The organism is Vibrio sp. SCSIO 43135, assembly GCF_023716665.1.
In the GTDB taxonomy this organism is placed as follows: Bacteria; Pseudomonadota; Gammaproteobacteria; order Enterobacterales; family Vibrionaceae; genus Vibrio; species Vibrio paucivorans.
The window spans coordinates 2879021-2994363 of the sequence record NZ_CP071859.1; the positions used below are offsets into that span (position 1 = coordinate 2879021).

Genomic DNA, 115343 nt, shown 5'->3' on the forward strand with positions numbered 1-115343 from the left:
TCAGGGATCATCGTTAAATTACTCATCTGCTTTGGGTTGCCACTGGGTGTACTCTTGATGCCTATTGATTGGATTCCAATCGATGACCTCACCGTCATTCAACATCGACTGCTGGCCATTTTCTTACTGGCTGCTCTGCTTTGGGTTTTAGAGCCTGTTCCTGTCTTTGCCACATCTATTTTAATCATCGCTTTAGAGCTCATCATGATTTCCGATAAAGGCATGCACCTGTTTCGCAATCCACCAGCAGGACACGAACTCGGCGAATTGATGAAATACACCGACATTTTCAGCGCCTTTTCTTCTCCGATCATTATTCTCTTTATGGGCGGCTTTGCTTTAGCGATTGCGGCTTCTAAATATGATTTGGATAACAATCTCGCCCGTGTTTTATTGAAGCCTTTTGGCACCCAGCCGAAATTCATAATGTTAGGGCTAATGCTAATTACGGCAGTGTTCTCGATGTTTATGTCAAACACAGCTACAACCGTCATGATGCTGGCATTACTTGGGCCTATCGTTGCTTCCGCTCCCAAAGGGGATTTAGGTATCAAAGCACTGGTGTTGTGTATCCCAATTGCTGCCAATACTGGAGGTATAGCCACCCCAATTGGCACCCCGCCAAATGCAATTGCGCTGCAGTACTTAACTGGTGAGAACACCATCGACTTTTTAAGTTGGATGATGATGGGGCTACCTTTCGTCATTATTCAGTTAACCATTGCATGGTTTCTGCTACAAAAACTCTTTCCGGCGACGCAGGATAAAATGATGCTTAAGCTCAACGGCACCTTCAAAACAAGCTGGAGAGCGATTGTGGTCTACTGCACTTTTGGAGCCACTATATTGCTGTGGATGACCACCAAACTGCACGGTATGAATACCTACGTGGTTTCTATTATTCCGCTGGCCATTTTTACTTTAACGGGAATAATGGGTAAGGAAGAGCTAAAGCAAATCAACTGGGATGTGCTGTGGCTTGTTGCAGGGGGAATCGCGATTGGTATTGGCTTAGACAAGACCGGTTTAGCGGCTGCACTCGCTCACGCAATTGACTATGAGTCCTTATCTCCTGTTGCCGTGGTAATCACACTCTCAATCGTCTGCTGGCTAATGGCCAACTTCATGTCGAACACTGCTACGGCCAACTTGTTAATGCCAATAGCAGCCGCAATCGGAGCATCAATGGAAAGTTTAGCAACCATCGGTGGCCTACAAGGGTTACTGGTCGTCGTTGCGTTCTCTGCTTCTTTAGGAATGATTTTACCCGTCTCGACACCACCAAACTCACTGGCATACTCTACCGGTCTTATTGAGAGCAAAGACATGGCTAAAACCGGGATAATTATCGGCCTTATCGGTCTGGTTATTGTTTATACCGCGACACTTCTACTCACTTAAGCGTTCTCAGCTACCTAACTTCATTCGACTCGCCTTAATCTTTTCTTTGCTTGAAGATAAGGTTAAGGCATATTGAGTTTCTTTCAGGCAGCACAAGGATGCGTTTAGGATGGGTTTCGAATGGCTTGCGTTAGCCGCCGCTTTTTTATGGGCTGTCGCCAGTTTACTCTCTGTCACACCAGCACAGCACCTCGGCACATTTGCTTATAGCCGATGGCGCATGGGTTGTACGTCCGTCATTCTTGCGACAATGGCATTATTCACTGGTGGCTGGTCAACCGTAGAAACCAACGCAATCACCGCTATGATGCTGTCTGGGCTAATCGGTATTTTTATTGGTGATACGGCACTGTTTGCTTGCTTAAATCGAATGGGGCCTAGGCAAGCGGGCTTACTCTTTTCTTGTCATGCCGTTTTCTCTGCTATTTTAGGCTACTTCATTTTCAGTGAAACCATGTCCAATTTAGAGCTGCTCGGCTCTTTGCTGGTGTTTTCAGGCGTTTTGACCGCAATCTTTTTTGGTCGTAGAGGTCAATCAAATAATAAATTAGAAATGATAAAAGGGAATGTGTGGTTTGGAGTGGCGCTTGGCTTGACGGCTGCTATGTGTCAAGCACTAGGGGGCATAATTGCAAAACCTATTATGCAAACGGCCATTGACCCTGTTGCCGCGTCCGCAATGAGAATGATCACCGCTTTTATCGCACATTGCTTGTTTCTGCTGTCCGGAGCCAAACTTGCCAAGGCGACTCAACCAATGAACCGTTCAATCTTCCTCATTACTGCCATTAACGGTTTCTTAGCCATGGCAGTTGGAATGACACTGATCTTATATGCGCTGCAAGAAGGCAATGTCGGCATGGTTGCACTGCTCTCTTCAACAACACCGATAATGCTTTTGCCTATTCTCTGGATCTACACCAAACAACGACCTAATCGCTATGCTTGGATTGGTGCAATTGTGGCAGTAATCGGCACCGGAATATTGGTTGGTTAGTCATTACTCAGCTATTAGATCAATAGGCATTATCTTCTTTCTTGGATAACTAAACTGTCCGAAACTACAGTTAATGAATTACTTTCGTTTCTGTCGGCTAACTACGCTTTCACCCGTAAATGTGAAAGATAGCTACAATAAATCACAAACAATATTTGATCTTAGCCTACAGTTTTGGTTAAAAAGTGTAGTAAAATTACGCTAGTTTTGTTTCAAGGTCTTCCAGACCGACAGTTACTTAAAATTTGACGAGGTCATCACTATGTCAGCTAAGAAGCCAATGGCTCTAGTTATTCTTGACGGTTACGGTCACCGTGAAGATACCGCAAGCAACGCGATCGCAAATGCAAAAACACCAGTATTAGACGGTCTGTTTGCAAACAACCCAAACACATTAATCTCTGCATCTGGCATGGATGTTGGCCTACCGGACGGTCAAATGGGTAACTCGGAAGTTGGTCACACAAACATCGGCGCTGGTCGTGTGGTATACCAAGACCTAACTCGCATCACTAAATCAATCGCTGACGGTGAGTTCGCTGAAACTCCAGCGCTAGTGGAAGCTATCGACTCAGCTGTTAAAGCAGAGAAAGCGGTACACATCATGGGTCTTATGTCTCCAGGTGGCGTACACTCTCACGAAGACCACATCTACGCAGCGGTTGAAATGGCAGCAGCACGTGGCGCAGAGAAGATCTACCTACACTGCTTCCTAGACGGTCGTGACACGCCACCACGTAGCGCAGAGAACTCGCTACAACGTTTCCAAGACCTATTCGCTAAGCTTGGCAAAGGTCGCGTAGCGTCTCTAGTAGGTCGTTACTACGCAATGGACCGTGATAACAACTGGGATCGCGTTCAAGTTGCTTACGTTCTTCTAACTCAAGCTAAAGCAGAATTCACATCAGAAACTGCAGTTGCTGGTCTAGAAGCGGCTTACGCTCGTGACGAGAACGACGAGTTCGTTAAAGCAACAGCTATTAAAGCTGAAGGTCAAGAAGACGCAGTGATCGCAGATGGCGACGCAGTTATCTTCATGAACTACCGTGCTGACCGTGCACGTCAAATCACTCGTACTTTCGTACCAGATTTTGCAGGCTTCGAGCGCGCTGTATTCCCAGCTATCAACTTCGTGATGCTTACTCAATACGCAGCCGATATCCCTCTATCAATTGCGTTCCCACCAGCATCTCTAGAGAACACGTACGGTGAGTGGCTATCTAAGCAAGGTAAAACTCAGCTACGTATCTCTGAAACTGAAAAATACGCACACGTTACTTTCTTCTTCAACGGCGGTGTTGAGAACGAGTTTGAAGGTGAAGAGCGTCAGCTAGTTGCATCACCAAAAGTGGCAACGTACGACCTACAACCAGAAATGAGCTCAGAAGAACTCACTGAGAAGATGGTTGCTGCGATTAAGTCAGGCAAATACGACACAATTATCTGTAACTACCCTAACCCAGATATGGTTGGCCACACAGGCGTATACGAAGCGGCAGAAAAAGCAATTGAAGCGGTTGATACGTGTGTAGGTAAAGTCGTTGCTGCCATTGAAGAAGTGGGCGGCCAAATGCTAATCACTGCTGACCACGGTAACGCAGAAATGATGGTAGACCCAGAGACAGGTGGTACGCACACTGCGCACACGAACCTACCTGTTCCTCTTATCTACGTTGGCGAAAAGCAAGTCGAGTTTAAAGAAGGCGGTAAGCTGTCTGATCTAGCTCCTACAATGCTAGCACTTACTGACTTAGAAATTCCTGCAGAAATGTCAGGTCAGGTCATCATCAAGTAATTCGCAACACTGATTACTTCCAACGCCCTCAGCTTTCAAGCTGGGGGCGTTTTTTATTGCCGATGTAAGTTTCACGCTTTCATATATTCCAATGACTTAGAATCAGTGAAGTTATAGCAAGATTTGACTTAATCCTTTCTTCTGACAAATGACTTTGGGTATACTGATTTCCCCTGTTGGCATGTGCATATTGGTTTACCATGAAGAAACGTTATACATCGTCGTTAATATCGAAGAGCCGTTGCTCCTCTATCGCAGTTCTAACGACGCTCGCTATAGGGTTTACCAGCGCATACGCATCTTCACCGAGTGAACTCAAAGGGGTAAAGAGCGAAATATCTCGCCAGCAAAGTTCTCTCAGTAGCCAACAGAAAAAACTCAACTCTCTACAAGACTCACTGCGCAAGCAAGAGGTTGGGATCAGCTCGCTTGAAACACAGATAAAAAAAACCAAATCCGACCTCGCTACCACCAACGCGAATATCGATACGCTACACAACAACATTCAACAACTCGAACAACAAAAAAATACACAAACCGAACGCTTAGAAGAATTAATCAAAACCTATTACGTTACTCAGCGTGCTAAAGCCAGCTCGAATATTTTGAACAACGGAGTTGAAGAAGATCGAATTAGCCAATACTTTCAGCACCTTGCTAAAGAGCGAGCAGCTGTTATTGAAGAGCTTGAAAAAACACATCAGCAACTTGCTGACAATGAACGCCAGCTAGCACTAGAAAAAGAGCAAATTACCCAACTACTTAACGAGCAAACACGTAAGCGAGACTCCCTAGCAAAAACTCAGAATCAACGTAAAAAGACTCTTGGCCAAATTAAGAAAAGTATTTCTAACGATCAGGTATACCTGTCAGAACTGCAACGTAACGAAACTCGCCTAAAGGCTGAAATAGCCAAAGCAGCCAAACGCAATGCTGTACCGATGAACGGATTAGGCAGCAAACAAGGCAAGCTGCCATGGCCTCTCAAAGGCAAGGTAATTCACAGCTATGGGACAAGACAAACAGGCCAGGTCGACTGGAGCGGAATCGTAATTGATGCCGATTATGGGCAAGCGGTGAAGTCCGTTTACTCTGGTACCGTTGTATTTGCTGAATATCTACGTGGCTACGGGTTGGTGGTGTTACTCGATCACGGTAAAGGGGACATGACACTTTACGGCTTTAACCAAACCTTGCTAAAGAAAGAAGGGGATAAAGTAACGGCAGGAGAGACGATCGCACTCGCAGGGGATACGGGTGGTCAAAGCAGGCCTTCATTATACTTCGAGATCCGACGTAATAGTAAAACCCAGAACCCTAAGCGCTGGCTGACTCGTTAATCCTAAAGCCAAACATATAGCCACAAAATAAAAACGCCTCGCAGTACAGTAACGCTACTTCACTTAGCACTACCGACTACAAGGCATTTCTTAACCATTTACCTCGAATAGGCGTTATGAGTAATGGTTTTCTACCGCACTAATAAACGCTTCTACGTGCTCTTTCGCGAGCGCATTGATACCAGCCGCCGCCGCTCGACCGCCACCAGTTTCAAACTGGCTGCAAATATCACCAGCGCCCTGCTTATTAGATAAAGGCGCTCGCAAAGAAACGGTATAAGTCCCATCCGCATTTTCAGTCAAAACGGCATGAGCTGAATCAGGGGCTTGATTAGCTAATAAGTTTCCATATACACCACTGATACGTCGTGATGCAGCATTGTTTGGTAGTTCGAACAAGCCTAGCTTATCACTACGATATTGTGCATCGATAGCCAATGCTTTATCCATATCTTGCTGATAAGCCTGTTGCAACGTGTAATAAGGTGATCCTTCGTCCGCGATAGCATCGAATGGAGACTCATACTTCAACAGAGCCTGATACAAATCAGCAGGATGGTAGTGTAAATCTTCTACTTTCGCACCATATCCATTGTAGTTAATCAGCGTACCAAGTTCTTTCAATTGCTCTTTCTGCTCACTTGTTAGACCTTGTTTATCGGCTAATTCATCAGCCTTAGCAATAAGGTTATCACCGTATGCCGCGGTAATAGCCCATAGATGGAACTGACCATCTAACAGCTGATCAATAATCAAAGCAGTACATACGTTAGCATCTAGGTCGATATGCGCATCTAGTGCGTCATGTTGTGGAATGTCACCAGCTTGGTGATGATCAGCATAAAATACGCTCGCTCCCGACTCCAAAGCAGCTTTTAGACCATCCATGTTCTTTGCCATTGAGATATCCAAAATGGTCAAAGTGTCGTCCTTTTCGATAGCTAGCTTTTCCACCAGCTTAATATCACGCTTCACCCCTGTCACTAATTGAGATGCCTTAGGCTCAGCTAAGCGCAGTTGCAAAAGCGCAATGATGCCATCCGCATCACCATTGAATACATCGTAGTGCATACAAAACCTTAATTGTTGAAAATTGAGCCTAATGTATTGGAATTAAAAGATAATACAAAGACCTAAAATAAATATCTGAGTACCAGTCTCGATTCTAAGCTTCACTCTAGCGTTGCTGTTTTACGCGTGCATCGCTTTTACGCCATCTTCAAGCAATTGTAACTGCTCTCTACCTTGCTCGGTCGCTTTTGGCTTCACCACTGCAATCATCTGCAACATTCCTTGATGAACTATTTGCTCGGTAATCTGGGTTCGTGGCGACATCGCCGATTGATAACCTAGCCAGCTTGAGGCAATCAAGTGCAAGGTTGTGACCAAAGACTTCAGTTCGTGCTCTTCAACTTTTAACAGCTTGAGCTCGACAAAGGCACGCATGATGTTAATCAAGTTAGTCTGAAGTTTGTCTTGTACCTTAATATAGTCAGCGTGAAGATCGGTATCGCGTTGCAGAATCTCAGGTAGGTTGGCGTAGAAAAAACGATATTTCCACATCAGAGTAAATATCGAATCGAGGTAGTGTTTTAGAAGAACTAAGCTTTCTTGTTGGCCTTGAATAGGTGTGAATCGTTCAAGCAGCTCTGCAGAATATAGAGCGAAGATCTCTCGGACAATTTCTTGTTTGTTGCGAAAGTGGTAATACAAGTTACCTGGGCTAATATCGATATGAGCCGCTATATGGTTAGTAGTAATGTTACGTTCACCATGTTCATTGAACAGCTCCAATGCCGCATGCACGATTTTGTCACGAGTCTTCATGTAGTCTAACTATCCCTTTTCGTTCGTTCAGCCAGTATACCGACAAGTGTAACCGATAACAAAAAAGCGCCTGGTCATATCAGGCGCTTTCATGAGAAGTTTATTACTTGTGGTATGGCTTCGATAACTCATGTACCGCATCCACAAAAACGCCCGCATTCTCTGGTGGGACATCCAAGTGGATACCGTGGCCAAGGTTAAACACGTGACCAGTGCCTGCATCACCAAAGCCTTCAAGGATAGTCGCGACTTCTTCACGGATTCGCTCTGGAGAAGCGTACAACATGGATGGATCCATATTACCTTGCAGAGCAACCTTGTCACCCACACGCTTAACAGCATCTTGAATGTTGATAGTCCAGTCTAGGCCAACTGCATCACAGCCCGTTGCTGCGATTTGCTCCAGCCACATGCCACCGTTCTTCGTGAATAGCGTTACAGGTACGCGACGACCGTCGTTTTCACGGATTAGGCCATCAACGATCTTGTGCATGTATTGCAGTGAGAATAGGTTGTAATCGCGTGGAGTAAGAACACCACCCCAAGTATCAAATACCATCACTGATTGAGCACCGGCTTTGATCTGCGCATTTAGGTATTCAATAACACTGTCTGCTAACTTATCTAGAAGCAAATGTAGTGTTTGAGGCTCTGCGTACATCATCTTTTTGATCTTGGTGAACGCTTTTGAGCTACCACCTTCAACCATATAAGTTGCAAGCGTCCAAGGACTACCCGAGAAACCAATCAATGGTACATCACCGTTAAGATCTTTACGAATCTGACGTACTGCATTCATCACGTACTGCAGTTCACCTTCAGGATCTGGAAGACCAATTTTTTCGACATCGGCTTTACAAGTGATTGGCTTGTCAAATACTGGCCCCTCACCTGCTGCAAAACGTAGCTCTAACCCCATTGCATCAGGGATAGTGAGAATATCAGAGAAAAGGATAGCCGCATCGAGAGGGAATCGACGCAGTGGTTGTAATGTCACCTCTGAAGCCAACTCTGCATTCTTACACAGAGACATAAAATCCCCTGCTTCTGCACGAGTCGCTTTATATTCTGGTAGGTAGCGACCTGCTTGGCGCATCATCCATACTGGAGTGCAATCTACTGGCTGTTTAAGTAGAGCACGTAGATAACGATCATTCTTTAATTCAGTCATTCCATTTTTCCAATATTTGGGCTTCTTAATGTTGGGGGTATTCTAACATTGATTTAGCTCTAAAAGCTGTGTGCTTTGCAACCTGGATCATGTTATTAACGATTAAATCAATGCTTAATTTGCACCCAACATGTAACAGTGTTAAAAATTTGTTCGCTAGCGAAAACTACAATTATAAACTGAGTACTTGTGACTCAGCATCTCATAACGACATCTTACTTACCCCCTCCTTCTCGGAGGGTTTTTTTTATCTATTTCAAAGAGATGACGCCCTATTAATCACCTCTATCGTGTACTCAATCAACTCTCTAGCAATGGTTCCATGTGGCGCAACTGGAGGCAATTCGTTGGCATTAAACCATCTTGCATCCGTTAGTTCACGATAATCTGGCTTCACCTCTCCAGAGCTATATTCGGCGACAAAGCCCATCATCATACTGGAAGGAAACGCCCAAGGCTGGCTACCAAAATACTGGATATTCGTAACTGTAATACCCGTTTCTTCCTTTACCTCGCGAGCAACACACTGCTCTAGCGTCTCTCCTACCTCTAGAAAGCCAGCAATGACAGTGTACATCCCACCTCTGTGACGAGGGTGCTGAGCCAACAGAATTTGCTCTTGGTTCCTGACCGCAACAATGATGCAAGGAAATATCCTTGGATAATGCAATGTTCGACAATCTTTACACTGCATCGCGAGTTGATTGTGATTTAGGTGGTTCCTGCCACCGCATTGAGGGCAGAACCGCATCGACTGGCTCATGTGCCCGTATTGAACGGCTTTACTCATCAAAAGAAACTTAGCTTGTTCAAAATCCAGACAATCACGCAGTGAGGTAAATTGGAATACTTGTTCGCAATCCGACTCATTCAACCACATCACCGGTAGGTTATTGTACTGTCCAATGAGCTGTGCTTTCTCCACTGGCAGATTAAGTGACTGCGCACTGGCACAAGGCCAGTCACTTCCTTGGAGCCATAGCTCACTTCCAGATACAACACACCAATAAGCTTTTGTCTCTGCAGTTACTTTACTTAATTTTAACATCCCTGCCCCTCATCACTTGCAGTTCGTTCATTTTACTGGCAATCTAATTTCATACCAGAGTTAGTTGAGCAGTAATTTTCTGAGAATAAACTCTAGTAAGGACAAGAAGTTGTATCTTTAATTGTGCTTTGCAATGCAAAGGAAAGATCACCAACGTTGTGATCCGATCATGAGGGCATGGTCATGCTAAATAAATTCAAACAAACGCAAGAACAATGGGGTGGCTCCAGTGAGGTCATCGATCATTGGCTAGAAACTAGGCAAGCTCTTATCGTTGAATATTGTAAGCTTGGCTCACTTCAACCTGCTCAGGCACAATCCAATGTTGTCGAGCTTCCCTCTCCAAAAGACATTGGTTCATTTTGTGACCATTTAGTCGACTATATTTCTGAAGGTCACTTCAAGATCTATGACATGGTTATGGACAAGTGGAAGGCCACTGGTTTTAAAACCAATGAAGAGATCGATCAAACTTACGCTAAGATTGTCTTAACAACGGAACCTTTACTTGAGTTCCACGATAGATATACCAAAGTATCGGCAGAAGACGACTTACCTAGCTTTGAATCTGATATGTCTAAAGTGGGTGAAGTACTTGAGCTTCGATTTGAAGTGGAAGACAAGCTCATTCAACTCATAGCAGACAGCTTAGCGATTCCTCCTGGAGCGTAAGCTCAGCTCAAACACACTTTTAAGGGCAGGTGCATTAACACCTGCCCTTTGTTTTTGTCGCTGAGTCTATATCGTCAATTAGTAGCTCATAAAAACAAAAAAGGCACCCTAAGGTGCCTTTTATCATTTCTCGACTCAGCGATTACTCGTCTGAAGAGAAGCCTGCATTTAGAAGTGCAGCTAGGTTATCTGTTGCTTGTTCAGCAGATGGACCTTCTTGCGCTTCGTCACGCTTAGCTTGACGGTCTTGGTGGTATGCGAAACCAGTACCAGCTGGGATCAGACGACCAACAATAACGTTCTCTTTCAAGCCACGTAGATCATCACGCTTACCAGAAACCGCAGCTTCTGTTAGTACGCGAGTTGTCTCCTGGAACGATGCCGCAGAGATGAACGACTCAGTCGCTAGAGATGCTTTAGTGATACCTAGTAGTTCACGTTCGAAACGTACTAGCTCTTTGCCTTCAGCTTCTAGCTGACGGTTAGCGATCTTAACTTGTGAGTATTCAACTTGCTCACCAGGTAGGAACTCAGAGTCACCTGCATGAGTGATCGTACACTTACGAAGCATTTGACGAACGATAGTCTCGATGTGCTTATCGTTAATCTTAACGCCTTGTAAACGGTAAACTTCTTGTACTTCGTTAGCGATGTACTGAGTTACTGCGTGGATACCACGTAGACGTAGAATGTCATGTGGAGTCTCTGGACCGTCAGCGATAACATCACCACGTTCCACTTTCTCACCTTCAAACACGTTTAGCTGACGATGCTTAGGAATCATTTCTTCGTAAGTTTCGCCACCGTCGCGAGTGATGATCAGACGACGTTTACCCTTAGTTTCTTTACCGAATGACACAGTACCTGTGTGCTCAGCAAGAATCGCAGGCTCTTTCGGCTTACGCGCTTCAAATAGGTCAGCAACGCGTGGTAGACCACCGGTAATATCTTTGTTACCGCCAGACTTCTGAGGAATACGCGCTAACGTATCACCAATACCCACTTCTGCGCCATCTTCGATGTTTACAATCGCTTTACCAGGTAGGAAGTAATGAGCTGGCATATCAGTACCAGGGATCATTACATCGTTACCTTGCTCATCAACAAGTTTGATAGCTGGACGCATATCTTTACCTGCTGCTGGGCGAGCGGCTGCTTCAGTTACTTCGCTTGAAGATAGACCCGTTAGGTCATCTGTTTGACGAGATACTGTTACACCGTCGATCATGTCAACGAATTGGATGCGACCTGCCACTTCAGTGATGATTGGCATAGTGTGCGCTTCCCAGTTAGCTACTGTTTCACCAGCAGTTACTGAATCGTTGTCCGCTTTGCTTAGTACAGAACCGTAAGGAAGTTTGTGCTTCTCTTTCGTACGGCCGAACTCATCAATGATGGTTAGTTCAGATGCACGAGAAGTGATTACAAGCTTCTTGTCTTTGTTGATTACGAACTTAGCATTGTGAAGTTTCACAGAACCTGTGTTCTTCGCTTGGATGCTGTTCTCTGCTGCTGCAGTAGATGCCGCACCACCGATGTGGAACGTACGCATCGTAAGCTGTGTACCCGGCTCACCGATAGACTGAGCAGCGATAACACCAACTGCTTCACCTTGGTTCACTAGGTGACCACGTGCTAGGTCACGACCGTAACACTGTGCACAACAACCGAAGTCTGAATCACAAGTAACTACAGAGCGCACTTTCATGCTGTCTACTGAGTTCTCTTCCATGATCTGACACCACTTCTCATCAATGAGAGTATTACGTGGGATCAGTACATCTTCAGTACCTGGCTTAAGAACGTCTTCCGCTACTACACGACCAAGAGCAAGTTCCGTTAGGGCTACCTTAACGTCACCACCTTCGATGTGAGGCATCATGTCGACACCTTCGTGAGTACCACAATCGTGTTCGTGAACTACAACGTCCTGCGCTACGTCTACTAGACGACGAGTTAGGTAACCCGAGTTCGCAGTTTTCAGTGCTGTATCCGCAAGACCCTTACGAGCACCGTGCGTTGAGATAAAGTACTGAAGTACGTTTAGACCTTCTTTAAAGTTCGCTGTGATCGGCGTTTCGATGATAGAACCATCTGGACGCGCCATCAGACCACGCATACCCGCTAACTGACGAATCTGAGCAGCAGAACCACGAGCGCCCGAGTCAGCCATCATGTAGATGCTGTTGAACGACTCTTGCTGTTCTTCTTCACCGTCACGGTTTACAACTGTTTCAGAAGAAAGGTTATCCATCATTGCTTTCGCAACGCGGTCGTTGGTAGACGCCCAGATATCGATAACTTTGTTGTAACGCTCACCCGCAGTAACAAGACCCGATTGGAACTGTTCTTGGATTTCGCGTACTTCTTCTTCCGCTTCCGAGATCTCTGTGTATTTCGCATCAGGTACAACCATGTCGTCGATACCTACAGAAACACCAGATAGAGCTGCGTAAGCAAAACCTGTGTACATGATTTGGTCAGCGAAGATTACTGTGTCTTTCAGACCAAGCTTACGGTACGCCTCGTTAAGCAGAGTAGAAATTTGTTTCTTACCTAGCTTTTGGTTAACGATGCTGAACGGTAGGCCCGCTGGCACGATTTGCCATAGCATTGCACGACCGATAGTGGTATCCACCATCTTAGTTTCTGTTGTGCTGTTGCCATCTTCATCAACGACAGTTTCCGTGATACGAACTTTAACGCGAGCATGTAGCTCAGCAGTCTTAGTACGGTATGCCTTCTCAGCCTCTTCAGGGCCTGCAAGGTACATACCTTCGCCTTTCACATTAATCTTTTCGCGAGTCATGTAGTAAAGACCCAATACAACGTCCTGAGAAGGTACGATGATCGGATCACCTGACGCTGGCGACAGAATGTTGTTTGTCGACATCATCAGAGTACGAGCTTCAAGCTGTGCTTCTAGAGTTAGAGGCACGTGTACCGCCATTTGGTCACCATCGAAGTCCGCGTTATACGCCGCACACACAAGTGGGTGTAGCTGAATCGCTTTACCTTCGATTAGTACTGGTTCAAACGCTTGGATACCTAGACGGTGAAGTGTAGGTGCACGGTTAAGCAGTACTGGGTGTTCGCGGATAACTTCGTCTAGAATATCCCAAACGATCGCTTCTTCGCGCTCTACCATTTTCTTAGCAGCTTTGATTGTCGTCGCCATGCCACGAGTTTCTAGCTTGCTGTAAATAAATGGTTTGAAAAGCTCAAGTGCCATCTTCTTAGGAAGACCACACTGGTGCAGACGAAGGTATGGACCTACTGTGATTACAGAACGGCCAGAGTAGTCTACACGCTTACCTAGAAGGTTTTGACGGAAACGACCTTGTTTACCCTTGATCATATCAGCAAGAGATTTCAGAGGACGCTTGTTCGAACCAGTAATCGCACGACCGCGACGACCGTTATCTAGAAGTGCATCAACAGACTCTTGCAGCATACGCTTTTCGTTACGTACGATGATGTCCGGAGCAGCTAGCTCTAGAAGACGCTTCAAACGGTTGTTACGGTTGATTACGCGACGGTATAGGTCGTTCAGATCAGATGTCGCGAAGCGACCGCCATCTAGTGGTACTAGAGGACGTAGATCTGGCGGAAGTACCGGAAGCACAGTTAGGATCATCCACTCTGGGTTGTTACCAGATTGAACGAACGCTTCAACTAGCTTCAGACGCTTAGTGATTTTCTTACGCTTAGTCTCTGAGTTAGTAGACTGAAGCTCTTCACGCATTTCTTCGATTTCAGCAGGCAGATCCATAGACGCAAGTAGGTCTTTGATCGCTTCCGCACCCATCTTAGCCGTGAATTCGTCACCCCACTCTTCTAGACGATCCAGATACTCTTCTTCAGTAAGCATCTGACCTTTTTCTAGATCCGTCATACCTGGTTCAGTTACAACGTACATTTCGAAGTAAAGAACACGCTCGATATCACGTAGAGGGATATCCATTAGTAGACCGATACGAGACGGTAGTGATTTTAGGAACCAGATGTGAGCAACTGGTGATGCAAGCTCGATGTGGCCCATACGGTCACGACGAACTTTAGTTTGTGTAACTTCAACGCCACACTTCTCACAGATAACGCCACGGTGTTTCAGACGCTTATATTTGCCACAAAGACATTCGTAGTCTTTTACTGGACCAAAGATACGCGCACAGAACAGACCATCACGCTCAGGCTTGAACGTACGATAGTTGATCGTTTCAGGTTTTTTAACTTCACCAAAAGACCATGAACGGATCATGTCTGGTGAAGATAGACCGATTTTGATTGCATCAAATTCTTCGGTCTTATGCTGCGCTTTTAGAAAGTTTAATAAGTCTTTCACAATCAGCTCCTGTAAGGAGTTAAAAGGGGCTCACCCGCAAAAGTGAGCACCTTCTACCAAATAATCGCTTTTTATCCTCTCAACCTCGGTCAAGAGGAAAGAGATTACTCTTCGTCTTCTAGCTCGATGTTGATACCTAGCGAGCGAATCTCTTTCAACAGTACGTTGAACGATTCTGGCATGCCAGGTTCCATGCTGTGGTTGCCATCTACGATGTTCTTATACATCTTAGTACGGCCGTTAACGTCATCCGACTTAACTGTTAGCATTTCTTGTAGGGTGTAAGCAGCACCGTAAGCTTCAAGTGCCCATACTTCCATCTCACCGAAACGCTGACCACCGAACTGAGCTTTACCACCAAGTGGTTGCTGAGTTACTAGGCTGTAAGAACCTGTTGAACGAGCGTGCATCTTGTCATCAACAAGGTGGTTCAGTTTCAGCATGTACATGTAACCAACAGTTACAGGACGCTCAAACGCATCACCAGTACGACCATCAAACAGAGTTAGCTGGCCAGATTCTGGTAGATCACCAAGTTTTAGAAGCTCTTTAATCGACTTCTCTGATGCACCGTCAAATACCGGAGTCGCGATCGGTAGACCGCCACGCAGGTTCTTGATCAATGTACGAACTTCATCGTCAGATAGAGATGCAATATCTACAGACTGGCGAGTTTCGCCTAGGTCGTAAACTTTTTGCAGGAATTCGCGGAATTTCGCTAGCTCTTGCTGCTCTTTCACCATCTGGTTGATCTTGTCACCGATACCTTTCGCTGCCAGACCTAAGTGTACTTCTAGGATCTGACCGATGTTCATACGCGAAGGTACACCCAGTGGGTTCAGTACGATGTCGACAGGTTGACCTTTCTCATCGTATGGCATGTCTTCAACAGGGTTAATCTTAGAGATAACACCCTTGTTACCGTGACGACCCGCCATCTTATCACCAGGCTGGATGCGACGTTTAACCGCTAGGTAAACCTTAACGATCTTCAGTACGCCAGGCGCTAGATCATCACCTTGAGTGATCTTACGACGCTTAGTTTCAAACTTCTTATCGAAATCTGCTTTTAGCTCATCCCACTGCTCAGCAAGTTGCTCAAGCTGTGATTGTAGCGCATCGTCTTCTAGCGTTTGCTCTAGCCACTTCTTACGATCGATAGCATCAAGCTTAGCTTCAGAGTAACCACCTTGTAGTAATACAGCACGAACACGAGCAAGTAGACCACCTTCAAGAATTTGGAACTCTTCAGTAAGGTCTTTCTTCGCTTCTTTAAGCTGCATTTGCTCAATTTCAAGCGCACGCTTGTCTTTTTCTACGCCATCGCGAGTAAAGACTTGAACGTCGATGATGGTACCTGAAACAGAGTTTGGTACACGTAGTGAAGTATCTTTAACGTCTGATGCTTTCTCACCGAAGATAGCACGTAGTAGCTTCTCTTCAGGTGTTAGCTGAGTTTCACCTTTAGGCGTCACTTTACCAACTAGGATGTCACCACCCTTAACTTCAGCACCGATGTAAACGATACCTGACTCGTCTAGTTTAGACAGAGCAGATTCACCTACGTTTGGAATATCCGCTGTGATCTCTTCAGAGCCCAGTTTAGTATCACGTGCCACACAAGATAGTTCTTGAATGTGGATAGTTGTGAAACGGTCTTCTTGAACTACGCGCTCAGATACTAAGATCGAGTCTTCGAAGTTGTAACCATTCCAAGGCATGAACGCGATACGCATGTTTTGACCGAGCGCTAGTTCACCAAGGTCTGTTGAAGGGCCATCAGCAAGAACGTCACCGCGTGCAACAGGTTCACCTGGCATTACAGTTGGGCGCTGGTTGATACATGTGTTCTGGTTAGAACGCGTGTATTTAGTTAGGTTGTAGATGTCGATACCAGCTTCACCAGGGATCAGCTCATCTTCATTTACTTTAACTACGATACGAGATGCGTCTACAGACTGAATCATACCACCGCGTTTAGCTACGGCTGTTACACCAGAGTCTACTGCGATGTTACGTTCGATACCTGTACCAACTAGAGGCTTATCAGCTTTAAGTGTTGGAACAGCCTGACGTTGCATGTTCGCACCCATCAATGCACGGTTCGCATCATCGTGTTCTAGGAACGGGATTAGCGATGCAGCGATAGATACTACTTGGTTAGTCGCAACGTCCATGTAGTTAACATGTTCGCGAGGGTGAAGACCAGATTCACCTTTCTGACGAGCAGTGATGAGTTCTTCAGCAAACGTACCTTCTTCAGTAAGAACAGTGTTTGCCTGCGCGATTACGAATTGACCTTCCTGAATTGCAGATAGGTAATCTACTTCGTCTGTTACTACACCATCTACCACACGGCGGTACGGAGTTTCTAGGAAACCGTACTCATTACAACGTGCGAACGCAGATAGTGAGTTGATTAGACCGATGTTCGGACCTTCAGGTGTTTCGATAGGACATAGACGACCGTAGTGAGTTACGTGTACGTCACGTACTTCGAAGCCTGCACGCTCACGAGTAAGACCACCAGGACCCAATGCAGAAATACGACGCTTGTGCGTTACTTCTGATAGAGGGTTGTTTTGGTCCATAAACTGAGAAAGCTGTGAAGAACCGAAGAATTCTTTAACTGCCGCAGAAATTGGCTTAGCGTTGATTAGGTCTTGAGGCATGATTGCATCAAGATCACCAAGGCTTAGACGCTCTTTAACAGCACGTTCTACACGAACTAGACCAACACGGAATTGGTTCTCTGCCATTTCACCGACTGAACGGATACGACGGTTGCCTAGGTGGTCGATATCGTCCACTTCGCCTTTACCGTTACGGATCGCGATCAACTTCTTCATCACTTCGATGATGTCAGTTTCGTCTAGAGTGCCTTGCTCGCCAGCGTCTTCACGTTCGATAGAGCTGTTAAACTTCATACGACCAACAGTCGATAGATCGTAACGCTCTTCAGAGAAGAACAAGCTCTCGAACAGAGACTCTGCAGCTTCTTTTGTTGGCGGCTCACCAGGGCGCATCATGCGGTAGATTTCTACCAATGCTGAAATACGATCAACAGTGCTGTCGATACGAAGAGTTTCAGACATGAATGGACCGTGGTCTAGATCGTTAGTAAATAACGTTTCTAGTGCTTTGTGACCCGCTTGAGATAGGTTTGCTAGAGCTTCTAGGCTGATCTCTTGGTTTGCACCAACGATGATCTCGCCAGTTGCTTCGTTGATGTAATCTTTCGACGCAACTTTACCTACGATGTACTCAACTGGTACTTCGATGTGCTCTACGCCATCTTTTTCAAGTTGGCGAATGTGACGTGCAGTCACACGACGACCAGTCTCTACGTAAGTTTTACCATTTGCTTCGATGTCGAATGACGCAGTTTCACCACGTAGACGATCTGGTACCAACTCCATTAGAAGAGTTTGGTCTTTCACTTCGAAGTTCACTTTCTCGAAGAATAGATCCAAGATCTCTTCTGTCGACTTACCTAGTGCACGAAGGATGATTGAAGCAGGTAGCTTACGACGACGGTCGATACGAACGTACAAGTTATCCTTAGGGTCAAACTCGAAATCAAGCCATGAACCACGGTAAGGAATAACACGTGCGTTATATAATACTTTACCTGAAGAGTGAGTCTTACCTTTATCGCTGTCGAAGAACACGCCTGGGCTTCGGTGCAGCTGAGATACGATAACACGCTCAGTACCGTTGATTACAAAGGTACCATTGTCTGTCATAAGCGGAATTTCGCCCATGTAGACTTCTTGTTCTTTAATGTCTTTTACAGTGCCTGCTGGTGCATCTTTATCAAAGATAACTAGGCGCAGTTTTACACGTAGTGGCTTTGAGTACGTTACACCACGAATTTGACATTCTTTAACATCAAATACTGGCTCACCAAGACGGTAGCTAACGTATTGCAGCTCAGAGTTGCCGTTGTAGCTCTGGATTGGGAATACAGAACGGAAAGCAGCTTCAAGACCGTATTGACCCTCAGGATCCTGTTCGATGAATTTATCGAAAGAATCAAGCTGGATCGATAGCAGGTATGGAATGTCCAAAACTTGTGGACGAGTACCAAAGTCCTTACGGATGCGCTTTTTCTCGGTATAAGAGTAAACCATGGGGTTCCTCAGCTCGCTGATAAGTGACCCAAACTGTCCAAAACGTTTTCAAACGGGACAGTGACTAACAACTGTTTGATCGTAGTGACATTTCATTAGGAGCTAACAAAATGTTTTTTGCTAGGTATCTGGGTGCTCAAACAGCGGAAAATCACCCGACCCCTACAGCGCAAAAAGGCCGGTGGTCAATAAACCACCAGCCATTAGCCATTCGGCTAAGAAATTAAGTAATAATTACTTAACTTCAACAGAAGCACCAGCTTCTTCTAGTTGAGCTTTAAGAGCTTCAGCTTCAGCTTTGTCAACACCTTCTTTTAGAGGTGCTGGAGCGCCGTCTACAAGACCTTTAGCTTCTTTAAGACCTAGGCCAGTTGCGCCACGTACTGCTTTGATTACAGCAACTTTGTTACCGCCAGCAGCAGTTAGGATTACGTCGAACTCAGTTTGCTCAGCAGCAGCTTCGCCGCCAGCAGCGCCGCCAGCTACAACAGCAGCAGCAGCAGAAACGCCGAATTTCTCTTCCATCGCTTCGATTAGTTCAACAACTTGCATTACAGACATTTCTGCAACTGCGTCTAGGATTTGCTCGTTAGTAATAGACATAACAATTCTCTTTTAAATCAACAATAAGTTTATTAAGCAACCAGTAAAAAGCAAGGCTTACGCCGCAGCTTCTTCTTTTTGATCGCGTAGTGCAGCGATAGTACGTACCAGCTTGCCTGCAGAAGCTTCTTTCATGCACATCATTAGGCGTGCAATTGCTTCGTCGTAAGTTGGTAGTGTCGCTAGTACTTCAGCATCAGTAACCGCGCCTTCAAATGCAGCAGCTTTGATCTCGAAATCTTTGTTCTCTTTAGCGAAGTCTTTGAAAAGACGCGCTGCAGCACCAGGGTGCTCGTTAGAGAATGCGATTAGAGTAGGACCAGTGAAAGTGTCAGCTAGACACTCGTAGTCAGTACCTTGAACCGCACGGCGTGCAAGTGTGTTACGAACAACTTTCACGTAAACGCCAGCTTCACGAGCTTGCTTACGTAGAGAAGTCATTGCGCCAACTTCAACGCCACGAGAATCAGCTACAACTGCAGAAAGTGCACCACTGGCTGCTTCGTTGACTTCAGCAACAATTGCTTTTTTGTCTTGAAGATTCAATGCCATCTTGGATTAACCTCTGGTTGTGATTACAGCACTCATCACAGCATGTAATGAGCGTTTACGATGTGTTAGAGAAGTAAACAAGTTTACTCTAAACTGCCACATCGCCTACGTAGGGAAATTAAGCTATATCTGAATCAGTTACAGCACCTACGGTCTTGGGATAGATGATTTCAAATCACTTCAAAGATCACCCAACCACAATAATTAGGCGCAGAATTATACACTAATTCTGCGCCTAAGCAAATTGAATTAGCTTGCTTGAGTATTCAGGCTAGCTTGATCAACAGCAACACCAGCACCCATAGTAGTAGAGATGCTTACTTTCTTCAGGAAAGTACCTTTCGCTGAAGATGGCTTAGCTTTCTTAAGAGCGATTAGAAGAGACTCTAGGTTCTCTTTGATCTGCTCTGCAGAGAAGTTAGCTTTACCGATAGTAGTGTGGATGATGCCGTTCTTGTCGTTACGGTAACGAACCTGACCAGCTTTAGCGTTCTTAACTGCTTCAGCAACGTTAGGAGTTACAGTACCAACTTTAGGGTTTGGCATTAGACCGCGAGGACCTAGGATAGTACCTAGTTGACCTACAACGCGCATTGCATCTGGAGAAGCAACAACTACGTCAAAGTTCATTTCGCCTTTCTTCACTTGCTCAGCAAGATCTTCCATACCTACGATGTCTGCGCCAGCTTCTTTAGCTGCTTCAGCGTTTGCACCTTGAGTGAACACTGCAACGCGGATTTCGCGGCCAGTACCGTGAGGTAGTACAGTTGCACCACGTACGTTCTGGTCAGATTTACGAGCATCGATGCCTAGGTTAACAGCAACGTCTACAGACTCAACGAATTTAGCAGTTGCTAGTTCTTGAAGAAGAGCTACAGCTTCGTTGATTTCGTATTCTTTAGTTACGTCAACTTTTTCGCGGATTACGCGCATGCGCTTAGTTAGTTTTGCCATGATCTTAACCCTCTACCACTAGGCCCATTGAACGAGCAGTACCAGCGATTGAACGCTTCATTGCTTCGATGTCAGCACCAGTCATATCAGCAGCTTTAGTTTCTGCGATTTCTTGGATTTGAGCGTCAGTCACAGTACCCACTTTTTCAGTGTTTGGACGACCTGAACCAGACTTAACGCCAGCAGCTTTCTTAAGAAGAACAGCAGCAGGTGGAGTCTTAGTTACGAACGTGAAAGAACGATCGTTGTATACTGTGATTACTACAGGAGTAGGTAGACCTTTCTCAATAGATTCTGTTTTTGCGTTGAACGCTTTACAGAATTCCATGATGTTCACACCGTGTTGACCTAGTGCAGGACCAACCGGTGGACTTGGGTTTGCCATACCAGCTGCAACTTGCAGTTTGATATAAGCTTCAACTTTCTTAGCCATGATATTTCCTAAATTTTGGGTTCAGACGCCAGCTTTATCAGCCAGCTCCCCAGTTTTCATAAAAACTTTTTACAGTCTTACCTGTAAAAAGGCGCGAAATTATAAGCATAATTCGCGCCTTAGACAACCCTTTAAAAGGTGTTTTTTTAGTCAAGTTTTTCCACTTGACCAAATTCAAGCTCAACAGGAGTTGCACGACCAAAGATCGATACAGACACCTTAATGCGGCTCTTCTCGTAATCCACTTCTTCAACAGTACCGTTGAAGTCAGCAAATGGACCATCGTTAACACGTACCACTTCACCCGCTTCGAACATCGTCTTAGGACGAGGAGCTTCGCTCGCTTTCTCAAGGCGGTTTAAGATAGCATCCGCTTCTTTATCAGTGATAGGCGCTGGACGGTCAGAAGTACCACCAATGAAGCCCATTACACGTGGGATACTACGAACCAAGTGCCATGATTCATCGTTCATGATCATTTGCACTAGCACGTAGCCAGGAAAGAACTTACGTTCGCTTTTACGACGCTGGCCCGCACGCATTTCAACTACTTCTTCAGTAGGGACGAGTACTTCGCCAAATAGTTCTTCCATGCTGTGCATTTTAATATGCTCACGTAGCGATTGTGCTACACGACCTTCAAAGCCAGAAAAAGCTTGAACTACATACCAACGTTTTTTTGGAGCTTCACTCATGAATCAGAACCCTCACACCCCAGTTGCTAAGGCAACAAGACGAACCATAATTCCGTCAATGCCCCATAGCACTAGAGCCATTACAATACTTACAGCTAAAACGATCAAAGTTGTTTGCATAGTCTCTTGGCGAGTTGGCCAAACCACTTTGCGAACTTCCATACGAGATTCGCGTGCAAACTCGATCGCTGCTTTACCTTTTGTTGTAGTTGCAGCAACACCAAGTGCAGCAGCAATCAATACAACCACACCTGCAGCACGAACTACTACAGACATCTCACCATACAGGTAATTACCCACAACAGCGGCAGCTAGAAGTACAAAAGTGACAATCCACTTAAAAATATCAGCTGCGTTTGAGCTATCAGGAGTTTCAGCATTATTTGCTTTCATAAAACCAACCTGTCACAAGTCTTAATATAGACGACAACAACCCCGCTGTTGCAGGGCGAATTCCATTACATCGAGAAAATTTCGCGATGTACGCTTTCAAGAGAGAGGACAACGGCCTCAATCTAAAAATTCCTTGTTCTATGCATGTTTGATCAGAAAACCAACAAACATAATATCGAGCGCAGAAAAAGGGCATCAAATGATGCCCTTTTTGCTACTGGTTCGTCAAATCTAATTGATAGATTTTCAGAAGACTTTCGTCAATTCCTAAGAATTAGTCGAAGATCTTAGCAACAACACCAGCACCTACTGTACGGCCACCTTCACGGATAGCGAAACGTAGACCTTCGTCCATTGCGATTGGAGCGATTAGTTCAACAGTCATTTGAACGTTGTCGCCTGGCATTACCATTTCTACGCCTTCTGGAAGAGTGATGTCACCAGTTACGTCCGTTGTACGGAAGTAGAACTGTGGACGGTAGCCCTTGAAGAATGGAGTGTGACGGCCGCCTTCGTCTTTAGAAAGTACGTATACTTCTGACTCAAACTTAGTGTGTGGGTTGATTGACTTAGGAGCCGCTAGTACTTGACCACGCTCTACTTCGTCACGCTTAGTACCACGTAGAAGTGCACCAACGTTCTCACCCGCACGACCTTCGTCTAGAAGCTTACGGAACATCTCAACACCAGTACAAGTAGTTACTGTAGTATCTTTGATACCTACGATTTCTACTTCGTCACCTACAGTTAGGATACCGCGCTCGATACGACCAGTTACAACTGTACCACGACCTTGGATCGAGAATACGTCTTCGATTGGAAGTAGGAACGGTTGGTCTACTGCACGCTCTGGCTCTGGGATGTAAGAGTCTAGTGCTTCAGCAAGCTCAACGATCTTGTCTTCCCACTGCTTCTCGCCGTTTAGTGCGCCTAGTGCAGAACCTTGGATAACTGGTAGGTCATCACCTGGGAATTCGTACTCAGATAGAAGTTCACGAACTTCCATTTCTACTAGCTCTAGAAGCTCTTCATCATCAACCATGTCACACTTGTTCATGAATACGATGATGTATGGGATACCAACCTGACGGCCTAGTAGGATGTGCTCACGAGTTTGAGGCATTGGGCCGTCAGTCGCAGCAACAACTAGGATACCACCGTCCATCTGTGCAGCACCAGTGATCATGTTTTTAACATAGTCAGCGTGTCCTGGACAGTCTACGTGTGCGTAGTGACGAGTTGGAGTGTCGTACTCAACGTGAGAAGTTGCGATTGTGATACCGCGCTCACGCTCTTCTGGAGCGTTATCGATAGATGCGAAGTCTTTCGCTTCACCGCCGTATACTTTAGCTAAAGTAGTACAGATTGCAGCAGTTAGAGTTGTTTTACCGTGGTCAACGTGGCCGATAGTACCAACGTTTACGTGCGGTTTCGTACGTTCAAATTTTTCTTTAGACATGAGTTGTCCCTCTAGGTACGGATTTAGGTGGCTTTGACGACCACGCAACCAAAATAGTTTGGTAGTAAAGTATAAATCAAAAGGAAATTTTTGCGCAGAGCTGGTGCTGATACCCAGATTTGAACTGGGGACCTCACCCTTACCAAGGGTGCGCTCTACCGACTGAGCTATATCAGCACTCAAAATGAGTTGGAGCGGGCAGCGGGAATCGAACCCGCATCATCAGCTTGGAAGGCTGAGGTAATAGCCATTATACGATGCCCGCAACACGTAACTCTGAGAGCTATTTCCTTAAGAATATGGTGGAGGGGGACGGATTCGAACCATCGAAGGCAGTGCCAACAGATTTACAGTCTGCTCCCTTTGGCCACTCGGGAACCCCTCCAAATTTTTCGCCACTTTCTTTGCGCTTACGCCTAGCGTAAGGAGAAAATGGTGCCGACTACCGGAATCGAACTGGTGACCTACTGATTACAAGTCAGTTGCTCTACCTACTGAGCTAAGTCGGCATAAGTGGTGCGCATTCTATTGAATGATTTTCCTGCTTGCAATAGGAAATTTGAAAAAAAATCTCTTTTTAATCAGATTGTATTTATTTGGTGAATTTTCATGCAGTTTTCATGTTTTAAATCGAATCTTAGGTGTTTGTCATTTGCTTTCAAACTCGCTTGATGTATGTTCGCAACTCAGAACAGTCTTCATTTATTGATGTAGGTAAACTATGAGTCCTTTTATGTCTTTCGATCGCGCGATGTGGGCGGAGCTGCGTAATGCCGTGCCCATGACGTTATCCGAAAGCGACGTAAAAGAACTGCAAGGGGTTAATGAGAAGCTGACAATGAAAGAGGCGGTAGAAATTTACCTACCTCTCAGTCGCTTATTGAATCTTTACGTTGCTGCTCGCCAGCGCCGTAACTCGGTGTTACATGAGTTTCTTGGTAACGACCAAGTCGCCCCACCCTTCATTATTGGTATCGCTGGCAGTGTAGCGGTAGGTAAAAGTACCACCGCGCGTATTCTTAAAGCACTTCTGTCTCGCTGGGATAACCACCCAAAAGTGGAGCTGGTTACTACAGATGGCTTTCTTTACCCTAAGAAAGTGTTAAATGAACGCGAGATCATGCAGCGTAAGGGCTTTCCAGAGTCATACGACATCAAGCGCTTGGTTCAATTCGTTTCTGATGTAAAAGCGGGCAAACCCAACCTGACGGTACCAGTTTATTCACACATCACTTATGACATTACCGAAGATGTTAAAGTTGTTGACCGCCCAGATGTGCTCATCATCGAAGGATTAAATGTACTCCAAAGTGGGATGGATTACCCTCACGACCCGCATCGAGTGTTTATTTCTGATTTCTTAGATTTCTCTTTATATGTTGATGCTGAAACTGAAACCATCGAGCAGTGGTATGTCGAACGTTTCCTAAAGTTTCGCCAAGGCGCCTTTACTAAACCAGGCTCCTATTTCAGCCATTACACTCAGCTTTCGGAGCCGCAAGCAATCGAAAAAGCCAAAAGCATTTGGCAATCCATTAATGGATTGAACCTCGAGCAAAATATCCTACCGACTAAAGAGAGAGCGCAGTTGATTCTCCGTAAAGGCTTGGATCATACAGTTAAAGAAGTGCTACTCAGAAAGTAGGAAAAAGAAAAAGGTTGGCTTTAGGCCAACCTTTTTTGATCCAGTCAGTTTGAAAAGTAAGTGATTACTTTGGCTCAGGACCGTACTGGTTGTCACCCTCTTCACCTTTCATAAAACCACACTCTACAAGAATCCATGCACCACAGATGAGCGCTGCTAAGGAGCTGACTAATTGCAGTGTCGTGGTTTCAGTCATCTGACTCGGGTCGCCAACCGGTACTGTCATTCGGCCAATCACCAATGGTACGTTGAGCAAGAGGAACCAGCTTGAACGGCCTCTGTCGTGCCAACGTTTAGCAGTAATGGCTAAATCAGGCACCAATACACACAGTAGGAATAAAGGAAGAGCCAAGTGGGCAATAGCAGGGAAAAGAATGTTAATTCCCCCAGCAAATCCCATGATCGCCATGTAATACACAGCATTCCAAATCCAGTAAGTTTTACGACCAATTCGCCCTTGAAACGAAAATAGCAGTTCTTTCATCGACATCTTATTTAATCCACAAACACCACGAAACAGCGTGGTTAATTAATCACTTTTTGAAAACACTCTTTATCCATATCTCGAATGTTGACCGTTAAGCTTCGAACATGCCCGGCTTGCTGCTGAAGTACATCCATCAATTGACGCGACAGCTCCCTTTTTTGTTCAGGTGTACGCCCGTCTAGCATTTCGAAACTGATATGAATAAAGTCTACGCTATCACCTTCATCGCCGACTAGCCAATTGTGGCAACGCAGCGAGCGTGACTTTACGGAAATCACATCAAACAAACCACAGTTAAGCACGACTTCATGGAGATCTTCCAGTAGCCCCTGCACATTCACTCGTTCGTCGACTGAGTTTGAATATTCCATTACAAGATTCGGCATGTTATTTCCTTAAAATTGGCAGAAAGCGTGTAAACAGCGATAAATTCGCGTCAATCTCACCACTAATACCAATTAACAGCCAAGATTCCGAGATAATCGCTAATATTCTGTCTATTGGATCACTCAAGAACGACTCCAACCATTACATAAGACATGATTGGAATCATGATCTAGCGAATATTATCTGTTATATTCTTACGAAGATTTTTTACATTAATTAAAAAGGGAGATATTCCTATGCGTCGTCCTGTAGTGATGGGTAACTGGAAACTTAACGGCAGCAAAGCTATGGTAACTGAGCTGCTAACTGGCCTTAACGCTGAACTTGAAGGTGTTGAAGGTGTTGACGTAGCAGTAGCTCCACCAGCGCTATACATCGATCTTGCAGAGCGTGTAATCGCAGAAGGCGGTAACAAGATCATCCTAGGTGCTCAAAACACTGACCTAAACAACAGCGGTGCATTCACTGGCGATATGTCTCCAGAAATGCTGAAAGACTTCGGTGCTTCTCACATCATCATCGGTCACTCTGAGCGTCGTGAATACCACAACGAATCTGACGAGTTCATCGCTAAGAAATTCGCATTCCTAAAAGAGAACGGTCTCAAGCCTGTTTTCTGTATCGGTGAATCTGAAGCTCAAAACGAAGCTGGCGAAACTGAAGCAGTATGTGCTCGTCAAATCAACGCAGTAATCGACGCTTACGGTGTTGAAGCGCTAAACGATGCAATCATCGCATACGAACCAATCTGGGCTATCGGTACTGGTAAAGCAGCAACAGCTGAAGATGCACAACGTATCCACGCTTCTATCCGTGCACTAATCGCAGCGAAAGACGAAGCAGTAGCAGCACAAGTAATCATCCAATACGGTGGTTCTGTTAAGCCAGAAAATGCTGAAGCTTACTTCTCACAACCAGACATCGACGGTGCTCTAGTGGGCGGTGCTTCTCTTGACGCTAAGAGCTTTGCAGCAATCGCTAAAGCAGCGGCAGCCGCTAAAGCGTAATCGTTGATTCGAAGTTAATACAAAAAAGGCCAGCAATATGCTGGCCTTTTTATTTGGATGAAACCATAAAAGCGCGAAGATTAAACGGCAGACAGCTCTGCTAAGTATGCATTAGCGTGTTCTTCGTGTGAAAACCATGGGAACAAATCCGCAGGGTCATCGAAAGCATTCACAATCCGGTTTGCCAGTTTAGGATACTGACCAGCAGCCCCTAGTAGGTTTAAGACAAATTCCGGTGGCGGTGTCAGCATCATATTTGACCATGTGGTTGGCCACTGCGCGTATTGCCAAAACTGCTCAAATGTCTCTGTCATCCATTGTTCATCAAATGCCTGCTGACCATGAGAAATGATGCGCTCCAAATACAATTGCGCCGCTTTTGCTGCGTTGTTTGCCCCTTGCCCTGTAATCGGGTCATTCAAGCATAAAGTATCCCCTAGCCCAAATACCAACTTACCCGACGCTAGCTTCGCGACTGGTTTACGAACCGTAGGTACGAAACTTCCAGAGATCACCGCATTGTCATCAGTGAGTACTGCCTGTTCAATCCGCTGAGCTTCCCAAGGTAAGTAAGTGTTTAACACACTTCTGGCCTTTTCTAACACCTGCTCATTGCTCTCTAAACCTTCAAAACAGTCTAGTGGCCCATCAGGAATAACTTCAAATAACATCGCTTCACAAGCACCATTATGACTAAGCGCCGGCATGATAAAGAACTCCCCCGCACCAGGAATAACATTGAAACTAACGTTATCAAGCGGCTTATCGCCTTGCGGATTTTTTAGATACAGCAACACTAATTTACGTTGTGGTCGTTCAAATGGGCTGCGCAATGAATCGCGCTCAAACAGGTTGGCTAGCTCCGCTTTTCCCGTTGCCAGTATAAGCAAATCACTTTGCTCACCTAGCTGGTCTAAATCGCTCGGTTGAGTGCGTTTTACCACCAACTCGCCACCTAACTCCTCAAACTTATCCATCCAGTTTGGAAACTTGATTCTTTGGTCGACAGACAGAGCAAAGTGTGACAATCCACCTCGCCAGTTGATCACCTTCTCACCTAACGATTCTGGATGAGTCACACAAAGGTTAATCGCTTCAATTTTTGGGCATTGTTGCTCCCAATGGTTCAGAGCCAGTGCGCGTTCAGATTCTAATGCCGAGTGGAACATACATTGAGTCGACATCACCGGACCGTTTGCAATTTGTTCACCCGTGCGATCAGTTACTAACGTCACTCGATACCCGTTTTGTAATAATCCTATCCCTAATTGAAGTCCAGATTGCCCAGCACCAACTATCGTAATATGTTTCATTGCTTTCTCCTTGGCCTTTAGACCCGAGTGTAACTTATTGATATTTTTAAAATTAACGATACAAGCCAATACTCAGCCATAATAGTAAAAAGAAACAAACACACAACATCAGATAAACGCTTGAATACTTTTATTACAATTCAATCAGATAGTAGCTGCCTAGTTTCGCCGCATCGGGTAAGCGCTAGTGCCTAATCACAATATCTTGTATCCTAGGCGTTTTCCCTCGCAGCGTATCGAAGATGCACGATAAACATGGCTTATTAACAGCCCCTATTCCTAACGTGCTACGTCAGATGACCATCCCTATGATATTCGGCATGGTCGCGATTTTGATGTTCAATTTAGTCGATACCTTTTTTATCTCCTTGCTCGGCACCGATGCTTTGGCTGCCATCAGCTTTACCTTTCCTGTCACCTTCGCCGTGAACTGCATTACAATGGGGATCGGTATGGGGCTATCGACCAGTATTGGTCGCTTACTTGGTCAAGGAGATACTCAAGATGCTGCACGATTTTCCAGCCACGGCTTATTGCTAGCGGTATTACTGGTTGCATGCGCTTCCTTTATCGGCTTGCATACTATTGAGCCTTTGTTTCGCATACTAGGCGCCGAGCAGCACCTGATCCCACTCATCGAGCAATACATGGTGGTGTGGTACTGGACCATTCCGCTGCTGGTTATCCCAATGGCTGGCAACAGCGCCATTCGAGCCACTGGCGACACCAAAACCCCAGCCAAGATCATGATGCTGGCCGGTATCATTAACGGTGTACTCGACCCACTGTTGATTTTTGGTTATGGACCTTTTCCTGAACTTGGCATTCAAGGGGCGGCGATCGCCAGCGCATTGAGTTGGTTTGGCGCTTTGTGTGGCTCGTTATACGTCTTGATAAAACGTGAAAAACTGCTCACTCTACCAAGCCCTCGAGCCTTATTGAACGATTGGCAACAGATCCTAAAGATTGGCACCCCAGCGGCTCTATCCAATGCAATGAACCCGCTGTCAGGGGCACTGCTAATGATTATGTTAGCATCGCATGGTACCGCAGCAGTGGCAGCCTACGGTGCCGCGCAGCGTGTTGAGTCTATTTTGATTTTAGTGCTGATGTCGCTCACCTCTGCACTGACTCCATTTATGGCTCAGAACCTTGGTGCTAATAATCCGCAGCGCAGCTTTGCTGGGTTATTTCTCAGTATGAGATTTTCCATCGTCTTCCAATTACTGATTTTCATCATGATGATTCCACTCAGCATTCCACTTTCAGCACTCTTTTCCCAGGAGCAAGCTGTTGGAGACCTGCTGTGGCATTACTTGCTTGTGGTGCCATTCAGTTATGGCTTTCAAGGTATCGTGATGATGCTAGTTTCTGGGTTGAATGCCTTACATCAACCACTGAAAGCTTTCCAATGGAGCTTTATGCGCTTGTTTGTCTTCACTTTACCTGCGGCATGGCTTGGCAGCATGCTTTACGATATTGAAGGACTATTCATTGGTATTGCTGTAGGGAACATACTCGGTGGTGTATTAGGTTACCTGTATGCATTGAAAGTACGCCGAGAGCACTGTGCATCATTATCGTAATTGACACCTTGCCCAGATAAGCACACACAAAAAAGCCGACACTCAATGTCGGCTTTTTTGTTACTTATAATTCGTCGTCTTCTTCGACTTCCAGCTCTACGTCGAGCGGCTCTTGAGAAAGGATGATGCCAGTGTTGTCGGCATATAGGTAATCTTCCGGTAAGAAAGTCACGCTACCAAAGTTAACAGCTACATCGACTTCGCCGACACCTTGCTGAGAAGCCCCTACGGGAATTGAAGCTAGCGCTTGGATACCCACGCTCATGTCTTCAAGCTCATCGACTTCACGCACACAGCCATACACCACAATACCTTCCCATTCGTTCTCTTCAGCAAGCGCTGCCAGTTCCGCATCGATCAGCGCTCGGCGTAATGAGCCACCACCATCAATAAGTAGTACACGGCCTAAGCCATCTTGTTCTAAGATTTCACGAATCAGCTGATTGTCTTCAAAACACTTAACCGTTGTGATTTGTCCAGCAAAGGAAGCACTGCCACCAAAGTTACTAAACATAGGCTCTACAACATCTACTTGATCCAAGTAAATATCACACAGGGCTGAGGTATTGTATTCCATAGCTATAGTTCTCATACCGATAGACATCTCAATCGAGTATATAGGGTCATTAAGTCAATGCAATGACAGAACTCAATTAACTGGCGAGAGTTTGAGCTATAACAACCCCGGCAAACAACAAGTTAGTAATCAGGGAACATTTCACGATGATTGGCATCATAGGGGCAATTTGCTTAGGTTGCTGTGCATCCCACACCGCTTTACCGTGCTTAAATACCACAACGACACTCAATAGAAATGGCAAGCTGATCCAAACCGGCTTTGGTTGTAGCAATAGATATAGTGCGAACGCCACTAGGGCTCCAACTAGTAGAACAAAGTGGTAATGCTTAGCTCGAGTTTGACCCAAACGAACCGCAACGGTCTTCTTGCCGCACGCTGCGTCATTTTCAATATCACGCATATTGTTGATATTGAGGACGGCGACGGCAAGCAGCCCACAGCCAATCGCAGGTAGAGCAAGAGCACTGTCTATGGTTCCGGTATGTAGGAAAAACGTCCCCGCCACACCTAACAAACCAAAAAAGATGAATACGGATATATCTCCAAGTCCAACGTAACCATAAGGCTTACTACCCACGGTATAGGCAATCGCAGCGATAATGGCCAATACCCCTAGACAAATAAACGCCAAAATACTTTGCATACTGTCTAACGCATAAAAGACCAACACTAAGCCTGCAGCCATTGTCAGCACAATATTAATGATAATGGCCTGCTTCATATCTTTGGTTGTCACTGCGCCTGATTGAATCGCGCGTACAGGACCTAGCCGGTCTTCGTTGTCTGTCCCTTTGACTGCATCACCATAATCGTTCGCAAGGTTCGACAAAATCTGCAGCAAAGTCGCAGTGAGAAAAGCTAACAACGCAATAGGGAGAGAGAAGTGCCCTAAAGAAAAGGCCAGTACACTGCCGGTTAGAATAGAAACTAACGCTAATGGAAGCGTTTTTGGCCTAGCCGCATCTAGCCAGATTTGCAGAGATTGATTCATAGAAATAATTTCTAACAGGAGACGTTATATGGATTGTGTCATATCGATTCTCTAGGCGCAAAAACTAAAAAAGGCCACCGAAGTGACCTTTTTTCTCACCGAAGTGATTATTTTACGCGACCTACGTATTCGGCGCTGCGAGTATCAACTTTGATTACTTCGCCAATTGCGATGAATAGTGGAACACGTACTACAGCACCAGTTGATAGTGTTGCTGGCTTACCACCTGTACCTTGAGTATCACCTTTCAGGCCAGGGTCAGTATCTGTAACTTCAAGCTCAACGAAGTTTGGTGGTGTTACCGCGATTGGGTTACCGTTCCAAAGTGTCAGCATACAAGTGTTGTTTTCTACCAACCACTTAGCGTTTTCACCTACCGCTTTAACATCCGCAGCGATCTGCTCAAATGTTTCGTTGTTCATAAAGTGGTAGAATTCGCCGTCGTTATATAGATAATCTAGGTCGATATCCATTACGTCTGCAACTTCACAAGTTTCACCAGACTTAAAGGTTTTCTCTAGCACTTTACCAGAAAGAAGCTTACGAATTTTTACACGGTTGAACGCTTGGCCTTTACCTGGTTTTACGTACTCGTTTTCCAGGATAACGCAAGGCTCGTTATCAAGCATTAGTTTCAAACCGCCTTTAAATTCATTAGTGCTAACAGTAGCCATTTTGTCCTCTTACATTCTTAGAGCTAAATTCAATGCCACACATCATAACCCGAAAAGTCGAATCTGTTGAGCAAAACTGGCTCAAACAACTGGCGAATGCGATCTCTGATCCGACAAAGTTGTTGGAATCTCTACAGATAGACCCTTCGCCATGGCAAAGCGGGTTTGAAGCTAAAAAGCTGTTTGCGCAGCGTGTTCCGCAAAGTTTTGTCGATAGAATGGAAAAAGGCAATCCTTACGACCCACTTTTACGTCAGGTATTGCCACTGTGCGAAGAATTTGAAGTTCATGATGGATACTCAAACGATCCTCTCGAAGAGCAGAACAATCAAGTACCAGGACTGTTGCACAAATATCGCAATCGCGCTCTGATGATTGTCAAAGGTGGCTGCGCAGTGAATTGTCGCTACTGCTTTCGCCGTCATTTCCCATATCAGGAAAACAAAGGCAACAAGTTAGCTTGGCAGCAGAGCCTCGACTATATTGCTGAGCATACCGAACTCAATGAAGTCATTTTGTCCGGTGGTGACCCACTAATGGCTAAAGACAATGAGCTCGAATGGCTGGTTCAGTCTATTGCTGACATCCAACACATCAAACGACTAAGGATTCATAGCCGACTGCCCGTTGTGATCCCAGCAAGAGTCACGGATGAGTTGTGCCAACTACTTAATCAAACACGCCTGCAAGTGGTCATGGTTACGCACATCAATCACGCCAATGAAATCAATCAAGAACTCAGCGATAAACTCGCTAAGCTAAAACGCGCTAACGTTACCTTATTGAACCAAGCCGTGCTTTTAAAAGGAGTTAACGATTCTACTCACGCCCAAATTATGCTCAGTGAAGCGCTGTTTGATGCTGGTATACTGCCATACTACTTGCACGTGCTAGATAAGGTTCAAGGCGCCGCACATTTCTTTGTTTCTGACCATCAAGCGAAAGCCATTATGGCAGGCTTGATTGAGCGCGTATCCGGTTATTTAGTCCCAACCCTAACCCGAGAAATCGGTGGCAGAGCCAGCAAAACACCACTCGACTTACACCTAGAGTAATCGTTCGTCTCGATTAAAAACTTTTGTTTCGATAGTCCGGTCTTTTATATGCATACTCCGCGCTTTTGGGAGGTCAAAATGCAAGCGACTATTGAACAATTGTTCGATCTCGGCCCTTTTAGTTGGTGGGCTCTTCTCTGCTGTGCCATCAACGGCATACTTATCGGTGTTGAAAGGCAAACTCGCGGGAAACCCGTTGGAATCCGCACCTCTATTTTGGTCATTTCAGGTACATACTTTTTTATGTCGATGGCGGTATCGCTCTCACCTAATACCCTCGACCAAGCACGCGTACTCGGTCAAATCATCACTGGCGTTGGTTTCTTAGGCGCTGGCGTCATGATGACCTTAGACGGAAAAATCCACGGGGTAACCTCGGCGGCGGTGATCTGGGTGCTCGCAGCTCTGGGTATGATGATTGGACTCGGCTATTTGCAGCAATCTGTGGTTATCACGACTCTCGCACTCACTGTATTACTGGGTGTCGACAAAGCAGAAAACCGCATTAAGTCACTGCGCCGTGGGGTTCACCAAAAATTTCAAAATCGCAAACAGGCCAGTAAATAAACTGCGTATCTGCCGTTATTCATAGTGTGATTAATAGTCAAAAATCGCATAAACACTTGTTACTCAGAGTAATTTTTTGACCGAAGACAATGAATGTGCCGATCGTAAATTGAGCTCAATTGATACGCACATTTGCTCACAATTACACCTACTACTTTTGGGTAAGATAAACCTCTACAAACAAAAGTGTTGGAGGTTTGATTATGTTTTATGTGCATATGCTCCTGTTGTTGACGGTCATATTCATTGGTATCCGCCATGGAGGCATTGCGTTTGGATTACTAGGTGGGCTTGGTGTGTCTGTGCTCGCCTTTGTATTCGGGATTGCACCAGGGACGCCACCAATCAGCGTAATGTTGATCATTCTCGCCGTAGTTGCGGCATCTGCGACGTTAGAGGCCACCGGTGGTCTTAAACTCTTGGTTAAGTTTGCAGAACGTCTGCTGCGCAAGCACCCAAGCCAAATCGTATTTTTAGGTCCTTTGTGCACATACTCTCTCACCGTCTTGGTGGGAACAGGTCACTCCGTTTATCCACTACTTCCTGTTATCTATGACGTCGCCTACAAAAAAGGCATTCGCCCAGAAAGACCAATGGCGATGGCGACTATAGCGTCGCAGATGGGCATTACCGCCAGCCCTATCGCCGCCGCAGCAGCCGTAGTGATGGCAACGGCTGCCGACAACAGTCTAGACATCAGCTTAGTCAATGTCTTACTGGTGACGCTCCCGGCAACTCTCATTGGTGTATTAGTTGGCTGTTTGTGGAGCCTGAAGCGCGGTAAGGACCTCGACCAAGATCAAGCCTTCATCGAACGCTGCAAAGATCCTGAGTTCAAAGCTCAGCTGATTGATATCGAAGAAGGTAACGAAAATGACGCGCAAGTGGGTAGCCAAGCGAAGAAAGGCCTAACGATCTTCTTGGCCGGTATCGTGACGGTTATTTTTGTCGCGATGTTTGGTAAAGATCTGTCGTTACTTCCTGACGGTGTGAACATGTCTGTCGCGATACAGTTCTTAATGCTGTCTGTCGGTGCCTTGATCCTACTCACTACTAAGGTCGACCCGAAAAAGATCGTACACAGCAACGTGTTCATTGCTGGTATGACGGCAGTGATCATCATCTTTGGTATTGCCTGGATGAGTGACACCATTATCGGATTCCACAAAGCTTATCTGATCAGCTTAGTAAGCGACTTAGTCGCTGCGCATCCATGGACCTTTGCAATCGCGATGTTCGTGGTGTCGGTATTCCTGAAAAGCCAAGCGGCAGTACTCACTATCATGCTGCCACTCGGATTTGCAATGGGCATCCCTGCTCCAGTATTAATCGGTGTTTTACCTGCGTGTTACGCCTACTTCTTCTTCCCGTTCTACCCAAGCGACCTAGCGGCAATTACTTTCGACCGCTCAGGTACCACGCAAATAGGTAAGTACGTTCTCAACCACAGCTTCCTATTGCCTGGCTTCATAGGCGTCGTTACTGCAACGACTGTCGGCTACATCATCTCAATGGCTATCAACTAGTGAGCCGCTAAGATCAAAAAAGCCAGTTGGTATACCAACTGGCTTTTTTATTAACTTTGTTTGAGAAATTGTTTAAGCAATCGCTTAGAACAACTCTTCTGCAACTTTGAATAGATCGTTGCGAACTGGGCGCTTCAAGTTCTCGATTGCATCAATGATGTCATGGTGAACAAGTTGCTCTTTTTGGATACCTACACAACGGCCACCATGACCTTCTAGCAGTAGGTGAACCGCGTAGTTACCCATGCGAGACGCTAGAACGCGGTCAAATGCCGTTGGACGACCACCACGTTGGATGTGACCAAGAACCGTTGCACGAGTTTCGCGACCTGTTGCCGTTTCAATCTCTTTTGCCAGTTCGTTTGCGTCCATCATAAGCTCAGTTAGAGCGATGATAGCGTGCTTTTTACCTTTCGCGATGCCGTCTTGGATGTTGCTGATCAACTGCTCTTTATCAAGACCTGTTTCTGGAGTGATAATGTATTCACAACCACCTGCGATTGCAGACATCAGAGTCAGATCACCACAGTGACGACCCATGATTTCTACGATAGAAATGCGTTGGTGAGAAGATGACGTGTCACGTAGACGGTCAATTGCATCGATAACTGTGTTCAGCGCAGTTAGGTAACCTATCGTGTAATCCGTACCTGCAATATCGTTATCGATAGTGCCCGGAAGACCAATACATGGGTAACCCATTTCAGTTAGCTTCTTCGCACCCATGTAAGAACCGTCACCGCCGACAACAACAAGTGCGTCGATGCCGTGCTTCTTCAAGTTCTCGATCGCTTTTTCACGTACTTCTACGTTTTTGAATTCAGGGAAACGAGCAGAGCCTAAGAAAGTACCGCCTTTGTTGATCACATCAGATACGCTTGAACGATCCAGTTTTTGGATACGATCTTCGTATAGGCCTAGGTAGCCATCAAAAATACCGTAAACCTCTAGACCTTCACCCAATGCTGTGCGAACAACACCACGTACTGCTGCGTTCATACCAGGAGCGTCGCCGCCACTTGTTAAAACACCGATCTTCTTAATCATGCTCACCCTCGAATTTTTGGAAATCAATTTCAATTTTTAATGTTAGAAGCTAACGACATGCTTCCAACGAAATCTGTCTAATCTGCGCATTATGTTACCTTTACTAAAAAGGAATACTACTTTTATTTGCAGCAAATTATGTAACTTTTCTACTTCTGTAAGAGTATTACAGTTTTACTGTTTCACTTTGTTGATGCACATCAGAATCACGTTTTTTTCTTTTGACGCTGAAAAGATAGTCAATAGCGACCACTTTGTCTCCCCAGTTCAGTGTGAATATCTCTGGCTACCAGCCTTGAGACTTTTGTTCCCTCTCTGCGGTCAAAACGACAGAGTACGGATCTTGGTGGATCAGAATATCCGCGTCTGGAAAACTGGATAGCAGCTTCATTTCTACATTGTCAGAAATGCGGTGAGCTTCAATCAAAGGAATGTGATCCTCCAACTCTAAATGCAGCTGGATAAAGCGTACTGGCCCCGACATACGAGTACGAAGCTGATGCACCCCCAACACCCCCTCTACAGACAGACAGTCTTCCCTGATTTGTTGTAGTTCTTCATCAGGGAGCTTTCTGTCTAATAAGGTTTGAATCGCTTCTGACACCATCTTAAATGCGCTGTACAGAATGAATATACCGATCGCGACAGCAAATACCGCATCGGCTTGAGTGAGACCAAACCAACTTAGCCCTAGCGCCAGCATAATGGCCGCATTCATATACAAATCAGATTGATAATGCAGAGAGTCGGCAGCAATAGCTTGGCTACCTGTTTTCTTCACGACGTGCTTTTGGAATGTCACTAAGCCGTAGGTCAATACCATGGCAAATAAACTGACGTAAACACCATACTCGGGCGAGTTGAGTTCATGAGGGCGGAAGAAACGATCAATACCGTTGAGGATAAGAAAACACGCCGAACCAGAGATAAACATAGCTTGCGCTAAAGCAGCGAGAGACTCGGCTTTACCATGGCCAAAGGTATGTTCTTTGTCAGCAGGCTGAAGTGCATAACGCACTACAATCAAGTTCACAACTGACGCTGCGATATCCAACATAGAATCAATCAGCGATGCTAATAAACTCACAGAGCCGGTCACCCACCACGCCGCAACTTTCACAATCAATAGCAAAGTCGCAACCGTTGTTGCTGTCCAAGCAGCCAAAGTGACTAGGCGAGCATATTCTTGTTTCATAAGCGTAAATTTCGCTAAAGCGTCAATCTTTTATTAAGAAAGGATAATAGAAAGTATACCTCGCATTAGTTTAAATGAATATGAAAGCGACAAAAGGCGGCTAAATAGCCGCCTTTAACAGGAAGGGAGAGATCGAATTTACTTGTGGTGTCTTGCCATCTTGTCAGCACACTTCTGATGACGCTCTTGCGACAGCTCAACAAACTTTTCTTTTTGCTCTGGAGTTAAGATGCTTAGCATCTGGTGCTGCTTCTCTAGCATTTTCACGCGGCGCTCTGCTTGCTTCTCAGCCATCTCTTTTGCTAAATCATTTGCTGCTGCTTGGTCAAACGTGTCTGCCAATACCAAAGCTTGAACTTTTTCGTGGTGCGCTTTCATTGCTGCTTGGCGCTCTTCGCCACCTTGCTCAAACTTGGCTTTCATTTCTGCTTTGCCCGCTTCGCGCATCTCTTTTAACTGCTCTTTTTGCGCATCAGTTAAGTCAAGTTGGCGCATTACACCACGGTCAAAGCCGCCGCATTTACCGCCCATACCTTTACCGTGGTCTTTACCACCGAAAGCAAACGCGCTTGCTGTACCTAGAGTAAGAGGAAGAACAACAGCAGCTAATACTAATTTCTTTGCAGTTTTCATAAGTCGTACCTTATTTTTCATGTTATTTGAGGTGCTGTATAAGGGCATGTTGACCTTTCACCCTAGAGAATCACATCGGCGCTAAATTTAGCAGACAGTGGTTGATGTGTTTCGTTCTCTTCACAGCGGTTGAGTATAGAATACGACCTGCTAGGTAAAGCGACGTATAGAGAGCGTAAAGAATCGTAAAGAGCAAAATTTACCCTGCTCGAAACCGCCGTTTCACAGTAATATAAAGGTAACAAGACTCATGCAATCCAATCGAGGAAAGAGTAATGGCGCATATCCTACTTATTGATGACGACACAGAACTGACTAGCTTGCTCAAAGAAGTGCTCACTTATGAGGGCTTTACTATCTCTGAAGCAAATGACGGAGAGTCAGGGCTGGCTGCAGTGAATAAGGATATCGACCTGATCCTACTGGATGTAATGATGCCAAAACTGAATGGTATGGATACGCTAAAGCGCCTACGTGAGAACTGGCAGACCCCAGTGTTGATGCTCACTGCCAAGGGCGAAGAAATTGATCGTGTGATTGGCCTTGAGCTCGGTGCCGATGACTATTTGCCAAAGCCATTTAGCGATCGTGAATTACTGGCTCGCATTAAAGCTATTCTGCGCCGTACTCAAATTCAATCAGCACCTGCGAATAAAAACAGCGACGCCATTGAGTACATGGATATCAAGGTGTATCCAGGCAAACAAGAAGCCTACTGCCAGGAGCAGTTACTCGAGCTGACCACAACGGAATTTGCCCTGCTAGCACACTTTATTCAGCATCCAGGAGAAACGTTAACTAAGGAAGCACTTAGCTTAGATGTACTGGGTAAAAGGCTGGCCGCTTTCGACCGGGCGATCGACATGCACGTTTCTAACTTACGTAAGAAGCTACCCGATACCTTGTCTGGCAAATCTCGCATAAAAACGTTGCGCGGCCGAGGTTACTTGTTGGTTGAGGAAGACTGATGCGCTTGCCTAAGATCACCAGCCTTTATGGCCGTATCTTCGCGATATTCTGGTTTACCATGCTGCTGGTTCTGCTGGCCGTACTGTCGCTACCGCATTTAGATCCTCGCAAAGCACGTAATATCCCAGCGGATCATTTTGAACGCCTCAATGTACTGCAACAGAAGATCGAGAAGCGCTTTCGCGGTGAGAAAGATCTACGCAAAATTATTTTCAGCCTTGAAGATCAAGGGCGATCACCACGAGATAAAGCCCCTCGCCTCTTCTTAACTGATCTAGAAGGCAACATCTTAACCACTAAACGCCATCACGATTTCAAAATTCGTGCACTGCAAAACTTCATTACCAGCATTGAGCAAGGTGAGCCAAAGCAAAAGCTGTATGGTCGTTACATGATTGCAGGACCACTGCCAATCACCCTCGCCGAACATAACCTACTGCTTTACATCGGAGTAAAATGGGATCAAACCCCTCCGTTCCTATTACGCTTATTCGACAAACCGTTCCAATTACTGTTTGCCGTGATGGTGGTGAGTACACCACTGTTGTTATGGCTAGCTTGGGCACTCAGTCAACCCGCGCGTAAATTAGAGCGTGCAGCTAAGCGAGTCGCCGGTGGTGAGTTTGTTGTCGACCCAGAGCTTGAAAAAGGCACTTCTGAATTTAGGCAAGCAGGAGCAAGCTTCAACCAGATGGTTGAGGCGGTGAATCACATGATTTCTGGCCAGCAGCGGCTATTGTCGGATATTTCCCATGAGTTACGCTCTCCGTTGACTCGCTTGCGAATGGCCAATGCGCTCGCGACAAGAAAGCAAGGAGACAGCCCGGAGCTAGAGCGCATCGATACCGAAGCCCAGCGACTCGAGCAGATGATCGGCGAGCTGTTAGAGCTGTCGCGTATGCAAGCCGATAGTCACCTGACTCGTGAGCTTCAACCCATTTCTAGCTTATGGGAAGAGATCCTCAAAGATGCGCAGTTTGAAGCCGAGCAAATGGGCAAGCAGCTTAACTACTCCGCTATCCCAGAAGGCTCAATCTCAGGTAATCCAAAACTATTGATGAGCGCTGTTGAGAACATCATCCGTAACGCTATTCACTACGGTGAAGACCTGATTCAGGTTACCTTAACTAAAGATGATGAGCAGCTTTCGATTGTCGTGGAAGATAACGGGCAAGGAGTACCAGACTCTGAATTGGAAGATATATTCCGCCCGTTTTACCGCGTATCGACAGCCCGTGATAGAAATTCAGGTGGTGCAGGGCTAGGATTGGCGATCACAGAAAGTGCCATTCGCCAGCACAGCGGCTCCATCGCTGCCAGTCGCAGCCAACTCGGTGGTTTGATGGTCCTAATCAAGTTGCCTCTGAGTAGCTAACAAGAGAAAGACTGTCAACGAGCGACAAAACCCTACAAAGATCGCAGTTGAAAATGATATTCATTATCAATAAAGTAAATCCTTCGATTACGGAGGATTTACTATGTCTCACAGTTTCCCTGAACTGCCATACGCTTACGATGCACTAGAACCATACATCGACGCCCAAACCATGGAAGTGCATTACAGCCGTCACCACAGAACCTACTACGACAAATTCATCACTGCAGTTAAAGGGACTGAGCTTGAAAAAGCCCCTTTAACTGACATCTTCGCCAGTATTTCTCAGCATGCTCCTGCTATCCGAAACAACGGTGGCGGGTACTACAATCACATTCTCTATTGGAACTGCATGACACCAAACGGCCAGCATGAACCAGAAGGTGCACTTGCTCAGGCCATCATCCAAACCTTTGGTACCTTTGAGCAGTTTAAACAAGAGTTTAGCCAAGCGGCGATCAATACTTTTGGTTCAGGCTTTGTGTGGTTAATCGTGCAAAACGGTACACTGAAGATCACCTCCACTGGCAACCAAGATAACCCACTAATGGATGTCGCACAGGAACAAGGTGAGCCGATTCTCGCTTTAGATGTGTGGGAGCATGCCTACTACATCAGCTATCGTAACCGCCGGCCAGATTATATTGATGCATGGTGGAATGTGGTCAATTGGGATGCTGTCAGTGAGCACTACGCCATTGCGCTTGCGCAAAATGCTTAGCGAATTCGACACATCAGGGGGCGACTTACTGTCGCCCTTTGGATACATACCACGGATACAATGTCTGTACTTTGAACCCTGCACCTTAGCGTCATTTGGGTATATACTCTTTGCCACCTAAGCTAACCCAGATGAACCAAGATGTTTGATATTGCCCTTTACGAACCAGAAATCGCTCCAAACACCGGCAACATAATTCGTTTGTGCGCGAACTGTGGCGCTAATTTACATTTGATTGAACCATTAGGGTTTGACCTAGAAGAGAAGAAAGTTCGCCGTGCTGGCCTTGATTATCACGATCTCGCTCGTGTTAAGCGCCACAAGGATCTTAATGCTTTTCTAGAGTATCTAGAAAATGAACGTGAAGGTGACTATCGCCTTTTTGCCTGCACCACCAAAACAACTGGCCATCATATCGATGCGCAATACCAGCAAGGTGATGTGCTATTGTTCGGGCCTGAATCACGTGGCCTACCAGCAGAAGTGATTGAAAGCCTTCCAATGGAGCAGCGTATTCGTATTCCAATGATGCCAGAAGCTCGCAGCCTAAACCTGTCCAACGCCGTCGCTATCATTGCTTTTGAAGCTTGGCGACAAATGGGGTTTGAAGGCGCGGTATAACCCCATTAGATAGACACAAAAAAGGCTCTGTATTCAGAGCCTTTTCTATATATGCTTCAATGAGCTAGCACAGCCCAACTAGTTGAGACGGTTGTTATTGTTTAGTTAAGACGATTATTGTTATCTTGGTCGTCTTTTTCTTTGCGCTCAAACTCACCTTCGAAGGTGTTGCCATCTTGATTGGAGTTAAATGGGTCGCGGTGGAATGGGTCTTGCTCGAATGGGCTTTGACCAAATTGGCCACCAGCAAATCCACCCGATACGTTTTTCACCACCATTTTACTCATTAGGTATTTAGCAATCACAGCTCTTGGCGCTGGCAGCAGAACTAGCATACCCAGTGCATCGGTCATAAAACCAGGAGTTAATAGTAGTACCCCGGCCACCGCGAGCATAACGCCTTCAAAAATTTGCTGAGCAGGCAACTCACCTTGATTTAAGCGGTTTTGCACCGACATTAGGGTTTGAATACCTTGGCTACGCACCAATGACGCACCCACAAATGCTGTGATCAGCACTAAACCGATGGTCGGCCAAAGGCCAAGGAAACCACCGACTTGAATAAACAGGCCAATCTCAATGATTGGGACAAATATAAATAGCAATAATAAGATAGGAAACACACGCCCTCCTTTGTTCACTCCAGTGTACGTCTAAAGCGCCTTGAAGCTCAAATTTATCGTGTAAAAAAGCGTGATTTTGACCACTAAAACCCTCTACCCCTTTATGGTTATTAATAACCTATTCATAGTTTGAAAATTATTGACTAAATAAAGTTAGAAAAGGTGATCCAGTTACTATTTTTATGTACGTAGTGCAGTATGATGTGCCACAGAAGTCAGGACGGATTTTCCAGCCAAAAAACTCTGACGAACGGATTCTTACTTGCAGAAATGGCTAATAAATCACTTTATTATCAGAATAATTCTCTAAGGATCCTGTTATGGCTAGCCTATCTGATACACAAAATACAACACACCAAGCAACCCGTATTGAAGAAGACCTACTAGGTCAACGTCACGTTCCCGCAGACGCGTACTACGGCATTCATACTCTTCGCGCAATCGAAAACTTCAATATTTCAAGCTCAACGATTTCAGACGTACCTGAATTTGTACGTGGCATGGTGATGACCAAAAAAGCGGCGGCTCTTGCAAACAAAGAGCTCGGCGTTCTACCTAAAGATGTTGCGCAGTACATCATTGAAGCGTGTGACGTGATCCTTGAAACAGGAAAGTGCATGGATCAATTCCCATCAGACGTATTCCAAGGCGGTGCTGGCACTTCAGTGAACATGAACACTAACGAAGTCGTTGCCAACGTAGCACTTGAGCTAATGGGCAAAGAAAAAGGCCAATACGAGTTCATTAACCCAAATGACCACGTAAACAAGAGCCAATCGACTAACTGTGCTTACCCAACAGGTTTCCGTATCTCTGTATTTAACAGCGTACGCAAGCTATTGGATGCGATTGAGTACTTGAAAGGCGCCTTTGAACTGAAAAGCCAAGAGTTCGATACCGTGCTAAAAATGGGGCGTACTCAGCTACAAGACGCGGTTCCTATGACAGTAGGCCAAGAGTTCCACGCTTGGGCCGTTACTCTGAACGAAGAAATCCGCGCACTTGAATACACGTCTAAGCTACTGCTTGAAGTCAACCTTGGTGCAACAGCAATCGGTACTGGCTTGAACGCTGCTCCTGGTTACCAAGCACTGGCAGTTAAACACCTTGCTGAAGTGACTGGTCATGAATGTGTGCCAGCTGAAGACTTGATCGAAGCAACGTCTGACTGTGGTGCATACGTAATGACTCACGGTGCGCTAAAACGTCTCGCGGTGAAACTGTCTAAGATTTGTAACGACCTACGCCTACTGTCTTCAGGCCCACGTGCAGGTCTGAATGAAATCAACCTACCAGAGCTACAAGCTGGCTCTTCAATCATGCCTGCCAAGGTAAACCCAGTGGTACCAGAAGTGGTAAACCAAGTGTGTTTCAAAGTGCTAGGTAACGACAACACTATCTCGTTTGCAGCAGAAGGCGGCCAGTTACAGCTAAACGTAATGGAGCCGGTAATTGCGCAAAGCATGTTCGAGTCTCTCGATATCCTAACCAATGCATGTGTCAACTTGCGTGACAAGTGTATCGACGGCATCACAGTGAACAAAGACGTATGTGAAGGCTACGTATTTAACTCTATCGGTATCGTGACTTACCTGAACCCATACATTGGCCACCACGAAGGTGACATCGTTGGTAAGATTTGTGCGGAAACCGGTAAGAGCGTTCGCGAAGTGGTACTGGAACGCGGCTTACTCAGCGAAGAAGAGCTTGATGACATCTTCTCTGTTGAAAATTTAATGCGTCCGCAGTATAAAGCGAAACGCTACGAATAATCGCAGCTAACAGGGTCCCTTACGGGGCCCTTTTTTGGGTTAAACCGGAGTACCCACACTTTTCTTGAGTTATTTTCGTGCTTTATCGTAATAGCGATTTTCATTATTTGAACGTTTAGCCTATGAGCTTTCCAATAATTAAAATCAAAAATCTAAATGAGGTATCAATATGGTAGCGGTTGAACTATTTGTCGTGCTGCTCTTTATTTATTTGGGGGCACGCATTGGCGGCATTGGCATCGGCTTAGCCGGTGGTGCAGGTGTGATTGCACTGTCGTTGTTTTTAGGTGTGCCTACTAGTCAGGCATTCATTCCCGTCGATGTTATCTTGATCATCATGTCGGTCATCACCGCGATTGCAGCAATGCAAGTAGCGGGTGGTTTAGACTGGATGGTTCAAGTTGCTGAGAACTTTCTAAGAAAACACCCTGAACGCATCACTTTCTACGCACCAATCGTCACTTTCTTAATGACGTTAATGGCGGGTACTGGCCACACTGCATTCTCTACTCTACCGGTTATCGCAGAAGTGGCTAAAGGCCAAGGTGTGCGTCCTTCTCGCCCATTATCGATTGCCGTTGTTGCGTCTCAAATCGCAATTACAGCATCGCCAATTTCAGCAGCCGTTGTTGCTTTTGCCGCAATGCTAGCGCCATTTGGTGTGGATTACTTAACGCTACTGGCTGTTTGTATTCCAACCACTTTCTTGGCCTGTATGGTCGGTGCATTCGTCGCTAACTTTATGGGCAGCGAGCTAAAAGACGATCCTGTTTACCAAGAGCGTTTGGAAAAAGGCTTAATCAAACTCGCGACACAAGAGAAACGTGAAATCCTACCAACGGCAAAGAAAGCAACATTCATCTTCCTTGGCGCAATTGGTTTCGTTGTCTGTTACGCAGCCGCTATTTCAGGTTCAGTTGGTCTTATTGAAGATCCAGCACTTGGCCGTAACGAAGCGATCATGACAGTTATGCTAGCAGCAGCGGCAGCCATTGTTCTGTTTACCAAAATCGATGCCTCTAAAATTCCATCTGCAGCAACGTTCCGTTCTGGTATGACGGCATGTGTGTGTGTACTAGGTGTAGCTTGGTTAGGCTCTACTTTCGTTAATGCACACGTAGATGGCATCAAAGAGTTCGCTGGTGGTCTACTTTCTGATTACCCATGGATGCTAGCGCTGGTGTTGTTCTTTGCTTCTATGCTGCTGTACTCACAAGGTGCGACTACCGTTGCTCTAATGCCTGCTGCATTAGCCATTGGTGTTGCCCCGCTAACAGCAGTTGCTTCGTTCGCAGCCGTGAGCGCTCTGTTCGTACTACCAACATACCCTACGCTACTGGCGGCGGTTGAGATGGATGATACAGGCTCAACACGCATCGGTAAGTACGTGTTTAACCACCCGTTCTTTATTCCTGGTGTAACAACCATTGCAACTTCCGTTGCTCTTGGTTTTGCATTCGGTGGTTTGTTTATCTAACCATCAGCACTCATTCTAGGGAGCCTATTGGCTCCCTTTTTTATCACTAAAGATAGAGATCACTGTTTGAATTTGATTGGAATCAAATAAATGTTCGAAAGTTAATTTTTAACATCAAGAAGAAAGGTTGAATAAAATTCCCCTATTTTATTTCATTCCCTCTAGTTAGCTCGCTATAAAATCACATCATGATAATTATTCGAATATAAATCCAAACGAATTAAGAAATTACCCTCGTAAAAATACCCTTCACTTACCGACTAAAATTAATCCCGCTATTTTTGTGAAGACATCGAAAGTTAACCCACGATTAGCAGAATAAAATAGCCACAGAAAAATAAATTTAGCTCATATTTTTTGAGCAACACTATTTCTAATCTGTATTTAACTATTTTAATTCCAATAACTTTAGTTCGAATCAATGGTGTTATCCATTGTGGTAATGGACGACTCATCATTAGTCGCTGATTCACACCTTTGCCAAATCATGGTTAGGTGTAAGGAGATAGCTATGACCACTCAAACTCTACCAACGGAAAACAAAAAAGGCGGCTTCTTTGCCAACTTTAAGTTTCCTTCCGCCTATACCATTTTATTTCTACTCATCGCTTTCGTTGCCGTTCTCACTTGGATAGTTCCGGCAGGCCAATATGACCGAGCAATGAATGAAGAACTGGGCCGTGAAGTTCCTGTAACAGGCACGTACCAAGCTGTAGAAGGTAACCCTCAGGGTGTTATCGATGTTCTTCTGGCACCCATTGACGGCTTCTATGACCATAATAGCTATGAAGCTGCGGCTATCGACGTCTCGCTGTTTATTTTAATCATTGGTGGCTTCCTAGGGCTAGTGACTAAAACAGGGGCAATTGATGCAGGGATAGAGCGAGTCACAGCGCGGTTGGAAGGACGAGAGGAATTGATGATACCGATACTCATGGCGCTGTTTGCGGCTGGCGGTACTGTCTATGGTATGGCAGAAGAATCACTGCCTTTCTACACCCTACTTGTCCCTGTCATGATGGCGGCCCGCTTTGACCCATTAGTCGCCGCAGCAACAGTACTACTTGGGGCAGGCATTGGTGTTCTAGGCTCAACCATTAACCCATTTGCGACCGTTATCGCGGCCAACGCATCGGGTATTCCATTCACCGACGGTATCATGCTACGTATCGCCATGTTGGTTATTGGTTGGGGCATCTGTGTTGCTTATGTCATGCGCTACGCAAAAATGGTGCAAGCAGACCCATCAAAGTCGATTGTTTATGACAAATATGAAGAAAACAAAGCACACTTCTTAGGTAACCAAACTGGTGAGCAATTAGAGTTTACTGGCACTCGTAAGTTAATACTCACTATCTTTGGTGGCTCATTTGCTGTAATGATTTACGGTGTGTCTGTGGCAGGGTGGTGGATGGCTGAGATTTCCGCCATGTTCCTTGCAGCAACCATTTTGGTTGGCCTAGTGGCACGTATGAGTGAGGAAGAGTTCACAACCAGTTTTATTGACGGCGCGCGTGACTTATTAGGCGTTGCCCTCATCATTGGTATTGCTCGCGGTATCGTAGTGGTTATGGACCGCGGCATGATCACCGACACCATCTTGTTCTCCGCAGAGCAAATGGTCACTGGGTTGTCTTCCGTGGTATTTATTAACGTGATGTTCTTCTTAGAAGTGCTACTGTCCTTCTTAGTACCGTCCACTTCTGGTCTTGCGGTATTAACTATGCCGATTATGGCACCGCTTGCCGACTTTGCTGGCGTAGGCCGAGACTTAGTCATCACCGCTTATCAATCCGCGTCTGGATTGGTTAACTTAATTACGCCAACTTCGGCAGTCGTTATGGGCGGCTTAGCCATCGCGCGCGTGCCATATGTTCGTTGGTTGAAGTGGGTGATGCCGTTAATCGGTATTCTAACTGTGTTCTGTATCGTGGTACTCAGCATCGGTGCACTTATCTAGCTCTGAGCCCTGTTTACTCTATAACCAACTTCTCAAGCCGCTATCTCGATAGCGGCTTTTTTTATTGCTATCACTCTTTCCTAAATAAGAGTGGTATTGCTTGGGATATTTAAGCAAACTCTATCGTTATTTATATAGAAGAATATATCTCCTACATTAGTTTTTATTTAATCTTGATTATTAAAACTAATCACCTCCATAAAAACATTCATCACTAGATAAAAATAGCAATGTGATCCCGATAGCTATATTGGCAAAAAGTTTGTTAACACCTACAGAGTATCAATTAAAAAAGTCACTATCTAAATACAAAGTTTGCATACTTTAACTATATCGACACTTCTCTCTTTTATTTATTTAAGAATAAAATTCCTCTGTTTTATTCCCACCAGCGAAAGAACAATACCGTTCATGCATAAACTTCCCAGAAACGTGTCTTTTTAGGGTGGCATCCCACCTAGTTCCAAGTGCATAAAAATTGTTAAAACCCCTGTGTTTAAAGGCTTCATCAAGAAAAAATGATTTGTGATTGAAGTCTAAGAAAGCCCTCCAAACAAGCGTAATATGAATTCCAGAGCAAATAATTGGATATATAAATCCATTCCTTATTCCCTACAAAATAAATATTGTTTTTGAATAAAAACAATACCAATAAATAAGAGAGATACGATCATGAGTAAGTTATACGTAGGTTCTGAAATCGGTCAATTACGTCGCGTTCTTGTTCATCGCCCTAGACGCGCTCTCACTCACTTAACGCCTTCCAATTGTCACGACCTGTTGTTTGATGACGTACTCGCTGTTGAGCGTGCAGGTAAAGAGCATGATGCATTTACACAAACTCTGCGTGATCAAGGTGTCGAGGTTTTACTCCTAACAGATCTACTGGCTGACACGCTTGCGGTACCAGAAGCAAAAGACTGGCTTTTGAGCCAGCAAGTATCCGATTATCGCTTAGGCAAAACCTTCGCTAACGATGTGCGCTGCTACTTAGGTGACTTACCAAACATCGATTTGGCTAAAATCCTAACGGGTGGCTTGTCTTACGCAGAAATGCCAATGAAATCTTCTTCCATGATGCAAGGTTTACATGCGCCGACAGACTTCATCATTGAGCCACTACCAAACCACCTATTCACTCGTGACACGTCTTGCTGGGTCTATGGCGGCGTTTCTATTAACCCAATGGCGAAACCTGCTCGTCAACGCGAGACTAACCATGTGCGCGCCATTTATCGCTGGCATCCAAGCTTTGCTGGCCAAGACTTTATTAAGTACTTCGGCGATCAAGAACACATCAACTATGACAACTCAACAATTGAAGGTGGCGATGTCTTAGTTATTGGCCGCGGTACGGTACTGATTGGTATGTCGGAACGTACTACAGCACAGGGTGTAGAACACTTAGCATCCGGCTTATTCAAACACGGTCAAGCGAAACAAGTGATTGCAATGGAGCTACCAAAACACCGCTCTTGCATGCACTTAGACACAGTAATGACTCACATGCGTGAAGATACCTTCTCGGTTTACCCGGAAGTCGTGCGTAAAGACGTGAAATGCTGGAGCTTAACCGGCGATCAATCGGGTGCTGTGAACGTGAAAGAAGAAGGCTACTTCGTCACCGCGATAGAAAAAGCTTTGGGGGTTGATCAACTCAACCTCATCACAACAGGTGGTGACAACTTCAACGCTGAGCGTGAACAGTGGAATGATGCCAATAACGTTCTGACAGTCAAACCTGGCGTTGTCATCGGCTACGAAGGTAACACCTACACCAACGAAAAATACGACAAAGCAGGCATCACGGTTCTACCAATTCCTGGCGACGAACTCGGCCGCGGCCGCGGTGGTGCGCGCTGCATGAGCTGCCCAATCGAACGAGATGATATCTAACTCACCTTGATTGCTAACTTATCGCTGGGTGCGGAATATCGCACCTAGCACAAAAAAGAGATAAAACCATGAGTAAACAAACTGTTGTTGTCGCTCTGGGTGGAAACGCCCTACTCCGTCGCGGTGAGCCTCTCGAAGCCGAAGTTCAACGTCACAATATCGAAGTCGCAGTTAAAACCATTTCTGAAATTGCCAAAGAATACAATGTGGTGCTAGTGCACGGTAACGGCCCACAAGTTGGCTTATTGGCCTTGCAAGGTTTGGAATACAAAAAAGTGGCGCCTTACCCATTAGACGTATTGGGCAGTGAGACTCAAGGCATGATCGGCTACATGCTGATGCAAGAGTTCAAAAACCAAATGCCTGACATCAATGCCACCTGCATGCTGACTCAAATGACCGTCGATCCCAATGATCCTGCATTTGCAGATCCAACCAAACCGATCGGCCCGATCTATGAAGAAGCTGAAGCACGTGAACTGGCTGAAAAATACCACTGGACAATCAAACCAGACGGGCAGCATTTCCGCCGTGTCGTTCCTAGCCCACAACCAACAGGCATCGTTGAGCATCAAGCGATCACCAAGTTGATCGACGAAGGTCACTTAGTGATCTGTACAGGTGGAGGCGGTATTCCGGTCAAAAAGGAGCACGGGAAGCTTGTTGGTGTAGAAGCGGTTATTGATAAAGATATGTCCGCTGCATTCCTAGCCAAGCAATTAGATGCGGATGCACTGTTGATCCTTACCGATGCCGAAGCGGTGTACCTCGACTGGGGTAAACCCACTCAACACGCACTTCGAAGCACCACCCCAACAGAGTTGGCGAAATATCAGTTCGATGCAGGCTCAATGGGGCCAAAAATTGAAGCGTCGTGCGAATTCATCAAACAGGGCGGAAAAGTCGTCGGTATTGGCTCATTAGAAGATGGCTTACGCATTCTTCAAGGTGAAGCCGGTACCAATATCACCAAAGGCTAGTCACCGCTGATTGCAAAATTTTAGATAAACACGGTGCGCTTTCTTACCTCTTTCCCTGCAAACGAGAAAGCGCCCTTAAAACATAAGAAGGAAAACATCATGGCTTTTAACCTACGCAACCGTAACTTCCTAAAATTACTAGACTTTACTCCACGTGAAATCCAGCACATGTTGGATCTATCTGCGGAGCTTAAAAAAGCGAAATACAACGGTTATGAGCAACCTCGCCTCAAAGGCAAAAACATCGCGCTGATCTTCGAAAAAACCTCAACGCGTACTCGCTGTGCATTTGAAGTAGCTGCGTTTGATCAAGGAGCACAAGTTTCTTACTTAGGCCCATCTGGCTCTCAAATCGGCCACAAAGAATCGATGAAAGATACGGCTCGCGTACTGGGCCGCATGTACGACGGCATCGAGTACCGTGGCTTTGGTCAGGAGATTGTGGAAGAACTAGGCGCATACGCTGGTGTACCAGTATGGAATGGCCTAACAGACGAGTTCCACCCTACTCAAATCCTAGCTGACTTCCTAACTATGATGGAACATGGCCGTGGCAAACAACTGCATGAAATGACGTTTGCTTACCTAGGCGACGCACGTAACAACATGGGTAACTCGCTAATGGTTGGCGCAGCGAAAATGGGTATGGACATCCGCCTAGTTGCACCTAAACAGTTCTGGCCAGAAGAAGCGCTCGTAGCACAATGTCGTGAAATCGCGGAAACAACAGGCGCGAAAATCACTCTAACTGACGACGTACAAGAAGGCGTTCAAGGCTGTGACTTCCTGTACACAGATGTATGGGTATCGATGGGTGAAGCAAAAGAAGCATGGGCTGAGCGAATCAATTTAATGATGCCTTACCAAGTGAACATGGCAATGCTAAAAGCAACCGGTAACCCACATGTGAAATTCATGCACTGCCTACCTGCTTTCCACGGTGAAGATACCACTGTGGGTAAACAGCTCGCAGCAGAATACCCTCAGCTAAAAGATGGGGTTGAGGTAACAGATGAAGTGGTTGAGTCGGACTACTCTATCGTATTCGATGAAGCGGAAAACCGCATGCACACCATCAAGGCAGTCATGGTTGCTACTCTAGGCGACTAATCTGCAGGGAAATGTGGGTGGCATGATGACTCTTCTCGAATTCGTCTGAATAAAGCCCGCATTTTTTTTCATCGAGCATTAGCGAGATTTGTGATGAAAACGCCCTCAAGCAAGATCTAGCAAAGGTTGATTAAAAGTTTCGAAAAGATGCGAAATTCGCATAAAAATCTAATTTCTGGATACTTTTCGCAAACGCTTGCGTGGCGTTTTTTTGTCCGTATAATCCTCCGCAATTTGTCTTAGGAGAGAACAATGAAACCGTCTATAGCCATTTGCCTTGGTTACAAAAAGCGCCCTGAACTAGGGTCGCTGCCTGTTTCATTTTCTCTATTAATTCTATTTTGAAGCCTCCTTTTTAAGGGGGCTTTTTTTTACCTGTCACATACGTTTATTCGAGTCGAGGAAATACTGTTATGGCGCATTCGTTATATAAAAAGCACATTATCTCCATCCCAGAACTCAGCCGTACCGAGCTGGAACTTATTGTCGATACTGCAGCGCGATTAAAAGCTGAGCCAAACCCAGAGCTATTGAAAAACAAAGTCGTCGCTAGCTGTTTCTTTGAGCCTTCCACTCGTACTCGCCTGTCATTCGAAACTGCAGTTGAACGCTTAGGTGGCAGCGTGATTGGCTTTGATAACGGGGGCAACACTTCTCTCGCTAAGAAAGGAGAAACGCTAGCAGACTCAGTACAAGTGATTGCGTCTTATGTGGATGCCTTTGTTATGCGTCACCCGCAAGAAGGTGCTGCACGTTTAGCGTCAGAGTTTTCTAATGGTGTGCCTATCATCAATGGCGGCGACGGTGCTAACCAGCATCCAACGCAAACCCTGCTGGATCTATTTTCTATCTACGAAACTCAAGGCACGCTAGACAACCTAAATGTCGCATTCGTTGGCGATTTGAAATACGGCCGTACCGTACATTCACTGACTCAAGCGCTAGCTAAGTTCAATAACGTCCGTTTCTTCTTTATCGCTCCAGATGCGTTAGCGATGCCTGATTACATCTGTGAAGAACTTGAAGAAACTGGCATTGCTTTCAGCACCCACAGCAATATTGAAGAGGTGGTACCTGAACTGGATGTGCTGTACATGACACGAGTACAAAAAGAGCGTTTTGATGAATCAGAATACGCCCATATCAAGTCGGCATTTATTCTCACCGCAGACACACTAACTGACGCGCGTGACAACCTGAAAGTGCTTCACCCACTGCCTCGCGTGGATGAAATCACCACCGACGTAGATAAGACCAAGCACGCTTATTATTTCGAACAAGCCGAAAACGGCGTTTACGCACGTGAAGCCTTACTGGCACTTGTTCTTAATTCCACCCTTTAATCGCAGGAGAGAAATCATGATGAAGCAAACTCAACTACAGGTAGAAGCGATTCGCAACGGTTCAGTAATCGATCATATTCCTGCGCATATTGGTATTAAGGTTCTGAAATTATTCAAGATGCACAAGACCAATCAACGCATTACGATAGGACTTAACCTGCCGTCTTCAGCGCTGGGCGCAAAAGATCTGATCAAGATAGAAAACGTCTACCTCACCAAAGAGCAAGCGAATCAGTTGGCTCTTTACGCGCCAAAAGCGACAGTGAACCAAATTGAAGAATACAAGGTGGTCAACAAACTGAATCTTGTTCTGCCAGAAAGCATTACCAATGTGTTTGAATGCCCAAACAGCAACTGCATTTCTCATGGTGAACCAGTCGAAAGTCGCTTTAACGTTCAGGAAAAGCAAGATAACGTGCAGCTAAAATGTCACTACTGTGAAAAAGTATTCTCTCGCGAGATCGTGACTGAACTGCGCTAAGCCTGAGTACGAGACTCTTTACTAAGAATATCTCAGCTCGAACTTGGATAATTATTCCAACACCGGAATAATTATCCAAATCAATAGATTATTTCACTAATCACACCATGATAAATCAGTTATTTATTTGGTGATCCCCTTCAAAAAGCCCCTCCCCCTTTAGTGTTACACTCAAACGACAAACAATAATACACCACCACCAAATGGTCTGGCTCAATCTGATATCCACACTCTATGGGTTGATAGAGTGCCCAAAAGCGCTAAGGACTGGCGACACCCAAACGTCAATTTAAGGAGGTACCCGTGAACGACACACTAGAACACGGTTCCTTGTGTACTGCTGAAGATAAAACTCTCACCGCTGCATGTAAGCGCTTATTACAACAGCAAAGCTTTGCGACCCAAAACGACCTAAGACAAAAGCTGGTAGAGATTGGCTTTGAAGGTATTAGTCAATCCACTGTATCTCGTTTACTTTCACAACTTGGCGTCGTGAAAGTACAAAACGCATGCGGCAAAAAGGTTTATTGCATCACGGTGGAAAATGCCCCTGTTCGAGTCGAATCCTCGATTGCCTCGCAAATAGAGTTCATCACACATAATCAATCGACAGTGGTAGTCAAAACTCACCCCGGTAGCGCTCAGTTAGTTGCACGATTAGTTGATATCGACCCACATACTGAAATTTTAGGTACAGTTGGTGGCAACGATACCGTGCTCATTATTCCTAAAGACATCGCTAAGATAGATGCTTGTGAAGCCGTTGTGCGAGCAAGGCTGGGCGTCAGATAAGCGTACTTAGTATTCAAATCCAAGCACTTGATTACTGGCCTGATTATTCAGGCCAGTTTTATATTGGGTGAAACTTATCGCACCTTTCATGGGTCTGATTGAGTTAAGATACCCCCAATGATTCTTTCAAGACTGTTTGTATGCGTTTACTTGCCACATTACTGATTCTTTGTTTATCGATATTTTCTCAGCCTGCACTTGCGCTGTTTGGTAATAACGACACACCTAGCTTTGCTCCAAGCAACAATACCTTTGTGCCGGTGGATCAAGCGTTTCCATTCAATTACTACCAGCAAGGCGACAAAGTCTATCTCGATTGGCAAGTGAAAAAAGACTACTACCTCTATCAGTCACGAGTTTCTATCACAGGTGAAAACCTGATGATTGGTGAGTACCAAATGCGTGATGGTCAGCCATATGAGGATGAATTTTTTGGCAAGGTCAATATTTACACCGAACCGCTTTTGATCGAAGTGCCATTGATTGAACACCAAGAAGGGGCAAACCTAATTGTTCAGTACCAAGGGTGCGCCAAAGCCGGATTCTGTTATCCGCCTGAAACTCGACTCATCCCGATCAGTAGCTTTGAGTTTAACGACCAAAATCAGGTCGCTCAGCCTATCGTCGACGCTGCAACAGCAACCGAATCTAAACAGACTGTCACTCCAGCTCCAACCTCTCAGCAAGACAGCTTAGCGAGCAACTTAGCAGACAACTGGTGGACGCCACTGCTGTTTCTCGCTCTGGGTGTTGGCCTTGCGTTTACGCCTTGTGTGCTGCCGATGTACCCAATTTTGACCAGCATTGTGTTGGGTAGTGGCAAACTCAGCCACCGCCGCGCACTGGGGTTATCGTTCATTTATGTTCAAGGCATGGCGCTCACCTACACACTACTAGGTCTAGTCGTCGCTTCCGCTGGGATGCAATTCCAAGCTGCTATGCAGCACCCATATGTATTGATTGGCCTGAGCATACTGTTTGTTGCGCTCGCTCTGTCTATGTTTGGTGTCTATAGCCTGCAGCTGCCAAGTGGTATGCAAACATGGCTAAATAACCTCAGTAATAAACAAAAAGGCGGTAGTAGCCTAGGTGTATTCGCTATGGGAGCGATTTCGGGTTTAGTCTGCTCCCCTTGCACCACCGCACCATTATCCGGGGCACTGTTGTATGTGGCACAAAGTGGTGACCTACTCACTGGTGGTATCGCCTTGTACGCCTTAGCGATGGGAATGGGGATTCCATTGATGTTGGCCGCTGTATTTGGCAACAAACTACTGCCGAAAGCAGGCGGTTGGATGGACGTAGTGAAAACCCTATTTGGTTTTATCCTACTTGCGGCACCCATTTTCTTACTCGAGCGTATTCTTCCGGCGCTATGGGCAACGGCATTGTGGTCACTGCTTGGTTTCATCGCCTTTGGCTGGCTATACCACATCAAAAACAAACTGCCGTTTGGTGGCTGGAAGCAGAGCGTGGTGGGCATCATTGCTTTCCTCGGGCTATTTGCCTCCGCACAGCCTGCGCTGAATTACTGGTTCGCAAAAGATGCGGTGGTAGAGCAAACCAACCGTATCGAGTTTATCCGCATCAATAACGTCAGCGAACTCGAACAGCAATTGGAACAAGCAAAGCTGGCAGGAAAACCGGTCATGCTCGACTTCTATGCCGATTGGTGTGTCGCGTGTAAAGAGTTTGAGAAGTACACCTTCCACCAAGCCGATGTGGAAGCCAAATTGGAACAATTTGTTCTGCTGCAAGCGGATGTCACCCGTAACCAACCTCAAGATATTGAATTACTCAAGCGTATGAATGTTCTTGGCTTACCTACCATCGAGTTTTGGAATGCCAACGGCGAGCATGTTTCAAACGCACGTGTGACTGGCTTTATGCAAGCACAGCCATTTTTGCAGCACATCAACGACCACCAGCTCTAACTTCTATCCACCCTATCACCTGTTCGAGTTTAGCCATTCAAACAGGTGATAGATATGGATCAGCTGCCATATAAAAGTCGATACAGTTCAGACTTTTAGTGCATAAATATTGTCCGCAAACGCAAAGGGGACAATAATTTATTTAACTTTATTATCAAAAGTATTTTACGTCATGGATTCGACCTACTCCATCATCATTGCTGATGATCATCCCCTTTTTCGTAACGCGCTTTTCCAGTCAGTTCATATGGCGGTAAGCGGCGCTAATTTACTTGAGGCCGACTCCCTCGACGCTTTGCTGGCACTACTGGAAAAAGAAGAAGAGCCAGACTTATTGCTGCTCGACCTGAAAATGCCAGGCGCCAATGGTATGTCAGGGCTTATACACTTACGTGCCGAGTATCCAGATTTACCTATTGTTGTTGTTTCAGCGAGTGAAGAAGCCGCAGTCGTCACTCAGGTGAAAAGTCATGGTGCATTTGGTTTTATCCCTAAGTCGAGCGATATGCGCGAACTCGTTAGCGCACTAAACCAAGTACTCAATGGCGAACCCTTCTTCCCAGAAGGGCTGATTACCAACAACGCAGCATGTAATGATTTAGCAGAAAAGATAGCTGCTCTAACGCCGCAGCAATACAAGGTATTAGGGATGTTGTCTGATGGCTTGTTGAATAAACAAATCGCCTATGAACTCAATGTTTCAGAGGCGACAATTAAAGCGCATATGACGGCAATATTCCGCAAATTAGGCGTAAAAAACCGTACTCAAGCGGTGATCTTGTTGTCTGAAGTAAACGAATAACAGCACGCTAAATTACAGTAAGCTTTGTAGGGCGAGTAACTGAGTTACTCGCCTTTTTCGTTTGACTCAGGTAAGCAGAGCCCAAGTTGAGTCACTTGATAGTCGTCTACTTGAGACACTACGAACTGTAGCCCTTGCCATTCAAAGTGGTCACCCAATACTGCCTGCTCAGCCAAATGTTCTGCTGCCAACTCTTTAAGCGTTTTTACCTGATAGCCCTCTGGCAACACCACACCATAAATGCAGGCTATGTCTTTGAGTAGCACATCAACATTAAAGAAGAAGTCACCAAAGAAACGGCTCTGCTCTTCAGCCAAAGGTGCGGTACTAAATAGCTCACTCAACTGTGGGAGGTTTGCCTCTCGGCCAAGTACACATAACGTGTCACCAGCCTCCAGCACTGTACTGCCCGATGGATGCAGTAAGGTTTGCTTTCTAAATAGGGCGGCAATACGAGTTCCAGTCGGCATTGCTAGTTTGCGTAGAGGCTCACCAATACACCACTTTTCGGCTTCTAGGCGGTAGACGTACAGCTCCCAGTCGCTGGTAGGAAAGATCTCAACGCCAGCACGAGAGACAGGCTCTGGCTGAGGAGGCAATTCGACTTTGGCGATCTTCGCTGCACGAGTGAGGCTTGCGCCTTGCACCACCAGCGACACCATCACCACGAAGAACGCAATATTGAAATAGGTTTGTGCATTGGGTAAACCGGCCATCAAAGGGAACACAGCAAGGATGATAGGCACTGCGCCACGTAACCCTACCCAACTTAAGAACCAGCGCTCACGGCTTTGGTACTTGCGAAACGGCAACAGGCTGAGCCACACCGCCAACGGCCTAGCAAACAAGATCATACCAAAGGCTAATGCCAATGCTGGCAATGCAATCTCAGTCAGATCTTTCGGGTTCACCAATAAGCCAAGTACAACGAACATGATGATTTGGCTAAACCAAGTCAGGCCATCCATGACATTCAAAATCGAATGGCGAGAACGAGTCGGCAAATTACCCAGCAGTAAGCCAAACAGGTAGATACTTAAAATACCACTACCACCAAAGGTATTAGACAGCGCGAACAATCCGACACCAAAACCGGTTACCAATATCGGGTATAGGCCTTCTGGTAGGCTGATTCGGTTAATCACCTGCAGCGCTAACCAACCGCCACCAAGTCCGAGGGCAATACCTATCCCAAACTGAAGAGCAAAACTTAGGGCGACAAAGTCCATGCCTAAGCTCACGTCTGGGTTAGCTAATATTGCAATCAAGGTAACGGTGAGAAACACCGCCATCGGGTCATTGGTGCCCGATTCGATTTCCAGTGTCGCACCAACGCGCTCGTTGATACTGCGGCCTTTAAGAAGCGAGAATACCGCAGCCGCATCAGTAGAGCCGACAATTGCACCTAATAGCAGGCCTTGCAGCAAACTCAGATCAAACAGCCACGTCGCCAACAATCCGGTAAACAGAGTGGTACAAAACACTCCTACCGTCGCTAAGGAAAAGGATGGCCAAAACGCCACTTTGAAACTTGCGACTCGAGTACGCAAACCGCCATCAAGCAGAATGATCGCCAGAGCAAGGTTACTTACGAGGTAAGTGGTGGAATAGCTGTCGAACTCAATACCACCAGGGCCATCTTGCCCTGCCATCATGCCGACAAACAAAAACATCAATAAGATAGGAACGCCAAGGCGCGAAGACAGTTGACTGAATAGAACACTAATAACAAGCAATAATGCCCCAGTAAGAAATAACCCGTTAATCATCTCTACAGTCAAATCGACACCTCCAGCACCTAAATAAAAAACCAATAAAATTCAATAACCTACCTTAATGGTCATTATACATAATTTCCGCTAATGGCAGTAACAGCAAATTGTCAGCATATGCAAACAAACGGTGAATTAAAACTCGCAAAAATGAATATTCATCTAACACAGCGTATTAGACCTTTGGCTAATTTAACACACAGTTAACATCACAGTTTTCTATCAATAAGAGATAAACCTCTAATTTTTATTATCTTTTTGTTTTTGCTCACACGACTAAAGTTGAAAAGAATCCTTGCCACACCCTTGCTATTGTAGATTGTGAAACATTTTGTTAACAACACAACATCGTAAGGAGACGGCAATGGCATTTGATAGTCAAGAACGCGCCAAGGCCTACTGGGACAAGAACGTCAAACTGATGATCAGTCTAATGGTGATTTGGTTTGTAGTGTCGTTCGGTTGCGGCATTCTATTCGTAGAAGAGCTCAACCAATTTCAACTAGGCGGTTACAAACTGGGTTTCTGGTTTGCTCAACAAGGCTCAATCTATGCCTTCCTAGGTATTATTTTCTACTACGCGTGGAAAATGCGCCAAATTGACCGTGAATTCGGCGTAGATGAGTAAGGAGTCACTCAGATGGATTTGAAAACAATCACCTACCTCGTAGTAGGTGCCACATTTATCCTTTATATCGGTATCGCCATTTGGGCGCGTGCTGGTTCAACCAAAGAGTTCTACGTTGCCGGTGGTGGTGTTAACCCTATCGCTAACGGTATGGCAACCGCAGCCGACTGGATGTCAGCCGCATCATTCATTTCGATGGCAGGCTTAATTGCCTTTATGGGTTACGGCGGTAGCGTATTCCTTATGGGCTGGACAGGTGGCTATGTACTACTTGCTCTGCTTCTAGCGCCTTACCTACGTAAGTTTGGTAAGTTCACAGTACCAGAGTTCGTGGGTGAGCGTTTTTACTCTAACACCGCACGTATCGTTGCCGTTGTGTGTCTTATCATTGCATCGGTCACCTACGTTATCGGTCAGATGAAAGGTGTTGGTGTTGCGTTTGGTCGCTTCTTAGAAGTGGATTACTCTACTGGTCTTCTAATCGGTATGTGTATCGTATTCATGTACGCCGTAATGGGTGGCATGAAAGGCATCACGTACACGCAGATTGCTCAATATTGCGTACTCATTTTAGCTTACACTATCCCTGCAATCTTTATCTCTCTGCAGCTAACAGGTCACCCGCTACCACAAATTGGTTTAGGTAGTACCATGGCCGGCACCGATGTCTATCTACTCGACCGGCTCGACCAGGTCGTCACCGAACTCGGCTTTAGTGAATACACCACTCAGGTTCGGGGTGACACACTCAACATGTTCGTTTACACCATGTCTCTAATGATTGGTACGGCGGGTCTACCTCACGTAATCATCCGCTTCTTCACTGTACCGAAAGTACGTGATGCTCGTACCTCTGCAGGTTGGGCGCTAGTGTTCATTGCAATTCTATACACAACTGCTCCTGCAGTATCTGCAATGGCTCGTCTAAACCTAATGGATACAGTTAACCCAGCACCAGGTCAGCACTTAGCTTACGACGAACGTCCTGACTGGTTTAAGAACTGGGAAAAAACAGGCCTACTTGGCTTTGACGACAAAAATGGTGATGGTCAAATCCAATACACTTCTAGCCCTGAAACGAACGAGCTAAAAGTTGACCGTGACATCATGGTACTGGCGAACCCTGAGATTGCGAAACTACCTAACTGGGTAATCGCACTTGTAGCAGCAGGTGGTCTTGCAGCAGCACTCTCTACCGCAGCAGGCTTACTACTGGCAATCTCGTCGGCCATATCCCACGACTTAATCAAAGGGGTAATCAATCCGAACATCTCCGAGAAGAAAGAGCTGCTCGCCAGCCGGATATCCATGGCGGTCGCTATTGCAGTCGCGGGCTATCTCGGCCTCAATCCGCCTGGTTTCGCCGCAGGTACGGTAGCACTGGCATTTGGCTTGGCCGCATCCTCCATCTTCCCTGCGTTGATGATGGGTATCTTCAGCAAAGGTATCAATAAAGAAGGTGCGATTGCCGGTATGATCGCAGGTATCAGTATCACTCTGTTCTACGTATTCCAACACAAAGGCATCCTATTCGTTGCTGATTGGAAATACCTAGAAAGCTGGGGTAGCAACTGGTTCCTAGGCATTGAGCCAAACGCATTCGGTGCAATTGGTGCAGTATTTAACTTTATCGTGGCATTCGCAGTATCGAAAGTAACTGCAGAAACGCCGCAAGAAGTAAAAGATTTGGTTGAACACGTACGTGTACCAGCAGGTGCTGGCGATGCGGTAGACCACTAAAATCTAACCCAAACCACAAAAGCCCCTTCGGGGGCTTTTTTATTCAGCGCGATGCTGTATTTTATTCAAAATAACAGTCAGTTACACAAAAAAACTCAATTATAACACGCTCTATTATTTAGCAAACACCCAAGAACACCCCATATCGCAAGGAAGCTAATATGTTCAAAAACAAGCATTTCATCGTTGCTTTACTGGTCGCGCCAATTCTCTCTATTTTGGCTTATGTTGGTACCGACCTAGCACTGAGTGAAAAGCCCCATGCCGCCAAGAAAGGCGAAGCTTATAAGCTATTGAGCAAATCTAACTGCCGTTACACCAGCGGCTTGTGTGATATGGAAAATGGCGAATTCAAAGTGCAATTTCGCTCAGAAGGTTTGACTGATGAGCAGTTGGTTTTAAGCCTGAAAGCCAAGCTTCCTCTGCAAGGAATTAAAGTTTCCTTAGTTGATAGCCTAGACGCTCAATCCACACCTATCGATATGCAGCGCACCTCTGACGACGATTTAAACTGGACCGTCACGCTACCCGCTCCAGTCTCTGATGAAAGCTGGCTAAGAGTCGCTATTCAAGCCGATGACACCTACTACTACGGCGATACTCAAACCCCATTTGTGGTGTATGAGACCTTGCTTGACCAAGAATAAGCGTCGCCTAGCATCTAGCGCCACTACTGGTGCACCCAAGCTAAAGACAAAAAAATGGGAGCTCTAAGCTCCCATTTTGCATTATTTAGCCCCTGATTTAGGGCTCAACGTAGCTCACCACTTCTAGGCCAAATCCAGATAAAGCGTGATACTTTTTATCGGCTGAAGAGAGCAAGTTCATCTTACTGACCCCAAGATCAGCCAAAATCTGCGAACCGACACCGACTTGGCGTGATGTTTGATCTTTCTTATTCGGCTTAACGCTCACGCCAGTGTCGAGTGCTTGATAGTGCTTTACACGTGCGATCGCCGATTCTGATGACTCTTGCTGGCCTAAGATCACCAATACACCGCCATCAGCACCAATCTTTTGCATGGATTTGTTCAGTGGCCAACTTTGCTTACTGTCACGAGTCGAAAACAGCACATCATTGAAGGTATCTTGCAAATGCACCCGTACATTGGTTGGTTCGCCATTTACGTCACCTTTACTCAATGCATAATGCACTTGGTTATCGACCGTGTCGCGATACGTGGTCATAGAGAACTCACCAAACTCCGTAGGCAGTTTGCACTCGGCAATACGTTCAATGGTGGTTTCTGTTGCATTGCGGTATTCAATCAGATCCGCAATCGTGCCAAGTTTAATGCCATGCTTTTCGGCAAATACCTCCAGTTGAGGGCGTCTTGCCATCGTGCCATCTTCGTTAAGGATCTCTACGATCACCGATGCCGGTTCAACACCCGCGAGCTTTGCTAAATCACAGCCCGCTTCTGTGTGGCCTGCACGAACGAGTACTCCACCCTCTTTCGCCGCTAATGGGAAGATATGACCAGGGGTCACCAAATCAGTAGGCTTGGCACCTTGCGCGACAGCAGCTTGGACAGTAATAGCTCGGTCTTCTGCTGAAATGCCCGTTGTCACTCCTTGAGCCGCCTCGATAGAAACGGTAAAGGCTGTAGCCCACGGCTCCGTTGGGTTAGAAACCATCGGGAATAGGTTGAGCGATTCACAACGTTGCTTAGTCAAAGTTAAACAGATCAAACCTCGACCATGAGTGGCCATAAAGTTGATGTCTTGCGCGGTCACATGCTGCGCCGCCATCATGATATCGCCTTCGTTTTCACGATCCTCATCATCCATGAGGATGACCATTTTACCTTGTCGATAATCTTCAATAATTTCTTCAATTGTACTAATTGGCATACGACCGCTCGCTTAGTCAGTGATAGTGTTAATGTGTTCAATGCATTGGCTCAGTACCGAGACAATGGTCTCCATACTTTCTGGTGAGCGCCCACGAATAGGAAAAGAGTCCTTGCGACGATACATACGTAAAGGTTTTTCAATGCTAAAAGGGATTTGTCGCGACGCCAAAGACTGCATGATCGGCTGATAGTTAATCACCCCTTCGCCCAGCACTGGGAAGGTGAACTTGTCGTCATGCACTTGAACGTCTTTAACGTGGAAGTGGCGGCAAAACGGCAGTGCTATCTGCGCTTCTTCACTCGGGCTTAGATTCGGCACCAATGACACTGAGTTACCAGGGTCAAAATTCAAAGCCAGCGCCGAATTGTCCACTTCCGACAGAATTCTTACCCCATCATGCGCGCTCGCAAACGCGTTGAAGTTATGGTCGCCGCCATTTTCAATACAGATGACACAGCCTTTGTCCTTGGCATATTCAGCCAATACTTTGAGGTTTTCGACAATGATGTGGCGATCGGCAATGGGACCAGTACAGGTATTTAAATAGGTCACACCCAGCGCATGAGCGAAATCAATACGCATCATAAAATCTTCAATCGCTGACGGAGACGCTAAGTTCATTGTGCAGCCTAACGCTTGTGTGGTCAGTTGTTCTTTCTCAAGTAGAGACAACAAATATTGGGCATGGTTTTCAGAGAACATATCTCTGTCTAAGCTACCGACGTAGCCCTGATTGAAAGCGAACTCAACTTGGTTTACTCCCAAGTTTCGAATCGTTTTTAACGATGTTTTAAGGTCATGCCCGTCAAAAATAGCCGTATTGATGGCTAGTCTTTCTAATACATTCATAGTGTCCAACCTTTTAGCAATTCTTTGTTTAAACCACCCACTGCTGCAACAAGACTTCCCAACCCAACAAAGAGATAAGCGAAAAACCGGTGGTAAATAGGATGACTCCAGCGGTGGCTTCTTTGGCGACTTGATAGCGCTCGGATAGCAAGTAGACATTCAACCCTGTCGGCAAGCTGGCCAAAATAACCAACACTTGGATTTCAATAACCGAGAGAGAGAACACATACTGTGCGCATAACAAGATAAACAGTGGAAATAGAAGAATCTTGATGGCCAGCAATAGGCCTATTTTTTCTTGAATCAGCGAGCGAAGAGAATAAAAGCTCAAACTCGCGCCTAAGATGAATAAAATAATCGGTATAGCGGCCGCACCAATCATGGATAAACCATCAATTAACAGAGTCGGAAGCTCAACACCCCACGCGTTAAGCAATAACCCAAACACGATGGCCAATAGGATCGGATCAGTTGCCACCTTTCGGTAGCTATAAAACCCCCGCTCCCCCGAGCGAATCATTAAGATATTTACCAGTGGTAAAACCAATAGTAGATTCGTCACAATCACACCCATCAACACTAAAGTAGCTTTGGGGCCATAAAGCGCCAACACTAGCGGCCCACCCACCCCAACAGCGTTAGGATATAAAGCTGCGACAGCCTTGATATTGGACGAAGCCACAGTGTGATTACCTTGTGCGACGAGCCAAGCTTTCACTCCCCAGAAAACAGCGCCAAAACACACAATGTAAGTGGCGAATACCGACAATGATGGAAGGTTCTGCAGATCCGTTCGATATACCGATGAAAAAAACAAGCACGGTGCAAGATAAGTAAAAGCAAAGCTTCTCACCCAATCCACTCTGGGTTTGGAAATCGCAGCAATCAACTTGGCACACCCTAGTCCAAGAATGATCCAGCTCATTAACTTAACTTGCTCCATGCCTGCCCCTAACTGCCGCTGCGTTCAGCGATACTCAGTAACTCTGAGTAGCCGTCTGCTTCCCATGCGGTTCGGCCCACAAACACACCGTCGATATCCGGCTGTTCGATTAAGCCACCAGCATTGGACAAATTCACGCTACCGCCATACAGCAGAACCATGTTTTGAGAGACGTTTGCACCATAGAGTTCTGCTAGCGCTGAACGAATCGCTTGATGAATGGTTTGCGCTTCTTCTAGCGTTGCCGGTACGCCATGTTCACCTATCGCCCAAACAGGTTCATAGGCGATCACGACCTGCGTTAACGACTCAACAGGAACGTCATACAATGCAATCTTCACTTGTCGAATGACAGATTCAGCCGATACGCCCCATTGCTTCTCTTGCGCAGTATCACCAACGCAAACCAGTGGAGTTAAGCCATGACGCAATGCAGCATGCACTTTCAAATTGACCGTTTCATCGGTCTCTCCAAACATAGCACGACGCTCAGAGTGGCCAATTTCGACAATCGACGCACCACAGTCTTTCGCCATCAGAGGAGACACTTCTCCAGTGTAGGCCCCTTCATCCTGCCAACAAATATTCTGCACACCGACTCTAATCGGCTGTTCGCTGAGCAAACTGGACACCATTTGTAGGTAAGGGAAAGGTGGGATAACGAAAGGCTGGATGCGACTCGAGCAATGCTTCAATGACGGCAAGACAGCAGAAGCCCAAGCTTCTGCTGTTTGCGTATCTTTGTTCATTTTCCAGCTAGTGCCGACCCAAATCTTCTTCATACGGTAACCTGCTCAGTCGCGTATTCATTCATGTACTGCAGAATAAACGCCATCGACATCGCACCTGGATCTGGGTGCCCCAGCGAACGCTCGCCCAGTGTCTTCGCTTTACCTGTCGTTGCAATCATGTCTTTGGTTGCTTCCACACCTTGAGCCGCTGCTTCTGCAATAGCCGGTAACGTGTCGGTTAATGAACCAGACAGTTGTTCTGATTTCTCAACCGCAGCCACTAATGCGTCGATCATGGTTTTATCACCCGGCTTAGCGCCACCACGGTCATAAACCCCTTGTAACCCACCAGCTAGGAACGTAGATAATGTAGCTGTATCCAGCTCTGTTGCACCTTTAATTGACTTCGCACCGCTGCGAAATAGCGTGCCGAAAATCGCACCGGACGCACCGCCCATAGTCGCCATCATCGTAGAGCCGATTTTCAACAGTAATTTACTGACATCTTCCGGCTGGTAATCACCGTCTAAAAGCTCTGCAACCGCTTTGAAGCCGCGTTCCATACCAATGCCATGGTCACCATCACCAATCGCTTGGTCGTATTTGGTTAATACTGGCTCACTTGCAACCATCTTTTGAGCAACATAAGCCATCATGTTTTTCGCTGTTAATGCATCCATCTTTATTTCCTCAACGCAAATGATTCACAAGGTAGGTCAAATAGTGTTTTTAGCTCGTCATCGAGCTTCATAAGAGTGATCGAGTAACCTGACATTTCTTGTGAGGTACAGTAGTTACCGACCAAGGTGTTATGTACTTTGATGCCACGCTCAGCCAACTTGACGTGAGCACGGCGGTTTGCAATCAGCAGCTCCATATAAGTCGAAGCGCCAAGGTTATTGACTAGCAAACAGACATCGTCACCTGATTGGTAAGGCAGGTCATCACACAGTTGGTCTATTAAGCGATCCACCACTTCATCTGCCGACGTCATTTTTTCGCGTGATACCCCCGGCTCACCATGTAGGCCCATACCGATTTCTAATTCGTCGTCTGGCAGCTCGAAGTTGAAGGTGTTGGTTTGTGGCACCGAGCCTGCCGATAGCGCTACACCAATGGAGCGGGTGTTGTCACGAGCACGCTCTGTTACCGCAACAATCTTGTCAAAGTCATCGTATTGCTCAGAAGCCGCGCCAGCGATCTTCAGCACATACAAATCACCCGCAGTTCCGCGGCGTTCTTGAATTTTGTCTAACGGTGCCGAAGCCACATCATCCCAAACACGAATAGTGTGAGTTTTGATGTCATCATCATCCGCAAGCTCTGCCGCGATATCGAAATTCATATTGTCGCCAGCGTAATTACCGTAAATGTAAATCACGCCTTTACCGTTATTGACCGCTTCCGTCGTTTGTAAAATCACGTTAGGCGCAGGCGCTGCAAAGATATCGCCAAGTGCCGCAGCATCCGCCAAACCCGGGCCAACATAACCCGCAAACAAAGGCTCATGTCCTGCACCACCACCTGTGACAATCGCCACTTTGTCCGATGGGAAGTCTGTGCGCATCGCTGCGGTAATCCCCGGTAATGCTTCCAATTTTCCATTCATTGCCGAGAGCAAACCATCGAACTGCTCCTGAGCGACATTCATAGGGTCATTAATTAATTTTTTTGGTGTTCTCATCGTCTTCCCTGCCCTATTACTGATTGTTTGCTTGGTAACTGGATGCCATACGAACGGTAAGCTTGAGTGCATTTTCCATCGCTGGGGTCGACGCGACATTCTTGCCGTAGATATCAAATGCGCTGCCGTGGTTTGCTGTTGCAATCGGAATTGGGATCCCGCCCTGAACAGTCACACCGCGATCAAAGCCCATCATCTTCAGTGCAGTTGCACCTTGATCGTGATACATGGATACAATCGAGTTCATGTTCTCTTTCCCCACCACCCACATCGTGGTATCACCAGGGAAAGGCCCAAACGCTTGAATGCCTTTCTGCTTCGCTTTTTCAATCGCTGGTGTAATGACGGTGATTTCTTCATCCCCAAACAGGCCACCTTCACCGCCATGTGGGTTAAGGGCTTGTACCGCAATACGAGGCTGCTCAAAGCCTGCTGATTTCAAGGTCGTGTTCATCAATTCGATGGTTTCCAGCACTGAATCTACCGTCAGATTCTCAACCACATTTTTGAATGGGATGTGCGAAGTCACGCGGCCAGCCCAGATATCATCGACCACATTCACTTCACAACCAAAGCCATGGAAGTCGGTCAATTCTGCAAACCATGACAGTTCATCACGATGGGCAAGCCCAGCCATGCTCATCGCTTGCTTGTTCAATGGTGCGAAACAGATGCCATGAGTTTTGTGCGCTAACGTCAGGTCAACAGCAATTTTCAGTGTTTCCAGAACATAAGTACCACCTTGCGGCGTGGCTTGGCCGTATTCAATGGCATCCGCATGAGAGCTTGAGAAGCTCAACAATACCGGCTTACCCGGCTGGAAATCAGCTTGTTCAAAGTTGTCGACCACATCGTAATCAAATGACACTTGCGCGATGTCCATGCCTTTGCGCAGTTCATACTCATCGGCAATGATCAGAATGTTCGCTTGTTGGCGGTTTGCTTCCTCAGCCAATACTTTTACTGCCACTTCAGGACCGATACCTGAAGGGTCGCCGAGAACAAGTGCAATAGTAGGTTTAGTCATTTCTCAAATCCTTGAAGTTATTTATACATGTAGTCAACAAAGCCAACAGACAGTGCTGGAACGTAGGTCGCAAGCATTAACACAGCGAACAGCACACCAATAAATAGAATGTTCACTTTAGTCACTTGCCAAATGTCACGCTTCGCTATCGAACATGCAGTGATCAGCACACTCGCAACCGGAGGCGTCTGCTGACCAATCGAGATGTTAAGCGCAAGCATGATGCCGAAGTGGATTGGGTCGATACCCAGCTCATGAATCAGCGGTAATACGATTGGCACGGTTAAGATGATCGCTGCCGCACCGTGTAGGAACACGCCAACAACCAGTAACATTAGGTTCAGCATCATCAGCACAACGTATTTGTTTTCTGAGATACTAAGAATGCCTGCAGCCATTGCTTGTGGTACTTCTTGCTCAGTTAGGAACAGGCCAAGCACCGCTGACGTCGCGACTAAAAGCATCACAACTGAGGTGCCCGTAACACCTTCCATCATCGCTTTGTAAAACAGCTTTAGGTTCATTTCACGGTAGATGAAGACACTGATAACAATCGCAAGTAGTACCGCAATACCGGCCGCTTCTGTGGCGGTCATAAAGCCAGAAAGAATGCCACCTAAAATGGCGAATGGCAGAGTCAGAGCCCAGAACGCATCTTTAAATGCCACCCACAATTTGCGTAAGCTGAACGACTCTTCACGAGGTAAATCGTATTTCACGGCGTAGTAGTAACAGACTGCAAACATACCCGCCGCACCCAGTAGGCCAGAGATGATGCCGGCAACGAACAGCTGCGAGATCGATACATCCGCCATCGCGCCGTAAATAATCATGGGTAGAGAAGGTGGAATGATAACGGCGAGTGAAGCTGAAGAAGACGTGACTGCCGCAGAGAAACTGCCCGAGTAACCACGCTTTTTCATTGCAGGAATCAAAATCGAGCCCAGCGCTGCAACGTCGGCGACCGCTGAACCCGAGATCTCAGCGAAGATCATCGATACACCCACGTTAACCATTGAAAGGCCACCGCGAACAAAACCCACAATCGCGTTAACAAAGTTAATCAAACGCAGCGAGATACCACCGGTATTCATCAATGCACCAGCAAAAACAAACAGTGGAATAGACAACAGGGTAAATTTCGATCCGCCTTCAAACATCGCCAATGCCGCGTTATAGATTGCATCGACACCCGATGTCGCTACCATACCAACCAGAGCTACAGCACCAATGGCGATGCCAATTGGCACGTTGATCATTACCAAGCCGATTAAACAAAATAGTACAACTAGCGCGCTCATTTCACTGCCTCCATGGCTTCAGCCATATCTTTTTTCGCATCCTTGATGGCTTCTCTGATCTCTTCGTTTTCTTGGTTAGAGCCAAGGCGAACCCACGCCCACGCTTTAGGGAAAGAGCACAGTTGCGCCACAATAAACAGCACTGCACCAATTGGTAACGCTGATTGCGCAAAGGCTAAAGGGATAAAATCGAGACTGGTTAGTGTCTCGTCACCGAAGATTTGTAAGATGTAGTAGCTGGCCCAGGCAATCACTGCAAAGAACGCAATGACGATGAATTCACTCAATAGGAAAATGGCTTTGCGCATACCCAGCGGCATATTGGCCACCAACCCGCCAAAGCCCATATGTGAACGCTTTAACGCACACAAAGCCGATCCATAGAAAGTCAGCCAAGCTAAAAGAATGGCCGACACTTCGTCGTACCAATAAAGAGAAGCGCCGCTAAATCGTGAAAAAACAGCGACAATAATAATGGTGCTTAATGCGATGAGAATCGTCATCGAAATCGCGATCAGCACTTTTTCTAGAATATTTGAAATTGTATTTATGCTAGCTAAAAAAGACATCGTAAGCCCTCGCAACAAGTGACAGCTAGACTGCGCCTGCCGGCGCAGTCCTTAGAGATAAACGTTAGGGCGTTTTACCTTAGTTACTTGCCGCCATAACTTTGTCTAACATCACCTCGCCGTTGTTTACGTTTTTCACGAAGTCATCGTAGATTGGCTGACTTGCGCTAACAAAGGCATCGCGGTTTGCAACGTTAAGCTTCATACCACCAGCAACCAGTTTATCTTTCAGCTCGGTCTCAAGTTTTGTCGCTTCTTGATAACCCCATTGCTGCGCTTGCTTCGCTGAACTTTCTAGAACTGCGCGTACATCATCTGGGAACTTACCGTAGTGGCGCGCGCCTGCAGTTAGGTACGCTGGCGTGTACACGTGGTTTGTCACACTTAGGTAACCCTGTACTTCATGCAGTTTTGCCGCATAAATGTTGGTGTATGGGTTTTCTTGCCCATCGATTACACCTGTTTGTAAACCAATAAATACTTCACTAAAGCTCATTGGTGTTGGGTTAGCACCCCAGTTTTTGAACATTTTCACGCGCCAAGAGCTGTTCGGCGTGCGAACCTTCAAGCCTTGCAAATCTTCTGGTGTATTGATTGGGCGTTTCGCGTTAGTAATGTTACGGAAGCCGTTTTCCCAAAAACCGATGACTTTGTAGCCTTTCTTCTCGGCGGCAGGCGCGATATATGGCCAGAATACGTCTTGCTCAATCTTGGCAACGTGTTCACGGTCAGACACAAGGAATGGCAGTTCAAACAGAGCCATTTCTGATACGTGAGTTGGCAGTGTTGATGTTAGTAGCGCCAAATCCACTGTGCCCAATTTCAGTTTTTGCTGAACATCTTTGTCTTTACCTAATTGAGCTGCACCGAAGAACTTCAGGTTGTAATCGATGCCTTGTTTCTTAAACTCTTCGTTAGCAACTTCGGTGAAGTATTGAGTTGTGTTGTACTGAAGTGAGCCGACTTGAGCACTGGTTGCCACTTTCAGGTCTTTTGCAAATGCGCTAGTCGATAGTAGGGTTGTGATTGCAACTGCAGTAAGCGTTAGTTTGGTATTTTTCATTTTTATTTCCACGTTATTCCATTAAACATTGAATCTAAATTAACTAATAAACTCTTTCTCTATCTCCTTGATTCTATTTACCTTTGGAGTAGATGGACCATCAGAAAACTCAGAATCCAACCAAGTATCCAAAATCGACTTAGCTAACTCATGACCGATGACTCGTGCTCCCATTGTGATAATTTGAGCATCGTTACTTTTACGCGCTCGCTCTGCTGAAAAAGTATCGTGGCAAAGAGCAGCTCGAATGCCCGGTACCTTGTTCGCAACTATTGAGACGCCAATCCCCGTACCACAGAGAATAATTCCGCGTTGATGTTTACCTTCACTGACAGCAACACTGACTGTCTTTGCTATGTCTGGGTAAAGCTCTGCATTTTGTGGATCGACTCCATAATCAACAAATTCAATACCTTTCGAAGCCAAGTGCGATTTCAGACACTCTTTCAATTCAATCGCCGCATCATCACAACCTATCGCTATCATGTTTCCTCCTGTTCATATGACCACGAAAGTTACAAATGATATTGAACTCTTACACAGATAAATAACATATGAACGTTTACCAAGTGGGATTTCGATCACTAATTAACTACATTCTGATAACAATTGCGTGATCACTATATCGCTGGACATTTAAATTTATAATTATGTGATCCGTAACAATTAATTTTATCAAAAACAAACAAAACCCAATAAAAACAATACCATAAATAAACAGAACCCTACCTAAACCACCCCGAAAGTAGAGCTTGAACTCTATTTTTAACTATAAAACACTCAGTAATCATTCACTAAATTCATGTGTACATAACAATTAACTTTTGATCTGGCCATATCGTGTTCTTTTGTTTTGCATAATGAACATATGAATTGTAATCTGAACAAATGAACAGCCATTAATACTTTAATAAGGACGTGTACCATGGATGAATTAGGCTTCGCACTCGCACAAGTAACCGAGAATGCCGCTTTAGCTGGCTACCAGTGGCTTGGTAGAGGAGATAAAGAGAAAGCAGACGCCGCTGCTGTAGAAGCAATGCGCTTACAACTCAATCGAACTCAGGTCGACGCAACCATTGTGATTGGCGAGGGAGAAATCGATGAAGCGCCAATGCTATATATAGGAGAGCAACTCGGACTGGGTGGTGTTGAGATTGATATCGCAGTCGACCCTATCGAAGGTACGCGTATGACAGCCATGGGACAATCCAATGCGCTCGCCGTACTCGCAGCAGCAAAAAAAGGCACACTGCTGCAAGCCCCAGACATGTATATGGAAAAGCTCGTTGTCGGCCCTCAAGCAACACACGCCATTGACTTAACACTCGATTTAACAGACAACTTGAAAAATATCGCCCAAGCGCTCAACAAACCGATTAATGAACTGGTAGTGGCGACGCTCGCAAAGCCGAGACATAACCAAGCCATTGAACAGATGCAAAGCCTTGGCGTAAAGGTGTACGCCTTCCCAGATGGAGATGTCGCGGCGTCATTACTCACTTGTTTGGAGGAGAGCGAAGTTGATGTGATGTACTGTATTGGTGGCGCTCCAGAAGGCGTCGTCAGTGCCGCTGTGATCCGAGCGATGGGCGGAAATATGCAAGCGCGTTTGCTGCCACGCGATCAAGTCAAAGGAAAAGACCAACACACCATCGCGTTAGCTAAAGTAGAGATTCAGCGCTGCGCGGAAATGAACGTTACCCCCAATACCGTTCTACCACTGAACCAACTGGCAAAAAGTTCCGAAGTGATCTTCGCGGCAACCGGAATCACTAAAGGCGACGTACTTAACGGTGTTCAAAAGCAAGGCCAATCACTAACTACCGAGACTCTACTTGTACAAGGCAAGTCAAAAAAGATTAGAATGGTCAAATCCACTCATGATTCACGCCTGCTAGATAGTGAACTTGAGTCAGCCGCGAAATAAGCAAGAGCCGCATTAAGCGGCCATTTCACAAGGAACAGCATGGAACTGAATAATATAGAACAGACCGAAGAGACTAACCTACTCACTGAAATCTCTGTTGCGTATTACCAAGACGGTGCCACTCAAGAAGAGATTTCAAAGAGATTCGGCTTATCTCGCGTCAAAATTGGTCGCTTATTAAAGCGCGCAAGAGACCAAGGCATTGTCGAAATTAAGGTCAAGTACCACCCTGTATTTGGTGCCAAGCTGGAAGAACAGCTTAAAGAACGTTTTGGCCTCAAGCGTGCACTGATCGCTCTTGACCAACCAACCGAAGACGAACAGCGAGCACTACTCGCCGGAGTGGTATCGACATACCTATCCGCGACTCTCAAAGACGGTATGGTCGTGTCGGTTGGCCAAGGTCGAAATGTTTCTGCTGTATCAGAGCATACCGGTATTGTGAATCCTAAGAAGTGTACCTTTGTGTCAAGTATCGGCGGGATTCACCCACGCGGCGGTATCCTCAATGCTGACCATATTTCTCGTCGATTCGCTAAGACCTTCGACGGGGTGAGTGAGACTCTGTATGCACCAGCGTATATCCGTAACCCAGAGTTACGTAGCGCGCTACTGGAAGATGAAACGGTACAGCAAACCATGGACATTGCTCGTAAAGCAGATGTCGCATTGGTTGGTATCGGTGATTTGAACGAAAGTAGCTATATGGTCAACCTAGGTTGGTTCTCAGTACAAGAAATGGTTGAGGCCCGTATTCAGCAAGGCGTTGTCGGGGAAGTTGGCGGTTATGACTTCTACGACATCAAAGGGGAAGTTCAAGACACTAAAATGAGTAACCGTGTCATTGGTTTAACCATTGCTGATTACCAGAAGATCCCTCAGGTTATCGCTATAGCCGCAGAAAGCAGTAAGCCATTATCGATTGTCGGCGCACTGCGCACAGGGGCTATTGATATTCTTGCCACCAGTGTTGCCAATGCCATTACTATTCTCAATTTGGATGCTCAAAAGTAACCCAGCATTAATTGCATGCAGACACCGAATGCAAACAGCGCCCTCTCCTATTTGGACAGGGCGCTGTTATTTATATCGAACCAGTTTTTAGCCTAGCCCACCCGGTTCAATACTGCTCTCAACTTTAGAGGCTTAACCGGTTTAGGCATAAAGCTAAAGCCATTCGACTTGATCCCATCGAGCATATCATCGGTACGGTCAGCACTGATGATCACACCAATAAAGCTATCACCTAACCTCAAACGGCACTGCTGTAATACCTCCAAGCCCGTGCGGCCATTATTGAGACGATAGTCAGAGAAAATCACATCAGGTACCCACTGTTCATCGAGCGCTTTCATACTCTGTACTAGGTCTTCGGCTAGCTTCACCTCACATCCCCAACGAGCGAGCAGCGTTTCCATGCCCACCAGAATTTCTGGCTCATTATCCACACACAATACTTTAATGTGGCTGAGATCCGAGGCGGCAGGTACCGCTGCTTCTTTAGGTTGTACACTCGCCACATCAGCTTTATTCAACGTTAACGAGAATACACTGCCTTTTTCTGGCCATGAACGCATCGAGATTTGATGCCCCAACACGTGAGCAATACCTTTTGATATTGCTAGCCCCAAACCTAACCCTTGATCAGAACGTACTTGGCTACCTCGGTTAAATTCTTCAAAGATTTCCTGTTGCTTGTCTTGGTCAATGCCGACACCGTTATCCCAAACGTCAATCCGCACCTTACCCGCAACTCGGCGGACCCCAAGCACGACTTTCCCTTTCGGGTTGTAACGGAAGGCATTAGTTAGGAAGTTTTGCACCACTCGGCGCAGCAACTTGGGATCGGACTGCACGATCAGCGAAGATGGAATCATTTCAAATTGGATCTGCTGCTGTTTGGCCAACGCACTAAATTCAGCATTTAGGTTGGTTAGAACATCTTTAATTGCGAAGTTATGAACATTGACGTCCAGTTTGCCCGATTCTAATCGGGAGATATCAAGTAAGTCTCCAATCAAATCTTCCGCCGCACCAAGCGCACTTTCTATGTGAGCCGACAGCTGTTTAGTTTCTTTATCTGGTGCCACTTCCGACAACGATGAGGCGAACAAACGGGCAGCATTAAGCGGCTGCATTAAGTCGTGGCTCACCGCCGCCAAAAAGCGCGACTTAGACTGCGACTCATGCTCTGAACGCTGAGTCGCACTGACCAACTGTTTGTTGAGTTGCTCTAGTTCGCGGGTTCTTTCCAATACCCGCTCCTCCAAAGTTTCATTGGTTTCTTTCAGAGCTTGTTCCGCATCCCTGAACACGGTGATATCCGTAAAACTCATCACAAACCCACCGCCCGGCATCGGGTTACCTTGCACCTCAATGACTCGACCATCAGGGCGAACGCGCGACGAAGTATGTCGAGTGCCCTGCTCTAAGTGGAAAATCCGTCGGCGAACGTGATCTTCAGGGTCACCTGGACCACACAGCCCTTGCTCAGCATTATGGCGAATCACATCAGCAATCGGCCTACCCACTTGAATCAACCCGGCTGGAAATTCAAACAACTCAAGATAGCGCTGGTTCCACGCCACCAGCCTGAGCTGCTTGTCGACTACCGCGATACCCTGTCCAATATGCTCAATCGCCCCTTGCAGTAATCCGCGACTAAAGTCATACAACTCGGACGCTTCATCAACGATAGTCGCCACTTCTTCGAGCTGCATATTCCGCCCTTGCAGGGCAGAAGTCAGAACCAACTTGGCGGAAGACGCACCGAACACCCCTGCGAGAACACGCTCAGTATGTCGAATTAAGCTGGCTGGCGCTTGTTGGTTGGGCAACAACGTATTGTGTTGCTGCTGCCAATATTGGCTAAATGCACTGCGTACTCGTGTCCGGCCGACAAAGCGAGACGCCAGCATTTCCAATTCACCGACCGTTACGCGGCTTTGGTACAAGCTCATGTTCTCACTTTCCGGCAGCGGCGTGCCAATAAACGAAGCCGACTGTAATCGCTCACTCAAGCTTGAGCGGGTTAGCAAAGAAATCACAACATAACAGAGAGTGTTACTGAGCACGCTAAGAACGATACCCCAGTCAGAACTACGTATCCCAGCATCGCTAAATAGTTCAGGCGGCGTAATCAGCCACAGCAGCAAGTTGTTGCTGGCATCGCCCGCCAAAATGCCGGTTTGGCTCATCAAGGTGATCAACCAGATACTAAACCCGACCGCGAGGCCAACGTAAACACCTTTGCGGTTACCTTGACGCCAGTACATGCCACCAATCAAAGCGGGTGCAAACTGGGTGATAGCAGCAAAAGAAAGGAAACCGATCGCGGAAAGCGAGTGAATGCTGTCGAGTGCTTGATAAAAGCCCCATGCCCCCAGTAACAGCAATAAAATTAACCCGCGTCGAATGACCAACAGCAACCCAGAGAAGTGGCGATGATTGCGTTGAGTCAAACGCATGCGCCTTAGCAACAGCGGCATCACTAAGTCATTGGATACCATGATGGCTAGAGCAATGGTCGAGACAATCACCATTCCGCTGGCCGCAGAGGTGCCGCCTAAAAAGGCTAAGAGGGCGATGTTTTCTGCCCCTACTGACATCGGCACACTGATGACATAAGTATCTGCTGGACTGGTGGTCAACAGGCTCTGCCCTACCCATGCAATCGGCAAAACGAAGATCCCCATCGCAATCAAATACAGTGGGAACAACCAACGTGCAGTATGAAGATCTTGAGCTCGTTCATTTTCCACCACCATGGTGTGGAACTGGCGCGGTAAGCAGACGATCGCCATCATGGTCAATGCTGTGTGGATCAACAAGGTAGGAATGTTAGGCGATTGGTAAGTTTGAGCCGCTGTGGCGGCTAAATCTATAGTATCCACTTCCCAGGCTAGGTAGATGATAAAGAAACCGACCGCCAAAAACGCCACCAGTTTAACAATCGATTCGAACGCAATCGCCATCATCATGCCACGGTGGTGCTCAGTATTGTCGATGTGCCTAGTACCAAACAGCATGGTGAATATTGCTAGCATGCCGACCACAAACCAAGATACATGAGTATCTTGGTAGCCGAGCTGTTCACCCAATTTAGGGGCAACAATCTCAAGCCCCATGGTGATACCACGTAGCTGAAGCGCGATATAAGGAAGAATGCCAGCCACCGCAATTAGGGTCACCACCACAGCTAACCCTTGGGACTTACCGTATCGGGCGGCTATAAAGTCGGCAATGGAAGTAATGTGTTCACGCTTAGCAATCAGAATCAAACGGGCGAGAACCCGCCAGCCCAAGGTGAAAACCAGAATCGGCGCAATGTAGATCGGCAGAAATGACCAAGGGTTATTGCTCGCTTGCCCTACCGTGCCGTAAAAGGTCCAAGAGGTACAATACACTGCAATCGATAAGCTATAGATCCAAGGTCGCCAGCGCGCTAGCCACTTTGTCTGCCTGTCTCCATACCACGCAATCAAAAACAGTATGCCTAAATAGGCCAACGAGACAGGAACGACGATCCACCCTTGCATTAGATATCCCTTTCTAATTCAACAAAAAAGCCCCTCCATATAGGAGAGGCTTCATTTAACTACGTATTGTGGCTCAGGCAAAGGACACAACCCATACAGAAGTTAATTCTGTGGATTAGCCTCCGATTTCACCGCTGAGCCATCTACAATGCGGGCTTTATTCGGCTCTAGCTTAATGAACAGAGCCAAAAGTCCCATAACCGCCATTGCCCAGAATACATTCGCTCCCCAGTTCTCGTAGCCCCAGCCACTTAACGTGGTCATCAACGCGATAAATGCTCCAAGCGGAATCGCATTGTAAAGTGCTTGCAGCGCGACCATTTTATGCGGCTCAGAACTTTGAATGTATTGAATTGCCGCAATATGTGCCATCGCAAACGTCACGCCATGCAGCAACTGAATCATCACTAGCGCTGCAATGGCTGTTGTGGAAGCAGTTAGCCCCCAGCGTGCCATCACACCGAACGCTGCCGCGACAAACAAGGCACGCAGCGACCAACCCGAGAACAAACGCTTACTTAGCGCAAAGACGGCAACTTCTGCCACCACGCCTAGGCTCCAAAGATAACCAATAATGTCTTCAGAGTAGCCAGCCCCTTTCCAATAGATCGAGCTGAAACTGTAGTATGCCGCATGGCTACCTTGGATAAGGGCAACCAAAGCTAAGAATTTTACCACCGGCCATTCACGCAGAAGTTTCGACAATTTAGGCCTTTCTGCTTCATCTTGCTGCTCAGTAACTGGCATTGGATTAGTGTTACGCATTCCCACTAACAGTGAGAACAACACGCCCGCCATCGCGGTATACAAGATCATGTTGGTGCCATACTGTGCGACCAAAAAGCCCACCACGGTAGAACCACCAATAAATGCAATCGAGCCCCAAAGTCGAGTGCGCCCGTAGTCGAGCATTTTTAAACGCGCGTAGTAATTGGCCATCGCATCAGAAAGCGGAACGATTGGCCCGCAGCACAGATTAAATAGCACTGTCGCGAGCGCCATCATCCAGAAACTGCCGCCAGTAAAGAAGTGAAAGCCGACAAACAGTAACGCCGCAAAACTCAGCCAACGCAGTGCGGGCATTAAGTGCTCAACTCGATGAATGCGCGGAGTCAGAACCATATTCGCCACACAGCGAGTTGCAAAACCTATCCCGACCAGTACACCAATATCGGTAGCAGACACACCCTGCTCTTCAAACCACAGCGCCCAAAAAGGCAAATAGACACCATAAGCAAAAAAGAAGCCTACGAAATACTGGGATATCCAGCCATAAGGAGAAGGGTTAAGCATCTGGCGCACCTAAAGTGATTTGATATGGAACAAGCGGCGCTATTATGCGGCTAGCGAACCAATAGAAAAAGGGTATAAAAGCAAATCATCTATTTCCCTATTGAGTTCTAACACAATCATGACGTAACCAGTGCGGTACCCCTATTCCCATTTCCCTTATTGGCAAAATGAAACTTCGTAAAAACGGCATAAGAAACAGCACTCATTAGACCAAAGTCGTCTGGAGCAAATATTGAAATTTGGCACACTGAAAATACGGATAAGCCTCAAGGAAAAGTAGAATGCCTGATAAATTCAACATGCAGTCTCCCCCCTTTGATCGTTTGGATGACGGTCAACAAAAGCAGCTCAGATCGAGCTTAGATGTGGCTTATTTTCGTGAAAATGAAACTATTCTGTCGGCTGAGCAACCTTGTTTGCATCTACACATTTTAATCAAAGGTGCGGTTGAAGAACGCTCACCACAAAACAGTGAAGTGTTCGCGCATTATGCTAACGACGACATGTTTGATGTCCGCGCGCTACTGGAAGAACGCACTCGCCACCAGTATGTAGCGCTAGAAGACACCCTAGTTTACTTACTGCCCAGAGCGGTCTTTTTAGAACTCTACCAATCCAATGGCCAATTTGCCGCTTACTTTGATACCAACTTAGCCAAACGCCAAGAGTTGATTGAAGCTGCTCAGCAGCAGCAAAATTTAGCTGAATTCATTCTGACCAAAGTCGATAGTTCTATTTACCACCCTCCGATGGTGATCTCGCCGCAGCAGCCCCTCAATCAAGTGACCCGGTTATTAAAAGACAACGCGATTGATTCCGCCTTGGTCAAACTGGACGATAGCGATCCAAGGCTCGCACAAAACCCTAGTGCACATCCGTACGCTATTGTCACCCGTACCAACATGCTGCATGCCGTGATGCTCGACCAACACCCGCTTGATACTCCAGTGGGTGACATTGCTACTTTCCCTGTATTCCATGTCGACAATGGCGATTTTTTGTTTAATGCCATGATTACCATGACCAGAAACCGCATGAAGCGAGTGATGGTGTGTGACGGCCATGAAGCGGTCGGCATGCTTGATATGACCCAAATCCTCAGTGCCTTTTCAACCCATTCTCATGTCCTCACTTTAAGCATCGCTAGAGCCACCAGTATTGACGAATTAGCCATTGCTTCAAACAAACAGCGACAACTGGTCGAAAGCCTATTAGGCAATGGCATACGAACACGGTTCATCATGGAGCTCATTTCCGCGGTCAATGAACAGATTATCGAAAAAGCCTTTGAGTTGGTGGTTCCCCCAGCCCTTCACGACCACTGTTGTTTGGTCGTATTAGGCTCCGAAGGGCGTGGAGAGCAAATCTTAAAAACCGATCAAGACAACGCGCTGATCGTTAAAGATGGCTTGGAGTGGCATCAATGCCAACCTGTGATGGACGAACTCACTCACACCTTACAACAGCTTGGCTACCCACTGTGCCCCGGTGAAGTAATGGTCAACAACCCTAAATGGGTCAAATCGCAGAGTGATTGGAAAAAAGTCATATCAGGCTGGGTCCAATCAGCCAAACCCGCTCAGGTGATGGATCTGGCGATTGTCGCCGATGCCCATGCTGTCGCGGGTAACAAGCAGCTTTTAGACACCGTAAGCTCTCACCTGAATGGCTTACTGGAAAACAAAATGCTGGTGCTGCAGGAATTCACTCGTCCAGCTCTACAGTTTTCTATTCCACTGACGTTGTTTGGTAACGTTAAACGCAATAAAGATGGGTTGGATATTAAACGAGGAGGCATCTTCCCGGTTGTTCATGGTATCCGTGCACTTAGCCTTGAGTATGGGCTAACTGAGAAAAACACCTTTGATCGAATCGAAACCTTAAGGGCCAAACGAATTCTCGAACCGGACACAGCGGATAACCTCAGTGAAGCATTAAAACTGTTCTTTAAGCTCCGACTTGCTCAGCAACTTTCGCAGCAGCACAGCCACAACAAAATTGATTTAAAAATGATAGACCGTACTGAAAGAGACTTGTTGCGCCACAGCCTGCACGTGGTGAAAAAGTTCAAACAGTTCCTAGGCTATCATTACCAAATAAGGGACTAACGCGTGTGTCGCTCTTGTATTCACTAAGCTCGAGATGACGCTTGGCTAAAAAGGTTTCCAGCGAGAGCTTCCACGTACTCATTTTAGGGAAAGAGGTATAAAATGAATTGGCTTGTACGACGTTATTGGCATCATAAATTAAAAGGTTCCCCTTATCGCTCGCTGTTTCGCAGCCCACAACAAGGGGAATATGTATCACTCGACTGTGAGACCACCAGCTTAGACCCTAAACGCGCTGAGCTCGTCACCATTGCCGCGACTAAAATCATTGATAATCGCATTATCACCAGTGAGCCCTTTGAAGTACGCTTGCGTGCTCCTCAGTCGCTCGACTCTGGCTCAATTAAGATTCACAAAATACGCCATCAAGATCTGCTGGATGGCATCAGTGAACAGCAAGCATTGCTCAAGCTACTCGAATTCATCGGTAACCGACCTTTAGTGGGTTACCATATTCGCTACGACAAAAAAATTCTCGATATTGCCTGCCGCAAGCACCTTGGTTTTCCACTGCCCAACCCACTGATTGAAGTCAGTCAGATGTACCACGATAAGCTGGAACGACACTTGCCGAATGCGTATTTTGATTTGAGCTTAGAAGCTATCTGTAAACATCTCGACCTGCCGATGCAAGACAAACATGATGCCCTACAAGATGCGATCTCTGCGGCGTTAGTATTTGTTAGGCTGACCAAAGGGGATTTACCTCTATTTGCGCCACCATACAGTCAATAGTCAGTGGCTCAAGTTAAGCTTCGAGCCAGCTCTCATTTATCAACATAAATCTCTTTCCCACCGATAAAAGCGTCACTCTCATCCTAAAGTCTAATTGTGGAAATCAACGCTCTAGATGAGAGTTATACACACAAAGGCTTTTCAGTTTAAAACGAAGAAAGCCATAACATGGAACACACCTATTAATTAGGATTCGCTAGTCATTGCAGTCAACCGTCAGTTTCAAACCAAATGGCGGTGTTAAAACAAATGGTTTACTCGCTCGTATTCAACGACAAACCGTTTCACAAGCAATTGGAATTAAAGCACAAGGAGAGAAGTAATGAGTGAAGCCCACGTTTATCCGGTAAAAGAAAATATTAAAGCAAATACACATGCGGATAATGACACTTACCTAGCTATGTACCAACAATCAGTGTCTGACCCAGAAGGTTTCTGGGCTGAGCACGGAAAAATCGTTGATTGGATCAAACCGTTCACTCAAGTAAAAAGCACTTCATTTGATACCGGCCATGTCGATATTCGCTGGTTTGAAGACGGTACGCTTAACGTTTCTGCTAACTGTATTGACCGCCACCTTGCTGAGCGCGGTGATGAAGTCGCGATCATCTGGGAAGGTGATGACCCAGCCGACGACAAAACGCTAACCTTCAAAGAACTGCACAAAGAAGTTTGTCTATTTTCGAATGCCCTGAAAGAGCAAGGCGTACGTAAAGGCGATGTCGTTTGTTTATACATGCCAATGGTAACCGAAGCCGCAGTTGCAATGCTTGCGTGTACCCGTATTGGTGCTGTTCATACCGTTGTTTTCGGTGGTTTCTCTCCAGAAGCGCTTTCTGGTCGTATCATCGATTCAGATGCAAAAGTCGTTATTACTGCTGACGAAGGTGTTCGCGGCGGCCGCTCTGTACCATTGAAGAAAAACGTTGATGAAGCACTGACTAACCCAGAGGTAAAAACCATCGAGAAAGTCGTGGTGTTCAAGCGTACTGGCGGTGATATCGATTGGCATGAGCACCGTGATGTTTGGTGGCACGAAGCAACAGCGAATGTTTCTGACGACTGCCCACCAGAAGAAATGAAAGCAGAAGACCCGCTATTCATCCTATACACTTCAGGCTCTACAGGTAAACCGAAAGGCGTACTTCACACAACGGGTGGCTACCTTGTTTACGCTACTATGACGTTCAAATACGTATTCGATTACCAGCCTGGCGAAACGTTCTGGTGTACCGCTGATGTGGGCTGGATTACAGGTCACACGTACCTTATCTATGGCCCACTTGCTAATGGCGCTAAAACTATCTTGTTTGAAGGTGTACCAAACTACCCGAATACTAGCCGCATGAGCGAAGTGGTCGATAAACACCAAGTGAACATCCTTTACACTGCACCAACGGCGATTCGTGCATTGATGGCAAAGGGCACAGAAGCAGTCGATGGCACTTCTCGCTCTAGCTTGCGTGTAATGGGCTCAGTAGGTGAACCAATTAACCCAGAAGCATGGGAGTGGTACTACAAAACCATCGGTAATGAGAATTCACCAATTGTAGATACTTGGTGGCAGACAGAAACCGGTGGCATTTTGATCGCCCCATTGCCAGGCGCAACGGATCTGAAACCAGGTTCCGCCACACGTCCATTCTTTGGTGTACAACCTGCACTTGTCGATAACATGGGTAATATCATCGAAGAAACCGCGGCAGAAGGTAACCTTGTTATCCTAGATTCATGGCCGGGGCAAATGCGTACCGTTTATGGCGACCATGAGCGCTTTGAACAAACCTACTTCTCAACCTTTAAAGGCATGTACTTCACCAGTGATGGTGCACGACGTGACGAAGATGGCTACTACTGGATCACTGGCCGTGTAGATGACGTGCTTAACGTTTCAGGCCACCGTATGGGCACCGCAGAAGTCGAGTCAGCACTTGTTGCTCACCATAAAATTGCTGAAGCAGCGATCGTTGGTATCCCACATGACATCAAAGGCCAAGCGATTTACGCCTACATCACTCTTAACGATGGCGAGTTCCCTTCAGCAGAACTACATAAAGAGGTGAAAGACTGGGTACGCAAAGAAATCGGCCCAATCGCAACCCCAGATGTGCTGCACTGGACCGATTCTCTACCTAAAACTCGTTCAGGAAAAATCATGCGCCGTATTCTACGTAAGATTGCCACTGGCGATACCAGTAACTTAGGTGACACTTCAACGCTGGCAGATCCAAGCGTGGTTGATAAGCTGATTGCCGAAAAAGCAGAGCTTGCATAAACCTTTATAGAGCGCACCCAATACGTTCTGTTTTAAACATTCACTGATAAACAAAGCCGTCACTCTGTGGCGGCTTTTTCTTGTTTGCAGCTCTCAAATTTAACCACACACAATATATGGCTATAAGTTTTTTTGTTAACTTGGTAACAGAAATCACCCATCCAACAAGGTGATTAGACCAGTAAATTGCTGCGATTTGCGCTGAATTGGCTATAATCTTGGTCAATTTCCGAAATTTGGCTATTTTTTAACAAAAAAATCATGCCGACTCGTAAATAATATGGGAATATTCAGATTCGTCTTAAGATATAGGAAGATGGCTACACAATGTCTGCAAAATCACGCATTCTAGTCTTAAACGGCCCAAATCTTAACCTTTTAGGCCTAAGAGAACCGGCACATTACGGTTCTCAAACGCTAGACCAGATCATTGAAGCACTAACCGAACAAGCCAAATTGGCAGATGTCGAGTTACAACACCTACAGTCGAATCGTGAATACGAGTTGATCGAAACTATCCATGCAGCCTACGGCAATGTGGATTTTATTATCATCAACCCAGCTGCGTTTACTCACACCAGTGTCGCGCTACGTGATGCGCTATTAGGTGTCGCTATCCCATTTATTGAGGTGCACTTATCCAATGTGCACGCTCGAGAGCCATTCCGCCACCATTCCTACCTTTCTGATAAAGCTCAGGGGGTTATTTGTGGTTTAGGCGCTCAAGGCTATGAATTCGCTTTGTCTGCTGCTGTCAAACACCTACAGGCCAAGTAACTTAATTACTGTCGCAGTAACTAAACACTCTGCAGCTCTACAAGAGCTGTCTTATTCACAAGATAAAAGAGAAAGAAAAGATGGATATTCGTAAAATCAAGAAGCTTATCGAATTAGTTGAAGAGTCTGGCATTGCTGAGCTAGAAATCTCTGAAGGTGAAGAATCGGTACGCATCAGCCGTAACGGCACTGCTGCTCCTGTAGCACCAGTACAATACGCAGCAGCACCAGCTCCTGTAGCGGCTCCAGCGCCAGCAGCAGCTCCTGCGGCGGCACCAGCAGCTGAAGCAGCACCAGCTGTTCCTGCAGGTCATCAGGTTCTTTCTCCAATGGTTGGTACTTTCTACCGTTCTCCAAGCCCTGATGCAAAATCATTCGTTGAAGTTGGTCAAACAGTAAGCGCTGGCGACACTCTATGTATCGTTGAAGCAATGAAAATGATGAACCAAATCGAAGCGGACAAATCTGGCGTTGTAACTGCAATCCTAGTTGAAGACGGCCAACCAGTTGAATTCGACCAACCACTAGTTGTTATCGAATAATAGAGGCTTTCTCTTATGCTAGATAAATTAGTCATCGCGAACCGAGGTGAAATTGCACTTCGTATTCTTCGCGCATGTAAAGAATTAGGCATCAAAACCGTTGCTGTTCACTCAACAGCGGACCGCGATCTGAAGCACGTACTTTTGGCAGATGAAGCCATTTGTATCGGTCCAGCTCGTGGTATTGATAGCTACCTAAACATCCCTCGCATCATTTCAGCAGCAGAAGTAACAGGCGCGGTGGCAATCCACCCTGGTTACGGTTTCCTATCTGAAAATGCTGACTTCGCAGAGCAAGTTGAACGCAGCGGCTTTATCTTTGTTGGTCCAAAAGCGGATACAATTCGCATCATGGGTGACAAAGTTTCTGCAATCACAGCGATGAAGAAAGCTGGCGTACCTTGTGTACCAGGTTCAGACGGCCCGCTTGACGACGATGAGCAAGCGAACAAAGCCCACGCGAAACGCATTGGTTACCCAGTAATCATCAAAGCGTCAGGTGGCGGTGGCGGTCGTGGTATGCGTGTTGTACGTAGCGAAGGCGAGCTGATTGAAGCGATTGCAATGACACGTGCAGAAGCAAAAGCCGCATTCAACAACGACATGGTTTACATGGAAAAATTCCTAGAAAACCCACGTCACGTTGAAGTTCAAGTTATTGCTGACGGCCAAGGCGGAGCTATCCACCTAGGTGAGCGTGACTGTTCAATGCAGCGTCGTCACCAAAAAGTTGTCGAAGAAGCGCCAGCACCAGGTATCACTGAAGAAATGCGTAAGTACATCGGTGAACGTTGTACTCGTGCATGTCTTGAAATTGGTTACCGCGGCGCAGGTACGTTCGAGTTCCTATACGAAAACGGTGAGTTCTACTTCATTGAAATGAACACTCGTATTCAGGTAGAGCACCCAGTAACTGAAATGGTAACAGGCGTAGACCTAATTAAAGAGCAGCTTCGCGTTGCTGCGGGTCAACCTCTATCTTTCACGCAAGATGACATCAAACTACGCGGCCACGCGATTGAATGTCGTATCAACGCAGAAGATCCAGAGCGTTTCCTACCATCTCCAGGTAAAGTAGAACGTTTCCACGCTCCAGGCGGTATGGGTGTTCGCTGGGAATCGCACATCTACACTGGCTACACAGTGCCTCCTCACTACGATTCAATGGTCGGTAAACTGATCACATTCGGTGAGAACCGTGATGTTGCCATTGCTCGCATGAAGAACGCACTAGGTGAAATGATCGTTGAAGGCATCAAGACTAACATTTCACTGCAAGAGTCGATCATGAACGACGAAAACTTCCAACACGGTGGTGCAAACATCCACTACCTAGAGAAGAAACTCGGCCTTCAGTAGAACTCAGTTCTAGCGAATATTTAAAATGCTCACTTCGGTGAGCATTTTTGTTTTCGGCTATTGATTAGCCTATAAAACCCACAGATTTCTGCTACACTCTGCGCCAATTCATTTACTCACCTTAAGAGCACAAACCATGCCTTGGATTCAAATCAAACTCAATGCGACTAACGCCAATGCGGAACAAATTGGCGATATGCTAATGGAAGAGACCGGAGCATTATCGGTAACGTTCCTAGATGCCCACGATACACCTGTATTTGAGCCTCTCCCTGGTGAAACTCGCCTTTGGGGTGATACCGATATCCTGGCACTCTACGATGCAGAAGCGGATACAGGCTTCATTCTTGAGCAGATCAAACTCAGCGGCATGTTGGATGACAACTTTGCCTATAAAGTAGAGCAGTTAGAAGATAAAGACTGGGAACGTGAATGGATGGAAAACTTCCACCCAATGAAGTTTGGTGAGCGCCTGTGGATCTGCCCAAGTTGGCGTGAAGTACCAGAACCAGATGCCGTGAACGTTATGCTCGATCCTGGCTTAGCTTTCGGTACAGGTACCCACCCTACGACTGCATTGTGTTTGGAATGGCTAGAAGGCTTAGATCTAGCAGGAAAAACGGTGATCGACTTTGGTTGTGGCTCTGGCATCCTTGCGATCGCTGCGATCAAGCTAGGCGCAGAAAAAGTCATCGGGATCGACATCGATCCTCAAGCTCTACTAGCCTCTAAAGATAACGCACAACGCAATGGTGTTGTCGAGCAACTAGAAGTGTTCTTACCGCAAGATCAGCCAGAAGGTTTACTGGCAGACGTCGTCGTCGCCAATATCCTTGCAGGCCCATTACGTGACCTTTCAGCCATCATTAAAGGGCTGGTTAAGCCGCAAGGCGTGCTCGCAATGTCAGGCGTACTCGACACACAAGCTGAAGATGTGGCGAATTACTACCGTGATGAGCTTCAACTCGACCCTATCGTCGAGCAAAGCGAATGGTGTCGTATCTCAGGTCAGAAGCAAGACTAGACAAGACTTTGCGCGCTAATTGATTGATATTTAAACAATTCGCAAAAACAAATTGTAAATGCTCAAATATTAGTCTTTTCACGCAGCGAAAAAATGCGTAAAATGCGCGCCCTTGCTGGTACAGAACTGTGATGACGTTTTGAAAATCGGAAACTATCAACTTAAGAACAATCTAATCGTAGCCCCAATGGCTGGAGTTACGGATAGACCGTTCCGAGAGTTGTGCCTTCGCTATGGTGCGGGCATGGCCGTCAGTGAAATGATGTCCTCAAACCCAAAGCTATGGAAAACGTCAAAGTCGAAGCAACGCATGGTGCATGAAGGCGAATCGGGCATTCGCTCTGTACAAATTGCGGGAGCTGACCCACAGCTTATGGCCGACGCAGCTCAGTTCAGTGTTGAGAACGGTGCACAAATCATCGATATCAATATGGGTTGCCCAGCAAAAAAAGTGAATAAGAAGCTAGCCGGCTCTGCGCTACTCCAGTACCCAGAAATCATTGAACAGATTCTGCGTGCTGTAGTCAAAGCAGTAGATGTCCCCGTGACACTAAAAACCCGTACTGGCTGGGATACAGATAACAAAAACTGTGTCCAAATCGCTAAATTAGCCGAAGACTGCGGCATTCAAGCACTTGCACTACACGGTAGAACAAAGGCTTGTATGTACAAAGGTGAGGCCGAATACGACAGCATCAAAGCGGTGAAGCAAGCTATCTCAATTCCGGTTATCGCTAACGGTGATATCGATAGCCCAGAGAAAGCGAAGTATGTACTGGATTATACCGGTGCAGACGCTTTGATGATTGGACGCCCTGCCCAAGGTCGTCCGTGGATTTTTCAAGAAATCCAACACTATTTGGAAAACGGCACCACTATGCCTGAGCTTCCTTATAAGGAAGTGAAAGACATACTGCTTGGTCATGTGAACGCTCTCCATAGTTTTTATGGCGAGTATCTAGGCCCCCGCATTGCTCGTAAGCACGTGGGTTGGTACTTAAAAGAGCATGAGCAAGCGAGTGAGTTTCGCCGTACCTTCAACGCTATTGAAGCAGCAGAGCTGCAACTTGAAGCGTTAGAAGGTTATTTTGATAACGTTGCATCATAATTAAGAGAAGAGCTAGACCGAATATGTTCGAACAAAATCTGACTTCAGAAGCTTTAACAGTAACTACCGTAACTTCACAGGATCAAATCACGCAAAAGCCACTACGTGATTCCGTTAAAGCATCTCTTAAAAACTACTTGGCTCAATTAAACGGCCAAGAAGTAACTGAACTATACGAATTAGTTCTAGCTGAAGTTGAACAGCCACTACTAGATACCATCATGCAGTACACTCGCGGTAACCAAACTCGCGCAGCAACTATGATGGGCATCAACCGCGGTACTCTTCGTAAGAAACTAAAAAAATACGGCATGAACTAATCTAAGTTCTCCGTTCAGGTGTTTTAAACCGTGTGCTCGATGAGTACGCGGTTTTTTTGTTTTAGCGCTTATGCTCTCAGGTTACTTCTACTCCACAAAACCTACACACTTTAAGCAGCAAATACCCACTTCCTCTTCACTACCCAAATAGTCATCTCTCCACTACATTTATTGATAAAGACCACATTAGCCTATTGGTGGCCCGATAAATAACTCCAATGAAAGGGAAGCACTATGAACCAATTTAGCCTGCGCTCGATGTCTATTCAAAAAAGGCTCATCTTGCTGAGCGCTCTTATCACCGCATTGCTGCTAGTACCTCTTTGGTATGTCATCAACCAATACCAAAGTGACTTGATGACCGCCAAACAGCTCAAGACACGCCATCTTGTTGAGTCTGCCCACAGCATGGTCAGTCACTTCCACCAGCAACAAGTCTCCGGAGCAATGACTCAGGAGGAGGCGCAAATGATGGCTAAACAAGCCGTAGAAAAAATGCGCTACGAGGGTAAAGACTATTTCTGGATTAATGACATGCACCCAACCATGGTGATGCACCCAATCAAGCCTGCTCTCAATGGTAAAGATGTCTCGGGTGTGAAAGACCCAACAGGTAAGAAGCTATTTGTTGAGTTTGTAAACGTGGTTAAAGCCAAGAATCAAGGATTCGTGAATTATATGTGGCCGAAGCCAGGTTCAGAAACCGATGTTGAGAAAACCTCTTACATCAAGCTTTTCAAACCTTGGGGATGGATCATCGGCACAGGTGTGTACATTGATGACGTCAACGCACTGGTTTGGGAAAGAATACGTTTAGTAATGGTTGCGCTGGTCATCTCTCTTTCAGTTATGGTTGTCCTTGCCTTGTGGATAAGCCGCAGTATCAGCACCCCTTGTCAGGAGACATTAGATGCCCTAAATGACATCGCAAGTGGTGATGGAGACCTCACCAAGAAACTGTCAGAAAAAGGAAACGACGAACTCTCACACATTGCCATCGCATTTAACCAGTTCACCAATAAAATCCGCTCGATCGTGCTCGACATGACCCCAGTGAGCGAAAACGTCACCTCCGCTGCTGTCGAGTTGAATCATGTCGCACAAGACAGCTCTTCGAAAGCGAATCAACAGCAACAAGCGGTAGATACCGTAGCTTCAGCAATGAATGAACTGCACGCCAGCAACCAAGAAGTCGCTAATGCTGCTCAAAACGCAGCGAATGCCGCTCAGGAAGCCAGTCAGAAAGGCTCGCAAGGTGCAGATGTCATTGTTCAAGCCTCACATCAAATCGATACTCTATCGAGCCAGCTGAGTGAAACAGAAACCAATACACATAAACTCGCACAAGACTCACAAGATGTGGGTACTGTACTGGATGTGATTCGAGGTATTGCAGAACAAACGAATTTACTGGCGCTTAACGCTGCTATCGAGGCCGCTCGAGCAGGAGAACAAGGACGAGGCTTTGCAGTAGTCGCTGACGAAGTAAGAACATTGGCTACTCGTACTCAAGCAAGTACCGATGAAATAGAACAGATTATCTCCAGCCTCCAATCACGGGCAAAAGAAGTCTCTGAATCAATGGCACAAACTCAAGTTCAATCGGCTCAAACCCAAGAACAAGCCGAATTGGCGAAACAAGCTCTCAGTGCCATCGAAGAGCAGGTCAACATTATCTTATCTCTCAATGAGCAAATCGCAGAGGCAAGTTCTCAGCAAACATTGGCCACCGATGAAATCAGCCAAAATCTGACTAGCATTGCTGACAATAGCGCTCAGACTACCTCTCAAGCAGAACAAGTCGCTCAAGCCAGTTCCAACATGATGGACAGCGGTCAGCAACTGCAAGCTAACCTAGGGATGTTTAAAGTCTAATTAGGAAAGATGATGAGGCATCAGGCCTCATCATCTAACGCAGCTAGAATAGAACAGTGACTGGCATCGTCGTTGTCTGCACCACAACATGCATCGTTAATCTTCTTAAGCGCCCCTCGAATACGAGTCAATTCGGAGATTTTCTCATCAATCAGAGCCAGCTTAGCACTCGTGATTGATTTCACTTCAGAGCAGCTATGCTCAGTTGCTTCTAATTTAATTTCCAGCAACTCTTTAATCTCATCCAAGCTCAGGCCTAAATCCTTTGCTTTCAAAATAAAACTGACCTGTTTTTGGTTCTCTTCATTATATAAACGATAGCCAGAATCACTGCGCCCGGCAGGCTGAATCAACAGGTTCTTTTCGTAGAACCGCAGTGTATCTGCCGTCACACCACAGCGCTTTGCCAATTCACCGATCTGAAACATAACTTCCCTTATTAACTATCTCGTTACTTTTTAAGGCTAATAACGACTTTTTCATAAATATTTTTGTGATGCCAAACGATTGCGCGAGCTTTTTTGTAATAAATTAGTTAGAATGTGCGCCATCAAACTCAGAGACTACTTTATAACCAGATTGTACTGGAAAGGTCTTTACCAAAACTGGCCAATATTTTACTCCTCCCTACCAAGAAGAGTAAGAACAAGTTCACTTTTGGCAAATATCTTTATCTTATTTATAAACTCTGTGACATTGAGGAAATGGAAGCATGACTAACGCTCGTCCTATTCGCCGCGCTCTAATCAGCGTATCAGACAAAACTGGTATTGTTGAGTTTGCCCAAGCGCTCGCTAACCGTGGTGTTGATATCCTTTCGACTGGCGGTACTGCTCGCCTACTTGCGGAACAAGGTATTTCAGTAACTGAAGTCTCTGATTACACTGGTTTCCCTGAAATGATGGACGGTCGCGTTAAGACTCTTCACCCTAAAGTTCACGGTGGTGTTCTAGGTCGTCGTGGTCAAGATGATGAAGTGATGGAAACTCACGGCATCAATCCTATCGATATGGTTGTTGTTAACCTATACCCATTCGCAGAAACCGTTGCTAAAGAAGGTTGTACTCTTGCAGACGCGGTAGAAAACATCGATATCGGTGGTCCAACAATGGTTCGTTCGGCGGCTAAAAACCACAAAGACGTAACTATCGTTGTTAACGCTCACGACTACGACCGTGTTATTGCTGAAATGGACGCGAACGAGAAATCTCTAACACTAGAAACTCGTTTCGACCTAGCTATCGCAGCATTCGAGCACACAGCTTCTTACGACGGTATGATCGCTAACTACTTCGGCACTATGGTTCCATCTTACGGTGAGAACAAGGAAGGTGATGAAGAGTCTAAATTCCCTCGCACGTTCAACCAACAGTTCGAGAAGAAACAAGACATGCGCTACGGTGAGAACAGCCACCAAGCAGCCGCATTCTACGTTGAAGCGAACCCTGAAGAAGCGTCTGTTTCTACTGCTCGCCAAATCCAAGGTAAAGCCCTTTCTTACAACAACATCGCTGACACAGATGCAGCACTTGAGTGTGTGAAAGAGTTCGACGAGCCAGCATGTGTGATCGTTAAGCACGCTAACCCATGTGGTGTAGCACTAGGTAAAGACATCCTAGAAGCTTACGACCGTGCGTTCAAAACAGACCCAACGTCTGCATTTGGTGGCATCATCGCATTCAACCGCGAACTAGATGCAGCAACAGCAACGGCTATCACTGAGCGCCAATTCGTTGAAGTTATCATTGCTCCTTCTGTTTCTGCTGAAGCAGTAGAAATCGTAGCGGCTAAGAAAAACCTTCGCCTACTTGAGTGTGGTGAGTGGACAACTAAGACAACTGGCTTTGACGTGAAACGCGTTAACGGCGGCCTACTAGTTCAAGACCGCGACCAAGGCATGGTGTCTGAAGATGACCTTAAAGTAGTTTCTAAGCGTCAACCAACCGCTGAAGAGCTAAAAGACGCACTATTCTGCTGGAAAGTAGCGAAGTACGTGAAATCTAACGCGATCGTTTACTCGAAAGGTGACATGACTATCGGCGTAGGCGCAGGTCAAATGAGCCGCGTTTACTCTGCGAAAATCGCAGGCATCAAAGCGGCAGACGAAGGTCTACAGGTTGAAGGTTGTGTAATGGCATCCGATGCATTCTTCCCATTCCGTGACGGTATCGACGCGGCAGCAGAAGCGGGCATCAAGTGTGTTATCCAACCGGGCGGCTCTATGCGTGATGACGAAGTTATCGCTGCAGCAGACGAGCACGGCATGGCGATGATCTTTACGGGCATGCGTCACTTCCGCCACTAATTTCCTGTTTATCTAAACGATTAGTAATTATCGAGCCTCTCAACTTTGAGGGGCTTTTAAGAATTAAAGACTTAAGGATTGAAACATGAACGTATTAATCATCGGTGCTGGCGGTAGAGAACATGCTTTGGGTTGGAAAGCAGCACAAAACCCAAACGTTGAAACAGTATTCGTTGCGCCAGGTAACGCAGGCACAGAGCTTGAGCCAAAGCTTGAGAACGTAAACATTGGTGTTGAAGCAATTTCTGAACTGGTTGCTTTCGCGCAAGAGAAGAAAATAGAACTAACAATTGTTGGCCCAGAGGCACCACTAGTGATTGGTGTGGTTGACGCCTTCCGTGAAGCTGGCCTACCAATCTTCGGTCCTACAGAAGCAGCAGCGCAGCTAGAAGGCTCAAAAGCATTCACTAAAGATTTCCTTGCTCGCCATAAGATCCCTACAGGTGCTTACGCAAACTTCACAGAGATTGAGCCAGCTATCGCTTACGTTCGTGAGCAAGGCGCTCCAATCGTAGTCAAAGCGGACGGCCTTGCGGCGGGTAAAGGCGTTATCGTTGCGATGACTCTAGAAGAAGCAGAAGACGCAATCAAAGACATGCTAGCGGGCAACGCATTTGGCGAAGCAGGCAGCCGCGTGGTTATCGAGGAGTTCCTTGAAGGCGAAGAAGCAAGCTTCATCGTGATGGTTGATGGCCAAAGTGTTCTGCCGATGGCTACTAGCCAAGATCACAAACGCGTTGGCGATAAAGATACTGGCCCTAACACAGGCGGCATGGGTGCTTATTCTCCTGCTCCAGTAGTTACTCCAGAAATCCACGAGCGCATCTTGGAAGAGGTTATCTACCCAACGGTGCGTGGCATGGATGCGGAAGGTCACCCATACACAGGTTTCTTATACGCTGGTCTTATGATCGATAAAGACGGTACGCCAAAAGTTATCGAGTACAACTGCCGCTTCGGTGACCCAGAAACGCAACCTATCATGATGCGTATGGAGTCTGACTTAGTTGAACTATGTCTAATGGCTATCGACGAGAAACTAGATGAAGCAGAGTCTAAATGGGACCCACGCGCTTCTATCGGTGTTGTTCTGGCAGCTGGCGGTTACCCAGCAGACTACGCAAAAGGTGATGTAATCTCACTACCAGCCAACGAAGTTGAAGGTCAAAAAATCTTCCATGCGGGTACAGCAAACAACGCAGCAGGCGAAGTTGTCACTAACGGTGGTCGTGTTCTGTGTGCAACAGCTCTAGGTAACAGCGTTTCTGAAGCTCAGGAGAAAGCATACGCTCTAGCTAAGCAAGTGAGCTGGAATGGTATGTTCCACCGTAATGACATTGGCTACCGTGCAATTGAACGTGAGCAGCAAGCACAGTAAGCTCTAAAGCTACATACATTAAAAAAGGCGCTGTCGAATAGCGCCTTTTTATTGCATGTTAAATTATTCACTCAGCATGTCAGGCTTCGCTATACACTCGTGATCTTCATCAGCCAGCATCAATAGCTCTTCGACTGTCACTTTACTTAAGCGAGTTTTCCCTAAAAACGCTACATAGCTATCAATCGCCGCTAAACGATTTACTACAAAACTCGGCAACGTTTGGTTGAACTCGATTTTGTCATACACCTGGCCATTACAGGTCTCAAACTTAGAGCCGTCCCAGTAGCCTTGTATCAGCTCCATTCCTTCGCTGTCTTGCTCTTTGGTTACCGTCGCAATGGAATCCGCCTCTTGCTGATAACGAAGCAGCTGCTCTTGAGTGAGGGGAAGCACCTTTCCATCCACTCGATATTGCTGGTACACCGCTTCTCCTTCCTTATTGAAGCGAACATGGACGCGATACGGCACAAGCTTAGTGTTTTGCTTTAACTGTTCACCTTCACGAATCATCTCTCTAACCGTACCATCATCCCAACGGTAGTCGGTTTTATACCAGCCGTAATCACCAGACGATACATAGTCTGCCGCAGAGCTTGGCTGAGTTAGCCTTTCGGTATACCAATAGAAGCTGGTTGCATCTCCCATGGACTGGCCGCCAGTGTAATGGGAAAACTGATCTAAATTTGGGCTAGGGACGGTTGAAGAACAACCTAGGAGTAGAGAAGTGATTAGTGAAGATAAAAAGACTTTGTTCATAAATGGAAATTACGCCGAGATAGAATTACCTCGGCGTAGTTTAAATTATTTCACTGAATCTTTCAGTGCTTTACCCGCTACGAAAGCAGGTACGTTTGCTGCAGCGATTTGGATCTCAGCACCAGTTTTTGGGTTGCGACCTGTACGAGCTGCACGGTGGTTTACTTTGAATGTACCAAAACCAATTAGTTGAACCTGGTCACCCTCTTTAAGTGCGTCAGTTACACCGCCAAGAGTAGCTTCAAGAGCAGCTTTAGCTTGTGCTTTAGATAGATCTGCTTTCTCTGCGATAAAGTCGATTAATTGGGTCTTGTTCATTAGGTTTCCCTTCTTATGTGTTATCGAGTTCAACTCACTCTAATGCATAAATGCCTCATCTGGCAAAGGTTTGTCGCTGATCTTTCGCTTTAATGACGTACTTTTAACCATAATATGAGCATTAACTCACAATTTGTTACCGAATCGGGCTAGTCAATGACTTGTTTTAATTCATAATCACCCCAATTTAATGATCACTGAATGACCGAGAAGCCTGATATTTCGGGGGATTCAGCGAATACAAAATACGCACACCAATAATGCACAGGTATAGCGAAACTCACAAAAGATTGACAAATCAAATGAGTAATAACGCAAAATTGGGTAGTGGTATCACCTATTAAAGGACATTTATGTTGCTGCTAACCATATACGTCTCGATTGCAATTGGCGTATCTTTCATCTGTTCAGTACTCGAAGCAGTGTTGCTAAGTATCACTCCTAGCTACCTAGCGCAAATGCGCCAAAAAGGGCACCCTGCTGCAGATAAACTCAACAAGCTAAAAGAAGACATTGACCGACCTCTTGCTTCTATTCTTACTCTAAACACTATCGCTCATACCATCGGTGCTGCGACCGCAGGTGCCCAAGCTGCCGTAGTATTTGGTAGTGAGTGGCTTGGTGTATTCTCAGGTGTGCTAACTCTGGGTATTCTGGTTCTGTCTGAAATCGTACCAAAAACCATCGGTGCGACATACTGGCGCCAACTAGCTCCAGCGGCAGCAACAACACTACGTTGGATGGTTTGGGCTCTAACACCGTTTGTTTGGTTCTCTGAACAAATTACCAAACGCCTAGCTCGTGGACACGAAGCACCTAAAATGCGCGATGAGCTTTCTGCGATGGCAATGCTTGCAAATGAGAGTGGTGAGTTTGCAGATGGAGAGTCTAAGATCCTAAACAACTTGCTAGGATTACAGGACATTCCAGTAACTCAAATTATGACTCCAAGGCCTGTTGTGTTTCGTGTTGACGCAGAATCAACCATTAACGAGTTTTTAATAGAGCACCGCGACACGCCATTTTCGCGCCCTTTGGTTTACAGCCAAAGCAAAGACAATATTATCGGCTTTGTGCACCGTCTAGAGCTGTTTAAGCTCCAACAGGGTGGTAGCGGTGAGAAACAACTAGGTGCGGTAATGCGTCCTGTTCATGTGCTATTGAACAACCTAACTCTGCCTAAAGCCTTTGATCAGATGATGACTAACCGCCTTCAACTCGCTATGGTGGTTGATGAATACGGTACCGTTCAGGGTATCCTAACTCTCGAAGACATCTTTGAACATTTGCTAGGTGAAGAGATCGTCGACGAAGCTGATAAAGCAACCGATATGCAAGAACTGGCGTTCGAACGCTGGGAAAAGTGGAAGAAGACCCACGGTGTAATCGAAAGTAGAGACGAAGAAGAATAATAAAAGGGGAGCTAACTGCTCCCCTTTTCAATTCTATAATGTGACGCCGATATTGCTGACCGCTTCATCACGTAATTCTTGGCGAAGATCTTTGATTAAATCAATATCTCTTTCCACCGCTTCACGTAGTGGCCTAAAGATCGCCCACTGCACATCCCACTCAGCACAAACAGCTTCATTTGACTTCTGTGTATCATTAGTCACTTCTTCACCGGTTTGGGCTTCTTCTAGTTGAGCGACCGTCACTACCGATTGTTGACTGACTTTCTGCATGCTTTCGTATAGATCATCTCGATCTAACAAACCATGCAGTAACGTCGACAAACCTACACACGCATCGATAGCTGGGTAAACACCATAGAAGTCGAATTCTTCAGAACTAGGAATAATCTCTTCCAACTTCTCAAGTTGACGCTCAAAGTTTACTTTGGCGTTCTTTACCGTCAACAGTTCCCAGACACTATCGAGAATATCTCGGTAGATACGTGCTTCTGCGAATTCTGTATTCTCACAAAACATGGCATAGTTAGGGTACATACGCTCACATAAGCACGCCATAAAGGTAATCTGTTGCCAAGGTTCAAACTTCTCAAGACGAACCTGAAGAGGATTCTGTAGCATAGTCACTCGATCGTTGCAGAAAAAGACAGCGGAAGTGTACTTGATAACCAACAGGGAAAAAAGCAAGCGAATGAATAATTTCTCTCATAAGCTCTATATTCTTACAGAGCAAGACCAAACTTATATCCGCGAGTTAGAAAAGCACGCTCTACCAGACTTAGAGATAACCTCAGATCGCTCACAAGCTACGATTCTTCTAGCATCTCCTCCTCTCGTAGCAAAGCACCTAGAAGAATTTCCCCAGCTAGAGTGGCTACAATCCGTGTATGCTGGTATTGACGCTTTAACGAAACCTGAACTGCGTAACGATTACGAACTCACTAATGTAAAAGGGATCTTTGGTCAACAGATCTCCGAATATGTGTTGGGCTACACTATTTCGCATTATCGTCATTTCAACACTTATCAAGAGCAGCAAAAGAGTAAACAATGGCAGCCGCACAGCTATTCCTCCCTGCAAGGAAAACAAATGGTGATATTGGGTACTGGCTCTATTGGCAGCTTTCTAGCGAAAACAGCCAATGCATTTGGAATCAAAACCATCGGTCTTAATCGGACCGGTATTCCTGCCAAAGATTCTCCATTTGTCGATACCTATCACATACATGAGTTAGCAACAGCACTTACCAATGCAGATATCATCGTAAACACACTTCCTGCGACCAACGACACTGTTGGCTTACTTGATCTCGAAAGCCTAAATAGCTGCCATAACGCAATACTGTTCAACGTAGGTAGAGGGCAAACTGTGGATCTGGCCGGGTTGTTAGCCGCAATCAAGAACCAAAATATTGCACACGCATTTTTGGACGTCTTTAGCAAAGAACCAATAGAAGGTGAATCAGAGCTATGGGATAACGAAAAGATTACTATTACACCGCATATTGCAGCGAGTAGCTTCCCTTATCAGGTTGCTGAGCAGTTCAAGGACAACTACCTGCGTTGGCGTGACGGCTTTAAACTCAACAATTTGGTCGACTTTTCCCGAGGTTACTGATGCTTGACCAGTTACTTAGCCAAATACAACAGTGCCAAACCTGTACACACCACTTAGATTTAGGCCCAAATCCAGTTGTACAAGCGTCAAGTACCTCAAAACTTCTTATCATAGGTCAAGCACCAGGGCTAAAAGTCCATCAAACTTCAATACCATGGAATGACCCAAGCGGTGACCGCTTAAGGAACTGGTTACAGTTAGACAAGAGCGACTTCTATGACAGTAGCAAGATCGCTATTGTTCCCATGGGTTTTTGTTACCCAGGGAAAGGCAAAAGTGGTGATCTTCCACCTAGGCCCGAATGTGCTCCCTTGTGGCATAAGAGATTGCTAGATCTAATGCCACAGGTAGGAATGACACTACTCATCGGGCAATATGCACAAAACTATTATCTCGCAGATAAACCAAGTACTCTGACTGAAACAGTTAGAAACTGGCAGCATTGGGCACCAAAGCAAATACCAATGCCTCACCCCTCCCCAAGAAATACACTCTGGCTCAAGCGTAACCCTTGGTTCGAACAAGAGGTTGTCCCCTACATAAGGGCATACGTACATCAATACTTAGAAAAGGACGAATCTAAGTCACGGTAGTAGAGCACCGTACCACATAAAACAGATCAACTTCTTCAGAATAGGTCTCTCTATAAGGGAAACCAAGTGCTCGACACTAAAAAGCCCAGTCTTTTGACTGGGCTTTTCTACATAGCCTAACCGACAGAGTGACAACTCTATGTTGGTAACTCGCTACTTCTATTTGCTCCAAATACAAAAAGACCTCAGCATTCCTGCTGAGGTCTCGAAATAAATGGCGGAGTGGACGGGACTCGAACCCGCGACCCCCGGCGTGACAGGCCGGTATTCTAACCAACTGAACTACCACTCCGCAGTGGTATCACTCGCCTGAGCAAGTGTCCAAAATTTAAAGCCTGGCGATGTCCTACTCTCACATGGGGAAGCCCCACACTACCATCGGCGCTATTGCGTTTCACTTCTGAGTTCGGCATGGAATCAGGTGGGTCCACAACGCTATGGTCGCCAAGCAAATTCTTAATTCGGAAAGCTGTTTCGTTCTACACTACATTCAATGTTCTTATCTGAGTCCATCAAAACCCCTTGGGTGTTGTATGGTTAAGCCTCACGGGCAATTAGTACAGGTTAGCTCAACGCCTCACAACGCTTACACACCCTGCCTATCAACGTTCTAGTCTCGAACAACCCTTTAGGACGCTTAAAGCGCCAGGGAAGACTCATCTCAGGGCTCGCTTCCCGCTTAGATGCTTTCAGCGGTTATCGATTCCGAACTTAGCTACCGGGCAATGCGTCTGGCGACACAACCCGAACACCAGAGGTTCGTCCACTCCGGTCCTCTCGTACTAGGAGCAGCCCCCTTCAATCTTCCAACGCCCACGGCAGATAGGGACCGAACTGTCTCACGACGTTCTAAACCCAGCTCGCGTACCACTTTAAATGGCGAACAGCCATACCCTTGGGACCGACTTCAGCCCCAGGATGTGATGAGCCGACATCGAGGTGCCAAACACCGCCGTCGATATGAACTCTTGGGCGGTATCAGCCTGTTATCCCCGGAGTACCTTTTATCCGTTGAGCGATGGCCCTTCCATACAGAACCACCGGATCACTATGACCTGCTTTCGCACCTGCTCGAATTGTCATTCTCGCAGTCAAGCGGGCTTATGCCATTGCACTAACCTCACGATGTCCAACCGTGATTAGCCCACCTTCGTGCTCCTCCGTTACTCTTTGGGAGGAGACCGCCCCAGTCAAACTACCCACCAGGCACTGTCCTCAACCCAGATAATGGGTCTAAGTTAGAACATCAAACATACAAGGGTGGTATTTCAAGGATGGCTCCAACGATACTGGCGTACCGTCTTCAAAGCCTCCCACCTATCCTACACATGTAGGCTCAATGTTCAGTGCCAAGCTGTAGTAAAGGTTCACGGGGTCTTTCCGTCTAGCCGCGGGTACACTGCATCTTCACAGCGATTTCAATTTCACTGAGTCTCGGGTGGAGACAGCGTGGCCATCATTACGCCATTCGTGCAGGTCGGAACTTACCCGACAAGGAATTTCGCTACCTTAGGACCGTTATAGTTACGGCCGCCGTTTACCGGGGCTTCGATCAAGAGCTTCGACCGAAGTCTAACCCCATCAATTAACCTTCCGGCACCGGGCAGGCGTCACACCGTATACGTCATCTTACGATTTTGCACAGTGCTGTGTTTTTAATAAACAGTTGCAGCCACCTGGTATCTGCGACTCTCAATAGCTCCATCCGCAAGGGACTTCACCGTCAAGAGCGTACCTTCTCCCGAAGTTACGGTACCATTTTGCCTAGTTCCTTCACCCGAGTTCTCTCAAGCGCCTTGGTATTCTCTACCCGACCACCTGTGTCGGTTTGGGGTACGATTCCTTACAATCTGAAGCTTAGAGGCTTTTCCTGGAAGCATGGCATCAATGACTTCACTACCGTAGTAGCTCGACATCGTGTCTCAGCCTTAAAAAGAGCCGGATTTACCTAACTCTTAAGCCTACGCACTTGAACCTGGACAACCGTCGCCAGGCCACCTAGCCTTCTCCGTCCCCCCATCGCAATTGTAAGAAGTACGGGAATATTAACCCGTTTCCCATCGACTACGCCTTTCGGCCTCGCCTTAGGGGTCGACTTACCCTGCCCCGATTAACGTTGGACAGGAACCCTTGGTCTTCCGGCGAGGAGGTTTTTCACCCCCTTTATCGTTACTCATGTCAGCATTCGCACTTCTGATACCTCCAGCAGGCTTTACAACCCACCTTCAACGGCTTACAGAACGCTCCCCTACCCAATGCGATAAATCGCATTGCCGCAGCTTCGGTGTATAGCTTAGCCCCGTTACATCTTCCGCGCAGGCCGACTCGACTAGTGAGCTATTACGCTTTCTTTAAATGATGGCTGCTTCTAAGCCAACATCCTAGCTGTCTAAGCCTTCCCACATCGTTTCCCACTTAGCTATACTTTGGGACCTTAGCTGGCGGTCTGGGTTGTTTCCCTCTCCACGACGGACGTTAGCACCCGCCGTGTGTCTCCCGGATAGTACTTACTGGTATTCGGAGTTTGCAAAGGGTTGGTAAGTCGGGATGACCCCCTAGCCTTAACAGTGCTCTACCCCCAGTAGTATTCGTCCGAGGCTCTACCTAAATAGATTTCGGGGAGAACCAGCTATCTCCAGGTTTGATTGGCCTTTCACCCCTAGCCACAAGTCATCCGCTAATTTTTCAACATTAGTCGGTTCGGTCCTCCAGTTGATGTTACTCAACCTTCAACCTGCCCATGGCTAGATCACCTGGTTTCGGGTCTATATCCAGAAACTCGACGCCCAGTTAAGACTCGATTTCTCTACGGCTCCCCTAATCGGTTAACCTTGCTACTGAATATAAGTCGCTGACCCATTATACAAAAGGTACGCAGTCACACCACGAAGGTGCTCCTACTGCTTGTACGTACACGGTTTCAGGTTCTATTTCACTCCCCTCACAGGGGTTCTTTTCGCCTTTCCCTCACGGTACTGGTTCACTATCGGTCAGTCAGTAGTATTTAGCCTTGGAGGATGGTCCCCCCATATTCAGACAGGATATCACGTGTCCCGCCCTACTCGATTTCACTGATTATGATGTGTCGGTTACGGGGCTATCACCCTGTATCGCGAGACTTTCCAGACTCTTCACCTGCATCATTAAAAGCTTAAGGGCTAATCCAATTTCGCTCGCCGCTACTTTCGGAATCTCGGTTGATTTCTACTCCTCCGGGTACTTAGATGTTTCAGTTCCCCGGGTTCGCCCTGTTAACCTATGTATTCAGTTAACAGTAACTGCTTATGCAGTTGGGTTTCCCCATTCGGAAATCCCAGACTCAAGTGGTTTTTACTACCTAATCTGGGCTTATCGCAAGTTAATACGTCCTTCATCGCCTCTGACTGCCAAGGCATCCACCGTGTACGCTTAGTCACTTAACCATACAACCCGAAGGGGTCTTTACGTATGGCAAACAACCAAGGTGTTGTCTCTCATTATTTGAATGAGCGAGAGACATTCGATTTTGCCGGACTCAAATATGAATAACTCGAAAGTTATTCCCAAGAACACTTGAATGTGTGTTGGTACCTACATCTCTAAGAGACATAGGATTTGAGAACTTTTATTTAGATAACAATCAATCAAATTGTTATCTGTCAGCTTTCCAAATTGTTAAAGAGCATGTTTCTCGTTAGAGAACATTTTCTAAAGACTTTCGGAGGCGTCAAAAATCCGAACCATCAGCAATATTTTGTTGTGGTTTGGACAATGAATTTCCAAAAATATTTAGAGAATGGTGGGCGATACCGGGCTCGAACCAGTGACCCCCTGCTTGTAAGGCAGGTGCTCTCCCAACTGAGCTAATCGCCCACTAAAAGTTTTAATTCCTTCGTGGAGAAAGAATGGTGGGTCGTGCAGGATTCGAACCTGCGACCAATTGATTAAAAGTCAACTGCTCTACCAACTGAGCTAACGACCCAATGGTATCCCGTAGGGGAGTCGAACCCCTGTTACCGCCGTGAAAGGGCGGTGTCCTAGGCCTCTAGACGAACGGGACACTAGTGCGAAATGTCTTGGGGGACATCTCTATCTCTTAAACTTCTTAAACCATATCAATCTGTGTGAACACTCATCGCAATAATCATCGTATAAGGAGGTGATCCAGCCCCAGGTTCCCCTAGGGCTACCTTGTTACGACTTCACCCCAGTCATGAACCACAAAGTGGTGAGCGTCCTCCCGAAGGTTAAACTACCCACTTCTTTTGCAGCCCACTCCCATGGTGTGACGGGCGGTGTGTACAAGGCCCGGGAACGTATTCACCGTAGCATTCTGATCTACGATTACTAGCGATTCCGACTTCATGGAGTCGAGTTGCAGACTCCAATCCGGACTACGACGCACTTTTTGGGATTCGCTGACCATCGCTGGCTCGCCGCCCTCTGTATGCGCCATTGTAGCACGTGTGTAGCCCTACTCGTAAGGGCCATGATGACTTGACGTCGTCCCCACCTTCCTCCGGTTTATCACCGGCAGTCTCCCTGGAGTTCCCGACATTACTCGCTGGCAAACAAGGATAAGGGTTGCGCTCGTTGCGGGACTTAACCCAACATTTCACAACACGAGCTGACGACAGCCATGCAGCACCTGTCTCAGAGTTCCCGAAGGCACCAATCCATCTCTGGAAAGTTCTCTGGATGTCAAGAGTAGGTAAGGTTCTTCGCGTTGCATCGAATTAAACCACATGCTCCACCGCTTGTGCGGGCCCCCGTCAATTCATTTGAGTTTTAATCTTGCGACCGTACTCCCCAGGCGGTCTACTTAACGCGTTAGCTCCGAAAGCCACGGCTCAAGGCCACAACCTCCAAGTAGACATCGTTTACGGCGTGGACTACCAGGGTATCTAATCCTGTTTGCTCCCCACGCTTTCGCATCTGAGTGTCAGTATCTGTCCAGGGGGCCGCCTTCGCCACCGGTATTCCTTCAGATCTCTACGCATTTCACCGCTACACCTGAAATTCTACCCCCCTCTACAGTACTCTAGTGAACCAGTTTCAAATGCAGTTCCGAGGTTGAGCCCCGGGCTTTCACATCTGACTTAATCCACCACCTGCATGCGCTTTACGCCCAGTAATTCCGATTAACGCTCGCACCCTCCGTATTACCGCGGCTGCTGGCACGGAGTTAGCCGGTGCTTCTTCTGCAGCTAACGTCAAACACCAAGAGTATTAATCTTAATGCCTTCCTCACTGCTGAAAGTGCTTTACAACCCGAAGGCCTTCTTCACACACGCGGCATGGCTGCATCAGGCTTTCGCCCATTGTGCAATATTCCCCACTGCTGCCTCCCGTAGGAGTCTGGACCGTGTCTCAGTTCCAGTGTGGCTGATCATCCTCTCAGACCAGCTAGGGATCGTCGCCTTGGTGAGCCATTACCTCACCAACTAGCTAATCCCACCTAGGCGTATCCAATAGCGCAAGGCCCGAAGGTCCCCTGCTTTGCTCCGAAGAGGTTATGCGGTATTAGCCATCGTTTCCAATGGTTATCCCCCTCTACTGGGCAACTTCCTAGGCATTACTCACCCGTCCGCCGCTCGACGCCGTTAACGTTCCCCGAAGGTTCAGTTAACTCGTTTCCGCTCGACTTGCATGTGTTAGGCCTGCCGCCAGCGTTCAATCTGAGCCATGATCAAACTCTTCAATTAAAGTTTTGTTGAAGCTATAAGCTTCGGCTCAATGAATACTGATTACATTTTCTTTGCTTATAAAAAGCAGAGTAATGTGAATTGACTGTGCCAAGCTGTCCTTTCAAATAAAAAGACGACTCGTTTGGTCACTCAGTTCATTGATAAATCTTTTGGATTATCATCAACGAGTGCCCACACAGATTGATAGGTTTAAATTGTTAAAGAGCTTGGCTTTCAGTGCCTTAGCACCTAAGCAGGACGCGTATAATACGCTCTCTACTTCGAAAGTCAACATAAAATTCTAAGCTTTTTACTCAAAACCTTATGTTGACTCGTCTCAATGAGACAAGTCGAGATTTAAAGCCTGGCGATGTCCTACTCTCACATGGGGAAGCCCCACACTACCATCGGCGCTATTGCGTTTCACTTCTGAGTTCGGCATGGAATCAGGTGGGTCCACAACGCTATGGTCGCCAAGCAAATTCTTAATTCGGAAAACTGATTTTAAGCTCTAGTTATACACATTCAATGTTCTATTTGAGTCCATCAAAACCCCTTGGGTGTTGTATGGTTAAGCCTCACGGGCAATTAGTACAGGTTAGCTCAACGCCTCACAACGCTTACACACCCTGCCTATCAACGTTCTAGTCTCGAACAACCCTTTAGGACGCTTAAAGCGCCAGGGAAGACTCATCTCAGGGCTCGCTTCCCGCTTAGATGCTTTCAGCGGTTATCGATTCCGAACTTAGCTACCGGGCAATGCGTCTGGCGACACAACCCGAACACCAGAGGTTCGTCCACTCCGGTCCTCTCGTACTAGGAGCAGCCCCCTTCAATCTTCCAACGCCCACGGCAGATAGGGACCGAACTGTCTCACGACGTTCTAAACCCAGCTCGCGTACCACTTTAAATGGCGAACAGCCATACCCTTGGGACCGACTTCAGCCCCAGGATGTGATGAGCCGACATCGAGGTGCCAAACACCGCCGTCGATATGAACTCTTGGGCGGTATCAGCCTGTTATCCCCGGAGTACCTTTTATCCGTTGAGCGATGGCCCTTCCATACAGAACCACCGGATCACTATGACCTGCTTTCGCACCTGCTCGAATTGTCATTCTCGCAGTCAAGCGGGCTTATGCCATTGCACTAACCTCACGATGTCCAACCGTGATTAGCCCACCTTCGTGCTCCTCCGTTACTCTTTGGGAGGAGACCGCCCCAGTCAAACTACCCACCAGGCACTGTCCTCAACCCAGATAATGGGTCTAAGTTAGAACATCAAACATACAAGGGTGGTATTTCAAGGATGGCTCCAACGATACTGGCGTACCGTCTTCAAAGCCTCCCACCTATCCTACACATGTAGGCTCAATGTTCAGTGCCAAGCTGTAGTAAAGGTTCACGGGGTCTTTCCGTCTAGCCGCGGGTACACTGCATCTTCACAGCGATTTCAATTTCACTGAGTCTCGGGTGGAGACAGCGTGGCCATCATTACGCCATTCGTGCAGGTCGGAACTTACCCGACAAGGAATTTCGCTACCTTAGGACCGTTATAGTTACGGCCGCCGTTTACCGGGGCTTCGATCAAGAGCTTCGACCGAAGTCTAACCCCATCAATTAACCTTCCGGCACCGGGCAGGCGTCACACCGTATACGTCATCTTACGATTTTGCACAGTGCTGTGTTTTTAATAAACAGTTGCAGCCACCTGGTATCTGCGACTCTCAATAGCTCCATCCGCAAGGGACTTCACCGTCAAGAGCGTACCTTCTCCCGAAGTTACGGTACCATTTTGCCTAGTTCCTTCACCCGAGTTCTCTCAAGCGCCTTGGTATTCTCTACCCGACCACCTGTGTCGGTTTGGGGTACGATTCCTTACAATCTGAAGCTTAGAGGCTTTTCCTGGAAGCATGGCATCAATGACTTCACTACCGTAGTAGCTCGACATCGTGTCTCAGCCTTAAAAAGAGCCGGATTTACCTAACTCTTAAGCCTACGCACTTGAACCTGGACAACCGTCGCCAGGCCCACCTAGCCTTCTCCGTCCCCCCATCGCAATTGTAAGAAGTACGGGAATATTAACCCGTTTCCCATCGACTACGCCTTTCGGCCTCGCCTTAGGGGTCGACTTACCCTGCCCCGATTAACGTTGGACAGGAACCCTTGGTCTTCCGGCGAGGAGGTTTTTCACCCCCTTTATCGTTACTCATGTCAGCATTCGCACTTCTGATACCTCCAGCAGGCTTTACAACCCACCTTCAACGGCTTACAGAACGCTCCCCTACCCAATGCGATAAATCGCATTGCCGCAGCTTCGGTGTATAGCTTAGCCCCGTTACATCTTCCGCGCAGGCCGACTCGACTAGTGAGCTATTACGCTTTCTTTAAATGATGGCTGCTTCTAAGCCAACATCCTAGCTGTCTAAGCCTTCCCACATCGTTTCCCACTTAGCTATACTTTGGGACCTTAGCTGGCGGTCTGGGTTGTTTCCCTCTCCACGACGGACGTTAGCACCCGCCGTGTGTCTCCCGGATAGTACTTACTGGTATTCGGAGTTTGCAAAGGGTTGGTAAGTCGGGATGACCCCCTAGCCTTAACAGTGCTCTACCCCCAGTAGTATTCGTCCGAGGCTCTACCTAAATAGATTTCGGGGAGAACCAGCTATCTCCAGGTTTGATTGGCCTTTCACCCCTAGCCACAAGTCATCCGCTAATTTTTCAACATTAGTCGGTTCGGTCCTCCAGTTGATGTTACTCAACCTTCAACCTGCCCATGGCTAGATCACCTGGTTTCGGGTCTATATCCAGAAACTCGACGCCCAGTTAAGACTCGATTTCTCTACGGCTCCCCTAATCGGTTAACCTTGCTACTGAATATAAGTCGCTGACCCATTATACAAAAGGTACGCAGTCACACCACGAAGGTGCTCCTACTGCTTGTACGTACACGGTTTCAGGTTCTATTTCACTCCCCTCACAGGGGTTCTTTTCGCCTTTCCCTCACGGTACTGGTTCACTATCGGTCAGTCAGTAGTATTTAGCCTTGGAGGATGGTCCCCCCATATTCAGACAGGATATCACGTGTCCCGCCCTACTCGATTTCACTGATTATGATGTGTCGGTTACGGGGCTATCACCCTGTATCGCGAGACTTTCCAGACTCTTCACCTGCATCATTAAAAGCTTAAGGGCTAATCCAATTTCGCTCGCCGCTACTTTCGGAATCTCGGTTGATTTCTACTCCTCCGGGTACTTAGATGTTTCAGTTCCCCGGGTTCGCCCTGTTAACCTATGTATTCAGTTAACAGTAACTGCTTATGCAGTTGGGTTTCCCCATTCGGAAATCCCAGACTCAAGTGGTTTTTACTACCTAATCTGGGCTTATCGCAAGTTAATACGTCCTTCATCGCCTCTGACTGCCAAGGCATCCACCGTGTACGCTTAGTCACTTAACCATACAACCCGAAGGGGTCTTTACGTATGGCAAACAACCAAGGTGTTGTCTCTCATTATTTGAATGAGCGAGAGACATTCGATTTTGCCGGACTCAAATATGAATAACTCGAAAGTTATTCCCAAGAACACTTGAATGTGTGTTGGTACCTACATCTCTAAGAGACATAGGATTTGAGAACTTTTATTTGAATAACATCAATCAAATGTTATTCGTCAGCTTTCCAAATTGTTAAAGAGCTAATCACTTCAAAGGAAGTAACCATTTTTAAAGATTCTTAAGGAAGAACACTTAAAGATGGTGGAGCTATGCGGGATCGAACCGCAGACCTCCTCGCTGCCAGCGAGGCGCTCTCCCAGCTGAGCTATAGCCCCATCTGGAAAAGTTTTCCTTACTCTTAACTTTTTAAACCATACCAATCTGTGTGAACACTCATCGCAATAATCATCGTATAAGGAGGTGATCCAGCCCCAGGTTCCCCTAGGGCTACCTTGTTACGACTTCACCCCAGTCATGAACCACAAAGTGGTGAGCGTCCTCCCGAAGGTTAAACTACCCACTTCTTTTGCAGCCCACTCCCATGGTGTGACGGGCGGTGTGTACAAGGCCCGGGAACGTATTCACCGTAGCATTCTGATCTACGATTACTAGCGATTCCGACTTCATGGAGTCGAGTTGCAGACTCCAATCCGGACTACGACGCACTTTTTGGGATTCGCTGACCATCGCTGGCTCGCCGCCCTCTGTATGCGCCATTGTAGCACGTGTGTAGCCCTACTCGTAAGGGCCATGATGACTTGACGTCGTCCCCACCTTCCTCCGGTTTATCACCGGCAGTCTCCCTGGAGTTCCCGACATTACTCGCTGGCAAACAAGGATAAGGGTTGCGCTCGTTGCGGGACTTAACCCAACATTTCACAACACGAGCTGACGACAGCCATGCAGCACCTGTCTCAGAGTTCCCGAAGGCACCAATCCATCTCTGGAAAGTTCTCTGGATGTCAAGAGTAGGTAAGGTTCTTCGCGTTGCATCGAATTAAACCACATGCTCCACCGCTTGTGCGGGCCCCCGTCAATTCATTTGAGTTTTAATCTTGCGACCGTACTCCCCAGGCGGTCTACTTAACGCGTTAGCTCCGAAAGCCACGGCTCAAGGCCACAACCTCCAAGTAGACATCGTTTACGGCGTGGACTACCAGGGTATCTAATCCTGTTTGCTCCCCACGCTTTCGCATCTGAGTGTCAGTATCTGTCCAGGGGGCCGCCTTCGCCACCGGTATTCCTTCAGATCTCTACGCATTTCACCGCTACACCTGAAATTCTACCCCCCTCTACAGTACTCTAGTGAACCAGTTTCAAATGCAGTTCCGAGGTTGAGCCCCGGGCTTTCACATCTGACTTAATCCACCACCTGCATGCGCTTTACGCCCAGTAATTCCGATTAACGCTCGCACCCTCCGTATTACCGCGGCTGCTGGCACGGAGTTAGCCGGTGCTTCTTCTGCAGCTAACGTCAAACACCAAGAGTATTAATCTTAATGCCTTCCTCACTGCTGAAAGTGCTTTACAACCCGAAGGCCTTCTTCACACACGCGGCATGGCTGCATCAGGCTTTCGCCCATTGTGCAATATTCCCCACTGCTGCCTCCCGTAGGAGTCTGGACCGTGTCTCAGTTCCAGTGTGGCTGATCATCCTCTCAGACCAGCTAGGGATCGTCGCCTTGGTGAGCCATTACCTCACCAACTAGCTAATCCCACCTAGGCGTATCCAATAGCGCAAGGCCCGAAGGTCCCCTGCTTTGCTCCGAAGAGGTTATGCGGTATTAGCCATCGTTTCCAATGGTTATCCCCCTCTACTGGGCAACTTCCTAGGCATTACTCACCCGTCCGCCGCTCGACGCCGTTAACGTTCCCCGAAGGTTCAGTTAACTCGTTTCCGCTCGACTTGCATGTGTTAGGCCTGCCGCCAGCGTTCAATCTGAGCCATGATCAAACTCTTCAATTAAAGTTTTGTTGAAGCTATAAGCTTCGGCTCAATGAATACTGATTACATTTTCTTTGCTTATAAAAAGCAGAGTAATGTGAATTGACTGTGCCAAGCTGTCCTTTCAAATAAAAAGACGACTCGTTTGGTCACTCAGTTCATTGATAAATCTTTTGGATTATCATCAACGAGTGCCCACACAGATTGATAGGTTTAAATTGTTAAAGAGCTTGGCTTTCAGTGCCTTAGCACCTAAGCAGGACGCGTATAATACGCTCTCTACTTCGAAAGTCAACATAAAATTCTAAGCTTTTTACTCAAAACCTTATGTTGACTCGTCTCAATGAGACAAGTCGAGATTTAAAGCCTGGCGATGTCCTACTCTCACATGGGGAAGCCCCACACTACCATCGGCGCTATTGCGTTTCACTTCTGAGTTCGGCATGGAATCAGGTGGGTCCACAACGCTATGGTCGCCAAGCAAATTCTTAATTCGGAAAACTGATTTTAAGCTCTAGTTATACACATTCAATGTTCTATTTGAGTCCATCAAAACCCCTTGGGTGTTGTATGGTTAAGCCTCACGGGCAATTAGTACAGGTTAGCTCAACGCCTCACAACGCTTACACACCCTGCCTATCAACGTTCTAGTCTCGAACAACCCTTTAGGACGCTTAAAGCGCCAGGGAAGACTCATCTCAGGGCTCGCTTCCCGCTTAGATGCTTTCAGCGGTTATCGATTCCGAACTTAGCTACCGGGCAATGCGTCTGGCGACACAACCCGAACACCAGAGGTTCGTCCACTCCGGTCCTCTCGTACTAGGAGCAGCCCCCTTCAATCTTCCAACGCCCACGGCAGATAGGGACCGAACTGTCTCACGACGTTCTAAACCCAGCTCGCGTACCACTTTAAATGGCGAACAGCCATACCCTTGGGACCGACTTCAGCCCCAGGATGTGATGAGCCGACATCGAGGTGCCAAACACCGCCGTCGATATGAACTCTTGGGCGGTATCAGCCTGTTATCCCCGGAGTACCTTTTATCCGTTGAGCGATGGCCCTTCCATACAGAACCACCGGATCACTATGACCTGCTTTCGCACCTGCTCGAATTGTCATTCTCGCAGTCAAGCGGGCTTATGCCATTGCACTAACCTCACGATGTCCAACCGTGATTAGCCCACCTTCGTGCTCCTCCGTTACTCTTTGGGAGGAGACCGCCCCAGTCAAACTACCCACCAGGCACTGTCCTCAACCCAGATAATGGGTCTAAGTTAGAACATCAAACATACAAGGGTGGTATTTCAAGGATGGCTCCAACGATACTGGCGTACCGTCTTCAAAGCCTCCCACCTATCCTACACATGTAGGCTCAATGTTCAGTGCCAAGCTGTAGTAAAGGTTCACGGGGTCTTTCCGTCTAGCCGCGGGTACACTGCATCTTCACAGCGATTTCAATTTCACTGAGTCTCGGGTGGAGACAGCGTGGCCATCATTACGCCATTCGTGCAGGTCGGAACTTACCCGACAAGGAATTTCGCTACCTTAGGACCGTTATAGTTACGGCCTCCGTTTACCGGGGCTTCGATCAAGAGCTTCGACCGAAGTCTAACCCCATCAATTAACCTTCCGGCACCGGGCAGGCGTCACACCGTATACGTCATCTTACGATTTTGCACAGTGCTGTGTTTTTAATAAACAGTTGCAGCCACCTGGTATCTGCGACTCTCAATAGCTCCATCCGCAAGGGACTTCACCGTCAAGAGCGTACCTTCTCCCGAAGTTACGGTACCATTTTGCCTAGTTCCTTCACCCGAGTTCTCTCAAGCGCCTTGGTATTCTCTACCCGACCACCTGTGTCGGTTTGGGGTACGATTCCTTACAATCTGAAGCTTAGAGGCTTTTCCTGGAAGCATGGCATCAATGACTTCACTACCGTAGTAGCTCGACATCGTGTCTCAGCCTTAAAAAGAGCCGGATTTACCTAACTCTTAAGCCTACGCACTTGAACCTGGACAACCGTCGCCAGGCCCACCTAGCCTTCTCCGTCCCCCCATCGCAATTGTAAGAAGTACGGGAATATTAACCCGTTTCCCATCGACTACGCCTTTCGGCCTCGCCTTAGGGGTCGACTTACCCTGCCCCGATTAACGTTGGACAGGAACCCTTGGTCTTCCGGCGAGGAGGTTTTTCACCCCCTTTATCGTTACTCATGTCAGCATTCGCACTTCTGATACCTCCAGCAGGCTTTACAACCCACCTTCAACGGCTTACAGAACGCTCCCCTACCCAATGCGATAAATCGCATTGCCGCAGCTTCGGTGTATAGCTTAGCCCCGTTACATCTTCCGCGCAGGCCGACTCGACTAGTGAGCTATTACGCTTTCTTTAAATGATGGCTGCTTCTAAGCCAACATCCTAGCTGTCTAAGCCTTCCCACATCGTTTCCCACTTAGCTATACTTTGGGACCTTAGCTGGCGGTCTGGGTTGTTTCCCTCTCCACGACGGACGTTAGCACCCGCCGTGTGTCTCCCGGATAGTACTTACTGGTATTCGGAGTTTGCAAAGGGTTGGTAAGTCGGGATGACCCCCTAGCCTTAACAGTGCTCTACCCCCAGTAGTATTCGTCCGAGGCTCTACCTAAATAGATTTCGGGGAGAACCAGCTATCTCCAGGTTTGATTGGCCTTTCACCCCTAGCCACAAGTCATCCGCTAATTTTTCAACATTAGTCGGTTCGGTCCTCCAGTTGATGTTACTCAACCTTCAACCTGCCCATGGCTAGATCACCTGGTTTCGGGTCTATATCCAGAAACTCGACGCCAGTTAAGACTCGATTTCTCTACGGCTCCCCTAATCGGTTAACCTTGCTACTGAATATAAGTCGCTGACCCATTATACAAAAGGTACGCAGTCACACCACGAAGGTGCTCCTACTGCTTGTACGTACACGGTTTCAGGTTCTATTTCACTCCCCTCACAGGGGTTCTTTTCGCCTTTCCCTCACGGTACTGGTTCACTATCGGTCAGTCAGTAGTATTTAGCCTTGGAGGATGGTCCCCCCATATTCAGACAGGATATCACGTGTCCCCCCTACTCGATTTCACTGATTATGATGTGTCGGTTACGGGGCTATCACCCTGTATCGCGAGACTTTCCAGACTCTTCACCTGCATCATTAAAAGCTTAAGGGCTAATCCAATTTCGCTCGCCGCTACTTTCGGAATCTCGGTTGATTTCTACTCCTCCGGGTACTTAGATGTTTCAGTTCCCCGGGTTCGCCCTGTTAACCTATGTATTCAGTTAACAGTAACTGCTTATGCAGTTGGGTTTCCCCATTCGGAAATCCCAGACTCAAGTGGTTTTTACTACCTAATCTGGGCTTATCGCAAGTTAATACGTCCTTCATCGCCTCTGACTGCCAAGGCATCCACCGTGTACGCTTAGTCACTTAACCATACAACCCGAAGGGGTCTTTACGTATGGCAAACAACCAAGGTGTTGTCTCTCATTATTTGAATGAGCGAGAGACATTCGATTTTGCCGGACTCAAATATGAATAACTCGAAAGTTATTCCCAAGAACACTTGAATGTGTGTTGGTACCTACATCTCTAAGAGACATAGGATTTGAGAACTTTTATTTGAATAACATCAATCAAATGTTATTCGTCAGCTTTCCAAATTGTTAAAGAGCTAATCACTTCAAAGGAAGTAACCATTTTTAAAGATTCTACTTTCTGTTCTAAGGAAAAAAGAACACTTAAAGATGGTATCCCGTAGGGGAGTCGAACCCCTGTTACCGCCGTGAAAGGGCGGTGTCCTAGGCCTCTAGACGAACGGGACACTAGTGCGAAATGTCTTGGGGGACATCTCTATCTCTTAAACTTCTTAAACCATATCAATCTGTGTGAACACTCATCGCAATAATCATCGTATAAGGAGGTGATCCAGCCCCAGGTTCCCCTAGGGCTACCTTGTTACGACTTCACCCCAGTCATGAACCACAAAGTGGTGAGCGTCCTCCCGAAGGTTAAACTACCCACTTCTTTTGCAGCCCACTCCCATGGTGTGACGGGCGGTGTGTACAAGGCCCGGGAACGTATTCACCGTAGCATTCTGATCTACGATTACTAGCGATTCCGACTTCATGGAGTCGAGTTGCAGACTCCAATCCGGACTACGACGCACTTTTTGGGATTCGCTGACCATCGCTGGCTCGCCGCCCTCTGTATGCGCCATTGTAGCACGTGTGTAGCCCTACTCGTAAGGGCCATGATGACTTGACGTCGTCCCCACCTTCCTCCGGTTTATCACCGGCAGTCTCCCTGGAGTTCCCGACATTACTCGCTGGCAAACAAGGATAAGGGTTGCGCTCGTTGCGGGACTTAACCCAACATTTCACAACACGAGCTGACGACAGCCATGCAGCACCTGTC

Annotated in this window: 87 protein-coding genes, 10 tRNA genes and 9 rRNA genes (2 of these 106 running past the window's edge); 46 read left to right on the plus strand and 60 right to left on the minus strand. The window is 46.6% G+C overall.

All coding sequences use genetic code 11. The features are described 5' to 3' along the window. From J4N42_RS12870 to J4N42_RS12885, 4 genes are all read left to right on the plus strand, one after another. A protein-coding gene (locus J4N42_RS12870) for an SLC13 family permease (RefSeq protein ID WP_252028474.1) crosses the window boundary here: on the plus strand, positions 1–1401 show its 3' portion. It extends 15 nt beyond the left edge of the window; 1401 of the gene's 1416 nt are visible here — the last part of the coding sequence; the start codon falls outside the window, past its left edge; the stop codon is at positions 1399–1401. A 109-nt stretch (positions 1402–1510) separates the two neighbouring features. Beyond that, positions 1511–2398: a DMT family transporter gene (locus J4N42_RS12875; RefSeq protein ID WP_252028476.1), complete on the plus strand. Its 888-nt coding sequence runs from the start codon at positions 1511–1513 to the stop codon at positions 2396–2398. A 262-nt stretch (positions 2399–2660) separates the two neighbouring features. Further along, on the plus strand, positions 2661–4193 hold the full coding sequence (gpmM, locus tag J4N42_RS12880; RefSeq protein WP_252028478.1) for a 2,3-bisphosphoglycerate-independent phosphoglycerate mutase: 1533 nt from the start codon (positions 2661–2663) through the stop codon (positions 4191–4193). A 200-nt stretch (positions 4194–4393) separates the two neighbouring features. Beyond that, positions 4394–5533, plus strand: coding sequence for a murein hydrolase activator EnvC family protein (locus J4N42_RS12885; protein ID WP_252028480.1), 1140 nt, complete (start codon positions 4394–4396; stop codon positions 5531–5533). Positions 5534–5647: 114 nt separating this feature from the next. Here J4N42_RS12885 and J4N42_RS12890 read toward each other — a convergent pair whose 3' ends face one another. The 4 genes from J4N42_RS12890 to nudC form a co-directional block, all read right to left on the minus strand. After that, positions 5648–6604: a DHHA1 domain-containing protein gene (locus J4N42_RS12890; protein ID WP_252028483.1), complete on the minus strand. Its 957-nt coding sequence runs from the start codon at positions 6602–6604 to the stop codon at positions 5648–5650. Between the two features lie 120 nt (positions 6605–6724). Then, a complete protein-coding gene (locus tag J4N42_RS12895) occupies positions 6725–7360 on the minus strand; it encodes a TetR/AcrR family transcriptional regulator (protein ID WP_252028486.1) in 636 nt (211 codons plus the stop codon). Between the two features lie 103 nt (positions 7361–7463). Further along, entirely contained in the window at positions 7464–8531 is a 1068-nt protein-coding gene (gene hemE, locus J4N42_RS12900) for a uroporphyrinogen decarboxylase (RefSeq protein WP_252028489.1), read from the minus strand. 256 nt (positions 8532–8787) lie between these two features. Further along, positions 8788–9579, minus strand: a complete 792-nt coding sequence (nudC, locus tag J4N42_RS12905; RefSeq protein WP_252028492.1) for an NAD(+) diphosphatase — start codon at positions 9577–9579, stop codon at positions 8788–8790. Between the two features lie 177 nt (positions 9580–9756). On the opposite strand from nudC, the gene rsd reads away from it, so the two are divergent. After that, positions 9757–10251 carry a sigma D regulator gene (gene rsd, locus J4N42_RS12910; protein ID WP_252028495.1) on the plus strand — a complete coding sequence of 165 codons (495 nt, stop codon included), beginning with the start codon at positions 9757–9759 and terminating at the stop codon, positions 10249–10251. A 142-nt stretch (positions 10252–10393) separates the two neighbouring features. On the opposite strand, the gene rpoC is transcribed toward rsd, so the two are convergent. From rpoC to J4N42_RS12975, 13 genes are all read right to left on the minus strand, one after another. Next, positions 10394–14596 carry a DNA-directed RNA polymerase subunit beta' gene (gene rpoC, locus J4N42_RS12915; RefSeq protein WP_252028498.1) on the minus strand — a complete coding sequence of 1401 codons (4203 nt, stop codon included), beginning with the start codon at positions 14594–14596 and terminating at the stop codon, positions 10394–10396. A 104-nt stretch (positions 14597–14700) separates the two neighbouring features. Next, positions 14701–18729, minus strand: coding sequence for a DNA-directed RNA polymerase subunit beta (rpoB, locus tag J4N42_RS12920; protein WP_252028502.1), 4029 nt, complete (start codon positions 18727–18729; stop codon positions 14701–14703). A 234-nt stretch (positions 18730–18963) separates the two neighbouring features. Beyond that, positions 18964–19332: a 50S ribosomal protein L7/L12 gene (gene rplL, locus J4N42_RS12925; RefSeq protein WP_252028505.1), complete on the minus strand. Its 369-nt coding sequence runs from the start codon at positions 19330–19332 to the stop codon at positions 18964–18966. Positions 19333–19389: 57 nt separating this feature from the next. Continuing rightward, positions 19390–19884, minus strand: a complete 495-nt coding sequence (rplJ, locus tag J4N42_RS12930; RefSeq protein ID WP_252028508.1) for a 50S ribosomal protein L10 — start codon at positions 19882–19884, stop codon at positions 19390–19392. Between the two features lie 249 nt (positions 19885–20133). Then, complete coding sequence (rplA, locus tag J4N42_RS12935; protein ID WP_252028512.1) at positions 20134–20838, minus strand: 50S ribosomal protein L1; 705 nt, start codon at positions 20836–20838, stop codon at positions 20134–20136. 4 nt (positions 20839–20842) lie between these two features. Continuing rightward, complete coding sequence (rplK, locus tag J4N42_RS12940; protein WP_008078231.1) at positions 20843–21271, minus strand: 50S ribosomal protein L11; 429 nt, start codon at positions 21269–21271, stop codon at positions 20843–20845. Between the two features lie 146 nt (positions 21272–21417). Next, positions 21418–21966 (minus strand): transcription termination/antitermination protein NusG, encoded by a 549-nt coding sequence (gene nusG, locus J4N42_RS12945; RefSeq protein ID WP_047042347.1) that lies wholly within the window; start codon positions 21964–21966, stop codon positions 21418–21420. A 12-nt stretch (positions 21967–21978) separates the two neighbouring features. Next, positions 21979–22359, minus strand: coding sequence for a preprotein translocase subunit SecE (gene secE / locus J4N42_RS12950; protein WP_252028515.1), 381 nt, complete (start codon positions 22357–22359; stop codon positions 21979–21981). A 274-nt stretch (positions 22360–22633) separates the two neighbouring features. Then, on the minus strand, positions 22634–23818 hold the full coding sequence (gene tuf, locus J4N42_RS12955; RefSeq protein ID WP_252028435.1) for an elongation factor Tu: 1185 nt from the start codon (positions 23816–23818) through the stop codon (positions 22634–22636). Positions 23819–23919: 101 nt separating this feature from the next. Further along, positions 23920–23995, minus strand: a tRNA-Thr gene (locus tag J4N42_RS12960). Between the two features lie 13 nt (positions 23996–24008). Then, a tRNA-Gly gene (locus tag J4N42_RS12965) sits at positions 24009–24083 on the minus strand. A gap of 35 nt (positions 24084–24118) precedes the next feature. After that, positions 24119–24203 (minus strand) — tRNA-Tyr (locus J4N42_RS12970). A gap of 48 nt (positions 24204–24251) precedes the next feature. Further along, a tRNA-Thr gene (locus J4N42_RS12975) sits at positions 24252–24327 on the minus strand. 212 nt (positions 24328–24539) lie between these two features. Here J4N42_RS12975 and coaA point away from each other — a divergent pair. Continuing rightward, positions 24540–25463: a type I pantothenate kinase gene (gene coaA / locus J4N42_RS12980; protein ID WP_252028518.1), complete on the plus strand. Its 924-nt coding sequence runs from the start codon at positions 24540–24542 to the stop codon at positions 25461–25463. A gap of 64 nt (positions 25464–25527) precedes the next feature. On the opposite strand, the gene J4N42_RS12985 is transcribed toward coaA, so the two are convergent. Continuing rightward, positions 25528–25953, minus strand: coding sequence for a DUF805 domain-containing protein (locus J4N42_RS12985; protein ID WP_252028521.1), 426 nt, complete (start codon positions 25951–25953; stop codon positions 25528–25530). Positions 25954–25988: 35 nt separating this feature from the next. Then, positions 25989–26336, minus strand: coding sequence for a 5-carboxymethyl-2-hydroxymuconate Delta-isomerase (locus tag J4N42_RS12990; protein ID WP_252028524.1), 348 nt, complete (start codon positions 26334–26336; stop codon positions 25989–25991). 237 nt (positions 26337–26573) lie between these two features. Between J4N42_RS12990 and tpiA the strand changes: the two genes are divergently transcribed. Continuing rightward, positions 26574–27344, plus strand: a complete 771-nt coding sequence (gene tpiA / locus J4N42_RS12995; RefSeq protein ID WP_252028527.1) for a triose-phosphate isomerase — start codon at positions 26574–26576, stop codon at positions 27342–27344. Positions 27345–27424: 80 nt separating this feature from the next. Here the strand turns inward: tpiA and J4N42_RS13000 are convergent, their stop codons facing one another. Beyond that, a complete protein-coding gene (locus J4N42_RS13000) occupies positions 27425–28657 on the minus strand; it encodes a styrene monooxygenase/indole monooxygenase family protein (RefSeq protein WP_252028529.1) in 1233 nt (410 codons plus the stop codon). 242 nt (positions 28658–28899) lie between these two features. Here J4N42_RS13000 and J4N42_RS13005 point away from each other — a divergent pair, with 242 nt between their 5' ends. Continuing rightward, the gene (locus tag J4N42_RS13005) at positions 28900–30243 is read left to right on the plus strand and encodes an MATE family efflux transporter (protein WP_252028532.1); all 1344 of its coding nucleotides are present in this window, start codon (positions 28900–28902) and stop codon (positions 30241–30243) included. A 64-nt stretch (positions 30244–30307) separates the two neighbouring features. On the opposite strand, the gene rraA is transcribed toward J4N42_RS13005, so the two are convergent. From rraA to efp, 3 genes are all read right to left on the minus strand, one after another. Beyond that, positions 30308–30820: a ribonuclease E activity regulator RraA gene (rraA, locus tag J4N42_RS13010; RefSeq protein ID WP_252028535.1), complete on the minus strand. Its 513-nt coding sequence runs from the start codon at positions 30818–30820 to the stop codon at positions 30308–30310. Between the two features lie 76 nt (positions 30821–30896). Then, positions 30897–31814 (minus strand): 1,4-dihydroxy-2-naphthoate polyprenyltransferase, encoded by a 918-nt coding sequence (locus J4N42_RS13015; RefSeq protein WP_252028536.1) that lies wholly within the window; start codon positions 31812–31814, stop codon positions 30897–30899. A gap of 107 nt (positions 31815–31921) precedes the next feature. Continuing rightward, positions 31922–32488: an elongation factor P gene (gene efp / locus J4N42_RS13020; RefSeq protein ID WP_252028537.1), complete on the minus strand. Its 567-nt coding sequence runs from the start codon at positions 32486–32488 to the stop codon at positions 31922–31924. A gap of 32 nt (positions 32489–32520) precedes the next feature. Here efp and epmB point away from each other — a divergent pair, with 32 nt between their 5' ends. The 3 genes from epmB to J4N42_RS13035 all read left to right on the plus strand — a co-directional run bounded on the left by epmB (position 32521) and on the right by J4N42_RS13035 (position 35636). After that, entirely contained in the window at positions 32521–33543 is a 1023-nt protein-coding gene (gene epmB, locus J4N42_RS13025) for an EF-P beta-lysylation protein EpmB (protein ID WP_252028538.1), read from the plus strand. Between the two features lie 78 nt (positions 33544–33621). Next, complete coding sequence (locus tag J4N42_RS13030) at positions 33622–34110, plus strand: MgtC/SapB family protein (RefSeq protein WP_252028539.1); 489 nt, start codon at positions 33622–33624, stop codon at positions 34108–34110. A 203-nt stretch (positions 34111–34313) separates the two neighbouring features. Further along, positions 34314–35636 (plus strand): anaerobic C4-dicarboxylate transporter, encoded by a 1323-nt coding sequence (locus tag J4N42_RS13035; RefSeq protein ID WP_252028540.1) that lies wholly within the window; start codon positions 34314–34316, stop codon positions 35634–35636. Between the two features lie 84 nt (positions 35637–35720). Here the strand turns inward: J4N42_RS13035 and pfkA are convergent, their stop codons facing one another. The 3 genes from pfkA to J4N42_RS13050 form a co-directional block, all read right to left on the minus strand. Next, positions 35721–36683, minus strand: a complete 963-nt coding sequence (gene pfkA / locus J4N42_RS13040) for a 6-phosphofructokinase (protein ID WP_252028541.1) — start codon at positions 36681–36683, stop codon at positions 35721–35723. A 286-nt stretch (positions 36684–36969) separates the two neighbouring features. Then, positions 36970–37878: a CDF family cation-efflux transporter FieF gene (gene fieF / locus J4N42_RS13045; RefSeq protein ID WP_252028542.1), complete on the minus strand. Its 909-nt coding sequence runs from the start codon at positions 37876–37878 to the stop codon at positions 36970–36972. A gap of 138 nt (positions 37879–38016) precedes the next feature. After that, positions 38017–38511 carry a CpxP family protein gene (locus J4N42_RS13050; RefSeq protein ID WP_252028544.1) on the minus strand — a complete coding sequence of 165 codons (495 nt, stop codon included), beginning with the start codon at positions 38509–38511 and terminating at the stop codon, positions 38017–38019. 275 nt (positions 38512–38786) lie between these two features. Between J4N42_RS13050 and J4N42_RS13055 the strand changes: the two genes are divergently transcribed. The 4 genes from J4N42_RS13055 to trmL all read left to right on the plus strand — a co-directional run bounded on the left by J4N42_RS13055 (position 38787) and on the right by trmL (position 42197). Beyond that, complete coding sequence (locus tag J4N42_RS13055; protein WP_252028546.1) at positions 38787–39479, plus strand: response regulator; 693 nt, start codon at positions 38787–38789, stop codon at positions 39477–39479. After that, positions 39479–40855: an envelope stress sensor histidine kinase CpxA gene (gene cpxA / locus J4N42_RS13060; RefSeq protein WP_252028548.1), complete on the plus strand. Its 1377-nt coding sequence runs from the start codon at positions 39479–39481 to the stop codon at positions 40853–40855. Before J4N42_RS13055 ends, cpxA begins: the two co-directional genes overlap by 1 nt. Positions 40856–40958: 103 nt before the next feature. Next, positions 40959–41576 (plus strand): superoxide dismutase, encoded by a 618-nt coding sequence (locus J4N42_RS13065; protein ID WP_252028550.1) that lies wholly within the window; start codon positions 40959–40961, stop codon positions 41574–41576. 141 nt (positions 41577–41717) lie between these two features. Then, positions 41718–42197 carry a tRNA (uridine(34)/cytosine(34)/5-carboxymethylaminomethyluridine(34)-2'-O)-methyltransferase TrmL gene (trmL, locus tag J4N42_RS13070; RefSeq protein ID WP_252028552.1) on the plus strand — a complete coding sequence of 160 codons (480 nt, stop codon included), beginning with the start codon at positions 41718–41720 and terminating at the stop codon, positions 42195–42197. A gap of 101 nt (positions 42198–42298) precedes the next feature. Here trmL and J4N42_RS13075 read toward each other — a convergent pair whose 3' ends face one another. Continuing rightward, positions 42299–42820 carry an FxsA family protein gene (locus tag J4N42_RS13075; RefSeq protein WP_252028553.1) on the minus strand — a complete coding sequence of 174 codons (522 nt, stop codon included), beginning with the start codon at positions 42818–42820 and terminating at the stop codon, positions 42299–42301. Positions 42821–43140: 320 nt separating this feature from the next. On the opposite strand from J4N42_RS13075, the gene aspA reads away from it, so the two are divergent. The 11 genes from aspA to J4N42_RS13130 all read left to right on the plus strand — a co-directional run bounded on the left by aspA (position 43141) and on the right by J4N42_RS13130 (position 57367). Next, a complete protein-coding gene (gene aspA / locus J4N42_RS13080) occupies positions 43141–44592 on the plus strand; it encodes an aspartate ammonia-lyase (protein ID WP_252028555.1) in 1452 nt (483 codons plus the stop codon). A 169-nt stretch (positions 44593–44761) separates the two neighbouring features. Beyond that, on the plus strand, positions 44762–46069 hold the full coding sequence (locus J4N42_RS13085; RefSeq protein ID WP_252028556.1) for an anaerobic C4-dicarboxylate transporter: 1308 nt from the start codon (positions 44762–44764) through the stop codon (positions 46067–46069). 511 nt (positions 46070–46580) lie between these two features. Then, positions 46581–48029, plus strand: coding sequence for a YfcC family protein (locus tag J4N42_RS13090; protein ID WP_252028558.1), 1449 nt, complete (start codon positions 46581–46583; stop codon positions 48027–48029). Between the two features lie 672 nt (positions 48030–48701). Further along, the gene (gene arcA / locus J4N42_RS13095) at positions 48702–49925 is read left to right on the plus strand and encodes an arginine deiminase (protein ID WP_252028560.1); all 1224 of its coding nucleotides are present in this window, start codon (positions 48702–48704) and stop codon (positions 49923–49925) included. Positions 49926–49993: 68 nt separating this feature from the next. After that, positions 49994–50905: a carbamate kinase gene (gene arcC, locus J4N42_RS13100; protein WP_252028562.1), complete on the plus strand. Its 912-nt coding sequence runs from the start codon at positions 49994–49996 to the stop codon at positions 50903–50905. Between the two features lie 99 nt (positions 50906–51004). Beyond that, positions 51005–52015 (plus strand): ornithine carbamoyltransferase, encoded by a 1011-nt coding sequence (locus J4N42_RS13105; protein ID WP_252028564.1) that lies wholly within the window; start codon positions 51005–51007, stop codon positions 52013–52015. A 413-nt stretch (positions 52016–52428) separates the two neighbouring features. Then, positions 52429–53358: an aspartate carbamoyltransferase gene (pyrB, locus tag J4N42_RS13110; RefSeq protein ID WP_252028566.1), complete on the plus strand. Its 930-nt coding sequence runs from the start codon at positions 52429–52431 to the stop codon at positions 53356–53358. 16 nt (positions 53359–53374) lie between these two features. Then, complete coding sequence (gene pyrI / locus J4N42_RS13115) at positions 53375–53839, plus strand: aspartate carbamoyltransferase regulatory subunit (protein ID WP_252028568.1); 465 nt, start codon at positions 53375–53377, stop codon at positions 53837–53839. Between the two features lie 303 nt (positions 53840–54142). Continuing rightward, positions 54143–54631, plus strand: a complete 489-nt coding sequence (locus tag J4N42_RS13120) for an arginine repressor (protein WP_252028571.1) — start codon at positions 54143–54145, stop codon at positions 54629–54631. Between the two features lie 140 nt (positions 54632–54771). Beyond that, positions 54772–56565 carry a protein-disulfide reductase DsbD gene (locus J4N42_RS13125; protein WP_252028573.1) on the plus strand — a complete coding sequence of 598 codons (1794 nt, stop codon included), beginning with the start codon at positions 54772–54774 and terminating at the stop codon, positions 56563–56565. 172 nt (positions 56566–56737) lie between these two features. Then, entirely contained in the window at positions 56738–57367 is a 630-nt protein-coding gene (locus J4N42_RS13130; protein ID WP_252028576.1) for a response regulator, read from the plus strand. A 44-nt stretch (positions 57368–57411) separates the two neighbouring features. Here the strand turns inward: J4N42_RS13130 and J4N42_RS13135 are convergent, their stop codons facing one another. Beyond that, positions 57412–59136, minus strand: a complete 1725-nt coding sequence (locus tag J4N42_RS13135) for a potassium/proton antiporter (RefSeq protein WP_252030848.1) — start codon at positions 59134–59136, stop codon at positions 57412–57414. A gap of 367 nt (positions 59137–59503) precedes the next feature. Here J4N42_RS13135 and J4N42_RS13140 point away from each other — a divergent pair, with 367 nt between their 5' ends. From J4N42_RS13140 to J4N42_RS13150, 3 genes are all read left to right on the plus strand, one after another. Next, positions 59504–59767: a DUF4212 domain-containing protein gene (locus tag J4N42_RS13140; RefSeq protein ID WP_252028578.1), complete on the plus strand. Its 264-nt coding sequence runs from the start codon at positions 59504–59506 to the stop codon at positions 59765–59767. Between the two features lie 12 nt (positions 59768–59779). Then, on the plus strand, positions 59780–61507 hold the full coding sequence (locus J4N42_RS13145; protein ID WP_252028580.1) for a sodium:solute symporter family protein: 1728 nt from the start codon (positions 59780–59782) through the stop codon (positions 61505–61507). Between the two features lie 161 nt (positions 61508–61668). Then, the gene (locus J4N42_RS13150; RefSeq protein WP_252028582.1) at positions 61669–62154 is read left to right on the plus strand and encodes a hypothetical protein; all 486 of its coding nucleotides are present in this window, start codon (positions 61669–61671) and stop codon (positions 62152–62154) included. A gap of 97 nt (positions 62155–62251) precedes the next feature. On the opposite strand, the gene ribB is transcribed toward J4N42_RS13150, so the two are convergent. The 11 genes from ribB to rpiB form a co-directional block, all read right to left on the minus strand. Further along, positions 62252–63361 (minus strand): 3,4-dihydroxy-2-butanone-4-phosphate synthase, encoded by a 1110-nt coding sequence (gene ribB, locus J4N42_RS13155; protein WP_252028584.1) that lies wholly within the window; start codon positions 63359–63361, stop codon positions 62252–62254. A gap of 12 nt (positions 63362–63373) precedes the next feature. Then, positions 63374–64213, minus strand: a complete 840-nt coding sequence (locus J4N42_RS13160; protein WP_252028585.1) for a sugar phosphate isomerase/epimerase family protein — start codon at positions 64211–64213, stop codon at positions 63374–63376. Between the two features lie 28 nt (positions 64214–64241). Beyond that, complete coding sequence (locus tag J4N42_RS13165) at positions 64242–65156, minus strand: AEC family transporter (protein ID WP_252028586.1); 915 nt, start codon at positions 65154–65156, stop codon at positions 64242–64244. A gap of 8 nt (positions 65157–65164) precedes the next feature. Beyond that, positions 65165–65938, minus strand: a complete 774-nt coding sequence (locus J4N42_RS13170) for a triose-phosphate isomerase (protein WP_252028587.1) — start codon at positions 65936–65938, stop codon at positions 65165–65167. Next, positions 65935–66567, minus strand: coding sequence for a dihydroxyacetone kinase subunit DhaL (gene dhaL / locus J4N42_RS13175; RefSeq protein WP_252028588.1), 633 nt, complete (start codon positions 66565–66567; stop codon positions 65935–65937). The genes J4N42_RS13170 and dhaL overlap by 4 nt, the downstream gene beginning before the upstream one ends. A gap of 2 nt (positions 66568–66569) precedes the next feature. Further along, positions 66570–67571: a dihydroxyacetone kinase subunit DhaK gene (locus J4N42_RS13180; RefSeq protein WP_252028589.1), complete on the minus strand. Its 1002-nt coding sequence runs from the start codon at positions 67569–67571 to the stop codon at positions 66570–66572. Positions 67572–67587: 16 nt separating this feature from the next. Beyond that, positions 67588–68598 carry a 4-hydroxythreonine-4-phosphate dehydrogenase PdxA gene (locus J4N42_RS13185; RefSeq protein ID WP_252028591.1) on the minus strand — a complete coding sequence of 337 codons (1011 nt, stop codon included), beginning with the start codon at positions 68596–68598 and terminating at the stop codon, positions 67588–67590. A gap of 17 nt (positions 68599–68615) precedes the next feature. Beyond that, on the minus strand, positions 68616–69899 hold the full coding sequence (locus J4N42_RS13190) for a TRAP transporter large permease (protein WP_252028593.1): 1284 nt from the start codon (positions 69897–69899) through the stop codon (positions 68616–68618). Next, positions 69896–70468, minus strand: coding sequence for a TRAP transporter small permease (locus tag J4N42_RS13195; RefSeq protein WP_252028594.1), 573 nt, complete (start codon positions 70466–70468; stop codon positions 69896–69898). The genes J4N42_RS13190 and J4N42_RS13195 overlap by 4 nt, the downstream gene beginning before the upstream one ends. 79 nt (positions 70469–70547) lie before the next feature. Beyond that, positions 70548–71531: a TRAP transporter substrate-binding protein gene (locus J4N42_RS13200; RefSeq protein ID WP_252028596.1), complete on the minus strand. Its 984-nt coding sequence runs from the start codon at positions 71529–71531 to the stop codon at positions 70548–70550. Positions 71532–71570: 39 nt separating this feature from the next. Next, positions 71571–72017: a ribose 5-phosphate isomerase B gene (gene rpiB, locus J4N42_RS13205; RefSeq protein ID WP_252028598.1), complete on the minus strand. Its 447-nt coding sequence runs from the start codon at positions 72015–72017 to the stop codon at positions 71571–71573. Positions 72018–72456: 439 nt separating this feature from the next. Here rpiB and glpX point away from each other — a divergent pair, with 439 nt between their 5' ends. Together glpX and J4N42_RS13215 are read left to right on the plus strand one after the other, a co-directional pair. Beyond that, complete coding sequence (glpX, locus tag J4N42_RS13210) at positions 72457–73461, plus strand: class II fructose-bisphosphatase (protein ID WP_252028601.1); 1005 nt, start codon at positions 72457–72459, stop codon at positions 73459–73461. Positions 73462–73500: 39 nt separating this feature from the next. Further along, entirely contained in the window at positions 73501–74475 is a 975-nt protein-coding gene (locus J4N42_RS13215; protein WP_252028603.1) for a sugar-binding transcriptional regulator, read from the plus strand. 92 nt (positions 74476–74567) lie between these two features. Here the strand turns inward: J4N42_RS13215 and J4N42_RS13220 are convergent, their stop codons facing one another. Both J4N42_RS13220 and J4N42_RS13225 read right to left on the minus strand, forming a co-directional pair. Next, on the minus strand, positions 74568–77999 hold the full coding sequence (locus J4N42_RS13220; RefSeq protein WP_252028604.1) for a hybrid sensor histidine kinase/response regulator: 3432 nt from the start codon (positions 77997–77999) through the stop codon (positions 74568–74570). Between the two features lie 102 nt (positions 78000–78101). Continuing rightward, positions 78102–79292: a 3-phenylpropionate MFS transporter gene (locus tag J4N42_RS13225; protein WP_252028607.1), complete on the minus strand. Its 1191-nt coding sequence runs from the start codon at positions 79290–79292 to the stop codon at positions 78102–78104. 281 nt (positions 79293–79573) lie between these two features. On the opposite strand from J4N42_RS13225, the gene J4N42_RS13230 reads away from it, so the two are divergent. The 10 genes from J4N42_RS13230 to J4N42_RS13275 all read left to right on the plus strand — a co-directional run bounded on the left by J4N42_RS13230 (position 79574) and on the right by J4N42_RS13275 (position 91415). Then, positions 79574–81400 (plus strand): DUF294 nucleotidyltransferase-like domain-containing protein, encoded by a 1827-nt coding sequence (locus tag J4N42_RS13230; RefSeq protein ID WP_252028609.1) that lies wholly within the window; start codon positions 79574–79576, stop codon positions 81398–81400. 102 nt (positions 81401–81502) lie between these two features. After that, positions 81503–82135 carry a 3'-5' exonuclease gene (locus J4N42_RS13235; protein WP_252028610.1) on the plus strand — a complete coding sequence of 211 codons (633 nt, stop codon included), beginning with the start codon at positions 81503–81505 and terminating at the stop codon, positions 82133–82135. A gap of 322 nt (positions 82136–82457) precedes the next feature. Continuing rightward, the gene (acs, locus tag J4N42_RS13240) at positions 82458–84410 is read left to right on the plus strand and encodes an acetate--CoA ligase (RefSeq protein ID WP_252028611.1); all 1953 of its coding nucleotides are present in this window, start codon (positions 82458–82460) and stop codon (positions 84408–84410) included. A gap of 327 nt (positions 84411–84737) precedes the next feature. Beyond that, positions 84738–85187, plus strand: coding sequence for a type II 3-dehydroquinate dehydratase (gene aroQ, locus J4N42_RS13245; RefSeq protein ID WP_252028612.1), 450 nt, complete (start codon positions 84738–84740; stop codon positions 85185–85187). An 80-nt stretch (positions 85188–85267) separates the two neighbouring features. Continuing rightward, positions 85268–85729, plus strand: coding sequence for an acetyl-CoA carboxylase biotin carboxyl carrier protein (gene accB, locus J4N42_RS13250; protein ID WP_252028614.1), 462 nt, complete (start codon positions 85268–85270; stop codon positions 85727–85729). Positions 85730–85744: 15 nt separating this feature from the next. Continuing rightward, positions 85745–87088, plus strand: a complete 1344-nt coding sequence (gene accC, locus J4N42_RS13255; RefSeq protein ID WP_252028616.1) for an acetyl-CoA carboxylase biotin carboxylase subunit — start codon at positions 85745–85747, stop codon at positions 87086–87088. Between the two features lie 136 nt (positions 87089–87224). Continuing rightward, positions 87225–88112, plus strand: coding sequence for a 50S ribosomal protein L11 methyltransferase (gene prmA / locus J4N42_RS13260; RefSeq protein WP_252028618.1), 888 nt, complete (start codon positions 87225–87227; stop codon positions 88110–88112). Positions 88113–88251: 139 nt separating this feature from the next. Beyond that, the gene (dusB, locus tag J4N42_RS13265) at positions 88252–89220 is read left to right on the plus strand and encodes a tRNA dihydrouridine synthase DusB (protein ID WP_252028620.1); all 969 of its coding nucleotides are present in this window, start codon (positions 88252–88254) and stop codon (positions 89218–89220) included. Between the two features lie 23 nt (positions 89221–89243). Then, a complete protein-coding gene (gene fis / locus J4N42_RS13270; protein WP_000462885.1) occupies positions 89244–89540 on the plus strand; it encodes a DNA-binding transcriptional regulator Fis in 297 nt (98 codons plus the stop codon). A gap of 234 nt (positions 89541–89774) precedes the next feature. Further along, entirely contained in the window at positions 89775–91415 is a 1641-nt protein-coding gene (locus J4N42_RS13275; protein WP_252028622.1) for a methyl-accepting chemotaxis protein, read from the plus strand. A gap of 20 nt (positions 91416–91435) precedes the next feature. On the opposite strand, the gene zntR is transcribed toward J4N42_RS13275, so the two are convergent. Beyond that, entirely contained in the window at positions 91436–91843 is a 408-nt protein-coding gene (gene zntR, locus J4N42_RS13280) for a Zn(2+)-responsive transcriptional regulator (RefSeq protein ID WP_252028624.1), read from the minus strand. 284 nt (positions 91844–92127) lie between these two features. Here zntR and purH point away from each other — a divergent pair, with 284 nt between their 5' ends. Then, entirely contained in the window at positions 92128–93720 is a 1593-nt protein-coding gene (gene purH, locus J4N42_RS13285) for a bifunctional phosphoribosylaminoimidazolecarboxamide formyltransferase/IMP cyclohydrolase (RefSeq protein WP_252028627.1), read from the plus strand. Between the two features lie 85 nt (positions 93721–93805). Continuing rightward, the gene (purD, locus tag J4N42_RS13290; RefSeq protein ID WP_252028629.1) at positions 93806–95098 is read left to right on the plus strand and encodes a phosphoribosylamine--glycine ligase; all 1293 of its coding nucleotides are present in this window, start codon (positions 93806–93808) and stop codon (positions 95096–95098) included. Positions 95099–95161: 63 nt separating this feature from the next. Here the strand turns inward: purD and J4N42_RS13295 are convergent, their stop codons facing one another. Together J4N42_RS13295 and hupA are read right to left on the minus strand one after the other, a co-directional pair. Beyond that, positions 95162–95857: a DUF1481 domain-containing protein gene (locus tag J4N42_RS13295; RefSeq protein WP_252028631.1), complete on the minus strand. Its 696-nt coding sequence runs from the start codon at positions 95855–95857 to the stop codon at positions 95162–95164. A 45-nt stretch (positions 95858–95902) separates the two neighbouring features. After that, on the minus strand, positions 95903–96175 hold the full coding sequence (gene hupA / locus J4N42_RS13300) for a nucleoid-associated protein HU-alpha (RefSeq protein WP_252028633.1): 273 nt from the start codon (positions 96173–96175) through the stop codon (positions 95903–95905). A 353-nt stretch (positions 96176–96528) separates the two neighbouring features. Between hupA and J4N42_RS13305 the strand changes: the two genes are divergently transcribed. Next, positions 96529–97587, plus strand: a complete 1059-nt coding sequence (locus tag J4N42_RS13305) for a CNNM domain-containing protein (protein ID WP_252028634.1) — start codon at positions 96529–96531, stop codon at positions 97585–97587. 33 nt (positions 97588–97620) lie between these two features. Here the strand turns inward: J4N42_RS13305 and J4N42_RS13310 are convergent, their stop codons facing one another. Continuing rightward, the gene (locus J4N42_RS13310) at positions 97621–98208 is read right to left on the minus strand and encodes a YjaG family protein (RefSeq protein WP_252028636.1); all 588 of its coding nucleotides are present in this window, start codon (positions 98206–98208) and stop codon (positions 97621–97623) included. Between the two features lie 70 nt (positions 98209–98278). On the opposite strand from J4N42_RS13310, the gene J4N42_RS13315 reads away from it, so the two are divergent. Together J4N42_RS13315 and J4N42_RS13320 are read left to right on the plus strand one after the other, a co-directional pair. After that, entirely contained in the window at positions 98279–99205 is a 927-nt protein-coding gene (locus J4N42_RS13315) for a D-2-hydroxyacid dehydrogenase (protein WP_252028637.1), read from the plus strand. Further along, positions 99205–99798 (plus strand): uracil-DNA glycosylase family protein, encoded by a 594-nt coding sequence (locus tag J4N42_RS13320; protein WP_252028639.1) that lies wholly within the window; start codon positions 99205–99207, stop codon positions 99796–99798. The genes J4N42_RS13315 and J4N42_RS13320 overlap by 1 nt, the downstream gene beginning before the upstream one ends. 215 nt (positions 99799–100013) lie before the next feature. On the opposite strand, the gene J4N42_RS13325 is transcribed toward J4N42_RS13320, so the two are convergent. From J4N42_RS13325 to J4N42_RS13395, 15 genes are all read right to left on the minus strand, one after another. Further along, positions 100014–100090, minus strand: a tRNA-Asp gene (locus tag J4N42_RS13325). Positions 100091–100131: 41 nt separating this feature from the next. Then, positions 100132–100247: ribosomal RNA gene (gene rrf, locus J4N42_RS13330) — 5S ribosomal RNA — on the minus strand. Positions 100248–100331: 84 nt separating this feature from the next. After that, positions 100332–103220 (minus strand): 23S ribosomal RNA (locus J4N42_RS13335). Between the two features lie 354 nt (positions 103221–103574). Then, positions 103575–103650: transfer RNA gene (locus J4N42_RS13340), tRNA-Val, on the minus strand. A gap of 33 nt (positions 103651–103683) precedes the next feature. Then, positions 103684–103759, minus strand: a tRNA-Lys gene (locus tag J4N42_RS13345). 2 nt (positions 103760–103761) lie between these two features. After that, a tRNA-Glu gene (locus J4N42_RS13350) sits at positions 103762–103837 on the minus strand. A gap of 92 nt (positions 103838–103929) precedes the next feature. After that, positions 103930–105482: ribosomal RNA gene (locus J4N42_RS13355) — 16S ribosomal RNA — on the minus strand. 344 nt (positions 105483–105826) lie between these two features. Next, a 5S ribosomal RNA gene (gene rrf / locus J4N42_RS13360) occupies positions 105827–105942 on the minus strand. 89 nt (positions 105943–106031) lie between these two features. Continuing rightward, positions 106032–108921, minus strand: a 23S ribosomal RNA gene (locus J4N42_RS13365). Positions 108922–109218: 297 nt separating this feature from the next. Further along, positions 109219–109294: transfer RNA gene (locus tag J4N42_RS13370), tRNA-Ala, on the minus strand. Between the two features lie 78 nt (positions 109295–109372). Further along, positions 109373–110925, minus strand: a 16S ribosomal RNA gene (locus J4N42_RS13375). 344 nt (positions 110926–111269) lie between these two features. Continuing rightward, positions 111270–111385: ribosomal RNA gene (gene rrf / locus J4N42_RS13380) — 5S ribosomal RNA — on the minus strand. An 89-nt stretch (positions 111386–111474) separates the two neighbouring features. Beyond that, a 23S ribosomal RNA gene (locus J4N42_RS13385) occupies positions 111475–114362 on the minus strand. Positions 114363–114674: 312 nt separating this feature from the next. Next, a tRNA-Glu gene (locus J4N42_RS13390) sits at positions 114675–114750 on the minus strand. A 92-nt stretch (positions 114751–114842) separates the two neighbouring features. Further along, positions 114843–115343 (minus strand): 16S ribosomal RNA (locus J4N42_RS13395) (it continues 1052 nt past the right edge of the window). The 16S, 23S and 5S rRNA genes sit together here with 6 tRNA genes alongside, the layout of an rRNA operon.

What these genes read in the sequence shown, in the direction of transcription:
- J4N42_RS12875 (WP_252028476.1), top strand. Translation starts at nt 1,511, where the DNA reads ATGGGTTTCGAATGGCTTGCGTTAGCCGCCGCTTTTTTATGGGCTGTC.
- gpmM (WP_252028478.1), top strand. Translation starts at nt 2,661, where the DNA reads ATGTCAGCTAAGAAGCCAATGGCTCTAGTTATTCTTGACGGTTACGGT.
- J4N42_RS12885 (WP_252028480.1), top strand. Translation starts at nt 4,394, where the DNA reads ATGAAGAAACGTTATACATCGTCGTTAATATCGAAGAGCCGTTGCTCC.
- J4N42_RS12890 (WP_252028483.1), bottom strand. Translation starts at nt 6,604, where the DNA reads ATGCACTACGATGTATTCAATGGTGATGCGGATGGCATCATTGCGCTT.
- J4N42_RS12895 (WP_252028486.1), bottom strand. Translation starts at nt 7,360, where the DNA reads ATGAAGACTCGTGACAAAATCGTGCATGCGGCATTGGAGCTGTTCAAT.
- hemE (WP_252028489.1), bottom strand. Translation starts at nt 8,531, where the DNA reads ATGACTGAATTAAAGAATGATCGTTATCTACGTGCTCTACTTAAACAG.
- nudC (WP_252028492.1), bottom strand. Translation starts at nt 9,579, where the DNA reads ATGTTAAAATTAAGTAAAGTAACTGCAGAGACAAAAGCTTATTGGTGT.
- rsd (WP_252028495.1), top strand. Translation starts at nt 9,757, where the DNA reads ATGGTCATGCTAAATAAATTCAAACAAACGCAAGAACAATGGGGTGGC.
- rpoB (WP_252028502.1), bottom strand. Translation starts at nt 18,729, where the DNA reads ATGGTTTACTCTTATACCGAGAAAAAGCGCATCCGTAAGGACTTTGGT.
- rplL (WP_252028505.1), bottom strand. Translation starts at nt 19,332, where the DNA reads ATGTCTATTACTAACGAGCAAATCCTAGACGCAGTTGCAGAAATGTCT.
- rplJ (WP_252028508.1), bottom strand. Translation starts at nt 19,884, where the DNA reads ATGGCATTGAATCTTCAAGACAAAAAAGCAATTGTTGCTGAAGTCAAC.
- rplA (WP_252028512.1), bottom strand. Translation starts at nt 20,838, where the DNA reads ATGGCAAAACTAACTAAGCGCATGCGCGTAATCCGCGAAAAAGTTGAC.
- rplK (WP_008078231.1), bottom strand. Translation starts at nt 21,271, where the DNA reads ATGGCTAAGAAAGTTGAAGCTTATATCAAACTGCAAGTTGCAGCTGGT.
- nusG (WP_047042347.1), bottom strand. Translation starts at nt 21,966, where the DNA reads ATGAGTGAAGCTCCAAAAAAACGTTGGTATGTAGTTCAAGCTTTTTCT.
- secE (WP_252028515.1), bottom strand. Translation starts at nt 22,359, where the DNA reads ATGAAAGCAAATAATGCTGAAACTCCTGATAGCTCAAACGCAGCTGAT.
- tuf (WP_252028435.1), bottom strand. Translation starts at nt 23,818, where the DNA reads ATGTCTAAAGAAAAATTTGAACGTACGAAACCGCACGTAAACGTTGGT.
- coaA (WP_252028518.1), top strand. Translation starts at nt 24,540, where the DNA reads ATGAGTCCTTTTATGTCTTTCGATCGCGCGATGTGGGCGGAGCTGCGT.
- J4N42_RS12985 (WP_252028521.1), bottom strand. Translation starts at nt 25,953, where the DNA reads ATGTCGATGAAAGAACTGCTATTTTCGTTTCAAGGGCGAATTGGTCGT.
- J4N42_RS12990 (WP_252028524.1), bottom strand. Translation starts at nt 26,336, where the DNA reads ATGCCGAATCTTGTAATGGAATATTCAAACTCAGTCGACGAACGAGTG.
- tpiA (WP_252028527.1), top strand. Translation starts at nt 26,574, where the DNA reads ATGCGTCGTCCTGTAGTGATGGGTAACTGGAAACTTAACGGCAGCAAA.
- J4N42_RS13000 (WP_252028529.1), bottom strand. Translation starts at nt 28,657, where the DNA reads ATGAAACATATTACGATAGTTGGTGCTGGGCAATCTGGACTTCAATTA.
- J4N42_RS13005 (WP_252028532.1), top strand. Translation starts at nt 28,900, where the DNA reads ATGCACGATAAACATGGCTTATTAACAGCCCCTATTCCTAACGTGCTA.
- rraA (WP_252028535.1), bottom strand. Translation starts at nt 30,820, where the DNA reads ATGGAATACAATACCTCAGCCCTGTGTGATATTTACTTGGATCAAGTA.
- J4N42_RS13015 (WP_252028536.1), bottom strand. Translation starts at nt 31,814, where the DNA reads ATGAATCAATCTCTGCAAATCTGGCTAGATGCGGCTAGGCCAAAAACG.
- efp (WP_252028537.1), bottom strand. Translation starts at nt 32,488, where the DNA reads ATGGCTACTGTTAGCACTAATGAATTTAAAGGCGGTTTGAAACTAATG.
- epmB (WP_252028538.1), top strand. Translation starts at nt 32,521, where the DNA reads ATGCCACACATCATAACCCGAAAAGTCGAATCTGTTGAGCAAAACTGG.
- J4N42_RS13030 (WP_252028539.1), top strand. Translation starts at nt 33,622, where the DNA reads ATGCAAGCGACTATTGAACAATTGTTCGATCTCGGCCCTTTTAGTTGG.
- J4N42_RS13035 (WP_252028540.1), top strand. Translation starts at nt 34,314, where the DNA reads ATGTTTTATGTGCATATGCTCCTGTTGTTGACGGTCATATTCATTGGT.
- pfkA (WP_252028541.1), bottom strand. Translation starts at nt 36,683, where the DNA reads ATGATTAAGAAGATCGGTGTTTTAACAAGTGGCGGCGACGCTCCTGGT.
- fieF (WP_252028542.1), bottom strand. Translation starts at nt 37,878, where the DNA reads ATGAAACAAGAATATGCTCGCCTAGTCACTTTGGCTGCTTGGACAGCA.
- J4N42_RS13050 (WP_252028544.1), bottom strand. Translation starts at nt 38,511, where the DNA reads ATGAAAACTGCAAAGAAATTAGTATTAGCTGCTGTTGTTCTTCCTCTT.
- J4N42_RS13055 (WP_252028546.1), top strand. Translation starts at nt 38,787, where the DNA reads ATGGCGCATATCCTACTTATTGATGACGACACAGAACTGACTAGCTTG.
- cpxA (WP_252028548.1), top strand. Translation starts at nt 39,479, where the DNA reads ATGCGCTTGCCTAAGATCACCAGCCTTTATGGCCGTATCTTCGCGATA.
- J4N42_RS13065 (WP_252028550.1), top strand. Translation starts at nt 40,959, where the DNA reads ATGTCTCACAGTTTCCCTGAACTGCCATACGCTTACGATGCACTAGAA.
- trmL (WP_252028552.1), top strand. Translation starts at nt 41,718, where the DNA reads ATGTTTGATATTGCCCTTTACGAACCAGAAATCGCTCCAAACACCGGC.
- aspA (WP_252028555.1), top strand. Translation starts at nt 43,141, where the DNA reads ATGGCTAGCCTATCTGATACACAAAATACAACACACCAAGCAACCCGT.
- J4N42_RS13085 (WP_252028556.1), top strand. Translation starts at nt 44,762, where the DNA reads ATGGTAGCGGTTGAACTATTTGTCGTGCTGCTCTTTATTTATTTGGGG.
- J4N42_RS13090 (WP_252028558.1), top strand. Translation starts at nt 46,581, where the DNA reads ATGACCACTCAAACTCTACCAACGGAAAACAAAAAAGGCGGCTTCTTT.
- arcA (WP_252028560.1), top strand. Translation starts at nt 48,702, where the DNA reads ATGAGTAAGTTATACGTAGGTTCTGAAATCGGTCAATTACGTCGCGTT.
- arcC (WP_252028562.1), top strand. Translation starts at nt 49,994, where the DNA reads ATGAGTAAACAAACTGTTGTTGTCGCTCTGGGTGGAAACGCCCTACTC.
- J4N42_RS13105 (WP_252028564.1), top strand. Translation starts at nt 51,005, where the DNA reads ATGGCTTTTAACCTACGCAACCGTAACTTCCTAAAATTACTAGACTTT.
- pyrB (WP_252028566.1), top strand. Translation starts at nt 52,429, where the DNA reads ATGGCGCATTCGTTATATAAAAAGCACATTATCTCCATCCCAGAACTC.
- pyrI (WP_252028568.1), top strand. Translation starts at nt 53,375, where the DNA reads ATGATGAAGCAAACTCAACTACAGGTAGAAGCGATTCGCAACGGTTCA.
- J4N42_RS13125 (WP_252028573.1), top strand. Translation starts at nt 54,772, where the DNA reads ATGCGTTTACTTGCCACATTACTGATTCTTTGTTTATCGATATTTTCT.
- J4N42_RS13130 (WP_252028576.1), top strand. Translation starts at nt 56,738, where the DNA reads ATGGATTCGACCTACTCCATCATCATTGCTGATGATCATCCCCTTTTT.
- J4N42_RS13135 (WP_252030848.1), bottom strand. Translation starts at nt 59,136, where the DNA reads ATGATTAACGGGTTATTTCTTACTGGGGCATTATTGCTTGTTATTAGT.
- J4N42_RS13140 (WP_252028578.1), top strand. Translation starts at nt 59,504, where the DNA reads ATGGCATTTGATAGTCAAGAACGCGCCAAGGCCTACTGGGACAAGAAC.
- J4N42_RS13145 (WP_252028580.1), top strand. Translation starts at nt 59,780, where the DNA reads ATGGATTTGAAAACAATCACCTACCTCGTAGTAGGTGCCACATTTATC.
- J4N42_RS13150 (WP_252028582.1), top strand. Translation starts at nt 61,669, where the DNA reads ATGTTCAAAAACAAGCATTTCATCGTTGCTTTACTGGTCGCGCCAATT.
- ribB (WP_252028584.1), bottom strand. Translation starts at nt 63,361, where the DNA reads ATGCCAATTAGTACAATTGAAGAAATTATTGAAGATTATCGACAAGGT.
- J4N42_RS13160 (WP_252028585.1), bottom strand. Translation starts at nt 64,213, where the DNA reads ATGAATGTATTAGAAAGACTAGCCATCAATACGGCTATTTTTGACGGG.
- J4N42_RS13165 (WP_252028586.1), bottom strand. Translation starts at nt 65,156, where the DNA reads ATGGAGCAAGTTAAGTTAATGAGCTGGATCATTCTTGGACTAGGGTGT.
- J4N42_RS13170 (WP_252028587.1), bottom strand. Translation starts at nt 65,938, where the DNA reads ATGAAGAAGATTTGGGTCGGCACTAGCTGGAAAATGAACAAAGATACG.
- dhaL (WP_252028588.1), bottom strand. Translation starts at nt 66,567, where the DNA reads ATGGATGCATTAACAGCGAAAAACATGATGGCTTATGTTGCTCAAAAG.
- J4N42_RS13180 (WP_252028589.1), bottom strand. Translation starts at nt 67,571, where the DNA reads ATGAGAACACCAAAAAAATTAATTAATGACCCTATGAATGTCGCTCAG.
- J4N42_RS13185 (WP_252028591.1), bottom strand. Translation starts at nt 68,598, where the DNA reads ATGACTAAACCTACTATTGCACTTGTTCTCGGCGACCCTTCAGGTATC.
- J4N42_RS13190 (WP_252028593.1), bottom strand. Translation starts at nt 69,899, where the DNA reads ATGAGCGCGCTAGTTGTACTATTTTGTTTAATCGGCTTGGTAATGATC.
- J4N42_RS13195 (WP_252028594.1), bottom strand. Translation starts at nt 70,468, where the DNA reads ATGTCTTTTTTAGCTAGCATAAATACAATTTCAAATATTCTAGAAAAA.
- J4N42_RS13200 (WP_252028596.1), bottom strand. Translation starts at nt 71,531, where the DNA reads ATGAAAAATACCAAACTAACGCTTACTGCAGTTGCAATCACAACCCTA.
- rpiB (WP_252028598.1), bottom strand. Translation starts at nt 72,017, where the DNA reads ATGATAGCGATAGGTTGTGATGATGCGGCGATTGAATTGAAAGAGTGT.
- glpX (WP_252028601.1), top strand. Translation starts at nt 72,457, where the DNA reads ATGGATGAATTAGGCTTCGCACTCGCACAAGTAACCGAGAATGCCGCT.
- J4N42_RS13215 (WP_252028603.1), top strand. Translation starts at nt 73,501, where the DNA reads ATGGAACTGAATAATATAGAACAGACCGAAGAGACTAACCTACTCACT.
- J4N42_RS13220 (WP_252028604.1), bottom strand. Translation starts at nt 77,999, where the DNA reads ATGCAAGGGTGGATCGTCGTTCCTGTCTCGTTGGCCTATTTAGGCATA.
- J4N42_RS13225 (WP_252028607.1), bottom strand. Translation starts at nt 79,292, where the DNA reads ATGCTTAACCCTTCTCCTTATGGCTGGATATCCCAGTATTTCGTAGGC.
- J4N42_RS13230 (WP_252028609.1), top strand. Translation starts at nt 79,574, where the DNA reads ATGCCTGATAAATTCAACATGCAGTCTCCCCCCTTTGATCGTTTGGAT.
- J4N42_RS13235 (WP_252028610.1), top strand. Translation starts at nt 81,503, where the DNA reads ATGAATTGGCTTGTACGACGTTATTGGCATCATAAATTAAAAGGTTCC.
- acs (WP_252028611.1), top strand. Translation starts at nt 82,458, where the DNA reads ATGAGTGAAGCCCACGTTTATCCGGTAAAAGAAAATATTAAAGCAAAT.
- aroQ (WP_252028612.1), top strand. Translation starts at nt 84,738, where the DNA reads ATGTCTGCAAAATCACGCATTCTAGTCTTAAACGGCCCAAATCTTAAC.
- accB (WP_252028614.1), top strand. Translation starts at nt 85,268, where the DNA reads ATGGATATTCGTAAAATCAAGAAGCTTATCGAATTAGTTGAAGAGTCT.
- accC (WP_252028616.1), top strand. Translation starts at nt 85,745, where the DNA reads ATGCTAGATAAATTAGTCATCGCGAACCGAGGTGAAATTGCACTTCGT.
- prmA (WP_252028618.1), top strand. Translation starts at nt 87,225, where the DNA reads ATGCCTTGGATTCAAATCAAACTCAATGCGACTAACGCCAATGCGGAA.
- fis (WP_000462885.1), top strand. Translation starts at nt 89,244, where the DNA reads ATGTTCGAACAAAATCTGACTTCAGAAGCTTTAACAGTAACTACCGTA.
- J4N42_RS13275 (WP_252028622.1), top strand. Translation starts at nt 89,775, where the DNA reads ATGAACCAATTTAGCCTGCGCTCGATGTCTATTCAAAAAAGGCTCATC.
- zntR (WP_252028624.1), bottom strand. Translation starts at nt 91,843, where the DNA reads ATGTTTCAGATCGGTGAATTGGCAAAGCGCTGTGGTGTGACGGCAGAT.
- purH (WP_252028627.1), top strand. Translation starts at nt 92,128, where the DNA reads ATGACTAACGCTCGTCCTATTCGCCGCGCTCTAATCAGCGTATCAGAC.
- purD (WP_252028629.1), top strand. Translation starts at nt 93,806, where the DNA reads ATGAACGTATTAATCATCGGTGCTGGCGGTAGAGAACATGCTTTGGGT.
- J4N42_RS13295 (WP_252028631.1), bottom strand. Translation starts at nt 95,857, where the DNA reads ATGAACAAAGTCTTTTTATCTTCACTAATCACTTCTCTACTCCTAGGT.
- hupA (WP_252028633.1), bottom strand. Translation starts at nt 96,175, where the DNA reads ATGAACAAGACCCAATTAATCGACTTTATCGCAGAGAAAGCAGATCTA.
- J4N42_RS13305 (WP_252028634.1), top strand. Translation starts at nt 96,529, where the DNA reads ATGTTGCTGCTAACCATATACGTCTCGATTGCAATTGGCGTATCTTTC.
- J4N42_RS13310 (WP_252028636.1), bottom strand. Translation starts at nt 98,208, where the DNA reads ATGCTACAGAATCCTCTTCAGGTTCGTCTTGAGAAGTTTGAACCTTGG.
- J4N42_RS13315 (WP_252028637.1), top strand. Translation starts at nt 98,279, where the DNA reads ATGAATAATTTCTCTCATAAGCTCTATATTCTTACAGAGCAAGACCAA.
- J4N42_RS13320 (WP_252028639.1), top strand. Translation starts at nt 99,205, where the DNA reads ATGCTTGACCAGTTACTTAGCCAAATACAACAGTGCCAAACCTGTACA.